The sequence below is a fragment of the Streptomyces sp. NPDC001536 genome, assembly GCF_042894505.1.
Lineage (GTDB): Bacteria > Actinomycetota > Actinomycetes > Streptomycetales > Streptomycetaceae > Streptomyces.
In genome coordinates, this window is the sequence record NZ_JBIAVQ010000008.1 from 314,132 (window position 1) to 428,302 (window position 114,171).

Sequence of the window (114,171 nt, forward strand, 5' to 3'; positions counted from 1 at the left end):
GGCCCGGCGTCTTGCGCAGGGCACCCGGCCTCGCCAGAGCTGCCGCCGCCGCTCGGCTTGCCTTGCGGCCCAGTGCTGCGCGTGACGTTTCGCGGAGCAGGACCGCTGCCCGGAAGGCTGCGGTGGCCAAGGCGCCGTGGCGCCGGCGGTACAAGCGGACCCGGTTGAGGGTGAGGAGGGTCCACAGGCGGGGGGACACCTGGGAGTCGCCTCCCAGGTGGACGGCCTCGGCCACCGGTTCCAGCTGGGTGGCGTAGCCCTTGTCCCGTGCCCGTAGGCAGTACTCCGTCTCCTCCGAGTAGAGGAAGAAGGACTCGTCCCACGGGCCGCACGCCGTCAGGCAGTCCGCCGATATCGCCATGAGCGCGCCGGTCGCCCAGTCCGCTCGGGTGGGGTGCCGGTAGGCGGCGGGGTCGGTGACGAGTTCGCTCAGGGCCGGGAAGCGGCCGGCCCGGGTGTTGCCGATCACGGCCTCGCCGAGGGCACGGAGCACGGTGGACTCGCGGCGCAGTGAGCGGTGGGGTGTGTCGCTGCCCTCTTCGTACAGAAGGGGTACGGCGATGCCGACGCCGTCGCCGAGGCTGTCGACGAGCAGCTTGGCGCAGCCCTGGCGCATCCGGATGTCGGGATTGCAGATCACGACGGCGCTGTACTCGCCGGCCGCGCCCAGCGCGGCGTTGATGCCGGCCGCGTACCCGGCGTTGCGGCCGGTCTGGACGATGGTGGTGTCCGGCGCCAGCTCCCGCAGCACGTCGACGGTGTCGTCGGCGGAGTCGTTGTCGGCGACGACCAGCCGCCAGTCGAGTCCTGCCATGCCCTCGGGAAGCGCGGCGAGGAACCCGGGGAGCACCGAGGCGCTGTTCCAGGTGACGGCGAGGACGGCGACGGGGCTCATCGGGACTCCACGAGTTCAGGGAGCTGGGCTTCGGACGGCTTACGGGAGACGGGGACCTCGGCCGCCGCCGCGGCAGCCGCGGCCTCACGGCGGACGAAGCCGAGGTAGCTGCCGCCGGCCCCCAGGGTTAGGAAGAACATCCCGGCGTACATGGGGAAGCTGAGCGCGTCGAAGGTGGCGCTGATGACCAGCGCGACCAGCGCCGAGGCGAGGAAGGCCTGCCCGAGTTCGCGGTCCGAGTCGGTGCGGGCGAGACGGCGGATGGTGCCGCCGGTGTGGATGCCGGTGACGAACAGGGCGAGCAGCGCGACCAGCCCCACGATGCCCATCTCGGCCAGGGTCAGCATGTACTGGTTGTCCGTGAAGAAGTACAGGTCGGGTGTGAAGGTGCCGAATCCCCTTCCGAACCAGGGGTGTTCGTCGAGGTAGGGGACGATCGCGCTGTACTTCACGGTGCGCGCCTGGGTGCTGCTGTCGGAGCCGGACAGGAAGCTCGCGAACAGGTTGGTGATGGTGCCGATCAGCCCGGGGATGATCACCTTGAAGCCGGCCACCGACCCCAGGATGATGCCGATCGCGGCCCAGCGCCGCTGCGGCTTCCAGCGGGGCACCATCACCAGGATCACGATGAGCGCGCCGATGATGGACGTCCGGGAGACCGTCAGCGGCAGCGCGCCCGCCATGATCGCCACCGGCGCCCAGCGGCGCAGCGCACCGGCGTGCCGGCGTACCGGATCGAAGGCCTGGTGGACGGCGAAGGGGACGAGGATGGCCAGCATGCCGCCGAACTCCAGCGGATGGGCCGTGGTGGAGCGCGGCCGGGTGAACGAACCGCGGTCCATGGCGCTGATCCCGGCGGTGCTGGACTGGAGGCCGGGGATGCGGATGGAGTCGGCGATGTTGGTCGCGGCGAAGAAGTCGTAGTAGCCGATGAGGGCGACCACCGTGCCCAGGACGACGAGCCGGCGCATCAGGGTCTCCAGCCGGTCGCGCTCCTGGATGCCGGCCGAGGCCAGCACCACCAGCGCCACCCAGACCCCGAGCCCGATGAGCCCGCGGTCGGCGCCGAGGACCTCCTCGTGCGTGCTGTCGCGGGTCGCATCGGCGACGTAGGACAGCAGCACCGCCACGGCGAGCAGGCACATCGCCACGCGCGGCAGCCTGGTGCCCTCGGCGGGGCGGATCCGGCCGCCGAGCCAGGTCGCGAGGTACCAGAGGAGTCCCAGCAGGGCGAAGACGTTGGCGGGGGTGCCGACGCCGCCCAGCGCGGGCAGGGTGAGGTTCGAGGGGACGAAGAAGGCCAGCGCGAGATAGCCGGTGAGGATCGTCGTGGCGTCCAGTCGCCGGGTCAGCAGGCCCCTGGGCGCCCGCTCGGGGGGCTTGGCGCGATGGCGGCGGGGGATGTATCCGTCCCGGGCGCGTCCGCGGCGGCGGACCACCGCGACGCCCTCGGCCAGGATGGACAGCAGGAACGCGCTGACGACGCCGACGATGACGACCGACGCGATGTTCTGGTACCGGGCCTTCGGCTGCGAGACCGGTGTCTGGGGCAGCACGACCGGCGCGGCCTGCACGAGGTACCCCCTGGGCACCTTGGACGCCGCTTGCAGGGCCTTCAGCTGCTCCCCGGTGAACTCGGTGAGGGTGGTGGTCTCCTCCAGCACCTTCTCCCGGTCGGTCCCGGTGACGCTCAGGGTGAGCAGCGGGCTGTCGGCGGCCGGCGCGAATCCGACCGTGTACCGGTCCGTGACGCCCCGGGAGTGCAGTTCCTTGGCCGACTCGCTCGACTGGAGCGTCCTGATCAGCACGTCGGCCGTGACGACGAGTGAACCGCCCGCGTTCGAGATGGGGTTGCCGAAGGTCGGCGCCAACTCGGCGACCGCCGTGGAGTCCAGGAGCGTGACGGAGCTCTGGGACTGGTAGGAGACCGGGACGGTCCGGTACAGATAGCCGCCCGCGAGAAGGCTGAGCAGGGTGAGGGGCACCATGAAGTACCAGCGCCTGCACATGATCGCCCAGATGTCGCCCAGGCTCATGAGAACTCTCCCCGGTGTGATTCGGTGGCGGCCCGCCCCGGCGCCTGCGAGGATCGAGGCCGACGGAAGGAATCCCTGTGTCGCCTCGTGACGTCGCCGAAGCGCTGCTCCGCCGCTGGTACGTACTGTTGCTCGCGCTCCTGCTGACGGCTGCCGGAGCCTATCCGGTGCTCCGGCCCACCCCGCAGTACCTGAGCTCGGCGGTGGTCGTCCTCAAGCCGCCGGCGACCGGCAACCAGCCCAACCAGCTGACCAATCTCCAGCCGCCGCTCGCCACGCTCTCGTACGGCGTCATCCAGCAGCTCGAATCGCCCGCCGGGCGCGCGGAGTTGGCTTCCGCCGGGGTCCATGGCAGGTACCAGCTGATCCCGCGCAACAGCGGCACCAGCGCGACACCCCGCTATCTGATCCCCTCGGTGCAGGTGCAGGCGCGCGGGGGCGATCCCGCCGCGGCCGACACCTCGGTCCGCCGGATCATCGACGTCTACGCCCGGCATGTGGCGGACGTCCAGGAGGCGCAGGGGATCGCGCCGGAGTCGCGGATCAACGCGTCCGTCCTGGTCACGCCGAGCGCCGCGCAGGTGCAGGGCACCAAGAGCCGCGCGCTGGCCGGTACGGCACTTCTGGGCGGGCTCGCGGGGATCGTCGGCGCGCTGTGGTGCGACCGGTACGCGCTGCGTCGCAGGTCCAGGAAGCAGTCCTCCCCGAACCCGGACCCGCTCCCCCAGGTCGGCGGGGTGCCGGTGGCGGGCTGAGCCACGGAGCTTCCCGCCCGGACGGCCCGTCACGGGCCTCGGGTCGAGCATGGGCGTCATCAGAGACCGCGGCGCTTCCACGACTCCCACCACAGCCACTCCCGCCCGCGCTCGGCCACGGCCGACCACACGAGCGGTTGCAGATACGGCATCGCCTTCGCTCCGATCCGCTGTCTGAGCCGTAGCGCGCGGTATTCGGGCAGCGCCGCGTACCCGGGCAGGCACTCCTCGGCGAACGCCACCAGGTCGTCGACCGGGACGACGTCGGTGCGCCCCCGGTCGTAGGCGCGGTAGGCGCGGCGCAGCGCGAAGCGGGCGAGGCGGGTGTGCACGGCGCCGGCGAGCCGGTCGGCCTGTGGCAGCAGGTCGGAGCACTTGTCGAGCACGGAGTCGTACGCCACCAGGCGCTGGCGGAGGTCGTCGAGCTGGCCGCCGAAGTCGGTGGTGGACATGTTGTTGCCGTGGACGCGGTAGAAGGCCTGGTCGGCGCCGCGTACATAGCCGACGTCGGCGCGGGCGGCGAGCCGCATCCACATCTCGATGTCACCGGCGTGCGGAAGCGCGGGGTCGTAGCCCCCCACCTCGCGCTGGAGGCTGGTGCGGACCACGACCTCGGGCGAGGTGATGCAGCCGGTGCCCTCGCGGAAGCGGCGCTCCAGCCACCAGTGCCCGGGGTAGACGACCGAACCGGTGCCGCCGGTACGGGCCTTGGGCAGCGGGCCGCCGTGCTGGAAGCGCAGGGGACGGCCGTAGGCGAACCCCGCCTCCGGATGGGCGTCCAGGAGCGCGGCGGCGCGTACCAGGGCGCCGGGGACCAGACGGTCGTCGGCGGAGAGCAGTGCCACGTAGTCACCGTCGGCCCATTCGAGGAGGCCCTCGTTGTAGGTGGCGATGTGGCCCTTGTTGGTCTCGTGGACGCGGACCTCGATGCGCGGGTCGGAGGCCGCCAGCTTGCGGGCGGTCTCCGCCGAGTCGTCGGGCGAGGCGTCGTCGATGATGAGGACCCGGACGTCGACGCCGTCCTGCTCGTCCAGGACGCTGCTGACGCAGTCGGCGAGGAAGTCGCCGTACTTGTAGCAGGGGATCACGACACTGACGGTGGACATCGGTGATGAGGCCAATCCCCGGTGCCGGCCTCCGTGGAGGCCGGCACCGGTGCGCTCTAGTGCTTCTTACGGACGGTCTTGCTGGTCAGGGTCCAGTCCCGGGACTTCACCGTGTGGTGCTTCTTGTCCCGGGCCGTGACCGTGATCGTGAACCGCGTGCCGTCCGGCAGCGGGGCGGACAGATGGACGGACACCTTGTGGGTGGCCCGGTCGTAGTCGAGGACGGCCTTGACGTGGAGCTTCCTGGCGACCGCGGCCTCGGCGCCCGGCAGGATGGTCAGCTTCGCCTTCACCGACCCCAGCTTCGTCGCGCTGGGCAGCGTGGTGACCAGCGGGTCGGAGGCGTCGGCGGTGTGCGCCAGCAAGGAGGAGGTCTCCTCCGACGTGGTGCCCGACGTGAGCGAGGCGGACGGGTTCTCGGCGGTGAAGATCGGCCCGACCCAGTAGTTCGCGGATCCGTAGGAACTGTTGGGGAAGGCCACGTCACTGCCGTATCGGTAGAGCCCGTTGCGGGCCGTGCTGATGTCGGCGGTGGCGGTCAGCGGATACGACTTGTGGGCCGACGCGAAGTAGCCGCCGTCCACCGCGTAGTTGCCGTTCGGTGCGTGGTAGGAGACGACGTACGCGGTGTCCGCGCTGATCGCCACCGGGGTGGCGAAGGTCATCGTCTGCCAGCCGGAGGCGGACTCGCTGGTGAAGGTGCCGGAGGCCAGGAGCGTGCCGCTGGTGGACCAGAGGCTGCCCGTGTGGGTGCCGGTGTTGGTCGCGCCCTTGTAGAAGGTGACGCCGGTGACCCAGCCGCTCGCCGAGGACTGGAACCGGGTGCCCAGTTCGAGGGAGTTGGGGTCGTCGGTGACGGCGGTTCTGGCCGGCACGGTGTTGGAGTTCCACAGCGTGCACGGGCAGGTGACCGCGGGCGGGGTGTTGCTGGTGGTGAACGTCCAGGTCACCGGCGCCGACATGGCGTTGCCCCACAGGTCCTCCGCCCGGACGGAGGCGGTGTACGTGGTGTGCAGCTCCAGCTCCGTGGACGGGGTGAAGGTCGCCTTGTTCGACGCGGGCAGCGTCTTGGCGCCCGGCACGGTGTTGCCGTTCGGGTCCTTCACGGTGAACGTCAGCGTGTCGCCGTCGATGGCGTGGTCGAAGACGGCCGACACCGGTGTCGTGATCGCCGCGCCGGTGGCCCCCGAGGTCGGGGACGTCGAGGTGACGACGGGCGGGGTGGTGCTGGCCGTCGCGGTGTCCAGCACCACGTCGACCCAGTAGTTGCTGCCCGAGGACTGCGAGGACGGGAAGGCGCTGGTGGAGCTGTAGCGGTAGACGCCGTTGCCGCCGTCGGTGCCGGACTTCAGGGCCGTGAGCGGGGCGAGGCCCGCGGAGTTGTCGGAGAAGTAGCCGGCGTCGTAGGAGTAGCCGCCGTTGGGGGCGAAGTACGAGGCGACGTAGGTGGTGTTGGCCTTGACGGTGACCGGGGTGGCGAAGTTCAGCTGCTGCCAGCCGGAGGCCGTCTCGTTGGTGAAGGTGCCGGTGGCCAGGCGGGTGCCGGAGGCGCTCCACAGGCTGCCGGTGTGGGTGCCGGTGTTGGCGGGTGACTTGTAGAAGCGGATGCCGGTGATCGAACCGGCCACCGTGGTACGGATCTTGACGCCGAGCTCCAGCGGTCCGGCGTCGCCCGCGTTGAGGGTGCCGGGGACGGCGGTGGCCGGCCAGATGGTGCAGGGGCAGGCCTGGGGGCCGACGGTCAGCGGGATGGTGGTGACGGCGCCGATGTTGACGCTGTCGTCGACCGCGCGGACCTTGATGGAGGCGCTGCCCGGGGTCGTCGGCGTCCAGCTGTAGGTCCAGGACGTCAGTCCGGTGGCGGCGTTCCAGGTGGTGCCGCCGTCGGTGGAGACCTCCGTGCGGGCGACGACTCCGCCGCCGGAGTCACTGGCGGTGCCGGAGATGGTGACCGGCTTGAGCGCCGGGACGGTGACCCCGGAGGCCGGGCTGGACACGGTGATGGTCGGGCCGGTGGTGTCGGTGGAGGCCGTGGCGCTGACGAGGTTGCTCTGCAGGTTCTTCGGCTGGACGCCCATGTCGGCCAGCACGTTCACGGTCGCCTGCTGCATGCGGACGTCCTCGGTGACCACCACGTCGTCGGGGTCGTAGGTCGGCAGGTTGGTCAGGCCCCACGACCACTGCACGGTGCCCGCACCGAACACGAGGGCTCCGGAGTCCTGGTCGCGGAACTCGACGAGGTTGTGCGTCGCCGTCCCGTTGCCGTACATGTTGCCCCAGTCCAGGCGGTACTTGCCGTCGTCGATGTCCACCGTCGTGGACGACAGATGGATCGCGCCGGCCGGCCTGGTGCTGTTGACGATGTCGCTGTCCCACTCGTAGCCGAGGGTGCCCGTCGGGAACGTGGCGGTCTGGCTCGACGTGAGGTTGGCGATCGAGGTGTTGCGCCACAGCCGGTTCTTGCCGTACGAGCCGGGGACCGTGATCGCGTCGGCGCGGTAGCCGTTCACCGTGAACATGGAGCCGGTGAGGATGTTCGGCGGCTGGTAGTCCATGCCGTACTGGGTGCTGGTCGGGTCCATCCAGGTGCCGGTCCACTCACCGCTGGGGTCGGCGATGCCGTTGCCCTGCACCATCTTGGTCATCTTGTAGCAGGTCAGGGTGCGGTTCGAGGTGCTGGTGCCGTCGATGCTCGGGGTGAGCCGCGTCTTCCAGAAGACCTCGTTGCCGCTGAAGTAGGCCTGCCGCACACCGGCCTTGCGGGCCGCCAGGACGTTGTCGTACTGGCTCTGCGTCCAGTATTCGTCGTGTCCCGAGGACAGGTACACGTCGTGGTTCTCCAGCAGGGTGTCACCACGGGTCGACACGTCCACGCCGGACAGATAGCTGACGTCGTAGCCGTTGCGCTCCAGCCAGGACAGCATCATGAACTCGGAGCCGTAGATGCCGTTGTCGCCGCCGATGTCCAGCGGCCGGTTGTAACTGACCTCGTAGGCACGGCCGTCCGGCGCGGGCCCGGTGCCGCCGTAGAGGTCCTGGCCGCCGTAGTCGTTGTAGGCCTGCCAGGTCTGGTCGCTGGTCTGTACGACGATGTCGGAGGTGCTGGAGTCCTTGCGGACGACGAACGGGTACGGCATCAGACCGTCGCCGTCCGTCTGCGTCAGGTTCGCGATGTAGAGGCCGGACACGGCGTCGCTGGGCACGGTCCAGTTCACTGTCACGGGCCAGTTGCCGCAGTCGACCAGGCCTGTGCCGGCCTTGGTGGTGCAACTGGCGGGGTTGTTCGTGTAGTTGGCCGGATAGGTCACGGCGGCCTGGGCCGCGGTGGAGATCAGGCGCGCTCCGTCGCCGCCGTACCAGCCGAGTCGGTAGATCTCCACGCGGTACGAGACCGGTGACTGGATCTTGAACTGGACGGTGTCACCGGCCTGGACGCTCTCCTTGGTGGTGAATCCCTTGATGTCGCCGTAGGAGTTGGGCGAGTACCAGTCGGACATCGGGCTGCCCGCCTTGGAGTTCTCGCAGACGATCGCGTTGGAGCCCGTTCCGCAGGGATCGGACGCCGCCTGCGCGGGTACGGCCTGCGGGAGCACCGCCCATATCAATGCTGCTGCGACGGCGAGGCGCCCGCCCCGGAGCCGTCTGCCCCATCTGTTCATGTGTACCTCTCAGCGGTGCTGTGCAGGAGCGCCCCGTGCCGTGGGGGTGGAGCGTGTTCGGGGGCCGGTCAGCCGCGGAGCGCGTGGGTGAGGGTGTCCACGACGCGTTGCTGCTGGTCGGCGGTGAGGTGCGGGTGGAGCGGAAGCGACAGGATCCGGTCCGCCGTGTGCTCGGCGTGCGGGAACTCGCCCCGGGCGTGGCCGAGATGGCGGTACGCCGGCGTGAGGTGGACCGGGGCGGGATAGTGCACTCCGGCACCGATGCCCTCGGCGTTGAGCTTGCCGACGATGGCGTCGCGGTCGGCGCCGGCGATCTGGACGACGTACAGGTGCCAGACGTGGACGTTGCCCGTGTCCGTCGTCGGGAGCACGACCCGGCCGGTGGCCGCGAGGTCGGCGAGGAGTGTGTCGTAGCGGGCCGCGGCCGCCCGTCGGGCGGCGTTGCCGTCCGCGAGGCGGGCGAGCTTCGCGCGCAGGACGACGGCCTGGAGCCCGTCCAGCCGGCTGTTGAACCCCGGTACGTCGTGGCGGTACTTGGCGACGCCGCCGTGGTTGGCGATCGCGCGCACCAGGTCGGTCCGTTCCTGGTCGTCGCTCAGCACCGCGCCCGCGTCGCCGTAGGCTCCCAGGTTCTTGCCCGGGTAGAAGCTGGTGGCCGCGATGGTGCCGCTGCCCGGTGACCGGCCGTCGCGGGTGGCGCCCTGGCACTGGGCGGCGTCCTCGACGATCCGTACGTGGTCGGGGAGTCGGCCGGCGAGTGCCGTCACATCGGCCATCTGCCCGTACAGGTGCACGGGCACCACCGCGCGGGTGGCCGGGCCGACGGCGTCCAACGCCGCCTGGGGATCGAGGAGATAGGTGTCGGGCAGGCAGTCCGCGAGGACCGGTGTCGCACCGGTCCTGGCCACCGCGCCGGCGGTGGCGATGAACGTGTTGGCGGGTACGACGACCTCGTCGCCGGGCCCCACCCCGCTTGCCCGCAGGGCGAGTTCGAGGGCGTCGGTGCCGTTGGCGACGCCCACGCAGTGCGCGACCGAGCCGAACTCGGCGTATTCGCGCTCGAAGTGGCGGACCTCGTCGCCGCCGACGAACGCCGTGTCGGCCAGGACCCGTTCGAATCCGGCCCGTACCTCGTCGGCGACCTCCTCGTGGGCCGCTTTGAGGTCCACCAGCGGGATCTGGTTCATGTCAGCGGTCCCCCCACTGTTCGTTCGCGAGTTCTGCCAGCGCGGGCGCGTCCGCCGCGCGCAGTGGTCGGGCCGGGCTCCCCACCCAGACCTCGCCCGGCGGTATGTCGCCGAGCACGTTGCTCCCCATGCCGATCTGCGACCAGGCGCCGACCGTCGTGCCTTCCCTGAGCAGCGCGCCGGAGCCCACATAAGCCCCGCGCTTCACCCGCACTCCCCCGCCCAGGCGGACGCCGGAGGTGAGGGTGGCGTAGTCCTCGACCACGTCGTCATGGGTGAGGACGACGTGCGGCATCACCGCGACATGGGCGCCCAGCCGCACGGCGGCGGTGAGGGCGCAGTGCGCGAGCAGGACCGAGCCGGGACCGATCCACGAGGTCGACGACACCACCGCCGTCGGGTGGACCACGGTGGCGTAGCGGTCCGTCGGCAGGCCGAGTCTGCGGACCAGCCGGACGCGGGCCGCGTAGTCCCTCGGGTTGCCCACGCAGATCACCACGCGGGCGTCGGGCAGGTGGTGGACCAGGTCGCAGCCCCCGAGGACGGGCACCCCGTCGACCTCGGTGCCGTGCAGAGCCGGGTTGTCGTCCAGGTGCCCGAGCAGCTTGGACTCGCCCGCGTCCAGTACGGCCTGTGCGGTCTCCCGGGCGAAGCCGCCCGCGCCGACGATGACAAGTCCGGTCATCTGTGCGCCTGTTCGCGCAGGGCCGCCACGACGCGGTCCTGCTGGGCCTCGGTCATGGTGTGGAACAGCGGCAGGATGAGCGAGTCCCGGGTGATGCGCTCGGTGACCGGCAGCGGTGCGCCGGGGTGGCCCGCGTAGGCGGGTTCGAGATGCGAGGCCATGATCCCGCGCCGGGCGGAGACACCGGTCTCGGCGAGTGCGGCGAGCAGGTCGTCCCGGCCGACGGGGAAGTCGCCGTCCAGCAGCACCCAGTAGGACTGGAAGTTGCTCTGCCCGTGCGCGGGGTCGCGTACGGGGGTGAGGCCGGGGACGTCCCGGAGCAACTCGTCGTAGCGGGCCGCCAGTTCGCGGCGGCGCGCGATCATCGCGTCGAGTTTGCCGAGCTGGACCAGGCCGATCGCGGCCTGGACGTCCGTCATCCGGTAGTTGTAGCCGACCTCCAAGTAGCTCTCCAGGACCGGCTTGTCGCTCGCATGGCGGTCCGCGGCGGAGGCGTTCATGCCGTGCTCGCGCAGCCGGCGCAGCCGGGCCGCCCACTCGGCGTCGTCGGTGGTGACCATGCCGCCCTCGCCGGTGGTGACGAGCTTGCGGGGGTGGAAGGACCACGCGGCGATCAGCGCGCCGTGGCCGACGGGCTTGCCGCCGACGGTGGAGCCGATGGCGCAGGCCGCGTCCTCGACGAGCGGCAGGTCCCAGTCGGCGCAGGCGGCGCGCAGCGCGTGCACATCGGCCGGTACGCCGCCCTGGTGGACGGCGAGGACGGCCTTCGTACGGGGGGTGCGGACCGCGTCGACGGTGGCCGGGGTGAGGTTGCCGGTAGCCAGGTCGACGTCCGCGAACACCGGCTCGGCGCCGACGTACCGTACGGCGTTGGCGGTGGCGATGAACGACAGCGAGGGCACCACGACCTCGTCGCCGGGGCCCAGTCCCAGGGCGACGAGCGACAGGTGCAGGGCGGTCGTACAGGAGCTGACCGCGACGGCGTGCTCGGCGCCCACCCGCTCCGCGAAGGCCCGCTCCAAGGCGGCGACCCGGGGTCCCTGGGCGACCCAGCCGGACAGCACCGCGTCGGAGGCGGCCTTGGCCTCCTCCTCGCCGAGCCAGGGGATCATCACCGGGATGCGGTCGGTGCTCACTTGGCGGCCTCCCGCTCCGAACGCCACCACTGCACCAGGTCCTTGAGCCCCGTGCGCAGATCGATCTGCGCCGTGAACCCGAGCCGCTCGGCGGCCCGCGAGGTGTCCGCGAGCCGCCGGCTCACCCCGTTCACCGCGCGGGCTGGTCCGTGCACCGGCTCCAGCCCGGACGCGCCCATCGCCTCGAGGAGGCCGTCGGCGAGTTCGCGCAGCGAGGTCTCCGTACCGGAGGCGACGTTGAACACCTCGTCGGTGAGATCCGACTCGGCGGCCAGCACATTGGCCCTGGCGATGTCGCGGACGTCGACGAAGTCCATGGTCTGCGTGCCGTCGCCGAGGATCAGCGGCGGCTCGCCCGCCTCGATGCGCTCCATCCAGCGGATGAGCACCTCGGTGTAGAGGCCGTGGATGTCCATCCGGGGGCCGTAGACGTTGAAGTAGCGCAGCGCCACGTAGTCCAGGCCGTACATGGCGTGGAAGCTGCGCAGCATGCCCTCGTTGAAGGCCTTGGCCGCGCCGTAGAAGGTGTCGTTGTTGTACGCGTGGTGGCGCTCGGTCGTCGGGAAGGCCTCGGCCATGCCGTAGACGGACGCCGACGACGAGGCGACGACCTTGGTGACGCCGGCCGCGGCCGCCGCCTCCAGGACGTTGAAGGTGCCGTCGACCAGCACCTCGTTGGCGAGCCGCGGCTCCTCCGCGCACTGGGTGATGCGGATCGCGGCGAGGTGGAACACCAGCTCCGCGCCCTCGGTGACCTTCTTCACGGTGTCGATGTCGCGGACGTCGCCCTCGACGACCTCCACGACACCGCTGGGCAGGGCCTGGGCGAGGTTGGCCCGCCGTCCGCGCACGAAGTTGTCCAGCACCACGATCTCGCGGGCGCCGCCTTCGGCCAGGAGGTCGACGAGGTTGGAGCCGATGGTGCCCGCTCCCCCGGTGACCAGGATCTTCTTGCCTCGTACGCTGCTCAACTGCACTTCCTTCTCAGCGGACTTCTCAGTGAACGTCTCGGTGAACGCGTCGGTGCGAACGGTCAGTGGCCGGTGCGCAGGCCGACGACCGCGCCCCTGAACTCCAGGCTGCGGGAGGCCGCTTCGAGGATGTCCAGCACCCTGAGACCGGCCCGGCCGTCGGTCAGCGGCGCCCGGCGCTGCCGGATCGCGTCGCCGAACTCGTCGACCATGCTGCGCAGCGCTTCCTTCTCGCCGATGGCGGGGGCGACCATGTCGCCGGAGCGGTAGGAGATGAGCATGTCCCGGCGTTCGTCCGCGCCGATCTCCTGGGGCGAGGCCAGGTCCACGCCCCGGTCGAAGATCGCCACGCGCTGGGCGGGGTTGAGGTCGTCCCAGACGAGGGTGCGCTTGGAGCCGCCCACCATGGTGGTCCGCACCTTGGTCGGCGAGAGCCAGTTGACGTGCACGTGGGCGATGGCACCGGTGTTGAGGGTGAGCGTCAGATAGGCCACGCAGGCCTGTCCGGCGCCGATCGGGTCGGCCCCGTGGGCGGCGACGGCGACCGGCTCGACGGTGTCGGGGAGGATGAAGTCCAGGATCGACAGGTCGTGCGGGGCCAGGTCCCACAGGACGTCGATGTCCTTCTGGACGAGCCCGAGGTTGATCCGGACGGAGTCGACGAAGTGGATCTCGCCGAGTTCGCCGGAGCGGACCAGTTCCCGGATACGGCCCACCGCGGGTGTGTAGCAGTAGGTGTGGTCGCACATCAGGGTCAGTCCGCGCTCCTCCGCCTCGGTCACCAGGCGCAGTCCGTCGGCGTAGGTCGCCGCGAGGGGCTTCTCCACCAGGACGTGCTTCCCGGCGCGCAGGGCGGCCAGGGCGATGTCGAGGTGGGTGCCGGCGGGCGTGGCCACCGCGACGGCGTCGACGGCGGGGTCCGCGAGGACGGCCGCGTAGTCCGCGGTGGGCCGGACGGTCGAGTAGCCGCCCAGGACCCGCTGGGCCCGCTCCACGTCGAGGTCGCACAGCCAGCGAAGCCGGAAGCGCTCGCTGGCCTGGAAGTTGCGGACGAGATTGGGGCCCCAGTAGCCGGCCCCGACGACGGCGACTCCCAACGGCTCCGCGGTCTCGGTCACTTGGTCCCCCTGCTTCCGGTCCATCAGTAGGCCCCCGTTCCGCGCACCACCGCGGATCCGGTGCGCGCCAGGATCGACAGGTCAAGCCCCATCGACCAGTTGTCCACGTATCCGAGATCGAGCCGGACCGCCTCGTCCCAGGGCAGGTCGGAGCGGCCGCTCACCTGCCACAGCCCGGTGAGGCCGGGTTTCACGAGCAGCCGCCGCTTGACCTCCGAGGGGTACTCCTCCACCTCCTCGGGCAGGGACGGGCGGGGACCGACGAGCGACATGTGGCCGCCGATCACATTGAGCAGCTGCGGCAGTTCATCCAGCGAGGTGCGGCGCAGGAAGGAACCGACCCGGGTGATCCTCGGGTCCTGCTTCACCTTGAACAGCAGTCCGTCGCTGTTCTCGTTGAGGTGCTCCAGCTCGGCGCGCAGCGCCTCCGAGTCGGGGCGCATCGTGCGGAACTTGAACATGGTGAAGTGATCGCCGAACCGGCCCACCCGCTGCTGTCTGAAGAGTGCGGGGCCGGAGCTGTCGAGGCGGACGACCAGGGCGATCGCCAGCATGGGCAGGGCGAGCAGGACCAGGAGCAGCGCCGCGAGGGAGCGGTCCAGGAGTTCCTTGGGCAGCCGGGAGGCGCGGGAGAGGTTCGGCGCCTGGATCCGCATCAGCGGCACACCGTTGGTGGGCCGCACGGTCAGCCGGGCGGTGGACACGTCGGCGAGCACGGGCGCCAGCAGGAAGTCGACGCCCTGCACGGCCGCCGTCCAGGAGATGCGGCGCAGTACGGAGGCGTCGTACTCGGGCGCGGGCAGCACCACGACGGTGCCGATGCCCAGGGCCCGGATGACGTCGTCCATGGTGTCGACACCGCCGAGGACGGGGAGCCCCAACCTGCGGATCTGCGCCGCGTTCTGAGGGTCGCTCAGACACACCCCTGCGGCCTGGAGTTCCTGGACTCCGCCGCGGCGCAGCACGGCGACCAGTTCCACGATGCCGTGCGAGGGACCGACCAGGAGCGTCGCGCTCCCGCCGCGCTCCCGCGCCCATCTCTTGTGCAGCCGGCGGCGCAGCGCGTACCGGACCAGCAGGGCGAGGGCGGCGGCCGGCACTGCGGCCATGGTCATGTCATGGAGAAGGTCCGGGTCGTGGGTGAAGGTCCAGTGCGCGAAGGCGGCCAGCGCGGGCAGTGCGACGGCGCCCCGGAGCACCCGCCGGTACTCCTCGGTCCCCAGCCCCAAGGCCCTGCGGTCGTAGGTCCGGTGGGCCGCCATGGCCGCGAGCCACACCGGGGGCAGCACCAGGGCCACCGCCCAGCGGCCGTACACCGCGTGGATCACCAGGGCCGCGACGACGGCCGCGAGGCCGTCCGCGACCAGCAGAACTATCCGGTACTTCTTTTCCCAAGGTCTTCGGCGACCTTGTGGAGTCCTGTGTTCCACATCCAGTTGCTCATGCGTGACCTCAATGGTCATGCGCCCCCCACCACGTGCGCGGTTACCCCTGACCGAACACCGATGCGTCCCCGACACAACGGCAGATGAAAGAAAGAAGCCTCAGCGGTTCCCCAACCGCCCCATGTCCCCTGCATGTTGGCTCGTGCCTCGCGGCCTCACGTTCCCCACCCAAACCAGCTCGGCGGCCCTCAATCTAGACCACCGAACACAGTCACGGGAACAGTTGGACGAAACACACATCGCATTAGTGACATCGACTGCATACTGCCCAGGTGACGAGCATCGTGATCCCGGCCCACAACGAAGCGCAAGTCATCGGCCGGCTACTCGATTCACTTCTGGCCGATTCCGAATCCCGCGAGGATGTAAACGACATCGTGGTCGTATGCAATGGCTGCACGGACGACACCGCGCGGATCGCGGCCGCCCGCGGCCCGCGCGTGCGGGTGGTGGAGATCCCCACCCCGTCCAAACACGCCGCCCTGCGGGCCGGTGACGATCACGCGCGCGGCTTCCCCCGCGTCTACGTGGACGCCGACGTCGTGATCACGGGAGCCGACGTACGAGCACTGACCGAGCCCCTGGACGACGGCGTCTCCGGCATCCTCGCCACCGCGCCGGAGCGGCGGATTCCGTTGGACGGCTGCGCCTGGCGGGTGCGCGCCTACTACCGGGTGTGGCAGCAACTGCCGGTCGTGCGCGAGGGGTTGTTCGGCCGTGGCGTCATCGCGGTCTCCAAGGCCGGACACGCCCGGATCGCCGCGCTGCCGCCGCTGATGGCGGACGACCTGGCGGCGTCCCTGGCGTTCGCCCCCGCGGAGCGGCTCGTGGTCGGTGCGGCCGGTGTCGTGGTCCATCCGCCGCGCACGTGGCCGGATCTGATCAATCGGCGGATCCGGGCCGCGGTCTCCACCACCCAGGTCGAGCAGCACCGGGGACCGGGGGAGGCCACGGCCCGCACGAGCAAGGCGGATCTCACCGCCCTGCTCCGCAGGGAGCCGAAGCTCCTCCCGGCGGTCCTGGTCTTCGTCGCCGCGGCGGTCGTCGCCCGGCGCAAGGCGCAAAAGGCCATCAAGGAACGGGACTTCGGCACCTGGCTGCGGGACGAGAGCAGCCGGCAGAACTGAACGCAGCGCGACTGGAGTCCTGGACATGTACCTCACCGACCGCTCCGCACCCGCCGGGGCGGACACCGAGCGGGGCCGAAGACGCGGCCCGCGGCCCAAGGTCGCCCCGGTCGTCCTCGTGCTGGGCACGGTCAGCCTGATCACCGACATCTCCTCGGAGATGGTCACCGCCGTCCTGCCGCTCTACCTCGTCACCACGCTCGGCTTCAGCCCCCTGGGGTTCGGCGCCCTCGACGGCGTCTACAACGGGGTCAGCGCGCTGGTCCAGCTCACCGGCGGCCATCTCGCCGACCGCGTGCGCAACCACAAACTGATCGCCGGGCTCGGATACGGACTGTCCGCGCTGTGCAAACCGCTGCTCCTGCTCGCGAGCAGCGTCGGCGCCCTCGGCACGGTCCTCGCCCTGGACCGCACCGGCAAGGGCCTGCGCACCGCCCCGCGCGACGCGATGATCTCCCTGTCCACCCCGCCCGACCGCCAGGGCCGCGCCTTCGGCATCCACCGCGCCATGGACACCACCGGCGCGATGCTCGGCCCCCTTGCCGCGTTCCTCATCCTGAACGCGGCGACCGACGGCTACGACGCCGTGTTCGGCGTGAGCGCGTGCGTGGCCGTGCTCGGCGTGGTCGTACTCGTGCTGTTCGTACCGGGCAGACGCCAGGACGCTCGGCCCGATGGCGCCGGCGTGCCGCGAGACGCGGCACCCGATGCCGCGAAGCCGCCCGTCCGCGTCCGCGAAGCGCTCGCCCTGCTCCGCCTCCCCCGGCTCCGGGCCCTCGCCGGCTGTGCCGCGCTGCTCGGTCTGACCACCGTCAGCGACGCGTTCGTCTACCTCTTGCTGCAACGGCGCGCGGGCCTCGCCGAGGAGTGGTTCCCGCTGCTGCCGCTCGGCACCGCCGTGGTCTTCCTGCTGCTGGCCGTGCCGCTGGGCGCGCTGGCCGACCGGGTGGGACGGCACACCGTCTTCCTCGCCGGGCACCTGGCCCTGCTCACCGCCTACGCGCTGCTGCTGTGGGCCCCGGCCACCCCGGCCCTGCCCTTCCTCGTCCTCGCCCTGCACGGTGTGTTCTACGCCGCCACCGACGGGGTGCTTCCCGCCGCCCTGGCCGCCACGGTGCCCGAGCATCTGCGCGCCAGCGGCCTCGCCATCGTCGGCACCAGCCAGGCGCTGGCCCGGTTCTGCTGCTCGCTGGGGTTCGGCGCCGCCTGGACGATGTGGGGCTACGGCCCGGCGCTGGCCGGCTCCGCGGTCGGGCTGCTGTGCGGCGCGGCCGTCGCGGGCCTGGTGCTGAGGCCGACGGGAGGCACCCGGTGACGACCACGGCGAAGCGGGACCCGATGACGACTCCACCGAACAGGAACCAGATGACACCACTCCGCCGCCGCCTGATCGTCCTCGTCACGGCCGTACTGCTGCTCGCGGGGCTGGGCACCGGCATGGTCCTGCGCGCCGCCGACCGCGCGGACCGGGCGAACCAGCCGCAGGCGGGCGGCCCCGCCGTCAGCGGGGGCAAGGTGACGCTCGGCCAGAAGGACCGGCTGATGTTCGTCAACGCGGCCGCCGGCCCGCACCGCACCGCGGTCGCCTCGGTCCCGTCCACCGAGCCCAAGAGCGGGCGCACCGCCTCGGACCTGAAGTGCGCGCGCTTCTACGCGGCCGCCGGCACCGGCGTCTGCCTCCAGTCCGACACCGGCGTCCTCAAGCAGAACAACCGGGCCCTGCTCCTGGACGCCGACCTGCGCACCCGGCACACCTACTCGCTCGCGGGCACCCCCAGCCGGGCCCGGGTCTCCCCCAGCGGCCGCTTCGTCGCCTGGACCGTCTTCGTCTCGGGCGAGTCCTACGCGTCCGCGTTCTTCTCCACCAGGACCTCGATCCTGGACACCCGCACCATGAAGCTGATCCCCAGCCTGGAGACGTTCGCCATCGATCTGGAGGGCAAGTCCTACAAGGCGGCGGACGTCAACTTCTGGGGTGTCACCTTCGCCGCCGACGACGACACCTTCTACGCGACCCTGAACACCGACAACAAGACCTATCTGGTGCGGGGTTCGGTCTCCCGGCAGTCGGTGACCACGCTCGTCGAGAACGTGGAGTGCCCGTCCCTCTCCCCGGACGGGACCCGCGTCGCCTTCAAGAAGCGGGTGCTGTCCCGCACCGACCTGTGGCGCGAGTACGTCCTGGACCTGCGGACCCTGAAGGAGACGGCGCTGGCCGAACGCCACAGCGTCGACGACCAGGCCACCTGGCTGGACGACGAGACCGTCGCCTACGCCCTCCCCGCCGAAGGCAAGGTCGGCACCAGCGACCTGTGGAGCGTGCCCGCGAACGGCACGGGCACGCCCCGACTGCTGCTCGCCGGGGCTTCCTCCCCGGCGCCGCTCTAGGCCCAGGCGGTCACCGGGGTGAAGGAGCTGTCCGACCGGAAGAGATCCGTACCGTTCGAACGCTCCACCCGCAGCTGGTAGTTGTAGTGGCGCAGGTAGTACCCGGGGTAGTTGTACGACTCGAAGCGGATCGAGCCGCTCGTGCTCCCCGTGCGCGCGATGAACGTAGCGTCCCTGGCGAACGTCGACGTGCCGTCGTTCGCGTCGAAGCGGGCCCGGAAGTCCCAGTGGCGCAGGTAGTTGCCGGAGGAGTCGCGGAAGGAGTAGCCGTTGGAGTCGGCGAGGCCCGCGACGACGGTGAAGGTCGACGCCGTCTTCTCGGCGGAGGTGCTGGAGCCGGTCACCACCGGGAGGTTGAGCAGGGAGGACTGCGTCTGCCAGTAGCGGGTGGAGTAGTTGGCCGACTGGAAGGACCGCGTGACGTTCCTCGCCAGGGTCGGGCCGCCCGAGACGGTCTCCTTGATGACGGTGAAGTGCCGGGCCGTACCGGACACGACAGGGAGTGCGACCGGCGCCGACCAGGTGGCGAACGTGTTGTAGCTGTCGCTGTAGTAGTAGTTGCCGTCGCCGTAGCCGTCGAAGAACAGCCGCCAGCCGCCGTTGTCGAGCTGGACGAGCGCCGGGCCCTCGCGGTAGCTGCCCCAGCCGGCCCAGTCGCCGGTCCTGGAGATCGTGTAGGGGCCGGTCAGCGAGGAGGCGGTCGCGTACTCGATGTACTTGGTCGTCTCGTTCTTGGTGAACGCGTGGTACGTCGAGCCGATCTTCACGATGAACGTGTCGATGTGGTTCGCGCCGATGCCCGACAGGGCCACCGGTGAACTCCACGCGGTGAGCGCGGAGTTCGTCGCCCTCAGCCGATACGGGGTGAAGATCCACTCGTCGCTGGTGACCGAGCAGGACACGATGACGTTCACACTGCCGTCGCTGTCGACGAACCACTCGGGCGCCCAGGCCCGCGACAGGTTGGCGATCGGGACCGTGTAGTCGTACAGGAACGTCCAGTTGAGCCGGTCGGAGCTGCGGGCGAAGCCGATGGTGGTGCTGACGTCCTGCCAGGTGTGCGTGGTGTAGGTGATGTAGTAGTAGCCATCGGTGTGCCTGAAGACGCTGGCGTCGCGGATCCTGTTGCTCGGCGGGGTGTAGGCCGAGGACTTGGCGAGGCGGAAGTCGAGGGCGTCGTCCGACTGGTAGACGTTCACCGTGCCGTCGTTGCTGTTGAGGAACGGCACGATCGTGTAGCGGGTCGCGGAGCCGCTCGGCGGGGCGGCGGCGTGGGCGGCACCGGGGAGTTCGCCCAGCAGCACGGCCGAGGCGGGCAGGGCGGCCATCGCGCGCAGCAGGGTACGGCGGGACATGGGGGGTCGTGTGGTCACGGGCGGCTCTCCTCGGACGAACAAACAACGCGGCTCTGATGTCCGACATGCCGAACGAGGTTCGGAAAGTCGATCAGAAGGTAGGGGCGAGGCTGAATCGCGTCAATGGTTTGCGCACGACCTGACGAGCCCTGTGGGACACCTGTGCCGCGCACCGAACGTCCGCGCCCACCAGAGGCGTTCCGGGACAGCGCTTCCACAGGTTACCGTTCGGTAGACCACGCGCTCCCGGAGGTGGAGGGATTCACATGCCGCTCGACCGCGCCGCAGGTCTGGTGGAGTCCGCCCGTGCACTGGCCGACGGGGAGGTGACGTCGAGGGCCCTGGTCGAGCGGGCCCTGGCGCGCATCGACGCGACGCAGCCCACCCTCAACGCCTTCCGGGTCCTACGGGCCGAAGCGGCCCTCGCCGAGGCGGACGCGGCGGACAAGGAGCTGGCCGCCGGAGTGCGCAGGCCGCTGCTCGGCGTACCCGTCGCCGTCAAGGACGACATGGACGTGGCGGGCGAGCCGACCGCGTTCGGCTGCCAGGGCGAGTTCCCCGCGGTGACTCAGGACGGGGAAGCCGTACGGCGGTTGCGGGCGGCCGGAGCCGTCGTCATCGGCAAGACCAACACCTGCGAGTTCGGGCAGTGGCCCTTCACCGAGGGCCCCGCCTTCGGCGCGACCCGCAATCCATGGAGCGCGGAGCACACCCCGGGCGGCTCCTCGGGCGGTTCCGCCGCCGCCGTCGCAGCCGGCCTGGTACCGGCCGCGCTCGGTTCGGACGGCGCCGGATCGGTGCGCATCCCGGCGTCCTGGACCCATCTCATCGGCATCAAGCCGCAGCGCGGCCGTATCTCCACCTGGCCGCGCGGCGAGTCCTTCCAGGGCATCACCGTCAACGGCACCCTGGCCCGCACGGTCGCCGACGCCGCGCTCCTGCTGGACGCGGCGAGCGGCAACCACGACCTGGACCCGCACCGGCCGCCCGCCGTCGACGCCTCCGGCGCCGTCGGACGCGACCCCGGCAGGCTGCGCATCGCCCTCGCCCTCAAGCCCCCGTTCACCGCGCTGCCCGCCCGGCTCCAGCCCGAGGTGCGGGCGAAGGTCGTCGAACTCGCCGAGAAACTGGCCGCGTTGGGGCACCACGTCGAGGAAGCCGACCCCCCGTACGGGCAGATCGGGCTCACCTTCATCCCGCGCGCCACGGCCGGTCTCGCCGAGCGGGTCGGCGAGGCGCCCTTCCCCGCGCTCCTCGACCGGCGCACCCGGGACGCCGCCCGCCTGGGCCGGCTGCTCGGCGGGGCACCGCTGCGGGCGGCACGGCGGGCCGAGGCGGTCCTGCACCGCCGTATCGGCGGGTTCTTCACGTCGTACGACGTGGTCCTCGCGCCGACCACGGCCGCTCCCCCGCCGCGCATCGGCTCGATGCTGAAGCTGGGCGGGCTGGCCACCGATCGCGCCATGATCGCCGCCTGTCCCTTCGCCTGGCCGTGGAACGTGCTGGGCTGGCCCGGCGTCAACGTCCCCGCCGGGTTCGTCGGTGAAGGCCTCCCCGTCGGGGCGCAGTTGCTCGGACCGGCGAACAGCGAGCCGCTGCTGATCTCGCTGGCCGCGCAGGTGGAGGCGGAGCTGCGCTGGCACGAGGTGTGGCCGCCGGTGCGGGAGATCGCGACGGATTCCCCGGCCGCGTGACGGCGTTCGGCCCTTACCCTGTGACCATGGACGATGCGTCGATGGTCGGGCTCATGGGTCGGGTCACCGGAACGGTGGGGCCCGGGCTCGTCGGTGAGGTGATCGTCCGGGTGCGGGGCGGCGCCGAGCACTTCCTGGCCTACGCGGCCACCGGTACGGACCGTATCGAGCGCGGCACCGTGGTGATGGTGGTGGAGTACCAGGCGCCCAGGACCGTCTACGTCCAGGCGGCGTACGACAGTTGAGCATGCTCCACCGCAGGTGAGAGCGGTATTCGTCAAGGTTGTGACAAGGATCCGCAAGGGTCTGTACCCCGGCCTCGGCGAGGCGCACACTCCCTTCGTTCGGTGCCGAAAGGGCACCATGCAAAGGGGGCGAATGCCGATGGTCATCGGCGTCGTTGCGGGGATCGCGGTAGGCGCGGTCCTCGTGTTGATCGGTGTGTTCAAGATGATGTGGCGCGTGGCCGAGCCCAACGAGGCGCTCATCATCTCCGGTTCCAAGCACAGGACCGAGGGCCTTGAGGAAGGCATGGGATTCCGCATCGTCACGGGGCGCGGCACGCTGGTGCTGCCCGGCGTGCAGGCGGTGCGCAAGCTCTCGCTGGACCTCAACGAGACCGAGCTGCACGTGGATTGCGTGACCCACCAGGGCATTCCGCTCAAGGTGCGGGGCGTGGTCATCTTCAAGGTGGGCGACGACTTCGTGTCGATCGCCAACGCTGGGCGCCGTTTCCTGGACCAGCAGAAGCTGATGTCCGAGCGGGTGCACAACGTGTTCGCCGGTCATCTGCGGTCCATCGTGGGCGGGTTGACGGTCGAGGACATGATCCGTGACCGGGAGAAGCTCACCGGGCAGACCCGGGCCGCCTGCGGCACGGAGATGGAGAAGCTGGGGCTCATCGTCGACTCCCTCCAGATCCACGAGATCGAGGACCCCACCGGATACATCCAGAACCTGGCGATGCCGCACGCGGCGGCCGTCCAGCGGGACGCGCGGATCGCGCAGGCGGAGGCCAACCGGCTGGCCACGGAGGCCGAGCAGAAGTCGTTCGCACGGATGGCGGAGGCCACCCGGGACAGTGAGATCCTCCAGGCCGGCTACCAGGCCGAGCGGGACAAGGCGGGCGCGAAGGCACGCCAGGCCGGTCCGCTCGCGGACGCCGCGGCCCGGCAGGAGGTCGTCGTCCAGGAGACCCGGATCGCCGAACTCGAGGCGCAGCGGCGGGAACAGCAGCTCCAGGCGGACGTCCGCAAGCCGGCGGACGCCCAGGCCTACGAGAAGCGCACGCTCGCCGAGGCCGAGCGCGACGCGCGGATCTCCGCGGCCGAGGCCAAGGCGAAGGAGACGGAGCTCGCCGCGGCGGCCGAGGCGACCCGGGTCAAGACGGCCGCGAGCGCCGAGGCCGAGGCGACCAAGGCCCGGGGTACGGCCATGGCGGCGTCGACCCGGGCCACCGGCGAGGCGGAGGCCGCGGCGGCTCAGGCCAAGGGACTCGCGGAGGCGGAGGCGTCCAGGGCGAAGGGGCTCGCGGAGGCGGAGGCCATCAAGGCCCGGGCCGCGGCCCTCGCCGAGAACCAGGAGGCTGTCGTCGCCCAGCAACTGGCCGAGAACTGGCCGGAGATCGTCAAGGCGGGCGCGTCCGCGTTCGGCAACGTCGACAACATGGTGGTGCTCAACGGCGCCGACGGCATGGCGGACATGTTCGCCAAGGCGCTCACCATGGGCGGCACCGGGCTGGGCCTGGCGCGGCAGCTGCTCGCGAACATGAACCAGAACGGGCAGGCCCCGGCGGGGACTTCGTCCCTGAACGGGCTCGCGTCGCCGCCTCCGTCGCAGAAGGTGCCCGTGGAGGAGAAGTAGCCGTCGGCGCACACGGGGGCACCCCGTAAGGTGCCCCCGTGACTGCGTTTACCGATGAGAACGTCCCCGGCCGCTTCGGCCCCACCGCGACCACCGAGGCCGACGTCCGCAAGGTGGGCCGGGTGCGCACCGAGTACTCACCCGCGCACGACGGGGACCCCGACCCCGGCGAGATCGTCTGGACCTGGGTGCCCTTCGAGGAGAACGACGGACGCGGCAAGGACCGGCCGGTGCTGGTGGTCGCCCGGGAGGCGGCCGGGACCTTCCTCGCCGTGCAGCTGTCCAGCAAGCGGCACGACGGCGACCGCGAGTGGGTCGCGATCGGCAGCGGGCCCTGGGACCGCACGGGCCGGGACTCCTGGGTGGATGTGGACCGCGTGCTGCGCCTCCACGAGGACGGCATGCGCCGCGAGGCCTGCGCCCTGGACCGGGGACGGTTCAACCTGGTCAGGAACCGGCTCCACGAGCGCTACGGCTGGACCTGAATCACCTTCTCGAAGGCCCCCCGCACGACCTGACCCTGCGTGCGGTCCAGCACCCCGAACACCACGTGCTCGAAGGCCGCCGCGAACCGCCCGCCCGGCCCCAGCAGCGCCTGGAACGCCCCCGCCACCTGCACGGGATCGTTCTGGAACACCCCGCAGCCCCACGCCCCCAGCACCAGCCGCCGGTACCCCTCGGCCGCCGCCACCTCCAGCACCCGCTCGGCGCGCACCGCGAGGGCCCGCGGCAGCTCGGCCGTGCGCTGCGGCACCGTACGCCGTACGACGCCCGCGTTCGGCGCGGCCGCGGTCAGGAAGCCGGCGACGTAGGGCTCGTCCAGCAGCCGGCCGCGGTCGTCCCGGAACACGGGCACGGCCGGTGAGTGGATGACACGGTCCGTGTAGAACGCGTCGCGGTGGGCGCGGTGGTGGTCGTAGAAGTCCTTGGCCTCCCGTACGCACGCGTACAGCGCGGAGGCCCGGCACAGGGCCTCTTCCTGGGCCTGGGCGCCGTTGAGATAGCCGCCGCCCGGATTGCGGGCCGAGGCGAAGTTCAGGACGGCCGGCACACCGCCGAGCCGCCGGGCGGCCTCCAGGCTGCTCTCGCCCGTGACCTCGACGAACGTGTCGGCGGGCGGGATCTCCGGTACCGGCACGGGCTCCGGCCCGTACATCCGCGTACCGCTCCGTGCGGCCTCGACCTGCGCCGCGATGGACACCTCGCGTCCGTCGGAGGCGCGATAGAAGCCCTCCTCGACGATCTGCTCCGTCTGCTGTGCGATGCCCCGCAGGCGCGCGCTCATGGCGCCACCCCCGTGGGCGCCGCGAACGCGCGCCGTGCGCGCTCCCCCGTCGTGCTCATGCAGGCATCGTGGGCGATGCTGGTCATACGGTGCAACAGAGTTTCCCGGCCTCGAAACACCCAGCAAACACCCAGAAAACGGAGATCGTCAGCCCCGATTACGACGATATGCACTCTTGTGCGAAACGCCGCGAGGGTTTTGGGTGGGACGAGTTATGCCGGTCCGGCCAACATCATCCGGGCCGGTGGCATGGTGGAATCTCAGGAGGATCCCGACATGTCCGATTCAGTAACCGACTGTAGCGACTGTACGGAGCCCCGCACCGCTCTGTCCGCCGCCGAGGTGGAGGCCCTGGTCCGGGGCATCTGCTTCAAGACCGGACCGCCCCGCACCGTCGGGGTCGAGGTGGAATGGCTCGTCCACGAGCTGCGCACACCGCAGCTCCCCGTCACACCCGAACGGCTCGAAGCGGCCTACGCCGCCCTGCGGACCGTGCCCCTCAGCTCGGCGCTCACCGTCGAGCCAGGCGGCCAGCTGGAGCTGAGCTCGCCGCCCGCCGCCTCCCTCATGGAGTGCGTGGACACCGTCTCCGCCGACCTCGCCGCCGTCCGCGCGGCGCTCGCCGGGCACGATCTCGGCCTCGTCGGCGTCGGCCACGATCCCTGGCACTCACCCCGCCGGTATCTGCACGAACCCCGCTACGACGCGATGGAAGCCTGTCTGGACCGTACGGGCCCGGCCGGCCGCGCCATGATGTGCACCTCCGCCTCCGTTCAGGTGTGCCTGGACGCCGGCTACGAGGAGCCGGGGCCGCTCGGGCACGGGCGGCGCTGGTGGCTGGCCCACCAGCTGGGCGCGGTCCTGGTCGCCGCGTTCGCCAACTCCCCGCTGGCCGGCCGCGAGCCCACCGGCTGGGTCTCCACCCGCCAGCTGCTGTGGATGGAGATCGGCGCGGGCCGCGCGGGCGCTCCCCCGCTGGACGGGGACCCGCGCGAGACGTGGGCGCGTCATGTGCTGGACGCCCCGGTGATGTGCATCCGCCAGGACGGCCGCGCCTGGGACGTCCCGGACGGCATGACCTTCCGCGACTGGACCCGCTCCGCGACCCCGAGGCCGCCGACCCGCGAGGACCTCGACTACCACCTCACCACGCTGTTCCCGCCGATCAGACCGCGCGGCCACATCGAGCTGCGCATGATCGACGCCCAGCCCGGCGACGACGGCTGGATCGTGCCGCTCGCCGTGACGACGGCGCTCTTCGACGACCCCGAGGCCGCCGAGACCGCCTACCGCGCGGTGAAGCCGCTGGCCGAGCGGGCACTGGGGCTGCCCGCCCCGCACAATCCGCTGTGGCTCGACGCCGCCCGCACCGGCCTCGCCGACCCGGAACTGCACGACGTGGCCGTCCAGTGCTTCACGGCCGCCCTCGACGCGCTGCCCCGGCTCGGCGCCACCGCCGAGGTGACGGGCGCCGTCACGGCGTACCTGGAGCGGTACGTCCTCCAGGGCCGCTGCCCCGCCGACGATCTGCTGGACCGGTTGCACGGGAAGGACCTCCGCTCATGACCGACGACGCCGAGACGCTCCGCGTCCGGGCGCTGCACACCCTCACCACGGCGCGCGACCGCACGACGCTGCTGACCAGCTGTGTCGAGGATCCCGATCTGACCGCCCAGCACTCGCCGCTGATGTCCCCGCTGGTGTGGGACCTCGCGCACATCGGCAACCAGGAGGAGCTCTGGCTGCTGCGGAACGTCGCCGGGCGGGAGGCGATGCGCCCCGAGATCGACGGCCTCTACGACGCCTTCGAGCACCCGCGCGCGGAGCGGCCCAAGCTGCCGCTGCTGCCGCCCGACGAAGCCCGGCGGTACGCGGCGGAGGTGCGCGGCCGGGTCCTGGACCTGCTGGAGGGGGCCGCCTTCCACGGGACGCGGCTCACGGAGGCGGGCTTCGCCTTCGGGATGATCGCGCAGCACGAACAGCAGCACGACGAGACGATGCTGATCACCCATCAGCTCCGCACCGGCCCGCAGGCCCTGACGGCCCCCGACCCGGACCCCGCGCCCCTCTACACGGGCCCGGCCGAAGTCCTGGTGCCCGGCGGCCCGTTCATGATGGGCACCTCCGACGAGCCGTGGGCGCTGGACAACGAACGCCCGGCCCACCGGCGGGAGGTGGCGCCGTTCTACATCGACACGGCTCCGGTCACCAACGGGGCGTACCAGGAGTTCATCGAGGACGGCGGCTACCGGCTGGACCAGTGGTGGACCCCGGCGGGCTGGGACCACATCCGGCAGCACGGCATCGACGCCCCGCTGTTCTGGCGCCGGGACGGCGACCAGTGGCTGCGCCGCCGCTTCGGCGTCACCGAACTCGTGCCGCCCGACGAGCCCGTGGTGCACGTGAGCTGGTACGAGGCCGACGCGTACGCCCGCTGGGCCAGGCGGCGGCTGCCCACGGAGGCCGAGTGGGAGAAGGCCGCCCGCCACGACCCCACCACCGACCGCTCGATGCGCTATCCGTGGGGTGACGCCGACCCGGCGCCCGAGCACGCCAACCTCGGCCAGCGGCATCTGCGCCCGGCCCCGGCGGGCAGCTACCCGGAGGGCGAATCACCCCTCGGTGTACGCCAGTTGATCGGCGACGTGTGGGAGTGGACGGCGAGCGACTTCCAGCCGTACCCGGGCTTCGAGGCGTTCCCGTACAAGGAGTACTCGGAGGTGTTCTTCGGCCCCGAGTACAAGGTGCTGCGCGGCGGTTCGTTCGCCGTGGACGCGGTGGCCTGCCGGGGCACGTTCCGCAACTGGGACTACCCGATCCGGCGGCAGATCTTCTCCGGCTTCCGCACCGCCCGTTCCGCGGAGGGCGTCTGATGTGCCGTCACCTGGCCTATCTGGGCCCCGAGGAGCCGCTCGGGCGGCTCCTCACGCAGCCCCCGCACAGCCTGTACCGGCAGTCCTGGGCTCCCCGGCACCAGCGCTACGGCACCGTCAACGCCGATGGTTTCGGGGTGGGTTGGTACGCCGAGGGCGACCCGGCGCCGGCCCGCTACCGCCGGGCCGGGCCCATCTGGGCGGACCAGTCCTTCGCGGACCTGGCCCGGGTCGTCCGCACCTCGGCACTCCTCGGCGCGGTCCGGGACGCCACCCTGGCGGGCGCGGACGCCGAGGCCGCGGCGGCACCGTACGCGAGCGGGCCGTGGCTGTTCAGCCACAACGGCGCCGTCAAGGGCTGGCCCCGCTCCCTGGCGCCGTTGACGCAGACCCTGCCCGCCGCGGATCTGCTGGACATGGAGGCCCGTAACGACTCGGCGTTCGTCTGGGCCCTCGTCCTGGCCCGGCTCCGCGCCGGTGACGACGAGAGCCAGGCGCTGGCCGACACGGTCCTGGAGGTCGCCGAGGCGGCCCCCGGCTCCCGCCTCAACCTCCTTCTCACCAACGGCGAGACGATCACCGCGACCACCTGGGGCGACACCCTGTGGTACCTCACCTGCCCGCGCGGCACGGTCGTCGCCTCCGAGCCCTACGACGACGATCCGCACTGGCAGGAGGTCCCCGACCGCACACTGCTCGCGGCCAGCCGCACGGACGTGCTGCTGACGCCCCTCAAGGAACCGTCCGTGGAAGCACTGAAGGAGCCCCGTACGTGAGCCCGTTCCTTCTCACCCGCACCCTGCCCGAGGACGCCACCGAGGCCGCCCTGCGCGCCGACGTCCTGCACGGTCTGACCCGCACCCCCAAGACCCTGCCGCCGAAGTGGTTCTACGACGCCCATGGCAGCGAACTCTTCGATCAGATCACGGAGTTGCCCGAGTACTACCCGACCCGCGCGGAGCGGGAGATCCTCGTCGCGCGCGCCACCGAGATCGCGGCGGCCTCCGGCGCCCGCACCCTCGTCGAGCTGGGCTCGGGCTCCTCGGAGAAGACGCGGTACGTCATCGACGCGCTGACCGACCTGGACACCTACGTGCCCGTCGACGTCAGCGAGAGCGCCCTCACCCAGGCCGGACACGCGCTGATCGCGGAGCGGCCGGGGCTGGACGTGCACGCCCTGATCGCCGACTTCACGGCCGAGCTCACCCTGCCCGGGACTCCGGGCCCCCGGCTGCTGGCGTTCCTCGGCGGCACGATCGGCAATCTGCTGCCGGCCGAGCGAGCGGAGTTCTTCTCCTCGGTGCGCGCCCTGCTCTCCCCCGGCGACGCCCTGCTGCTCGGCACGGACCTCGTCAAGGACGAGAAGGTGCTGGTCAGGGCGTATGACGACGCGGCCGGGGTGACGGCCGCCTTCAACAAGAACGTCCTGACGGTCGTCGACCGGGAACTGGGTGCCGACTTCGATCCCGGCGCCTTCGACCATGTGGCGCTCTGGGACGCTGAGAACGAGTGGATCGAGATGCGGCTGCGTTCGCGCGTCGCGCAGACCGTGAAGATCCCCGCGCTGGACCTCGCCATCGACTTCGCGGCGGGCGAGGAGCTGCACACCGAGATCTCGGCGAAGTTCCGCAAGGAGGGTGTGCGTGCCGAACTGTCCGCCGCGGGGCTGGAGCTGGCGCACTGGTGGACGGACAGCGAAGGCCGGTTCGCGCTGTCGCTCAGCACGGCGCGGTGACGGACGGCTCGCGCTCCGCCGTCACCTGGGGCACGGTGGAGCCATGACGAATCACACCTACCGGGTGACCGAGATCGTCGGCACCTCGCCCGACGGCGTAGACCAGGCCATCCGCAACGGCATCGGCCGTGCCTCGCAGACCCTCCGCAACCTCGACTGGTTCGAGGTGACCCAGGTGCGGGGCCAGATCGAGGACGGACAGGTCGCGCACTGGCAGGTGGGCCTGAAGGTGGGCTTCCGCCTGGACGAGTCGGACTAGCGGTACCGGCTCAGGTCCGCCCCTCCCGCTCCTGCGCGGTCTCCAGCGCGGCGGAGGGGGCGGTCCAGCGCGCCCGTACGACCCTGAACCCGGCCCGTTCGGCGTCCTCGCAGACCAGCTCGTCGTCGTCGACCAGCACCCGGATCTCACGGGTGCGGGCGAGCCGGCGGAGGATCTCCAGCTTGGTGCGCCGGGCGGGCCTGCGGTCGTTGTCGCGCCGCATGTGGATCCGCCCCTCGGGCAGTCCCTGCGCGGCGAGCCAGTCGAGCGTGTCCTGGCGGCAGCGCTCGGGCCGGCCGGTGAGATAGACGACCTCGCACTCCTCGGCGCTCTCCAGGACCAGGGCGATGCCCTGCGGGATCGGCGGGTCCTGGGGCGCGGCGGCGAAGAAGCCGTCCCAGTCGCGGGGCTTGCGCTCCAGGAAGCGCTGGCGGTGGGCCGTGTCGGCGAGGGTGTTGTCCAGGTCGAACACGGCGAGGGGCGGTCTGCTGCTGTCGGTCACACGCTCCACCCTAGAACCCGGCAACCTTCTCGCGCCGTGCACCGACTCCTCTGCGACATGGCACGCAGGCGGAGGCGGGAGGCCCCATGAGGAACACGGCGATCTGGTCGGCGGTGGTCGCGGGCGCGGCGACGGCATCGGTACTCATTCTGGCGGGTGAGGCGTCCGGCGCGCCGCGCACGCTGGTGGTGGCCACGAACGGGAGCGACTCGGCCGCCGGCACGCTCGCGCAGCCGCTGCGAACCCTCCAGAAGGCGGTGGACCTGGCGCTGCCCGGCGACACCATCGCCGTACGCGGCGGCACGTACGCCCTCACCGACAACGTCACGATCACCACCTCGGGCACGGCGTCCCAGCCCATCTCCCTCGGCGCCTACCAGGGCGAGCGGGTCGTCGTCGACGGCGAGCAGCTGCCCGCGAGCCACACCCCGGTCGGCGGCAGCATTCCCCGGGCCGAGCGCGGGGCGATCCACCAGGAGGCGTCGTACTGGCGGATCTCGGATCTGGAGATCGTCAACGGCCCCTACGGGATCTACTGCGACGGCTGCAACGGCAACGTCTTCGCCCGCCTGAGGACCCACGACAACTACGAGTCGGGCTTCCAGCTCCAGGGCGCGTCCAGCAACAACCAGATCCTGAACCTGGACAGCTACGCCAACCGCGACCCCCGCAAGAACGGCGAGAGCGCCGACGGGCTGGCCATCAAGGAGGGCGGCGGCGCGGGCAACGTGGTGCGCGGGGCGCGGTTGTGGAACAACGTCGACGACGGCTTCGACGCCTGGAAGTTCACCTCGCCGATCACGATCGAGAACACGGTCGCGTACGGCAACGGCGTCAACCGCTGGAACTTCCCCGACTTCGCGGGCGACGGCAACGGCTTCAAGCTCGGCGGCGGCAGCCCGGCCCCGGCGGTCGGCCACACCGTGCGGAACAGCGCCGCCTTCAAGAACGCGGCGCACGGCTTCACGGACAACGGCAACCCGGGCGCCCTCGCCCTGACCCGCAACTCGACATGGGCCAACGCCGGCACCGGCTTCGACGCGGACGGCCCGGGCGGGACGGCCACGCTCACCGCGAACCTCGCGGTCGCCGACGCCCGCGCGGCGGCTGTCGGTTCGGGGACGGCGGTCAGCGGCAACTCCTGGAATCTTGGCGGTACTTGGAACGCGTCGTCGGTCCTGAGCACGGACCCGGCACCGCTCACGGGGACGCGTGCCGCGGACGGCTCACTGCCCTCGGCGCCGTCGTTCCTGGTGCCGCGCAACGGGGCGGGCGTGGGGGCCAGGTTCTGAAGGGCTCCGGCAGCCGGGCGCGGCGACGACCACAATTGTTAATGGGATCCATTTTCATGTAGCGTCCTCGGTGCCCGTCGTCCCACCGAGGAGGTCCCTGTCATGGCTGTCCCCAAGCGGAAGATGTCCCGCAGCAACACCCGCCACCGCCGCGCGCAGTGGAAGGCGACCACGCCGTCCCTGGTGCCCGTCACCATCGACGGCGTCCGTCACCTCGTACCGCAGAACCTCGTGAAGGCCTACGAACGCGGCCTGCTGCGCCCCGAGGGCTGAGCCCCGATGCCGCACGACCGACTGCCGGTCACCGTCCTGTCCGGATTCCTCGGGGCGGGCAAGACCACGCTGCTCAACCATGTCCTCGCCAACCGCGAGGGCCTGCGCGTCGCCGTGATCGTCAACGACATGAGCGAGGTCAACATCGACGCCGCGCTGGTGCGGGGCGGCGAGGCCGCGCTGTCGCGGACCGAGGAACGCCTGGTCGAGATGACCAACGGCTGCATCTGCTGCACCCTGCGCGACGACCTGCTGGAGGAGGTGGACCGGCTGGCCCGGGAGGGCCGCTTCGACCACCTGCTCATCGAGTCGTCGGGCATCTCCGAACCGATGCCCGTCGCGGCCACCTTCGCGTTCGCCCGCGACGACGGGGCCACCCTCGGGGACGTCGCCCGCCTGGACACCATGGTCACGGTCGTGGACGCGGCCAACTTCCTGCCCGAGCTGGACAGCGGCGACGAACTGGCCGAGCGCGGACTGGCCCCCTTCGAGGACGACGAACGCACGGTCAGCGATCTGCTGGTCGACCAGGTCGAGTTCGCGGACGTCATCGTCCTCAACAAGCTCGACCTCGTGGACGTGGACGCCGCGGCCCGGCTGCGGGCGGCACTGCGCCGACTCAACCCCGTCGCCCGGATCGTCGACGCGCACCACGCCCGCGTGGACCTCCGACAGGTCCTGGGCACCGGCCTGTTCGACCTGGACCGCGCGCAGCAGGCGCCGGGCTGGGTCCAGGAACTCAACGGCGAGCATGTCCCCGAGACCGAGGAGTACGGCGTCTCCTCCACGGTCTTCCGCTCCGAACGCCCCTTCCACCCGGCCCGGTTGTGGACGTTCGTGACGGAGCATCTGGACGGCGGCGCGTACGGCCGGATCCTCCGCTCCAAGGGCTTCTTCACCCTGGCCAGCCGCCCCCACGTCACAGGTCTGTGGTCCCAGGCCGGCTCGGTGGCCCGCTTCGAACCGTCGGCGGCGCGCGACGAGGAGGCGCCGTACGCACAGGAACTGGTCTTCATCGGTACGCGGTTGGAGGCCGCACGGCTCCACAGCGCCCTCGCGGCCTGTCTCATGGCCCCGGAGGAGAGCGTCCCGGCCGCCGACCCCTTCCCCGCCTGGGACACGTACGGCATCGACGACACCTGCGAGCACGAGCACGCCGTAGCCGCGCCCTGACACCGGGTGACGCCGGGAATGTCACGGCGTCCGCGGCGTTGAACCCCCTGTGAGCCACCTGACCGCCGCCACCCGCTTCTCCGTCCTCGACCGGTCCCGCACCCGCGAGGGCCACTCGAACGCCGAGGCGCTGCGCGACACCGTGCGGTTCGCTCAGGAGCTGGAGGGGCTCGGATATCACCGCTTCTGGGTCTCGGAGCACCACGGGGTGCCCGGCGTCGCCGGTTCCGCGCCGACCGTGCTCGCCGCCGCCGTGGCCGGGGCGACGCGGACGATCCGGGTCGGGACGGGCGGCGTGATGCTGCCCAACCACCGGCCGCTGGTCGTGGCCGAGCAGTTCGGCGTCCTGGAGTCCCTCTTCCCGGGCCGCATCGACATGGGGCTGGGCCGCTCGGTCGGCTTCACCGACGGTGTGCGCAAGGCGCTGGGCCGCGGCAAGGACGACGCCGACGACTTCGAGGGCCAGCTCGACGAACTGCTCGGCTGGTTCCGCGGCACCTCCCCGACCGGTGTGCACGCGCGCCCCGCGGAGGGGCTGACCGTGCCGCCGTTCGTCCTGGCGATGGGCGAGGGCGCTTCGATCGCGGCCCGCGCGGGCCTGCCCATGGTCATCGGCGACCTCCGCGACCGCGAGAGGATGCGGCGCGGCATCGACCGCTACCGCACCCACTTCCGCCCCTCCCCCTGGGCGCCGGAGCCGTACGTCGTGATCTCCGGCTCGATCGCGGTCTCCGCCACCCCCGAAGGCGCCCGCCGCCTCCTGGTCCCGGAGGCCTGGTCCATGGCCCACTCCCGCACCCGCGGCACCTTCCCGCCCCTGCCGCCCGCCGAGCGCGTCGAGTCCCTGGCCATGACCGCGAAGGAGCGGGGCTTCTACGAATCCGGCCTCACCGGCCACATCGCCGGCACCGAGGAGCAGGTGGCGCACGAGCTGGAGACGGTGCTGAAGGAGACGGGCGCCCAGGAGGTCCTCGTCACCACCAGCGGCTACGACCGTGACGCGCTGCTGGACTCCTACCGACGGCTCGCCTCGATCGTCTCCGACTAGAGTTCCCCCTCATGCACCACCCACATGACCTGTATGTCCGAGTCCGCGGCGCCCGAGAGCACAACCTCAAGGGTGTGGACGTCGACATCCCGCGGGACGTACTGGCCGTGTTCACCGGGGTCTCCGGGTCCGGGAAGTCCTCGCTGGCGTTCGGGACGATCTACGCCGAGGCGCAGCGGCGGTACTTCGAGTCCGTCGCACCGTACGCCCGCCGGCTGATCCATCAGGTGGGGGCACCGAAGGTCGGGGAGATCACCGGGCTGCCGCCCGCGGTGTCGTTGCAGCAGCGTCGTGCGGCGCCGACGTCCCGTTCGTCCGTGGGGACGGTCACCAACCTGTCGAACTCCTTGCGGATGCTGTTCTCCCGGGCCGGTGACCACCCGCCGGGGGCCGAGCGGCTCGACTCGGACGCCTTCTCGCCCAATACGGCGGCGGGAGCGTGCCCGGAGTGCCATGGACTGGGTCAAGTGCACGGTACGACCGAGGAGTTGCTGGTCCCCGACCCGTCGCTGTCGATCCGGGAGGGCGCGATCGCGGCGTGGCCCGGTGCCTGGCAGGGGAAGAACCTGCGGGACATCCTGGACGCGCTCGGGTACGACGTGGACCGGGCGTGGCGCGAGCTGCCCGCCGAGGAGCGGGAGTGGATCCTGTTCACCGACGAGCAGCCGGTCGTCACGGTGCATCCGGTACGGGACGCGGACCGCATCCAACGCCCGTACCAGGGCACGTACATGAGCGCCCGGCGCTATGTGATGAAGACCTTCTCGGACTCCAAGAGCCCGACGCTGCGCACGAAGGCGGAGCGGTTCCTCAGCAGCGCGCCCTGCCCCGCGTGCGGCGGCAGCCGGCTGCGGCCGGAGGCGCTCGCGGTGACCTTCGCGGGGCGGACGATCGCCGAGCTCGCGGCGCTGCCGCTGACGGAGCTCATGGGCCATCTGCTCGCCGTCGACGAGACCACACGCGTCCTCACCGACGACCTCGCGTCCCGTATCGCCCCCGTCCTCGAACTCGGCCTCGGCTACCTCAGCCTGGACCGCTCCACCCCCACCCTGTCCGCCGGTGAGCTGCAACGGCTGCGGCTGGCCACCCAGTTGCGCTCCGGACTGTTCGGGGTGGTGTACGTCCTCGACGAGCCCTCCGCCGGGCTGCACCCGGCGGACACCGAGGCGCTGCTGACGGTGCTGGAGCGGCTGAAGGCGGCCGGCAACTCGGTGTTCGTGGTGGAGCACCACCTCGACGTGGTGCGCGGCGCGGACTGGCTGGTGGACGTGGGTCCACGGGCCGGTGAGCACGGCGGCGAGGTGCTGCACAGCGGTCCCGTGGCGGACCTGGCCGCGGTCGAGGAATCGGAGACGGCACGGTTCCTCTTCGGCCGCTCCCCCGCGCCCGTACGGGAGGTGCGCTCCCCGAAAGGCCAGTTGAAGGTCGGTCCCGTCACCCGGCACAACCTGCGCGGGGTGACGGCGGAGTTCCCGCTCGGCGCCTTCACGGCGGTGACGGGCGTCTCCGGGTCGGGGAAGTCGACGCTCATCGGGGAGATCACCGAGGAGTCGGCGGGCGTGGGACGGCTCGTCTCGGTCGACCAGCGGCCGATCGGACGCACGCCGCGCTCCAACCTGGCCACCTACACCGGCCTCTTCGACGTCGTCCGCAAGGAGTTCGCGGCCACGGACCAGGCACGGGCACGCGGCTTCGGGGTCGGCCGGTTCTCCTTCAACGTGGCCGGCGGCCGCTGCGAGACCTGTCAGGGCGAGGGGTTCGTCAGCGTCGAGCTGCTGTTCCTGCCGAGCACGTACGCACCGTGCCCGGACTGCGGCGGGGCCCGCTACAACCCCGAGACGCTCGACGTGACGTACCGGGGGCGGAACATCGCCCAGGTGCTGGACCTGACGGTGGAGTCCGCGGCGGAGTTCTTCGCCGACACCCCGGCCGTCGCCCGCAGCCTCGCCACCCTGCTCGACGTGGGTCTCGGCTATCTGCGGCTGGGCCAGCCCGCCACCGAGCTCTCCGGTGGCGAGGCCCAACGCATCAAGCTGGCCAGTGAGTTGCAGCGCGGGCGCCGCGGCCACACCCTCTACCTCCTCGACGAACCGACCACCGGCCTCCACCCGGCCGACGTCGAGGTCCTGATGCGCCAGCTCCACGGACTCGTCGACGCCGGACACACCGTCATCGTCGTCGAGCACGACATGTCCGTCGTCGCGGGCGCGGACTGGGTCATCGACCTGGGACCGGGCGGCGGCGACGCGGGCGGCCGGATCGTGGCGGCGGGGCCGCCGGCGGAGGTGGCCCGGGCGAAGGGCAGCGCCACGGCGGCGTATCTGGCCGCGGCGCTCCGTTCGCCGGCCGGCGTGACTAGTCGTTCGGCTGGGTGAAGCGGATGCTGTTGCCGAAGGGGTCGCGTACGCCGCAGTCGATGCCGTAGGGGCGCTCGGTGGGTTCGTCGGTGATCTCGACGCCGCGGCCGCGCAGGGTCTCGCACGTCTTGCGGCAGTCGTCGGTGCTGAAGATGAGGTGGCCGCCCATGGCGCCCTTGGTCAGCAGATCGCGGACCTGCGCCGCCGTCTCCTCGGACAGCGCCGGCTGCCCCGGCCGCTCCAGCAGGATCTGCCGGTCCGGATGGCCGGGGACGTTGACGGTGAGCCAGCGCATGAAGCCGAGGTCGGCGTCGGTGTGGACCTCCAGGCCGAGCTTGCCGACGTAGAAGTCGAGGGCCTCGTCCTGGTCGAGGACGTAGATCTGTGAGTGTGTGATGGCGGTGAACATGCGCCTCACGCTACCGAGCGGGCGCGGCGAAAACTTATCCAAAACTGCTCAGTCGGCCGCGTCCCTGGGCCGGGTCCACGCCTTGGTGAAGCACGTCGGCACGGCGATCGCCGAGGCCTGTCTGCGGTACGTCCTCGGTGACCGGCCGACGATGTCGCGGAAGGTGCGGCTGAAGGTCCCCGGGCTGCCGAAGCCGACCGCGAAGCAGATGTCGGTCACGCTGCGGTCGGTCTCCCGCAGCAGGAACATCGCCCGCTCGACACGACGCCGCTGGAGATAGCGGTGCGGTGTCTCGCCGAACGTGGCACGGAAGGTGCGGGTGAAGTGCGCCGGGGACACATGGGCGATCCGGGCCAGGGCCGGGACGTCCAGCGGCTGCGCGTAGGCGCGGTCCATGGCGTCCCGGGCCCGCAGCATACGGCGGTTGGTCTCTTCGGCGGCGCGGCTCACCCCGCCATCACATCACCTAGGCGACCAGCGCCGAGTGGATCCAGCCGGGTTGGGGCGAGGCCGTGGGCTGCGCGGCCAGCGCGAGCGAGCGGCGGTCGGCGTGGCTGCCGGGCGGGATGACGTCCCGGACCTCCACCTCGGCCACCAGCCCCCGCGCCGACACCACCCGCCACACCGAGGCGAGCAGGGTGTCCTCGCCGACGAAGGCGGGCGCGGTGCTGGCCGTGCCGCCGTCGAACCGGTACCGCAGACGCACCGGCTGGACGGGGACCCCGGCGTCCAGCGCGGCCTGGAAGACGGCCCGGCGGAAGGTGCCCTGGGCGCGGCCGCACCAGGTGCTGCCCTCGGGGAAGACCGCGACCGCCTGGCCCTCGCGCAGGGCCTGCGCGATGCGGGCGACCGTGTCCGGGAGGGCGCGCAGCCGGTCCCGGTCGATGAACACGGCCGCCTGTCCGACCAGGGGACCCGCCACCGGCCACTGCCGGATCTCGTTCTTGGCGACCATCCGGGCCGGGCGCACGGCGGCGAGCAGCGGGATGTCCAGCCAGGAGATGTGGTTGGCGACCAGGAGCAGTCCGCCGGTGGGCGCGGCGGCGCCGGTGACACGGACCCGGACGCCCGCGGCCCGTACGATCCACCGGCACCACCGCCTCACCGGCCCGGCGGGGATCAGCCCGCCGAGCGGCGACAGCACGACCCCGGCGAGCACCAGGACCATGACCGCCGCCAGCCGCAGCACGGCGCGCGGTAGCGCCGTGCCGGACCCCGCCGGCTCCACACACGCCCCGGGGGTGCAGGGCGCGCTGGGCAGCCAGACGCTCATCAGGCCGGTACGAGGGAGAGGAAGTGCCGCAGATAGCGCGGGTTGACCCGGCGCATCGACAGCAGCACATACAGGTCGGCGACCCCGAAGTCCGGGTCGTGGGCGGGCTCCCCGCACACCCAGGCGCCGAGGCGGAGGTAGCCGCGCAGCAGGGCGGGGAGTTCGGTGCGGGCACCTCCTGCCTCCCCCGGCACCCAGGGCAGCAGCGGTCGTACGCGGAACTCCTCCGGCGCGAGGTGCTTGTCGCGCACCCGCTCCCAGGTCGCCGACGCGAGCGCGCCGCCGTCCGCGAGCGGGATCGAGCAGCAGCCGGCCAGCCACTCGTGGCCGCGGTCGACCATGTAGCGGGCGATGCCGGCCCAGATGAGCCCGATGACGGCGCCGTCGCGGTGGTCGGGGTGCACACAGGAGCGGCCGACCTCGACGAGGCCGGGGCGCAGGGCGTCGATGCGGGTGAGGTCGAACTCGCTCTCCGAGTACAGCCGTCCGGCCACCGCGGCCCGCTCCGGCGGCAGCAGCCGGTAGGTGCCGACGACCTGGCCGGTGCGGGTGTCGGTGACGAGCAGGTGGTCGCAGTAGGCGTCGAAGGGGTCGATGTCGTGGCCCGGCTGCGGGGAGGAGAGCAGGGCGCCCATCTCCCCGGCGAACACGTCGTGGCGCAGCCGCTGGGCGGCGCGTACGTCGGACTCGTCGCGGGCGAGGGTGACGGTGTAGCGGGTGGGAGCGGCGGAGAGGGGCGGGGAGTCCAGAGCGGATACGGCGGTCATGGCTCACTCCAGGTCACGGGCCGGTTCGGGGACGGCACCCGGTGGGCCGGTGGATCCGGCCCGCACCCTCTGTTCTTCCTACGCCGATTGGCGTGTACGTGACCGGTTCCGGGAGCTCTGATGTGGGGAGGTTGAACGGCTCGGGCCGGGTGTCGGGGGTGCCGGACTCCGTCGACGGGCCGGTGTCGGACAGATGGCCGACGGGGGCAACCTCCGGACCCGGAGGGCCGTCTCCCTTTCGGAGCTGATCACGAGGGACGGAGGCACACGCGTGGGGGACGTGTCGGTACAGGCCCTGGACGCGTTGCCGTGGGAGCGGCTGGTGGCGGTGTACCCGACCGCGTCGGCCAAGGAGGTGCACCGGGTACTGCGCCATCTCCTCAGCAGCGGTCCGGCCTCGACCGAGGACGACTGCGCGCCGCTGTTCTCCGGCCTCTCGCTGGAGGGGAGCGGTGTCAGCTCGGCGGCCACGGCCACGTTGCCGTTCGTCGTGGCGCTCGCCGCCGACCCCCGCACGGGCGCACGGGCGACACTCGTGGAGCTGCTGGGCAGCCTGGCCCGGAACGCCGAACACTGCGCGCCGCACCTGGTGGACCCGGGCTGGCCGGACGCCTGGGAACAGCAGCGCCCGGCGATCCAAGCCCTGCTCACGGACCCTGATCCGGTGGTACGACGACATGCCGTGCCCCTCGCGGAGGGTTCCGCCCGGTTGCTGGAGCGGTGGCGGGCCGAGCCGGACCTGTCGGTACGGCTGCCCGTGCTGTTCACGTTGGCCCGGTTCCCCGAGGACACCGAGGCCCGCGCGGTCCTGGCCGAGGCACTCCGCGACGACGACCCCGTCGTACGGGTCGCGGCCGTGCACGCCGTCTCGGAGACGGACCCGGGGATCGCGCTGCGGGAGCGGGAGCAGTTGCTGGCGGACCTCGTCGATCCCGCCATACGGGCACGCCGGGAGGCCGTCTGGTACCGGCCGGACGTGGAGCACCCGTACACCCGCGAGGCGGTCGCCTTCTGGACAGCCGTCCTGTTCGAGGACACGCCCGCCGAGGCGACCGCGTTCCTGACCCGGCTGGCCGCGGCGGCGGACCCGGCCGAGGACACCGACCTGCTGCTGGCCGTGCTGGATCACTCCTGGCGGCTGCTGACCCGTCGGCGGTCCGTCGAAGCCGCGCTGCTCCCGCTCGCGGGCGGTCTCCTGGACCACCCCGACCCCGCCGTGCGCTACCGGGCCGTGCACCTCCTCGCCGCCCTCGGCCCCTGTGCCGCGGCCCACGCCGACGCGCTCGCGGCGCTGCTCGACGACCCCGGGGAGGACGAGTTCCTGGAAGGCACCGTCGGCGAGCTCGCCCGCTGGGCGCTGGCCCGGATGAACGACGCGCGGGCGCTGCCGGGCCTGGTCGAGGGACTGTGCGCGACATGGCGCGGGCGCCAGGACCGGGGTTACGTCCTCAGCGACGCGCGCAGCCCCGACCTCGCGGACCTCCTGGGCCCGCTCCGGGCTCACGCGGACACGCTCCTGCCGGCGGTACGGGAGGAGTTGCGGCGGGAACTGGCCGACCCCGACCTGCCCGGCTGGGTGCCGGCCGACCTCCTGGCGACGCTCAAGGCCTGGGGCACGGTCGCGCTGCCCGCGCTGCCGGAGGTCACGGCCTACCTGGCGGACGACTTCCGCCGGCACGACGCCGCCGAGGCTCTGGCGGCGATGGGCCCCGCGGCCGTTGCCGCCGCGCCCGCCGTACGCGAGCGGATGGCCCTCGAACCACCGGGGAACCACCGGTGGTTGCAGTGGATCCTGTGGCGCATCGGCGGCGCGGACCCGGCCGAGACGCTCCGGACGCTCGCGGAGACCCTGCCGAAGCCGGGCGAGCCGCCGTACTTCCCGTACGCCTGGCTCGCCGGCTTCGGCCGCCGGGCCGAGCCGTACGCCGACGAGCTGCGGCGCCTTCTCGCGGAGGCCGAGGACCGGACCCGGGTGGAGGTGGCGGCCGCCCTCTGGACGGTGACGGGCGAACCCGAGCCCGCCCGGCCGATCCTGGAGCAGCAGGTTCTCTCGTTCGTCGCGGGGGACGAGTACTACGGGCTGTTCCATACGGCGTTGCGGACGCTGATCCGCTTCCGTGCGATCGGCCCGACGGTACGGGACGCCCTGCGGGGCCTGCGCGACGAGGACCGCCGTCTGTCCGCGTACGGCGACTACCGCGCGATCCTCCAGGACGAGGAGTTCCGCGAGCTGATCGACGAGGCGCTGGCCGGGTGAACTTGGCGGGACCGGGTCGAGCACCACGCCCGGTCCCGCCCGTCCGCGCTGGACGGCGAACGGTCGGTGAGGGGCGCTACCGCTTCGCCACCTTGCGCGTGGCCCGCAGCCACTCCTTGTTCATGCCGGTGATGGACACCAGCGGGATGCCCTTGGGGCAGGCGGTCGCGCACTCGCCGGTCAGCGTGCAGCCGCCGAAGCCCTCCTCGTCCATCTGCGCCACCATGTCCAGCACCCGCGTCTCCCGCTCGGGCGCGCCCTGCGGCAGCACGTTCAGATGGTTGACCTTGGCCGAGGTGAAGAGCATCGCGGCTCCGTTGGGGCACGCGGCGACACAGGCCCCGCAGCCGATGCACTCCGCGTGCTCGAACGCGAAGTCGGCGTCCGGCTTGGGGACCGGCGTGGCATGGGCCTCCGGCGCGGCACCGGTCGGCGCGGTGACGTAGCCGCCGGCCTGGATGATCCGGTCGAAGGCGGTCCGGTCGACGACCAGGTCCTTGATGACCGGGAACGCCGACGCCCGCCACGGCTCGATGTCGATCGTGTCGCCGTCCTGGAAGGACCGCATGTGCAGCTGGCAGGTCGTGGTGCGTTCGGGGCCGTGCGCGTCCCCGTTGATGACCAGCGAGCACGCGCCGCAGATGCCCTCGCGGCAGTCGTGGTCGAACGCGACCGGGTCCTCGCCCTTGAGGATCAGCTCCTCGTTGAGGGTGTCGAGCATCTCCAGGAACGACATGTCCGAGGAGATGCCGTCCACCTCGTACGTGGACATGGCGCCTTCGGCGTCGGCGTTCTTCTGCCGCCAGACGCGCAGGGTGAGCTTCATGCGTAGCTCCGCTGAGTGGGATGGACGTACTCGAAGACCAGGTCTTCCTTGTGCAGAACGGGGGCGGCACCGGTCTCGGTGAACTCCCAGGCGGTCGCGTAGGCGAACTCCTCGTCCCTGCGGGCCGCTTCGCCGTCCGGGGTCTGGGACTCCTCGCGGAAGTGACCGCCGCAGGACTCGGCGCGGTGCAGTGCGTCGAGGCACATCAGCTCGGCGAGCTCCAGGTAGTCGACGACGCGATTGGCCTTCTCCAGCGACTGGTTGAACTCCTCGCCGGTGCCGGGGACCTTGATGCGCCGCCAGAACTCCTCGCGGATCTGCGGGATGCGCTCCAGGGCCTTGCGCAGACCGGCGTCGGTGCGGGCCATGCCGCAGAACTCCCACATCAGTTCGCCGACCTCGCGGTGGAAGGAGTCCGGCGTGCGGTCGCCGTCCACGGACAGGAGCAGATGGAGCCGGTCCTCGGTCTCCGCCAACACCTCCTGGACGACGGGGTGTTCGGTGGTGACCGTGTCCTGGTGGGGGTTGCGGGCGAGGTAGTCGTTGATGGTGGCCGGCAGGACGAAGTAGCCGTCCGCCAGGCCCTGCATCAGCGCGGAGGCGCCGAGCCGGTTCGCGCCGTGGTCGGAGAAGTTGGCCTCGCCGATCGCGAACAGGCCCGGGACGGTGGTCTGGAGGTCGTAGTCGACCCACAGCCCGCCCATCGTGTAGTGCACGGCGGGGTAGATCCGCATCGGCACCGTGTACGGATCCTCGTCGGTGATCCGCTGGTACATGTCGAAGAGGTTGCCGTACTTGGCCTCGACGGCCTTGCGCCCCATCCGCTCGATGGCGTCCGCGAAGTCGAGATAGACGCCCTGCCCGCCGGGCCCGACGCCCCGTCCCTCGTCGCAGACGTTCTTGGCGGCGCGGGAGGCGATGTCCCGCGGGACGAGGTTGCCGAAGGACGGGTAGATGCGCTCCAGGTAGTAGTCGCGCTCGTCCTCGGGGATCTGGTTCGCGGGACGGGTGTCGCCCTTGGCCTTGGGCACCCAGATCCGGCCGTCGTTGCGCAGCGACTCGCTCATCAGCGTGAGCTTGGACTGGTGGTCGCCGGTGCGCGGGATGCAGGTGGGGTGGATCTGGGTGAAGCAGGGGTTGGCGAAGTAGGCGCCGCGCCGGTGGGCCCGCCAGACGGCGGTGGCGTTGGAGTTCATGGCGTTGGTCGACAGGTAGAAGACGTTGCCGTAGCCACCGCTCGCCAGGACGACGGCGTCCGCGAAGTAGGTGGAGATCTTCCCCGTGACGAGGTCCCTGGCGACGATCCCGCGCGCCTTCCCGTCGACGACGATCAGGTCCAGCATCTCCGTACGCGGGTGCATCTCGATGTTGCCCGCGGCGATCTGCCGGCTCAGCGCCTGATACGCGCCCAGCAGCAACTGCTGCCCCGTCTGACCGCGGGCGTAGAAGGTCCGCGACACCTGTACGCCGCCGAAGGAGCGGGTGTCGAGCAGACCGCCGTACTCCCGGGCGAACGGCACGCCCTGGGCGACGCACTGGTCGATGATCTCGACCGAGATCTGCGCCAGCCGGTGCACATTCGACTCCCGCGCCCGGAAGTCGCCGCCCTTGACGGTGTCGTAGAAGAGCCGGTGGACGGAGTCGCCGTCGTTGCGGTAGTTCTTCGCCGCGTTGATGCCGCCCTGCGCGGCGATCGAGTGGGCGCGGCGCGGGGAGTCCTGATAGCAGAACTGGACGACGTGGTAGCCCTGTTCGGCGAGCGTGGCACCCGCGGAGCCGCCCGCGAGGCCGGTGCCGACGACGATGACGGTGTGCTTGCGCCGGTTGGCGGGGTTGACCAGCTTGGCCTCGAAACGGCGCTTGTCCCAGCGCTCGTTGACGGGGCCGGAGGGGGCCTTGGCGTCGACGACCGGCTCGCCGGTCCCGTAGTCCGTGAAGGAAGTCATGTTCAGCTCACCACTCCGGTCATGACGCCCACCGGTACGGCGATGAAGCCGACCGTGAGCAGCAGCGCGAGGATGTCGGCCGTGGCCTTGAGGGCGCGGTCGCGGGTGCGATTGCCGGCGCCGAGGGTCTGGGCGGCACTCCAGAAGCCGTGCCGGATGTGCAGGCCCAGGGCGAGCATCCCCACGATGTAGATGACGTTGCCGTACCAGGTGGAGAAGGTGTCCACGACGTTCTGGTACGGCCGCCCCTCCTGGAAGCCGCCCGGGTGCACGGTGCCGGTCGTCAGGTCCAGCAGGTGCCAGATGATGAACAGGCCGAGGATGATCCCGCCCCACCGCATGGTCCGCGTCGCGTAACTGGCCCGCGCCTTCTTGTGCACGTACTTCGTGGGGCGCGCCCTGATGTCGCGGCGGCTGAGCTGGTACGCCGAGGTCGCGTGGGCGACCACCGCGACGACCAGCACCACCCGGATCAGCCACAGCGTCCACTCGTAGTGCATGAAGGGCTCGCCGAGCGTGCGCAGCCAGTGCGCGTAGTGGTTGAACTCGCCCGGCCCGAAGAAGATCTTCAGGTTGCCGATCATGTGGACGACCAGGTACATCAGCATGATCAGCCCGCTGACCGCCATCACGGTCTTCTTGCCGAGGGAGCTGTCCCACATGGTGCGTGCCATGGACGGTCGTCGGTCCGTCCGCGTTGCCAGAGCCATGACCCAAGACGCTAGGGCCCAAGGGCCCGATCGGTCCAAGACATGGTCCGGCTTGATTCGATAGGCAGGGGCTATCGTACGAGGATGCAGTTCCAGCAGCTCCAGTACTTCGTGGCGGTCGCCGAGACCCGGCACTTCACCCGGGCCGCCGACCTCGTCCATGTCGCGCAGCCGTCCCTGTCCCAGCAGATCAAGGCGCTGGAGCGGGAGCTCGGGGCGGACCTGTTCCTGCGGGCCCGGGGCAACATCACGCTCACCGACGCGGGCGAGGCCCTGCTCCCGCTGGCCCGGCGGATCCTCGCCGACGCGGACACGGCCCGGCACGAGGTGCAGGAGCTGGTGCAGCTGCGCAGCGGCCGGGTGCGCCTGGGTGCGACACCGAGCCTGTGCACGGGTCTGCTCCCCGATGTGCTGCGCGCCTTCCACGACCGCTATCCCGGTATCCGGCTGATGATCGAGGAGGGCGGCTCGCACGACCTCGTACGGGAACTGGCCCGCGGCGCCCTCGACCTCGCCCTGGTCGTCCTCCCGCTGCCGACCCCCTCACCGGCCCTGACGACGGTGGAGCTGCTGCGGGAGGACCTGGTCGTGGTGTCGTCCCCGGAGGCGCCCAAGCCGGGCGACGGCCGGCGCACGGTACGCATCGCCGACCTGGAGGGCGAGCGTCTGGTGATGTTCCGGCACGGCTACGACCTGCGCGAACTCACGGTCGCCGCATGCCGCGCCGAGGGCTTCGAGCCGGACTTCGCGGTGGAGGGCGGCGAGATGGACGCGGTCCTGGGCTTCGTCAGGGCGGGGCTGGGCGTGGCCGTCGTACCGCGCATGGTGGCGGCCCGGTCGGGGCGGGGGCTGCGGGTCACCCCGTTGGCCCGGCCGGGACTGCACCGGACCATCGCGCTGGCCCACCGCAGCGATGTGGCCCCGCCGCGGGCGGCGCGGGAGTTGCAGCGTATGTTGCTGGAACGCTGAGACGGAGGGGCCGTTGGATCCGATGTACCGGCCGGGCGACGTACTGCGCGTGAGCTGCCCGGACACCCCGGCCACGGTGACGTGCGTCTCCCGGGACCACATCGGCCTGGACTGGCCCTGGTGGCGGCGCGACCCCGACTGCGACTGGATCCACTGGAACGGGCAGGTGGCCCTGCCGCTCGCCACCACTCCCGGCGACCGCTCCCTCTTCCGCACCGATCCGCCGCCGGACCGGCTCACCACGGGCGACACCTGCGTGGTCGGGATCCCCCCGACCGTCGTGCACGTCATCCGCGTCGACCGCTTCGACCCGCCGCTGGAGACCGGACGGTTGCCCCGCCCCACGGTGTGCGTGACGGTGCTGGAGGCCGGTGTGGCCCGCGACCCGGAGCCCGGGGAGTTCGACGAGCAGGGCGAGGAGTTCTACCCCGAGGACGACATCCCCCTCGTCTGCGAACTCCTGCTGCGTCCCTACGCGTTCCTCGAACCCGGCGACGAGATCGCGGACGCCGCGGGGCGGGCCTGGCGGTTCGACGGGCCGTGGGAGTGGTGGCCCTTCGACGGGGGCGAACCGGGCACCCCCGTGTGGCCGTTGACCCTGCTCGCCCGGAAGGGCGGCCCGCTCGTGCCGGGTCCGGTCGCGCGGGCCACCGCGACCGGCTCGCATACGGCGGAGGCCGCGCGATGGCGGGCGCTGACGCGGGTGCGGCCGCCCGGCGGCGCGGGGTCGTGACGGCTCGCCCCGTCCCGCGCCGCCGTACGGCCGTGGCGGCTCAGCCCGTCGCGTCCACCAGCGCCAGCTCGTGCAGCCGCTCCGGCGGGCCCGGGCGGGCGTAGTACCAGCCCTGGGCCGTGTCGCAGCCCAGTATCCGCAGCTGTTCGGCCTGGGCCCCGGTCTCCACGCCCTCGACCGTGACCGCGAGGTCCAGGCTGTGGGCCAGGGAGACGATCCCCTCGACGATCTTGAGGTCGACGGGGTCCGCCGGGAACTGCTGCATGCTCTGGGTGAAGGAGCGGTCCAGTTTGAGGATGCTCACCGGGAGGCGGCGCAGGTTGGCGAGGTTGGAGTAGCCGGTGCCGAAGTCGTCCAGGGCGATGTCGACGCCCATCTCGGCCAGCCGGCGCAACGGCTTCAGCAGGTCGTCGTCCGCGCCGATCAGCGCCGACTCGGTGACCTCCAGGCACAGCGCGTCCGGCTCCACGCCCGCGCGCTCCAGGATGTCCACCGTGTCCTGCACCAGTCCTGGGTGGGTGAGCTGGCACGGCGAGAGATTGACGTTGATGCGGAGCGGACCCGCTTCCTCGTGCCGTTCTCTCCACGCGCGGGCCTGGCGGACCGACTGCTCAAGGACCCAGCGGCCCAACGGGACGATCAGGCCCGTGTGTTCGGCGAGCGGGATGAAGCGGTCGGGGCCGAGGACGCCGTGCTGCGGGTGCAGCCAGCGCACCAACGCCTCCGCGCCGCGCACGCTGCCGTCGCCGAGGTGCACCAGCGGCTGGTACTCGATGAAGAACTCACCGCGCTCCAAAGCCGTCGGCAGCGCCGTGGTGAGCCCGTGGCGGGTGATCGCGCGGGCGTCCGCCTCCTCGTCGGCGAGCTCGAAGCGGTTGCCGCCCGAGGCCTTGGCCCGGTACATCGTGATGTCCGCGCTGCGCAGCACCTCCGCCGCGCTGCGCTCCCCCGCCGGGCCCTCGACGATGCCGATGCTGCCGCGCACGGTCAGCTCCCGGCCGTCGACGCTGACCGGGGCGAGCAGCGCGTGCATGATCCGCGAGGCGAGCTCGTCGACCTCGCGCTCGGTGTCGGTCCCCGTCGTCAGCGCGACGAACTCGTCACCGCCCAGACGGGCGACCATCTCACCGGGCGCGGTCGCGCAGGACTGCAGCCGGTCGGCGACCTCGACGAGCAGCCGGTCGCCGGCCGCGTGGCCGAGGCTGTCGTTGATGGTCTTGAAGCCGTCCAGGTCGAGGTAGCACAGGCCGAAGCGCTGGCCCTCGCCGGCGCCCAGCGCCTTCTCCAGCCGCTCGAAGAAGAACGTGCGGTTCGGCAGGCCGGTGAGCGCGTCGTGCGTGGCCTCGTAGCGCAGCCGCAGGTTGAGCAGCCGGCGCTCGGTGGTGTCCTCCATCAGCGCGAGCTGGTACTGCGGGTTGCCGTCCGCGTCCCGGAGCAGGGAGACCGTCAGATTGGTCCACAGGACCGTTCCGTCAGGGCGGGAGAACGCCTTCTCCAGGTGGTAGTGCTCGCGCTCGCCGCGGACCAGTTCGTCGTAGAGGGTCCACGTCTGCGGCGCGTCCTCGGGGTGGGTCCACTCCATGACGTTGCGGCCGCGCATCATCTGCTCGGAGATGCCGAACATCCGCAGCAGCGCCTCGTTGACCTGGAGGATGTTGCCGTCGAGGTCGGCCATGCCGATCCCTATGGCGGCGCCCTCGAAGACCGCGCGGAAGCGGGCCTCGCTCGCGTGCAGCGCCTGCGCCACCACGCCCTGGGCCTTCAACGCGGCCGCCGAGATGGCCTCCTGCTCGGCCAGGGTCCGCTCGCGCAGCGCCGCGGCGAACCCGGCGGCCATGGCGTGCTGGAGCCGCGAGGCGCGCACCCGCAGGTCCTCCTGGGCGCCGTCGCCGCCGCAGTACAGCACGAGGTAGGCGTCGACGCAGTCCAGGGTCCGGCTGAGCGCCTCCGGGTCGGTGCAGTGCACCGTGACGAGCGCGGCGCCGAGCGCGCGGCCCTCGTCCGCGTCGAAGGTCCTCGCCCGCAGCGCCTCGCTCAACCGGCGGGCCAGCGGCAGCAGTTGTTCCTCGAACTCGGGCCGGGTCGAGGACGTCGTGGTCACCGGGAAGACGGCCCGGCTCCAGATCGTCGCGAACCGGCGCAGTCTTCCCTCCGGCCCGTCCGGCTCGGCGATCACGCGGTACGCCCCACGCCGGCGAACCCGGAGAAGGCCCAGGGATCCTCGTCGTCGGGGTCCCAGGTCTCCGACTCCGGCCGCCAGCGCGGCATCGGCACCAGTCCCGGTTCCACCATGTCGTACCCCTCGAAGAACCGCGCGATGTTCTCGCGCGAGCGCATGATCAGCGGGTTGCGGATGTCCTTGTACACGTCGACCGTGCCGGCGGCCCGCTCGGGTGGCAGCGGGATTCCCTCGTAGGAGGCATGCGTGAGCACCAGCAGACTGCCGGGCGCGAGCGCGTCACGCAGCTCGGCCACCGCACCGTACGGGTCGTCCTCGTCTTCCACGAAGTGCAGTATGGCAACGAGAAGCAGCGCCACCGGCCGGTTCAGGTCGATCAGTTGCTGTACTTCGGCGCTCGCGAGGATCTCCTGGGGCTTGCGGAGGTCCGCGGCGACGACGCCCGCGTCCGGGTTGCCGCGCAGGACGGCCTCGCTGTGGGCGACCGCCACCGGGTCGTGGTCGACGTAGACGACCCGCGCCCCGGGGCTGGCGGACTGGGCCACCTCGTGGACGTTGCCGAAGGTCGGGATGCCCGAACCGATGTCCAGGAACTGGGTGATGCCCTGGTCCGCGGCGAAGCGCACCGCGCGGCGCATGAACGCCCGGTTCGCCTGCATGATCTTGGGGAGTCCCGGCATGAACTCCATCGCCTTGCGGGCCGCCTCGCGGTCGACCTCGAAGTTGTGCGAACCGCCCAGGTAGAAGTCATAGATCCGCGAGACGCTAGGCACCGAGATGTCGATGCTCCGTGGGGCCCAGGCGGGACGCTCCATCTATCTCTCCAAGGCGTAGGCGATCCGGTGTTCGAGCTGAGGCTACTGATCGCCTGCCAAAGGAGCGAGCGGAACCGGAAATTGACCGTCCGTTCCCGGTCACTGCCTGCGGCACGTGCCGGGTTGACCATGCCCAACTCCCGCTGAAACAAGGCAAAACGGCCCGCCCCCCGCGTGCGGTGCGCAGGGGGCGGGCCGGTGGACCGCGCGCGGTGCGTGCGGTCCGGGACTCCGCTGTCGCCTCGGACCTCCCTTCCGCGGTTCGGTACTTACGGGTGGGGCTGTTCGGCCCAGGGGAGACGGCCTACTTCTTGATCGGCTTGCCGTCAGGCGTTATGGCGTACCAAGTGCCGCCGACGCCCTGGCCGTTGGTGTCCCCGGGCTTCTTGTCACCGGCGAAGGTGTAGATCGGCACACAGTCGATGGTCTGCTGCTTCAGTCCGTCGGGCCGGTCGAAGACCACGTAGCCCTGCCCGGTGGGACCGGACCCCTTCAGATTGATGCCCTTGGTGTCATCGGCGTCGACCGGTGCGATGACCGGCCACTTCTCCAGGCACTCGCCGGTGCACGCCGTCTTCATCGGCCAGGGCGAGTCCTTCATGAAGCGGTAGACCGTGTGGCCGTTCTTGTCGACGACGATCTCGCCCAGGTTGGGGTCCTGACGGGTGGACAGCCCGGGCAGGTCGGCCGCCTCGGCGCCGCCCCCGCCCCCGCCGCCGCCGGCCTTCTTGCCGTCGGCGGCCAGCGCGTACCACTTGCCGCCCACACCCTGGCCGTTGACGTCCCCGGCGTTGACGTCCTTGACATAGCGGTACGCCGGCCAGCCGCCGATCGTCAGCTGCTTGCTGCCGTCGGAGCGGGTGACCTCGCCGAGCAGCGACTTGTCGATGCCGTCGCCGGCCGTGGCGTCGTCCGCGGGCACGGGCGGCCAGGTCGTCGCGCAGTCGCCGTCGCAGCTGGACTTCGGCGGTTCGGCGGTGTCCGTGTCGAAGCGGTAGAGCGTCAGCCCGCCGCTGTCCGTCAGCACCTTGCCGAGCTCGGGGTTGGTGACGACGGCCAGCTTGCCCGCGGAGGCGGCCGGGGCCGCAGCGGAAGCCGAGGGGCTCGCGCCCCCGTTGCCCAGGCCGGATCCGATGCCGGTGCCCGCGCTGCCGTAGCCACCGGCCGCGGCCGTCGCGCCGACGTTCTGGCTGCTCGCGGACGGGGCTGCTTCCTGGCCGCACGCCGTCGTCAGCGCCAGCACCGCCGCAGCGCTCGCCACGAGCGATGCACTCCGCCAGGAGGTCTTCATCGTCAACTCCCCAAAGTTGTACGGGTGTTGCGACGCGCCTTCTGCGCCGCCGCACGGCCATGAGTACGGACGGAAGTGGCTGTTGTGTTCAGCGGAGGCACATTTTTCTTTTGGGAGCCTGTGACACGGGCCGCTCACTCGTTCGGGGCAATCCATCGGTACCCGGGAGCGGGACAGCGCGTTCTGGGTTCATGATCTCCGTCGTGCAGCGACCCGAACCGACCCAATACGCCCCGACCATACGGGTGTTGTTGTTCTTGGCACTGACATGGCTGGCCGTCGGCGTACCGGCGAACACGGCGGCCGCCGACGCCTGCGCGTCCGCCTCGACCGGGCCGGACGGCATCCAGGCGGTGGCGGTGGCCGGAAGCCTCACCTGGCCGACTCCCCCGTCCTGCCCGACGCCTTCGCCGCCCCCCACGCCCACGCCGACCCCCACACCGAGCCCGACATGTCCACCCGAACCGTCACCGACGCCGCCCCCGAAGCCGAAGCCCACCCCGACACCCACGCCCACACCGACCCCGCCGCCACCGGCGCCGGCTCCCCCCGCCCCGCAGCCGGCGGCACCCCCGCCCCAGCCGGCTCCCACCCCGACCCCGACCCCCACGCCTCCACCCCCGCCGACCCCGACCCCGACTCCCGCCCCTCCGGCCGAGCCGGCCCCGGCCCCCGCCGCGGCCCCGGTGCACTATCCGGCGTACAAGGCCCCGGCGCCCCCGCGTGCCGCCCGCGGCGGCACGTCGCCGCTCACCTTCGTCCTGCTCATCACGGTGCCCGCGCTGGTCGCCGTCGCCGCGCTGCGTCCGCGCTGATCCCTGGAGGCATCCCTTGCCGGAATGGCTTGTTCTCACCCTCGCGATGCTGGCCGCCTGTGGCGTGGTGGTCGTCATCTCCGTCATCCGCCACAAGGCGGCGGCCCAGGACGAGGACCCCAGCGAGACCCCGGACGTCATCGAGTACATGACGATGTGGATCGGCGTGGTGTACGCCATCGTCCTGGGCCTGGCCATCGCGGGCGTCTGGGAGGGCCGCAGCGCCGCCCAGGACCACGTCCAGGCGGAGGCCGTGGCCCTGCACGAGATCTCGGAGCGCGTACGGGTGTACCCGGCCGACGCCCGCGACCGTATTCGGGACGATGTCAACGCCTATGTCGGACACGTGGTGAACACCGAGTGGAAGGCGATGGCCGACCACGGAGAGGCCACGCAGCGGGGCGCCGACCTCCTGGAGCGGATCCGCCACGACGTCACCGACTACGAGCCGAGGACGGACTTCCAGGCCCAGGCCTACCAGCCGCTCGTCGACCAGGTGGCCGCGGCCGACCAGGCGCGCACCGCCCGTATCAACTCGATGGGGGCGACGATGCCGGGCGTGGTGTGGTTCGGGCTGATCGGCGGGGCCGTCGTCACCATCGGCATGGTCCTGGCCCTGCAGATCCGGCGTACGGCGCGCGAGCTGATCCTCGCCGGCATCTTCTCCGCGCTGATCGCCTTCCTGCTCTTCCTGATCTGGGACTTCGACGCGCCCTACAGTCGGGGCATCACGGCGTCGGCGGAGCCGTTCCTGAACCTCTTCCCGGACGCCAAGGCCTGACGCGCCCTCACCTGACGGTCCGGCCCAGGGACGGTCGCCACGCCGCCGCCGTCCCCCGGCCGGCCCACATCTGTGACCCATTCGCCCGACAGCGTTCGCGCACATGTGCGCACCTTCCTAGCGTTCCGATCATCGAGGTGCATTTCTGGCGCAAGCGGAAAAGGTCCGCTGCTGCTCCTCGGGGACCCGGAGGATTCACCATGCGCGCGATACGCGTAGCCTCGGCCGCTCTGCTGGGCGTCAGTGCCCTCGCCCTCGCCGCACCGGCCGCCGTCGCCAAGGGCGACAACATCACGCCGTTCGGCTTCAGCGTCCTGCCGTCGACCGTCGCGGCGGGCGGTCAGGTCACTCTGCAACTGGAGCGGGACAAGGGCGGCTGTGTCGGGTCCGCGACGGTCAGCTCGGGGGTGTTCGACACGATCTCCATCCCGGGCAACCGGTCGTCGGCGACGGCGGTCGTCGACTGGGACGCCAAACCGGGCGCCACGTACAAGGTGACGTTCTCCTGTGACGGGGTCAGCGGTTCGACGCAGCTGACCATCGCCACCGGCCGCACGAACCCCACGCCCTATCCGTACCCCAACCAGGGTGTGCACGCCGGTGAGGGCGGCACGATCGCCGGGTTCGACCTCAAGGAGATCGGGCTGGGCGCCGCGCTCATCGCCGGCTCGGTCGGGGCGGCGTACCACTTCTCGCGCCGCCGCACCGGCGAGGACGGCACCTGACCGCTCCCCCGCGCAGGCCTTCGCCCCGGAACCCTTCCCAGGGTCCGGGGCGAAGGCCTGCGCACGTGCGCGCGGCTGTCTCCGAAGGGGGTGATCAGATGCGCTTCTCCGAGCGGCGGCGCATCCAGAACACCCCACCGCCGACGGCGGCCGCGGCCACGAGCCCGCCGCCGATGGCCATGTCGGTCGGGGTCGCCCCGGTCGAGCTGCCGCCGCCGAGGCCGCCGCGGACACCGCCGATGACCGTGAAGGCGTCGCTCCTGGTGAGCGGGTTGCGGCCGCCGGTGCAGTTGACCGTGATGGAGTACATGCCCGGGCTCGCGGTCGAGCTGACGGTGGCCGTCCCCCTGGACTGGCTGCTGGAGAACGGTGTCAGGGTCACCGAACCGGTGAACGCGGGCGAGGTGGCGGTGCCGCCTTGGGGGCAGTTGTCGACGGTGATGGTCAGCTGACCACCGCGGGCGATGACGCTGGGCAGGGCGACGATGTTGCTCGGGCTGACGGCGCTGCCCGGACCGCCCGGCATCCCGTCGCGCGCTGCGGCGGCGGGGGCGGCAAGTCCGAGGGCGGCGACCGCGGCGACGGTGGCCGCCAGGGCACGGGTGGTACGCATGTGATCCTCCGCGGAAGACGCCCCGGGAACGGTCCCCGGTGGATCGGCGAGAAAGCGCCTCCCAGAAAGACCCTCAGATGCCGTGCACGCGGGCGCATTTCGGCGATGGTCCGTCCTGGTGAGAGGACACGCCGAACGAAAAGCGCACAATCGGATATTGCCGCAGGTCACGGACCGTCAGAAAATTCCTGCCGTCGGCAACTCGGATGGCGCACCCACGGCGATGGGGGCCACCCGTTCGCTTCTGTCACGTCGCCGGTTCCGTCCGCGGTACTTAGCGTTCTCGTATGCGCGAATGACGGGGCGACGGCCGCGTCGAGAGGGGAAGTCGAATGTCTGCGTCCGAGCTGGCCGATCTGGCCGAAGAGGAGGAGCGGCGGAAGAAGCGCGCTCCTTGGGGCGTGATAGCGCTTGTTCTGCTGACCGGCCTCGCTCTCATTCGGAACGGTTCGGGAGAGTTCGATGTGGGTCCGCCGCAGCCGGCGACCGCCGCTGCGGCGGACAGCCGCGTTCCCGGCACCTTCGCCGGATCGGCGGCGGCACAGCCGTTCTCCGAGCCCGACCGCATCAGGATCCCGGCGATCCAGGTCGACGCGCCGGTCATGCCCGTCGGCCTGGACGCCGACGGCTGGGTGGGCGCGCCGCCACCGGAGGACCCGAACCTGGCCGGCTGGTTCACCGGCGCCGTCTCTCCCGGTGAGAAGGGCACCGCCATCCTCGTGGGCCATGTCGACAACAAACTGGGCCCCGCCGTGTTCTACGGACTCGGGGCCCTGAAAAAGGGAAATCGCGTCGAGGTGCAGCGCAAGGACGGCAAGACGGCCGTGTTCGAGATCTACGGCATCGAGGTCTTCGAGAAGAACAACTTCCCGGGCGACCGCGTCTACGGCTCCAAGGGCACACCGGAATTGCGTGTCATCACCTGCGGCGGAGGTTTCTCCGAGCAGAACGGTTACGCGGGGAACGTCGTCACCTTCGCCCGCCTGGTCGAGGTCCGCTGAGCGGCCCCGACCGGGCGGGCCGATCCGGCGTTATGCGTAGTGCCGTCTGGGGACGGTGATGTGATACCCGGAGTCCAGGAGCTGCGGCAGATAGTCGCGCAGCGCCCGGACACTCTGGGAGCGGTCGCCCCCGGCGTCGTGGGAGAGCACCACGACGCCGGGGGCGGCGCCGTTCTCGACCCGGCCGACGATGGTGCGGGCCGCGGGGGCGGTCCAGTCGAGGGTGTCCACGGTCCAGGCGAGGGGTTCCATGCCGAGTTCGGCGCCGAGCTGGAAGGCGGCGCGGTTCCAGGCGCCGTAGGGCGCGCGGAACCACTCGGGGCGTTCGCCGTAGGCCTCCTCGATGACGTCGCAGGTGCGTTCCATCTCGGAGCGGATACGGCCCCGGCTCAGCCGGGTGAGCAGCGGGTGGGACCAGGTGTGGTTGCCGACGGCATGGCCCTCCTCGGACATCCGGGCCAGCAGGTCCTTGTTGTCGACCGCCATCTCGCCGCACACGAAGAACATCGCGCGGACGTCGTACTCCGCCAGGGTGTCCAGGATGTCGGGGGTGTAGCGGGGGTCGGGCCCGTCGTCGAAGGTCAGCACCATGGTGCGGCCGCGCCCGGACACCCGTAGCAGCGGTTCGTGGCGCACCAGGGTGCGGCGGGGGGCGGTGCGCGGTGGGCCGTAGCCGGTCAGGGGCTGGAGGCGGTAGGCGGACGGCTTGAGCGGGCGGCGCGCCTGGGGGCCCGCGGCGGGGAGCACGGGCCGCTTGGGGGTGTCGCCGGCGCTCGCCGCGAACAGTCCGGCCGTGCCGGCCGCACCGACAGCGGCGGCCCCGGCGAGCAGGGCCCGGCGGCGCGAGAGCAGCCGTGTGAGGAACTGATCCTTCGTCATGACTCATCAGTCGCCCGAACCATGACCGACGCACCAGGACTACACCGGTGCGGCGGCAGGAAAGCACCCGCCCGGCCTATGACGGATCGTCAGCGGCGGCGTACCAGCGGGAAGGGCAGCGTCTCCCGGATCGTCAGGCCGGTGAGGAACATGACGAGCCGGTCGACGCCGATGCCGAGGCCTCCGGTGGGCGGCATCGCGTACTCGAGGGCGTCGAGGAAGTCCTCGTCGAGTTCCATCGCCTCGGGGTCTCCCCCGGCGGCGAGCAGCGACTGGGCGGTGAGGCGGCGGCGCTGCTCGACGGGGTCGGTGAGCTCGGAGTAGGCGGTGCCCAGTTCGGTGCCGAAGGCGACGAGGTCCCAGCGCTCGGCGAGCCGCGGGTCCTTGCGATGCTGCCGGGTGAGCGGGGAGACGTCGGTCGGGAAGTCCTTGTAGAAGGTGGGCAGCTGGGTCTTCTCCTCGACGAGCCGCTCGTACATTTCGAGTACGACGTCCCCGCGGCCGTCGTCGCCGGTGTACGGCACGCCCGCGCGGTCGCAGAGCCGGTGCAGCCGCAGCAGTTCGGTGTCGGCGTCGATCTCCTCCCCCAGCGCCTCGGAGATGGCGCCATAGACGGTCTTGACCGGCCAGTCACCGGAGATGTCGTACTCGGTGCCGTCCTTGCGGGCGATCGGCGAGCCGAAGGCGGCGGTGGCGGCGCCCTGGACGAGTTCGCGGGTGAGGTCGAGCATGACGTCGTAGTCGGCGAAGGCCTGGTAGGCCTCCAGCATCGTGAACTCGGGGTTGTGCTTGTAGGAGACGCCCTCGTTGCGGAAGGTGCGGCCCATCTCGAAGACCTTCTCCAGGCCGCCGACGCACAGCCGTTTCAGGTACAGCTCGGGGGCGATGCGCAGATACAGGTCGAGGTCGTAGGCGTTGATGTGGGTGGTGAAGGGGCGGGCGTTGGCGCCGCCGTGGATCTGCTGGAGCATCGGCGTCTCGACCTCGAGATACCCGCGGTCCAGGAGGCCCTGGCGCAGGGCCTGTACGGCGGTGGAGCGGGCGCGGACGACGTCGCGGGCGGCGGGGCTGGAGACGAGGTCGAGATAGCGCATGCGGACCTTGGCCTCGGGGTCGGTCAGGCCGCGGCGTTTGTCGGGGAGCGGGCGCAGGCACTTGCCGGTGAGCTGCCAGGAGGTGACGAAGACGGTGGGTTCGCCCTTGTCGCTGAGGCCGGCCGGGCCGGTGGCGGTGATGTGGTCGCCGATGTCGGTGCCGGTGCGGAAGTCGTCGAGGCCGCCGCGGTCCCGGGTGAGGGCGAGTTGGTGGTCGCCGGACCAGTCCCGCAGGGTGACGAAGACGATGCCGCCGAGATCGCGGACCCGCATGACCCGGCCGGCGACGGTGACCTGTTCGCCCGCGCGGACCTCGGCGAGGGTGTGGGTGCGCGGCGGGATGCCGACGGGGTAGGGGTCGATGCCCTCGGCGCGCAGCCGGTCCAGCTTCCGGTGCCGGATGCGGGCCTGTTCGGGCAGGCCCGCATCCGGGCCGGCGGCCCCGGCCTCGTCCCCTCCGTCGAGGCCGAGCGCCGACAGCGGCGGCAGACCCTCGGTGGTGGCCGGCCGCGGCCCGGCCTTCGGGTGCCCCTTTCCCCAGAGTTTGCGCAGCGACGGTACGGAGACGAAGCCCTCGGCGATGCCGGAGGCGAGGCCGATGCGGGCGAGGGCGCCGGTGTCGCCGTAGCAGATGAAGCGCGGGTACCACTCGGGGCGGTACTTGGCGTTGGAGCGGTAGAGGGCTTCCAGTTGCCACCACTTGGAGAAGAACAGCAGGAGTCGGCGCCAGAGGCGGAGCACCGGTCCGGCGCCGATGCGGGCGCCCTCCTCGAAGACCGAGCGGAAGACGGCGAAGTTGAGGGAGATCCGGCGGACGCCCGACTTGGGTGCCACGGCGCACAGTTCGGCGACCATGAACTCCATGACGCCGTTGGGTGCGCTGCGGTCACGGCGCATCAGGTCGAGGGAGACGCCGTCGGTGCCCCAGGGCACGAAGGACAGCAGGGCGAGGAGCTTGCCGTCCTCGCCGAGGGCCTCCACGAGGAGGCAGTCGCCGTCGGCGGGGTCGCCGAGGCGGTCCAGGGCCATGGAGAAGCCGCGTTCGGTCTCGGTGTCGCGCCAGGCGTCGGCCCTGTCGACGATCTCCTCCATCTCCGCGTCGGTCAGGGCGGAGTGGCGGCGGATGCGGCAGTGGGCGCCGGTGCGGCGGACCCGGTTGACGGCCTGCCGGGTGACCCGCATGTCCCGGCCGCCCAGGTCGAAGTCGGCCACGTTCAGGATCGCCTCGTCGCCGAGCTGGAGGGCGCCGAGTCCGGCGCGGGCGTAGGCCCTGGCGCCGTCCTCGGAGGCGCCCATCGCGGCGGGCGCCCAGGCGTGCCGGCGGGCCGCGTCGAGCCAGGCGGCGATGGCGTGCGGCCAGGCCTCGCGGTCGCCCACGGGGTCGCCGCTGGCGAGGCAGACGCCGGCCTCGACGCGGTAGGTGACGGCGGCCTTGCCGCTGGGCGAGAAGACGACGGCCTTGTCGCGGCGGGTGGCGAAGTAGCCGAGGGAGTCCTTCTCGCCGTAGGCCTTCAGCAGCGCCCTGATGCGGGCCTCCTCGTCGCCGTGCAGGGCCGCTTCCAGGCGCTGGGAGCGGAAGAGGGTGGCGGCGGCGTTGAGGAGGGCGAGGGCGCCGAAGAGACCGAGGAGGAAGAACAGGGCGCGGGGCGGTGCGCCGTCGAAGGAGCGGCTGGAGACCAGGCCGCCGCAGACCCGGTTGGCGGCCCACAGCAGGCGCTGGCCGCGGGGCAGCGTGCCGGGGAAGAGCTCGACCAGGCCCCAGCCGGCCAGGATGCCCAGGACGAGACCGGCGAGCAGGACCAGGACGGCCCGTCGCACGGCGGCGCGGCGGGAGGCGCCGTAGAACTCCTGGCGGGCGACGACGAGCAGGGCCAGCGCGAGCGCGCACACGACGAGGGAGGGGATGGAGTCGGCGTAGAGGCCGACGGCCACGCCCAGGGCGTCGACGAGGACGAGCAGGCCCAGGTAGACGACGACCAGCCACCAGGCGACCTTCTTGCGGGCGGCGGTGGCGCCGGCGAGCAGGAAGAGGAAGGCGGCGTAGGCGAGGTTGGCGCTGACCGGGACGATCAGCAGGTCGAGCAGGCGGACGACGGGGCGCAGGAGTCTGCGCAGCGGCGGGATGAGGGCGAGCAGCAGGCACAGCAGTCCGAGGGCGCCGAAGAAGGCCGCGAAGCCTTCCGGCACCCTGCTGAGGAGGCCGCTGCCGGGCCGTCGTACCCGGCCCGTGGTGTCCTTCGCCGGTACGGCCTCGACGGTGGCACTCATGTTCCGACTGTAGGAACAGCCGGGCCGTGTCGCTCGTCGGGAGGCCCCGCTCGGCGGCGGGATCCGGGGATTCCGATAGCCTCCAGCCGTGACGGAACAGCACTCGCACCGGTTCGAGCGGGGCACGGACGGGCCGAAGGTCATCGTGGTCGGGGTGGACGGCTCCGACTCCTCCCTGCGGGCGGCGGCGTACGCCGGCGGTCTGGCCCGCCGCCAGCACGCTCTGCTGGCGCTCGTGTACGTGCAGCCGGTGATGGCGGCGGGCGCGGCGCTCGGGGCGCCGGTCTCGGAGACGACCGACGAGATCGCCGAGGATCTGGTCGCGCAGATCCGGCAGGCGACCGAGCAGAACAAGGGCATATTCGACGTGCACTGGGAGTTCCACACCTTCCGCGGCGACCCCTACGGCGGCCTGGTGAAGGCCGCGGACGAACTCAAGGCGGACGCCGTGGTGGTGGGCGCCTCCGAGCAGGCCGGCCACCGGATCGTCGGCTCGGTCGCGGTGCGTCTGGTGAAGGCGGGGCGGTGGCCGGTGACGGTCGTCCCGTAGCGGGTCACCCCGTCGCCCGCAGTGCCTCCTCGCGCAGTCTGTCGAGGACCTTCAGGCCGCCTTCCGCGTCCATGCGCCGCGTGGTGACCCGATCGGGGTAGCACCTCCTGAACATCGAGGTGAAGTGGGTGCCGTAGTGGATGTACTCGTCGCCGTCCGGTCGGGACAGGGGGCGCGCCACGGCGTTGAAGGCCGGTTCGTGGAAATAGGCGAGGGTGTAGCGCTCGCGGTCGGCCAGCCGGACCTTGTGCGGGGTCGACAGCAGGGTGCCGTCGGTCATGAACTGCATGATGTCGCCGGGGAACACGGTGAGGACGCCGGGAACCGGGGTGACGTAGGTCCACGGCTCGTCGTGTTCGTAGCGGCCGGCCATGGACTCGTCGGGGAGCCAGTTGCGGCCCCGTCGCTCGCCGGGCACGGGCGGGCGGATGTGGAGGCCGCCGACCTCGTCCTGGGCGGCGATGACGAGCAGCCCGTAGTCGGTGTGGGAGCCGATGCCGCGTGCGGAGCCGGCGTCGGCGGGCGGGAAACGCAGGACCCGCATGTGGTGCCAGCCGTCGGCGGTGAGGCGGGTGAAGCGGTCGGGGTCGTCCAGACCGAGCCCCAGCGCGACCAGTCGCAGCAGCCGGTGGCCGATGCCGCCGACGGCGGCCATGTAGTCCTTCATGGCACGGGCGTAGGAGGCCGACGGCCAGGGCGCAGGGCCGTGGCACGGCCAGTGCTCGATGACGCGGCGGTCGTCGGCGGGGATGTCGGGGCACACGGTGAAGATCTCCGAACCGTCCTTCTCCCCCGCCGTCTCCTCCTCACCGGAGGCGACGTAACCGCTGTAGGTGAGGTCGGAGACATGAGCGGCCTTCTCCTCGAAAGGTCTGCCGCAGAAGGCCCGGGAGGCGGCCAACGCCGTTTCCATGGCGGCCTGTTGGGCGGGGGTGGCCCGGATCTGGAAGATGCCGTCCGACTGCCAGGCCGCGATGAGGTCCTGTCCCAGGGGCCGATGGGCACGGGTGACGGCGGACGGTAAGCGGAAGGTCTGAAGGGGCGTCAAGGTTCGTTTGTCGCTGCTCATTCGAGATACTCCGAGAGCGATACGAGTGGTTGCGCGACAAACTACTGCCGCCTCCTTCCTCCTGAACAGTCATTCAGTTCACGTGGTCCCGCCATGTATCCGCGGGGCGTCTGGCGCCCCGGGCGCGGGTGGACGGACGCCGGGCGTTTGCCGGGCGGGAAGCGACGTCTCCCACCGCCGGACTCCGGGCGGGTGAGGGCGGCTCCGGGGCGTTCTCCGCCGCAAACCCGCCCGGCGCGTCCACGAGACGGACATGGGCCGGGGGCACCGGCCGGACCGGTCGCCCGGGCCGCGCCGGCCGACCGCCATCGACGTAGGCGGCATCAGCCCCCGTGCGTCACAGGGTGTGCAGGAAGTCGAGCACGATCTCGTTGAACCGCTCCGGCGTCTCCATGTTCGGGTAGTGCGAGGTGCCCTCGATCAGCACCGAGCGCCCGTTCGGGACCGTGCGGGCGAACCTCTCCGCGTCGGCCAGCAGGTCGGGGGAGTCGAGGGCGCCGTTGACCATGAGCACCGGGACGTCGATCTTCGGCACCCGGGACCAGGTGTCGGTCATGGGGACGTGCCAGTTGCGCTCGCCCGGGGTGTGCTTGGCGATGGTGTGCAGGGCCATCTCCTGGACCCGTTCCAGGATGGCGGGGTCGACGTCGTCGACGGTGCGGTTCACTCCGGCCACCGCGCTCAGGAACACCTTCAGCCAGCCCTCGATGTCACCGGCGTTCAGGGTGCGGGCGGACTCGGCCACGAACTGGAGGGTCCGCGGATCCGAGTACTGGAACTCGCTGACCGTGGCGCCGCCGAGGACGACCCCCCTGACCAGCTCCGGGTACTCGATCACGGTGTCGCTCGCGGCGGCCGCGCCCATCGACACACCGACCAGCACCGCGGGACCGGCGTCGAGGTGTCGCAGCAGGCCGGCGAGGTCGTCGGCCCAGCGGAAGGGCTCGCTCGCGTTGGCGGACCAGCCGTGGCCGCGGATGTCCGCCGCGACCACCCGGTACCCGGCCGCGGTGAGGGCCGGTATCTGCGCCTCGAAGACGCGGTGGTCGGTGTAGCCGGAGTGGAGCAGGACCACGAGGTCGCCGGTGCCGGTGTCGCGGTAGGCGATGTCGCCGTCGGCGGACGGGAAGTAGCTCAGTTCCGAAGCAACTGTCATGACAACCAAGGTGTCATCTTCGGGCGGCTTTGACAACCCGGTTGTCATGATGGTCCGGTGCATGATGACCTGGTGAACGACGACATCGAGGAACCACTGCCGCCCGACGAACTCGGCCACCGGGTCAGCGAGGTGTTCGACCTGATCGGCGCGCTCTACCGGCGCGGTCTGCGCAAGCTGGAGCAGAGCGAGGAGGTCGAGGGGGTGTCCGTCGGGGTGCGTTCCGTGCTCGTCCTGCTGCACCGGTACGGGCCCATGACGGTGCCGCAGATGGGCCGGATCATGGCGCTGACCCGGCAGTTCGTGCAGCGGATGGCCAACGAGGCGATGGAGCGCGGCTGGGCTGAGGCCACACCCAACCCGGCGCACCAGCGGTCCTCGCTCATCCGCATCACGGGCGACGGCGAGGCCGTCATCACCGCGATCCTCGCGCGCGAGCACGCCCTGAACCGGCAGGTCGGCGGCGGGCTGACCGAGGCCGAGCTCACGGCGTGCACGCGCGTGCTGAAGGAGATGCTGAGGACGTTCGACCACGTGGACGTGGACTGACCTCCCGCTCCTCCTCCGTCGCTACCTCCCCATCGTCAGACCGTCCTTCGCCGCGCCCCGGCTCAGCACCACGTCCCGGATGCGGTCGCGCACACCGGTCAGCTCGGCGCCCCGCGCGATCACCTCGTTGAGGTTCAGCACCCGGCCGGCGTCGATGTCGAACAGCTGGGGGATGAACTCGGCCTTCCGCACCTCCCAGCGGCCACCAGGCTTCGCCGGCGGGACGAAGGAGAAGCGGGCGATGGTGGACTGGTTGCCGCGCGGGTCCTGTGCGCCCAGGTGGTTGAACATCTCGCCGGCGACCTGGTCGCCCATGCCGTAGACCACCCAGGTGCCGTTGACCTTCTCGTAGGCCTGCGGGACATGGGCGTGGGTGCCGAGGATCAGGTCGATGTCGGGGCGGCCGTCCGTGCGGGCCGCGGTGAGGGAGCGGGCCAGCGTGAGCTGCCGGTCGTCGGGGGCGTCCTGCCATTCGGTGCCCCAGTGCACGGAGACGACGACCACGTCGGCGCCGGCCTGCCGGGCGGCGCGGGCGTCGGCGAGGATCCTGCCCTCGTCGATGAGATTGACGGCCCAGGGCTGCCCCGGCGGCAGGGGGTAGCCGTTGGTGTCGTAGGTGTACGCGAGGTGGGCGACCTTCGCCGGGCCCGCGCTCAGCACCGTGACGGTCCGCGCCTCGGCCTCGGTGCGGGCACTGCCGGCGTGCCGTACGCCCTGGCGGTCGAGGGCGTCGAGGGTGCGGCCGATGCCCTGGGCGCCGTCGTCGAGGCTGTGGTTGGAGGCGGTGGAGCAGCCGTCGTAGCCGGTGGCGGCGAGGCCCTGGGCGACTTCGGGCGGGGACTTGAAGGCGGGGTATCCGGTGTAGTCGCCGTCGGCGCCGTAGACGGTCTCCATGTGACACAGCGCCAGATCGGCGCGGGAGACCAGCGGCTCGACGCCGGAGAGCATCGGGCGGAAGTCGTAACCGGTGCCGCCCGCGTCGAAGCGGGCGCGGTCGATGATGGAGCTGTGCGGGAGGACGTCGCCGGAGGCGACGAGTGTGAAGCCGCGGGACCCGTCGGCGGACGGGGCCGGACGGCCGGGGCGTTCGGGAGATTCGTGGTCCTGGGCCTGGCAGGCGGCGCCCGCGGCCAGGAGGGCCGTGAGGGCCAGGGCCACCTGTCGTCTGCGTGCAATCATCAGCTCACCCCACTGTGATCATATTTACGCACAAATACGTACGAAGATGAGCACAGCCGCAAACTGCCCGGGCATGTTCCTTCGCCCTATGGGCGATGTGGAGGGAACCGTTCGTCGTACCGTTCGTCGACGCGATCGACCGTCCGCCGCAGATCCGGGTGCGCGCCCTGTCCCTCGCGGTCACGCTGCGATGCCATACGGCCATGACGGCCGGAACCACGCTCACGAACGGGACGACCGCCGAGCACGAGCTCGCCGCACTGCAGCGGGAGCACGGCCGGCCGCTCTTCGCATTGCTGCTGCGGCTGTGCGACGGAGACCGGCAGCGCGCCGAGGACCTCGTCCAGGAGACCCTCGTACGGGCCTGGCAGCATCCCGAGGCGCTGCGCGCGGACGACTTCGACTCCGTACGCCCCTGGCTGCTGACCGTGGGACGGCGGCTGGCGATCGACGCACGGCGGGCCCGGCAGGCGCGGCCGCCCGAGGTCGGGGACGCGATCCTGGAGAACGCGCGGGTCTGCGCCGATCACGCCGAACGGGCGGCGGCGGCCCTCGATGTGCGCGAGGCTGTGAAGACACTCACTCCGGAGCACCGTGAAGTCCTGGTGCTGGTGTATTTCCAGGGTGCGAGTGTGGCGGAGGCCGCGGCAGCCCTCGGGATTCCGCCCGGTACCGTGAAGTCCCGCGCGTACTACGCGCTGCGTGCCCTGCGCCGGGTCCTGCCCGGATATGCGGCCGACCTGCGCTGAAACCCATGTTGCGGCAAAGCCTTCGTAAAGCGCCTTGCTGAGGACCATGGTTGAGTAATCGGCTGTCTTCATCCGTGTTCCGCACTGGGGCCCGGCAACGGGCGACGCGCACGCACCGGAGGAAGGCAGGAAGGGATGCTGCACAGAGGTCAAGAGAGCACGGACGGCGCCGGCGGCGGTGAACTCACCGTCCCCATGGCCTGGTTGTACGCCGAGTACATCGCCGACGAGCTGCTGCGGACCGGCGATCTGATGCCGCCGACGTCCTTCGAGTTCCGCGCCGGGCGCGACGCCCTGGCGCTGACCATCTTCCTGTCCGACACCGACGGCGAGCTGTCCGGCATCCGGGTCGTCTCCCAGCTGGAGACCTGGCTGTCCCTGACCGCGTACGACCAGCCGTGGCAGGACTGGGTGCGCGAGCGCATGGCGGGGCTCGCGGCCGAGGCGATCGAATCCGGGGCGCCCTCGCCCGATCTGGACCTGGCCGAGGTGGCCTGGCAATGGTTGGAGGAGACCGAGCTCCTCGCCCCGGACCTCAACGCGGTGCCGGGCGGCGGCTCGGGCATCGGGGAGGACGAGGGTCCGCAGGTGTGGACGAAGGCCTGGCAGCTCGGGCTGCCGCTCGGGCATCTCGCCATCCATCTGTTCTGAGCCGTGCCCGGCCTCGGGTTCCGGCCGCGCACGGCCGTGCAGGGAGCGGTCCCGGACTTTTTTCGAACGGGACCAATCCTCGCGCCGGGCGGCTCCGAATCCAAAGGTTGCGATTCTGCGCGGGGCTTGAGTGATTCGACGGTCCGCTGCGTACGGGTGGGAGCAAGGAGTAACCCCACCCCCACCCAACGGCACGAGGATTCCGCATGAGGTCCCAGGAGAGGCATCGCGACGTCGCCGCGTACGCGCTCGGCGTGCTGGAAGAGGCGGACGCCTTCCGCTTCGAGGATCACCTCATGGAGTGCCCTCGGTGCGCGGCGCACGTCACCGAATTCGGCCCCATAACCCGTCAGTTGATGCTGTACCGGCGCTCCACCCCGCAGTTCGTGAGTCCGCTGGCCAAGCCCGGCCCCCGGATGCTGGACCGGCTGCTCTCCGAGGTCGGGGCGCGCCATCGGTCCGGACGCAGGCGGTTCCTGTGCGCCGTGGCGGCGACCGTCGCGTTCGCGGTGGCCGGACCCGGGATCGTCGTCGCCGCCGGAGGCGGCGGGGGCAAGGCCCAGCAGATCGAGGCGACCGACGCGCGGTCCGGGGTATGGGCCCAGGTCACGGCCGCGGACGAGACCGCGGGCACCCAGGTGGAGCTCAAGGTGAAGGACGGGGCGGGCCCCCGCACCTGTCTCCTGGTGATCGTCGGCCACGACGGCACCGAGGAGACGGTCACCACCTGGAGCGTCCCGCGCCACGACGCCCGTGAGCTCGTCATGAACGGCGCCTCGTCCTACCACCCCGACCAGATCGCCCGCTACGAGGTCCGCACCACCGACGGCGAGCACCTGGTGACACTCGCATCCGGCTGAGGGCGAACGCGCGGCACGGTTCCGGCGTCTCAGGAGCGACAACCGTTCGGTCCTGGGGGAACACATGCGTACACGCGTCGCACAAGCTGTCGGTCTATTGGTTCCGTTCGCACTGCTCCTCGCCGGCTGCGGCAGCGAACACGGCTCCTCACGGTCCCAGACCCGTGATACCGACTCCCGGGCCCAGAAGGTCGCCGACGCCTGGGACGGCTCGCGGGCCGCCGAGGTGTGGCGCAAGGGCTACTACCCGATGGCGGACGTGGTCCAGCTGCCCGACAACGCCTTCCGTAACACGGCCGACAAGACGGCCTACGGCAACCAGAACTTCGTCCTCGACGGTGAACTGCCCACCACCTCACCCGAGAAGGGCAAGGTCGAGTGGCGCGGCGGCGGTTCGCTCACCCTGCCCCTCATGGACGCGCGGCAGGCCTACGACAGCGTGGCCCGCGGCGGCGGCGAGGGACCGCATCTGACCGTGACCAAGGCGAAGTTGGGCGAGACGACCCTGGTCACCAGCCGGGGCCCGGCCACCGTCCCGGCCTGGCTGTTCACGCTGAAGGGGTACGACACCCCGCTCAAGCGCGTCGCCATCGAGCCCTCGGAACTTCCCAAGTCGCCGATCGGGCCCGCCCGGGAGACCCCCATGGACTCGCTGATGCCGCTCGAACAGTTCATCAGGACCAGTGCGGACGGCCGGTCCGTCACCGTCCTCGCGGGCCACGGCGCCTGCGACGACGGGCCCTCCGTGCGCGCCCTGGAGACCGACGGCAGCGTGGTCCTGACCGCGGCGATCGTCGGAGCGAACGACGGTTCGTGCACCGCCAACCTGCTCATGGAGAACGTGACCGTGAAGCTGGAGCGGGAGCTCGGCGAACGGGTCCTCCTCGACGCGTTCACGGGCGCGCCGGTGGCCTACGGACACGACACCCGGCACGGCTGACGCGCTACTTGAGCAGCCGCGACATCCTGCGGTCCGCCAGTGGCCTGCCGCCCGTCTGGCAGGTCGGGCAGTACTGGAGGGAGGAGTCGCTGAAGGAGACCTCGCGGACGGTGTCGCCGCACACGGGGCAGGGTTCGCCGGTACGGCCGTGGACCCGCAGACCGCTCTTCTTCTCGGCCTTCAGCCGGCCGGCCGCCACCCCGCGGGAGCGTTCGACCGCCTCTGTCAGGGTGCTTCTCAAGGCCTCGTACAGACGTCCCGTCTCCGCCGGGGTGAGGGAGGAGGCCAGCTTGAAGGGGGACATCCTCGCCGCGTGGAGGATCTCGTCGCTGTAGGCGTTGCCGACTCCGGCGATCAGGCTCTGGTCGCGCAGGGCGCCCTTGAGCCGGCGGCGTTCGTCCTTCAGCAGGTCCGCGAACCGCTGCTCGTCGAAACCGTCCGCGAGCGGGTCGGGGCCGAGCCGGGCCACGCCCGGGACGTCCTGCGGGTCCTGGACGACGTACACCGCGAGGCGCTTCTGGGTGCCCGCCTCGGTCAGGTCGAAGCCGGCGCCCGTCTCCAGGGCCACCCGCAGCGCGAGGGGGCCCTTGCCGGGGCGGGGCGGGCCGTCGGGGAGGCGGTCCTTCCAATGCAGCCAGCCGGCGCGGGCCAGGTGGGTCACGAGGTGCGGGCCGCCGTCGGTGACGAGGTCAAGGAACTTGCCGTGCCGGTGCACCGCGGTGACCTCGTGGCCCTCCACGGCGGTCAGCGGAGGGTCGTACGTCTTCAGGACGCTGATCGCCACGGGCAGCACCCGCACGATCTCGTGGCCGACCAGGTTCTCGGTCAGGAAGTCCTTGAGCGCTTCGACCTCGGGGAGTTCCGGCATACGTCCAGAGTGCCACCGGGGGCCGGAGTGCTCAGCTCCGCTCCCGCACCACGAACTCGCACCACACGCACTTGCCGCCGCCCCGCGCCTCCACGCCCCACACGTCGGTGAGCAGGTCGACCAGGAGCAGGCCCCGTCCCGAGACCCCCGACTCCCCCGCCTCGCGGCGGCGCGGCAGCGCGCTGGAGGAGTCCTCGACCTCGACGCGCAGGCGGCGGTCGGAGCCGGCCAGGACCCGCAGGGTGACGATGGCGGAGCCCTCGGTGTGCATGAGGGCGTTGGTGACCAGTTCGTCGGCGACCAGCTCGATCTCGTCGGCCCGGTCCCGGGCGCCCCAGGCCCGCACCGCCGCGCGGATCATGTGCCGGGCCTCGGCCAGCGCCTCCGGATCGCCCGAGGCGACGTGCTGCTGGAGGCGGCCGCCGGACTGCGGGGCGTCCAGGCCCCGGCGGCGCAGCAGGAGCAGGGCCACGTCGTCGTCTCCGCCGCGTTCCTCGGCCACGTCGATGAGCAGGTCGGCGAGGTCGCGGACGTCCGCGGGGCCGGCGGCGATGAGCGCGGTGAGGGTCTGCATGCCGTCGTCGAGGTCGGCGCCGGGCGTCTCGACCAGGCCGTCGGTGCACAGCATCAGCGTGTTGCCGGGATCCAGCTCGACCGTGCCGACGGGGTACTCCAGGCGCCCGAACTCGGCGGACAGCCCGAGCGGCAGCCCGCCCTCGACGGGGACGCGGCGGCAGCTGCCGTCGGCCTGCCGTACGAGGGGGTCGATATGGCCTGCCCTCACGACCTGGACGACTCCGGTGGCGAGGTCGGCCTCGGCGTACAGGCAGGTCGCGAAGCGGTCGGTGTCCAGTTCGTGCAGGAAGACGGAGGCGCGGGCCATCACGGTGGCGGGGGTGTGCCCCTCGGCGGCGTACGCGCGCAGGACGATCCGCAGCTGGCCCATGACGGCGGCGGCGTGGGTGTCATGGCCCTGGACGTCGCCGATGACGGCGCCGACCCGGCCGCCGGGCAGCGGGATGAGGTCGTACCAGTCGCCGCCGATGTCCCGGCCGAAGGCGGCCGAGCGGTAGCGGACGGCGACGTCGGCGCCGCGCACGCTGGGGATGGTGCGCGGCAGCATGGCCTGCTGGAGCCCGCTGGCGAGGTCCTTCTCCTGCTCGTAGAACATGGCCCGCTGAAGGCTCTGCGCGATGCTGGAGCCCAGCGCGACGAGGACGTTGCGGTCCTCGGGCGAGAAGCCGCTCCGGTCGCTGTAGAGCAGGCCCATGGCGCCGATGGGCCGGGCCTGGGCGATCAGCGGCAGATAGGCGGCCGCGGTGATGTTGAGGTCGGTGATGTGCGGCCACAGCAGCGGATAGCGCTCGGCGAACTCCTGCGGCGACTCGATGAAGCGCGGGGTCAGGGTGCGCACGACCTCGCTCATCGGGTACGGCTCGTCGATGCGGGTGACGTCGGTCCCGGGGACGAAGCTGCCCGCGGGGCCCTCCGCGACCAGTCTGATCCGGCCGGCCTCGACCAGTCCCATCACCAGGCTGGTGGCGCCGAGATGGGTGAGGCCGTGGGTGTCCTTGAGGACGTCGATGACGTCGTCGACGGTGCGGGCGTAGGCGAGGGCGGCCGTGGTGAGCTGGACGACGTTGGTCTGCTCCTGCCGGGCCTCGTCGCGGCTGGCCCGTCTGCGGCGGTCCTCCAGGTCCTGGACCTCCTGGGTGGCGTCGCGCACGATGCCGACGATGCGGCGCGGGCGGCCCGTCTCGTCGCGCCGGATGTAGCCCTGGGTGTGGGTCCAGCGCAGCGAGCCGTTGCGGCAGCGGATGCGGAAGTAGGTGCCGTAGTTCTCGCTGCCGTCCTTCATGGCCTGGGAGACCAGGGCGTCGAGCCGGTAGCCCTCCGGGGACGGAACCCGGATCGCGAGGGTCTCGGGGTGGCCGTCGTATTCGTCGGGGCGCAGGTCGAAGACCTCGTGGGCCTGGGCGTCCATGTGGAACAGACCGGTGTCCAGGTCCCAGTCGAAGCTGCCCATGCGGTTGAGCGCCAGGATCGGGTCCGGGTGGGCGGGCCAGTCGTCCGGGAGTGACAGGGCGCTCGCTCCCCGATCAACCATGGGGCCACCTTGCCAGGGTTTGTGTGATTCTTCGACTGGTGGGCGTCAGCTTTCCAGCACGGCGGTGGGGCTGTCGAAGATGCTGTCGGTGGTCGTCGGCTCGTCTGGGCTGTCGGGGATCAGACCGCCGCCGTCGGGTACGTCGGGGGTGTCCGGGACGGTCTCGGGGCCGGTCTCAGCGCCGGTCTCCTCCTCGGTGACCGACGGGTCCTCGATCGTGGGTCCGTCGGGCACCGTCGCGGTCGGCGGTGTCGCCGTGGCCGTGGCGGCGGGGCAGGCGGGGTCCTCGGTGACGGGGACGCCGGGGGTGGTGGGGACGCCCGGGGTGACGGTGACGGTCGGGGTCACGCAGTCGGTCGTCGGCCTTTCAGGCAACTCCGGCACTTCCGGCACGGAGTTCCCGGTGCTCGGGCTCGCGCTCAGGCCCGCACTCGGACTCACGCCGGACTCGCTCCGGGACGGGCTCGGCGGGTGCGTCGATGCCGGCGCCAGCGGCTCCGGGCGCGGTACGACGTGGTCGTACCGGGTGTCGTGCCCGCAGCGCCGTTCGATCCAGGTGTTGTCGACGATGTTGATGATCGTGATGTGGGTGACCGCCCGGGGCGCCGGGGCCACCACGACCACCTGGGCGTGCCGGTAGCCGGGCCACGCGCGCCCGCTGGTGGTCGTGGCGCCGCTGCTCTCCCGCGCGGGCGTGAGCGGGTTGCCGCAGGCGCAGCGGACGCGCGGCACACCCCGGGCGTCGACGAGGACGGCCGTGCCGCTCTGGAGGACGGACTGGTAGGTGGTGGTGCGCCCGTCCCGGTAACCGTGGTTGGTGACACGGGTGTCGGCGCGCAGCACGACCGAGGTCAGGGAGCGCAGATACGACGGGATCGAGCCCTGGGAGATGCCCTCGACCCGCGCGAAGGCCCGCCCCTTGGCCGGGTCCGCCGTGAGGTGGCCGATCTGCCGGTTCACATCGCAGCTGCCGGACCCGACGGTGCCGCCGTACAGGCCGGGTGTGCCGCCGGAGATCGACCGCACGCCCGGCTGGGCCGGTTGCTGCGTTCGGGTGACGGGCGACGGTGTGGCCGTCGGGGTCGCCGTCGAGTCCGTGAAGGGGTCGGGGCCCTGGGCCGCGACCGGCTGGAGAAAGAGTTCTCCGCTGGAATTCGTGTTCTCGTCGCCGGAGCCGACGCAGCCGACGACGATCAGCGCCGTCGCGAGCGCGCAGGCCGTGACGAAGGTTCCGGTGGATGGACGCACCGTGCTCTCCCGCCTCATGCCGGGCAGTTCGTCACCATTGTCTGCTTCACTCACTTGGGTTACGCAAGCGGAGGCACGGTACACGGAGCGTGACATAGGGTTCCGGCGCGACAATGAAGGCAGGAGCACGGTCGTGGACTGGTTCACCGCACCCGACTACTGGCTGAGCCGGCTGGTCTTCCAGCGGGCCCTGGCCGGCGTGTACCTCGTCGCGTTCCTGACGGCGGCCCTGCAGTTCCGGGCCCTGCTCGGCGCGCGCGGCATGCTGCCCATCCCGCGTTACGTCCGGCGGATCCCTTTCAAGGCGGCACCGAGCCTGTTCCAACTCCACTACTCGGACCGCTTCTTCGCGGCCTGCGCATGGTCGGGTTGCGCGGTCTCGGCGGCGCTGCTGGCGGGCCTGGACTCCCGGCTCCCGCTGTGGGGCGCCATGGTGCTGTGGCTGCTGCCCTGGGCGCTGTACCTGTCGATCGTCAACGTCGGCCAGACCTGGTACGGCTTCGGCTGGGAGTCCCTGCTCCTGGAGGTCGGCTTCCTCGCCGTGTTCCTCGGCAACGACGAGGTGGCCCCGCCGATCCTGGTGCTGTTCCTGCTGCGCTGGATCCTGTTCCGGGTGGAGTTCGGCGCGGGGCTGATCAAGATGCGGGGCGACGCCTGCTGGCGGAAGCTGACCTGCCTCGACTACCACCACGAGACCCAGCCGATGCCGGGCCCGCTGAGCTGGTTCTTCCACCATCTCCCGCGTCCGCTGCACCGGGCGGAGGTGGCGGCGAACCACGTGACCCAACTCGTCGTCCCCGTCCTGCTGTTCACCCCGCAGCCGATCGCCACGGCGGCCGCGTCCCTGATGATCGCCACCCAGCTGTGGCTGGTCCTGTCGGGCAACTTCTCCTGGCTGAACTGGATCACGATCGTGCTCGCGGTCTCGGCGCTGGAGCTCCCGGGCGATCCGCCCTCGCTGCCCGCCGCCCCGCTCTGGTACGAGATCGTGGTCCTGGCCGTCGCCGCGCTGATCGCGTACCTCAGCTACCACCCGGTGACGAACATGATCTCCCGCCGCCAGATCATGAACCGCTCCTTCGACCCGCTCCATCTGGTCAACACCTACGGGGCGTTCGGCAGCGTCAGCCGGTTCCGGTACGAGGTGGTGGTCGAGGGCACGGCCGACGAGGTGGCGCGCGAGGACTCGGACTGGCGGGAGTACGAGTTCAAGGGCAAGCCCGGCGACCCCCGGCGCTGGCCGCGTCAGTTCGCGCCGTACCACCTGCGTCTGGACTGGCTGATGTGGTTCGCCGCGCTGTCCCCGTCCTACGCCGGTCCGTGGTTCGGCACCTTCGTGGAACGGCTCCTGGAGAACGACCGCGACACCCTCAAGCTGCTGCGCCGCTCGCCCTTCCCGCCCGACGCCCCGCCCCGCTACATCCGCGCCCGCCTCTTCCGCTACCGGTACACGAGCTGGCGCGAGCTGCGGGAGACGGGGGCGTGCTGGGAGCGGACGTATGTGCGGGAGTATCTGCCGCCGACCAGGCTGGCGGGGGTGTCTCAGAGGTCGTAGACGCGGGTGGCGGTCGTCTCGAGGATCCGGGTGTCCGGGCCCGTCAACTCACGTGCGGCGTCCAGCACTTCGCCGTACGGCGCCGCCAGGCGGCACACCGGCCAGTCCGAGCCGAACATCAGGCGGTCCGGGCCGAAGGCGTCCAGGGCGACGTCGGTGTAGGGGCGCAGGTCGTCGACGGTCCAGGTGGTGGGGTCGGCCTCGGTGACCAGGCCGGAGAGCTTGGCGACCGTGTTGGGGTGTGCGGCGAGGGCGCGGAGGTCGGTGGCCCAGGGTTCGAGGGTGCCGGAGGCGATGGGGGGCTTGCCCAAGTGGTCCAGGACGAGGGTGAGTTGGGGAAGGGACGCGGCCGCCTCGACGCAGGCGGGCAGTTGGTGGGGCAGGACGAGAAGGTCGTAGACCAGACCCGCCCCGGCCACGGCGGCGAGGCCCCGCCGTACGTCAGGTCTGAGCAGCCACCGCGGGTCCGGTTCGCCCTGGACCTGGTGGCGGATGCCCTTGAGGTAGCGGCCGCCGGGGAGTTCCCTGAGGCGGGCCAGTTCGTCGGCGATGTCGGGGCGGGTGAGGTCGGTCCAGCCGACGACGCCCGCGATGAGGTCATGGGTGTCCGCGAGTTCCAGGAACTCCGGGGTCTCCTCGGCGACGGTGATCGTCTGGACGAGTACGGTCCGGTCGACCCCCGCGGCGGCCGCCTCGGGCGCGAGGTCCGCCATGGTGAAGTCCCGCCGGATCGGGCTGTCCCCGGCGATCCAGTCCTGGTCGCGCACCGCCAGGTCCCAGAGGTGGTGGTGCGCGTCGACGGTCACGGCAGCTCCCATACGACGGGCAGGCCGGCGGCCGCGCCCTCCTCGGAGTAGTCGTGCACGACGTCGAGGAGCTCGGCCATGCGGGCCTGCCAGGCGACGTTGACGGGGAGTTTCTCCAGCTCGGCGAGGAGCCGGCCGTAGTCCTCGCACTCCAGGACGTGGAAGAGGTCGGTGCCGCTGCGCCAGATGGTCCAGGAGGTGGCGCCGGCGGCGCGGATCGCGTCGGTGAGCTCCTTCGGGACCTCGCGGTGGGCCGCCTCGTACTCGGCGACGCGGTCGGCGCGGACCTTGGTGTGCAGGGCGACTCTCATGACCTCTCCTCCGCCGGCAGGAATCCGGTGTCCCTCAGCTCCTGCCAGAACTCCGGTGGCACCGCGGTCTCGAACTGGTCGGCGCAGTCGTGGACTTCGGCGGCCGACCGGGCGCCCACGAGGACGCTGGTCACCGCCGGATGGGCCGCGCAGAAGGCCAGGGCGGCGGCCCGCAGGGTGGTGCCGTGGCGGTCGGCTACGGACTTCAGGTGCAGGGCCCGGTCCAGCAACTCGGGCGGAGCGCTGGTGTAGTCGTACGTCGCGCCGGGGCGCGGGTCGGCCAGCAGGCCGGAGTTGAAGGCGCCGCCGACGACGACGGAGGTGCCGTGTGCCAGGGCCGCGGGCAGCAGGTCGGTCAGCGCGCTCTGGTCCAGCAGGGTGTAGCGGCCCGCGCAGAGCACCACGTCCACGTCGGTGTCGCGCACGAACCGGGTGAGCATCTCCGTCTGGTTCATGCCGGCGCCGATCGCCCCGACCACGCCCTCCGAGCGGAGCTTCTCCAGGGCCGGGTAGCCCTCCCGGAAGGCCGCTTCGGCGAAGTCGTCGGGGTCGTGGAGGTAGACGACGTCGACGCGGTCGACACCGAGCCGTTCCAGACTGGCGTCCAGGGTGCGCCGGATGCCGTCCTCGGTGAAGTCCCAGACACGGCGGTGGGTGGCGGGGACTGCGAAGCCGTTCACGAGGTCGTCACCGCCGCCGCTCCACGGTTCCAGGCGGCGGCCGACCTTCGTCGAGAGCGTGTACTCCTCGCGCGGGTGCTCGCGCAGGGCCGCGCCGAGGCGGCGTTCGGAGAGGCCGATGCCGTAGTGGGGCGCGGTGTCGTAGTAGCGGATGCCGCGCTGCCAGGCGGCGGACACGGCCGCGTACGCCTGCTCGTCGGTGACCTCGGTGAAGAGGTTGCCGATGCCGGCGGCCCCGAAGCCCAGTCCGCGCGGGGTGCTCACTGGCCCGCCGGGCGCAGTCGCAGGCCCTGCATGCCGCCGTCGACCGCGAGGGAGGTGCCGGTGGTGGCGCCGGACAGCGGGCTCGCCAAGTAGGCGATGGCGCCCGCCACCTCGTCCGCCGAAACCAGCCGGCCGGTGGGCTGGCGGGCCTCCAGGGCGGCGCGTTCGGCGGCGGGGTCGGGGGCCTTGCCGAGGAGGCGGCCGATCCAGGGGGTGTCGGCGGTGCCGGGGGTGACGCAGTTGACGCGGATGCCCTCGCGGACGTGGTCGGCGGCCATCGCGAGGGTGAGGGAGTACACGGCGCCCTTGGTCGCGCTGTAGAGGGCGCGTTGCGGGAGGCCCGCGGTGGCGGCGATGGAGCAGGTGTTGACGATGGCCGCATGCCGGGATCCGCGCAGGTGCGGAAGTGCGGCACGGGCGGCGCGGACCATGCCGACGACGTTGACGTCCAGGACGCGGTGCCACTCGGTGTCGTCGTTGTCCTCGACGGTGCCCTGGGCGCCGATGCCCGCGTTGTTGACCAGTATGTCGAGGCCGTCGAGCTCCGCGACGGCGGCGGCGACCGCCTCGCGCACCGAGGTGTCGTCGGTGACGTCCGCCTTGAAGCCGAGCAGCGGCTCCGCCACCGACGAGGGGTCCAGGTCGAGGACGGCGACCCGGGCGCCGCGTGCGGCCAGGAGTTCGGCCGTGGACCGGCCGATGCCGGAGGCGCCCCCCGTCACCAGCGCCTTGAGACCCTCGAAGTCGTTCATGCAGCCCGTCCCTTCTTCCGCTCGGAGAGGTCCGCCGCCCAGAAGGCACCGTCCGGGAATGTGTACCGCGCGATCGACTCGGTCTTCATGGCGGCCGAGAAGCCCGGCGCGGTGGGTGTCGTGTAGTGACCTTCCCTGATCACCACCGGGTCGAGGAAGTGGTCGTGCAGATGATCGACGTACTCGATGACCCGGTCCTCGGTGGTACCGGTGACCGCCACGAAGTCGAACATCGACAGGTGTTGGACAAGTTCGCACAGACCGACGCCGCCGGCGTGCGGGCACACCGGTACGCCGAACTTCGCGGCGAGGAGGAGGATCGCGAGGTTCTCGTGGACGCCGCCGACGCGGGCCGCGTCGATCTGGACGACGTCGAGGGCGCCGGCCTGGAGGAGCTGCTTGAAGACGACCCGGTTCTGGACGTGCTCGCCGGTGGCCACCTTCACCGGGGCGACGGCCCGGCGGATCGCCGCGTGGCCGAGGATGTCGTCGGGGCTGGTGGGCTCCTCGATCCAGTAGGGGTCGAACTCGGCGAGGGCCTCGGTCCAGCGGATCGCGTCGTCGACGTCCCAGCGCTGGTTGGCGTCGATGGCGACGCGGATGCCGGGGCCGACGACCCTGCGGGCGACGCGGCAGCGCCGGATGTCGTCGTCGAGGTCCGCGCCGACCTTCAGCTTGATCTGCCGGAAGCCGTCGGCGACGGCCTGGTTGGCGAGCCGGGTGAGCTTCTCGTCGCTGTAGCCGAGCCAGCCCGGGGAGGTGGTGTAGGCGGGGTAGCCGCGCTCCAGCAGCGCGGCCGTGCGTTCCGCGGCGCCCTCCCGGCCCTTGCGGAGGATGTCCAGCGCCTCTTCGGGGGTGAGGGCGTCCGTGAGATAGCGGAAGTCGATCTGGGCGACCAGCCACTCGGGGTCGGCGTCGGCGAGCAGCCGCCACAACGGTTTGTCGGCGCGTTTGGCGGCCAGGTCCCATACGGCGTTCATGACGGCGCCGATCGCCATGTGCATCACGCCCTTCTCGGGGCCGAGCCAGCGCAGCTGGCTGTCGCCGATCAGGTCGCGGTTGAGGGTCCCCGGGTCCGCGCAGAGTTCGCCGACGTCCCGGCCGACCACGTGGTGCCTGAGCGCGTGGATGGCGGCCACCTGGACCTCGTTGCCCCGCCCGATGGTGAAGCTGAAGCCGTGCCCCTCGTGTCCGTCGGTCCCGTCGGTGCGCAGGACGACGTACGCGGCCGAGTAGTCGGGGTCCGGGTTCATCGCGTCGGAGCCGTCGAGCTCGCGCGAGGTCGGGAAACGGATGTCGTAGGTGTCGACCGCTGTGATGCGGACGGGGGTCGGTGACACTGAGGGCCTCTCGGTCGGGGTCGTGGGAGCGGGCGGGTCAGTCCTGGGCCCGGCCGGTCGTCACACGGGCGATGATCAGGGCGAGCAGGATGATTCCGCCGTAGATGGCCTGGATCCAGAAGGACGGGACCTGGGCGAGGGTGAGCAGGTTCTGGACGACGCCGAGCAGGAGGACGCCGGTCAGGGCGCCGAACATGGTGCCCTTGCCGCCGTCGAGGCTGATGCCGCCGATCACCGCGGCCGCGAACACGGTGAAGATCATGTTGTTGCCCTGGTTGGCGCTGATCGCGCCCACGTACCCGGTCTGCATGATCCCGCCGACCGCGGCCAGGGTGCCCGCGACCACGAACACGCCGAGCATGACGCGTTCGACGCGGATACCGGCGGCGCGGGCCGCGTCGGCGTTGCCGCCGATGGCGTACAGGGCACGGCCGACGCGGTGGTACTTCAGGACGAGTCCGGCGACCGCGAAGGCGATCGCCGCGACCCACACGGACATCGGGACGGTCAGGAAGGTGGTGGTCGCCAGGGAGTAGAAGCTGTCGGGCATCCCGAACAGCGTCTTGCCCTTGGTCGCGCCGACCAGCAGTCCGCGCAGCACGATCAGCATCGCGAGCGTCACGATGAACGCGTTGAGCTTGAACTTGACGACGAGGACGCCGTTGAACGCGCCGACGGCCGCGCCCACCAGCAGAACCGCGAACAGGGCCAGTGCGGCCGGGAGTTCGGTGCCCCAGCCGGACTGTGCGGCCGGCAGCACGAGCAGCGCGCCCACGGCGGGCGCGATACCGACGACGGACTCCAGGGACAGGTCGAACTTGCCGGTGATCAGCACCAGCGACTCGGCGAGCACGACCATCGCGAGCGCGGCGGAGGCGCCGAGGATCGAGATCAGGTTGCGTTCGGTGAGGAACGAGTCGTTGACGATCGTGCCCAGCACCACGAGTACCAACAGGGCGGGGACGAGGGCGAGTTCGCGGGCGCGGCGGAGCAGGACCGTACGGGCCGAGCGGGGGGCCAGGGCTTGTACGGGCGTGAGCGGTCGGGCCGCCTTGGTGTCAGCCATGGTCCACTCCTTCGATGGAGGCGATCAGCTCGTGGTCGTGCCAGCCCGCCGGGTGTTCGGCGACCACGCGGCCGTGGAAGAGGACGAGGACGCGGTCGCAGCGCCGGAGGTCGTCGAGTTCGTCGGAGACGACGAGTACGGCTGTCCCGTCCTGCCTCGCGGTGTCCACACGGGACAGCAGGGATTCCTTGGACTTCACGTCGACGCCCGCGGTGGGGTTGATGAGCACCAGCAGGCGGGGGTCGGAGGCGAGGGCGCGGGCCATGACGACCTTCTGCGCGTTGCCGCCGGAGAGGTCGGAGACGGGCTGGTCGGGGCCCTCGGTGTGGATGTCGAGCCGTTCGATCAGCTCGGTGGCGAAGCCGCGCTTGCGGTCGCTGCCGACGAAGCCGAAGCGGCCGAGCCGGTCCAGGACGGTCATGGTGGCGTTGTCGCCGATGGTCATGCCGAACACCAGGCCCTGGCCGTGCCGGTCGCGCGGGACGCAGCCGACACCGGCCTCCAGGGACTTGCGCACGTCCCCGAACGGCAGCTGCTCGCCTTCGAGTCGTGCCGTGCCGCTGGTGGGTGTGTGCAGTCCCGTGAACGATTCGGCGAGCTCGGTCTTGCCGCTGCCGCTGATGCCGGCGAGCCCGACGACCTCGCCTCGGCGCACGGTCAGGTCGACGTCCTGGTAGGCGTCCGAGGTGAGGCCACGCGCCTCCAGGACGACGGGTGCGGTGCTGTCCACGTCCCTCGCCGCCACCGTCTGCTCGGCCACGGTCTCCCCGGCCATGGCCTCGACGAGGGCCGCGCGGGGCATGTCGGCCACGGGGGCCGTGGTGATCCAGCGGGCGTCCCGCAGGACGGTGACCGTCTGGCAGACCTCGTAGACCTCCTGGAGATGGTGGGAGATGAACAGGAAGGTGACGCCGTTCTCCTGGAGGGCCCGCATCCGGGCGAAGAGCCGCTCGATCTCCCGGTTGTCGAGCTGGGCGGTCGGTTCGTCGAGGACGATGAAGCGGGCGCCGAAGCTCAACGCCCGGGCTATCTCCACCATTTGGCGGTCCTCGACCTTGAGGTCGGCGGTGCGGGCCTCCGGGTCGACGCGCACGTCCCAGGTGTCGAGGAGTGCGGCGGCCTCTTCTCTGAGGCGGCGCCAGCTGATGAAACGGCCCTTGAGGGGCTGCCGGTTGATGAACAGGTTCTCGGCGACGGTGAGTTCGGGGACGACGGTCGGCTTCTGGTAGACGCAGGCGACCTTGCGGCGCCACGCGTCCCGGTCGGCGAGCGCGGGTGCGGGCTCGCCGTCGAAGCGGACCTCGCCCTCGTCGGGCGCCTGGAGGCCGGTGAGGACGGTGACCAGGGTCGACTTGCCGGCGCCGTTGCGGCCGACGAGGGCGTGGGACTCGCCGGGCAGGACGGTGAGCCTGCCGTCGGCGAGGGCGGTGGTGGGGCCGTAGCGCTTGACGATGCCGTGCGCTTCAACGAGTGCCGTCGTCACTGGACCGTGTTGCCCCACAGCTCGGGGTCGTCGACGTTCTCCTTGGTGACCAGGGGCGCGGGCAGCTGGTCCTCCAGGATGCCGCTGGGCAGCTTGACGATCGTGGAGTCGTGGTCGGTGGGGCCGGGCTGGAACGTCTTCCCCTGCATCGCCGCCTTGATGTAGTACATGCCGTACTTGGCGTACAGGTCGGCGGGCTGGGAGACGGTGGCGTCGATCTCGCCCTTGCGGATGGCGTCGTACTCCTGCGGGATGCCGTCGTTGGAGACGATCGTGATGTGGCCCGACTGGCCCGCCTTCTTCAGCATCCCCTTCGACTTCAGGGTCTGGAGCGTCGGCGCGAGGTAGACGCCGCCGGCCTGCATGTAGATGCCCTTGATGTCGGGGTTGGCGTTCAGGAGGGTGTCCAGCTTGGAGGCCGCGGTGTCGGACTCCCACTTGGCGGGGATCTCCAGCACCTTCAGCTTGGGGAAGTTCTTCTTCAGACAGGCGCGGAACGCCTCCGAGCGGTCCCGGCCGTTGACCGAGGCGAGGTCGCCCATGATCTGCACGACCTTGCCGGAGGGGATCTGCTTGCCGAGGTAGTCGCAGGCCTTCTCGCCGTAGGCGACGTTGTTGGCGCGGACGACCATGGCGACCTTGCCCTTGTCGGGCGCGACGTCGACGGCGACCACGGGGACGCCCTTGCGCTCGGCCTGGTCGAGGCCGGCCTCGATGGCGGCGCTGTCCAGCGGGGCGACGACCAGGCCCTCGACGCCCTGGTTGAGCTGGTTGTTGATGTCGGTGATCTGCTGCGAGGGGTCGCTGTTGGAGTTGACGGTCTTCAGCGCGTCCACGTCCTCGGACTTCGCCATCTTCGGGACGTAGTCGTTGTACGACTGCCAGAACGGCGAGGTGAGCAGGGGCAGGATCACCCCGACCTTGCCGGTGCCGTCCCCTCCTCCCCCACCGCCGGCCGAGTCGGCGCTGTCCTTGGTGCTCCCGCACGCGCCGAGCACGAGCGAGGCGACCGCGGCCGCTGCCACCGCGCCGACCATCCGAGACCTGTTCCGCTTTCGCACTGTCCTGCCGGGCATCTGACGGCTCCTCGTTGAGCGGGTTCGAGCAGATGACCGCATACTTATCAGACCACTCTGTCGAAAGAACACCCTCAGGTGGCGAATTTCCCGGAGTTTGGGTCGTAGTGGTCGGACCACATCCGTGGCTAGACTTCCGCCACCCGGTGAGTGGAGGAATGGCGTGGACGACGAGACGGCCCCGCAGAAGGGCACCGTGACCCAGCGCGCCATCGACCGGATCAAGGCGATGATCGGCGAGGGCCGGCTGGAACCGGGACAGCGGCTGCCCACCGAGCGGGATCTCGCCGTCCAGCTCGGCATCTCCCGCAGCTCCATGCGCGAGGCGATCCGCGCGCTCACGGTCCTGGGGGTCCTGGAGGCGCGGCACGGATCGGGCATCTACGTCACCCAGCTGGAGGCCGGCGATCTGCTGGAGACCTTCGGCGTGGTCGCCGACCTCTCACGGGGACCGCAGCTCGTCGAGCTGCTGGAGGTGCGGCGCGTCCTGGAGTCCACGGCCACGGCGATGGCAGCGGCCCGCATCACGCCGGACCAGCTGGCCGAGGTGGAGAAGCACCTCACCGCGATGAACCTCACCGACGACCCCGAGGAGATCCTCGCCCACGACCTCGCCTTCCACCGCGAGATCGTGGCGTCCGCCGGCAACGACACCATGGCCGCCATCCTCGACGGCCTCTCCTCCCGCACCTTCCGCGCCCGCGTCTGGCGCGGCTACCAGGAGGAGGGCGCGTTCACCCGGACCCGGCGGGAGCATGCCGCGATCCATCGCGCGCTGGTGGCGCGTGACCCGGAGGCGGCCCGGGCCGCGGCGGCGGCGCATGTGGGGGAGGTGGAGCAGTGGCTGCGGAGCCAGTTGGGTCCCTGACGCCGGCCTTCTCGCCGAGGACCGCTTCCGCCCCACCTCGCCCCGTCAGGCGCGCCGCATCCGCAGCGTCACCAGCTCGAACGGCCGCAGCCGCAACGACACCCGACCTCCCTCGCGCTGCACGGCTTCCTCCAGCGGCCGCTCCAGCAGATCCGTGGCCGCGACCTCCGCGACCTCGAAGTCCGCGGTGAGCGTCGCCCTGCCCCGGCCCCCGTGCGCCTCGTGCAGCCGCACGACGACGTCGCCGCTGCCGTCGTCGGCCAGCTTGACCGCCGTGACGACGACCGCGTCGTGATCGACGCTCACCAGGGGAGCGACGTCCCGAGCACCCGTGAGGCGCCGTTCCGGCAGATTGATCCGCCACCCCTCCCGCACCGCGTCCCCGATGGACGCCCCGGGGATCAGTGCGTGCCGGAAGCGGTGGACGCCCTGGTCGGTCTCGGGGTCGGGGAAGCGGGGGGCGCGCAGCAGGGAGGCGCGGACTGTGGTCGTCGTGCCGCGGTCGCCGTCGGTGCGGACCGTGCGGGTCACGTCGTGGCCGTAGGTCGAGTCGTTGGTGACGGCGACCCCCCAGCCCGGTTCCTCCAGGTGGAGGAAGCGGTGGTTGCAGGCCTCGAACTTGGCCGCCTCCCAGCTGGTGTTGGTGTGGGTGGGGCGGTGGAAGTGTCCGAACTGGGTCTCGGAGGCATAGCGTTCGGCGTGTACGTCCAGGGGGAAGGCCAGCTTGAGGAACTTCTCCGTCTCGTGCCAGTCGACCTCCGTGTCCAGCAGCAGCCGCCGCTCCCCGGCCGCGAGTGACAGCACCTGGGTGACGCGGGACGAGCCGAAGGACCGTACGATCCGGACGTTCTCTCCCTCGGGCGCGACCTCCTCTGCCGCCGTCAGGTCCGTCACCGTGTTGCGGTAGAACTCGTCGACGTCCCACGCGTCCCACATGTTCGGGAAGTCCGGGTGGAGCTGGAGGAGGTTGGCCGCGGCGCCCGGGGCGATCGTCTCGCGGTCCGCCTCGATGTCGTACGCGGAGACGACGAGTCCCTGGGCGTCGATCTCGACCCTCAGCAGGCCGTTGTCCAGGACGAAGCCGCCCGCGAGGCGCGGGGTGAGATGGGTGCGGCCCTCGGCGGTGGGTGCGCTCGCGCCGCCCGCGAGGACACCGTCGCGGGCATGGGGCGCCGAGTTGAACAGCAGCTCCCGTACGCCCTCTCCGGCCAGGGCGCGTTGGGCCGCCTCGATGATCGCGGTCAGCTCCTCGGCGATGCGCTTGTAGGTCCGCCGTGCCTCGCGGTGCACCCAGGCGATCGACGATCCCGGCAGGATGTCGTGGAACTGGTGGAGCAGCACCGTCTTCCAGATGCGGTCCAACTCCTCGTACGGGTAAGGGAATCCGGCCCGCACGGCCGCCGTCGCCGCCCACAGCTCCGCCTCGCGCAGGAGGTGTTCGCTGCGCCGGTTGCCCTGCTTGGTCTTGGCCTGGCTGGTGAGGGTGGCGCGGTGGAGTTCGAGGTAGAGCTCGCCGACCCAGACGGGCGCGTCGGGGTACTCGGCCTCGGCTTTCTCGAAGAACTCCGCGGGGGTCTCCCAGACCACGGTCGCCGAGCCTTCGAGGTCGCGCAGTCGGGCCGCCTTGGCGACCATCTCGCGGGTCGTGCCGCCGCCTCCGTCACCCCAGCCGGTCGGGGCGAGGGAGTGCCGGGCGACCCCCTTGTCCTTGAAGTTGCGGGCCGCGTGGGCGATCTCGCTGCCCTTCATGGAGCAGTTGTAGGTGTCGACGGGCGGGAAGTGGGTGAAGATCCGGGTGCCGTCGATGCCCTCCCAACGGAAGGTGTGGTGGGGGAACTTGTTGGTCTGGGACCAGGAGATCTTCTGCGTCAGCAACCACTTGGAGCCCGCCGCCCGGATGATCTGCGGGAGTCCGGCGGCGAAGCCGAAGGTGTCCGGCAGCCACGCCTCGTCGTTCTCGATGCCGAACTCGTCGAGGAAGAACCGCTTGCCGTGCACGAACTGACGGGCCATCGCCTCCGAGCCCGGCATGTTGGTGTCCGACTCCACCCACATGCCGCCGGCCGGCACGAACCGCCCGTCCGCCACCGCCTTCTTCACCCGCGCCCACACCTCGGGGCGGTGGTCGCGAACCCAAGCCCACTGCTGGGCCTGCGACATGGCGAAGACGAACTCCGGCTCGTCCTCCAGCAGAGCGGTCATGTTGGACGTCGTACGGGCCACCTTGCGTACCGTCTCCCGCAGCGGCCACAGCCACGCCGAGTCGATGTGGGCATGGCCGATCGCGCTGACGCGGTGCGCGGAGGGCACGGCGGGCTCGGACAGGACCGTTTCAAGGCGTACCCGTGCCTGCGCCGCGGTGCCGTTCACGTCCTGGAGGTCCACGGCGTCCAGGGCCCGGTCCAGCGCCCGCACGATCTCCGAGCGGCGCCCCGAGTCCATCGGCAGCTCGTGCATCAGCTCCCCGAGCACCTCCAGGTCGAGGACGAGCTGCCACACCGTCTCGTCGAAGACGGCGAGGTCCATGCGGGTGAGCTTGTACTGGGGTTCGCTGCCCGCCGTCTCCTTGTCGCCCAACTGCGTGGGCAGGAAGGGGTGGTAGTCGAGGATGACGGGATTGGAGGCGGCCTCGATGTGCAGCCGCACCTCCTCGCCGCCCTCGACGGGCGCGCCGATCCTGACCCACTGGTTGCGCGGGTTGAGGCCCTTCACCGGGGTGCCGTCGGGCCGGTACACCAGGCCCTCGCACTGGAAGCCGGGCATGTTCTCGTCGAAGCCGAGGTCCAGCAGGGCCTCGACGGTCCGGCCGGCCCATGCCTCGGGGACGGTCCCGGTGACCCGGAACCAGCTGGTCCCCCAGGGAGCACCCCAGCGGGCGCCGACCTCGATCGGCTCGGGCTCGGCCGCCAGCCCCTCGGCGACCGGCACCGGCTCATCGGGGGCGTGCCACACCGCCACTTCCAGCGGCACGGACTCGGGGTACACGGCGGGGCGGATGCGCTCGTCGAGGACGCGCTGGAGACGGGCCTCGACCAGACGGCGGTCGTCATGCATGCGGGGTGCTCCCAGGCTGAGGGGGATGGTTACCAGGTGTGGGTGACGGTGGCCGGAGCCGACGACGTGTACAGCTCCCCCACGGCGCGCAGTTCGAACCGCGACGCCCGCTCGCCCTGTTCGGGCTGGAGGCCGCCGAGGAAGTACGCCTTCTGGCAGGTGCCGCCGAGGAAGCACCGGGTGCCGTCGGAGAGGAGGCGGTGCAGGGTGTAGTGGCGTACGTCGCCGGGGGCGGGGTTCCAGGCCACGCGCAGGTCGCCGCCGGACGCGGCGGTCACACGGAAGCCGGTCGGTGCCGGGGGTGTACTGAGGGCGTCCCGGACCGCGAGACCGCCCAGCCGCCACTTCACGGGCCCGGTGGTCGCGGTGAGCCGCACGCCGAGCGCGTGGACGGTCCCGGTCAGACCTGTGAGCCGTACGGTCGCCGTCTGCCAGGTAGTGCCCGAGTTCACCGGCAGGACAGGCAGATAGGTGTACGACGGTGGGGACCCCGGCGTGCCCGGTTCACCCGTCGCCACCGCCAACTCGACCTGCACGGCGCCCGCGTCGGTCCGGTGCGTCAGCTCGACCACCGTGTCGGCACCGATCGGCAGCCGTGTCGCATACACGTCCAGCACGGTCGGCGCGTCCAGTTCGCCGTCCACCAGCACGCTGCTCCCTCCGCGCCAGGCGTCCGCGAAGTCGAAGCCGACAGCCGGCCGCCGCCCCTCGGTCCGCACCACCCACCGCCGTGACGGCAGCCGGTCCTGGAGGCCGAGGTGGTTCCAGGGCACGTCGGACGTGACCGCGCCCTCCTCGTACCATCGCAGCCCGTGCCCGGTGTTGAACACGCTCGCGAACGGAACCGACGTCACCGTCGACCGGTCGGCGACGGACACGGCGGGCGCCCGCCAGGTGTCCGTGCCGTCGGGCCGGGACGGGTCGAGCGAACGGCCGGTCCAGAACCGGTCGTCGGCCGCGTGGAAGTCTGCCGGTGTGCGGGGCGCGGGCAGGTGGTTGCGGGTCCACTCGGGCCGGTACAGGCCGATCGAGGTCACGTGCGCCCGGCCGGCGGGCACGATGGCGTCCCAGTTCTCGGACGTGTTCCAGCCGTTGGCCTCCACGTCGACGCCCGCCCACAACTCGTAGCGGCTGCGGCCGAGTTGCTGGGCCAGCTGACCCGACGACGCCAGACCGGCCGACGTCCAGCGGAAGTCCACGAACATGTCGTCGGCGGTCTCGAAGAAGGCCTGGTTGCGGCTGTTCAGCGCGCCCTGCCAGCTCACCGCCCCGTTCACGGTCATCGAGTCGTACCAGGTCACCCGCTGCCCCCGGGCCGCCGCGAGGGACTTCAACTCCCGCAGGAAGCCCAGCATGGCCGCACCGAGCGCGCTGTCCCCTCCCCCGGTCTCCGCGTTGACGAACCACCCGTCGAAGCCGTACGCCTCGGCCACCGCGACGAGTTGGGCGGCGAGCGGGTAGCGGCCGGCCGCGTCCTTCTGGACCAGGTCGCGGGTCCACTGAAGCTGACCGCCGTAGGCGACCGGGGGCAGGAAGATGTTGCCGAGGACGGGCACGCCGTGCCGGTGGGCGGCGTCCACGATGGGGGCGTTGGGCGCGAGGATCAGTCCCTCGCCCGAGGAGCCGCCCCAGAAGACGAGTTCGTCGACGTAGGCCCAGTGTCCGAAGGCGTAGTAGTCCGCGGTCGCCGCGCCTTGTGAGGGGTTGCCCGCCGTCGGTCCGAAGGAGACGAGGGACTGGACGCGGGCCTGTCCGGAACGGGCGGTCGCGTTCACCGGGGCCGGGGTGAAGCGGGCGGCGAGGGGGACGGACGCCGCGTTGAAGGCGAGGTCGGGGTCGTCGGCGGCGCGCCAGGTCTTGAGGCCGCGCCAGGTGATGCCGGTGCCGGGAGTGCCGGAGGGCAGGGAGTCCGGATACCAGTAGGAGGCGTACGGCTGGAGGGCGGCCGCCGCCTTCGGGGCCGCGGTGGCGGACGACGTGGGCAGCAGCGCGGCCGCCGCTCCGGCGAGCAGGACGGTGCGTCTGGTGGGGTTCACGAGCGGGTGCCTCCTTGTGGGGTGGGGAGTACCTGGTCGGACGTGACGACTTCGGTGATGCCGCGCGCGGTGAGGTGGTCGGCGTCAGCGGCGTGGGTGTCGAGGACGGTGGTGGGCCGGGCGCCGTCGGCGACGAGCCGGAAGAAGGCGTCGTAGACGGGCCCGCCCGGTGCGCACAGGGAGCGCCTGGACGGGTGGGCGGGGACGACGAGTGCCGTGGTGCGGATTGCCGGGATGTGCGTGGGCCCGTCCGCCGCCTTCGCGAGCACCTTCGCGAGGTCCTTGGGCCGGCGGTCGTTGGTCAGCAGGCCTAGCCCGTATTCGAGCGCGGGGAAGTCGGCGAGGTCCCGCGACACGTCGTGCGAGCACCACCAGGTGATGCCCCACAGGTCGGGGCAGTCCAGGGCGTTCGCGACGGTCGCCTCGGTGAAGGCGGCGGCGTGCTCGGGCGGGACGAGGGGCGCGGGGGCGCCGACCTCCTGGAGCCAGACGGGACGGTGCGGGTCGTCGGCCCAGGCCTTGCTCAGCTCGACGAGGTACGCGGCGTGGTGCTCGGTCGGCACAGAGGTGCGGCCGTGCCGCTGGGCGGTGCCGTTGAAGACCCAGGAGTGCACGGCCGTGACGGCACCCAGCCGGGCGGCCTGCGCCGGGGTGAACGGCTGGTCGTCCTGGTACCAGGTCGCGTCGTACTCGGCGTGCAGGTGCAGCCTGCCCGGCGCCCCCTCCTCGCAGGCGGCGAGCAGTCTCGTGAGCCAGGCGTCGATCTGCTCGGAGGTGGCCCGGTCGGGGTCCGGGTGGGGGCCCGCCGAGAACTGGTTGACCTCGTTGCCCAGGGTCATGCCGATGAAGTTGGGCCGGTCGGCCAGGGCAGCGGCGAGCGTGCGCAGGTAGGCCGCCTGGCCCTCGACGACGTCCGGGTCGGTGAAGAGGTTGCGCCGGTGCCAGGTCCGGGTCCAGGCCGGCACGAAGTCGAAGCTGCTCAAGTGCCCTTGCAGTCCGTCCACGTTGACGTCGAGACCGCGTTCGGCGGCGGCGTCGGCCAGCCGCACGAGGTCCGCGACGGCCCGCTCCCGGATCAGGGTGCGGTTGGGCTGGAAGTACGGCCACAGCGGGAAGACCCGGATGTGGTCCAGGCCCAGCGCGGCGATCGAGTCGAGGTCGGCGCGGACGGAGTCGAGGTCGAAGTCGAGCCAGTGGTGGAACCATCCTTGGCTGGGGGTGTAGTTGACGCCGAAGCGCACGGCAGCAGGCATGTGGTGGTCCTTGAACTCGGGGGCGCGGACAGCCCTGTTCAGCCCTTGACCGCGCCCTCGCCGACCCCGCGGAAGAAGTACCGCTGGAGACAGGCGAAGAGGGCGATCAGCGGCGCCACGGCGATGACGGTGCCCGCGGCGACGAGGCGTTCGTCGTTGGCGAAGGTGCCGTGCAGATAGTTGAGGCCGATGGTGAGCGTGAACTTGGACGGGTCGCTCAGCACGATGAGCGGCCACAGGAAGTCGTCCCAGGCGCCCATGAAGGCGAAGATCGCGACGACCGCGAGGGTGCCCTTGACCGACGGCACGGCGATGCGCAGGAAGCGCTGCCAGACGTTGGCGCCGTCGACGTAGGCCGCCTCCTCGATCTCGTACGGCAGGTTGAGGAAGGCGTTGCGCATCAGCAGGACGTTCATGGCGCCGATGCAGCCCGGCAGGACCACGCCGATCAGGGTGTTGTTGAGGCCGAGCTCCCGCATGGTGGTGAACTGGGCGATGATGATGCCCTCCACGGGCACGAGCATCGCCAGGATGAAGGCCAGGGTGGCGGCGCGGCGGCCGCGGTAGCGCAGCCGGGCCAGCGCGTAGCCGGCGAGAGCCGAACCGACGCAGTTGGTGACGACGTTGGCGGTGGCGACCTTCAGCGAATTCCACGCGTAGTCCCACACGGGAATGGTGTCGGCGACCCGTTCGTAGTTGTGCAGGGTCGCGTGTTCCGGGAGGAACGTCGGCGGGGAGCTGTAGATGTCCTCGGTGGGGCCCTTCAGCGAGGTCGACAGCTGCCAGAGGAACGGGCCGACGGTCAGGGCGAGTACGGCCAGCAACAGTACGTACCGCACGGTGAGTTCCCACACCCGTACGCGGCGGCCGTGCTCGTCGGTGACGCGGGGTTCGCTCGCCACGGGAGCGGGACGGACCTTCTCGATGACGCTCACGACTCGTCCCTCCGGTCGGCGCGCAGCACGAGCAGCATCAGCGCGACGGTGACGACGAAGACGACGACCGAGATGGCGGAGGCGTAGCCGACCCGGCCGGTCAGACCCGTGCCGGTGCGCTGGACGAGCATCACGAGCGTGGTGTCCTCGCCGGCGGGACCACCGCTCGGCCCCGCCATCAGATAGACCTCGGAGAACACCTTGAAGGCGGCCACCGACGACAGCGCCCCGACCAGCACCATGGTCGACCGGACGGCGGGCACCGTGACCGACAGGAAGCGCCGCACGGGCCCCGCGCCGTCCACGGAGGCGGCCTCGTGGAGTTCGCGCGGCACGTTCGCCAGCGCCGCCAGGTAAATGATCATGTAGTAGCCGAGGCCCTTCCAGACCGTGACGGCCATGGCGCTCAGCAGGAGCAGCCACTGGTCGCTGAGGAAGCCGACCCGCCCGATGCCGACGGTCTCCAACAGGGAGTTCACCAGGCCGCGTTCGTCGAGCAGCCACACCCAGATCAGTCCGACGACGACGATGGACGCGACGACCGGGGTGTAGAAGGCGGACCGGAAGAAGGTGATGCCCGGGATGTTCTTCTGGACGAGCAGCGCGAGCAGCAGGGGCAGGATCACGAGCGCGGGGACGACCCCGAGGACGTAGAGCGTGCTGTTGCGCAGTCCGATCCAGAACATGTCGTCGTGGAGCAGTTCGCGGAAGTTGGCGAGCCCGACGAACTCGCCCGGGATGAGGGTGCGGCGGTCGGTGAAGGCGTTGACCAGCGTCGAGAAGAACGGGTACAGGATGAACCCGCCGATGATCAGCAGGCCGGGTGCGGCGAACAGCCAGGGGCTGGTCGGCAGTTGGCGCCGCACCCGGGACACGGTGGACGACGACATGGTCAGCCCTGCTGCTGGAGCAGTGTGTCGCAGGCCTTGACAGCGTTGTCGAGGGCTTCCTTCGGGCTCTCCTTGCCCTGCAACGCCTTGGCGACCTCGTTGCGCAGCGCCGTCTTCATCTGCTCGCTGAACAGCACGGGCGTGTAATTGACGGCGTTCTTCAGCGACTTGGCGGCGGCGACCCGCACCCGGGTCTCGTCCGTCCCGTCCTCCTTGGTGAAGTACGGGTCGTCGAGCGATCCTGCGGTGCTCGGGAAGATGGCGACCTGCTTGGCGAAGGACATCTGGTGCACGGCGTCGGTGACATAGTGCGCGAACGCGACCGCGGCGGGCTTCTTCTTGGTCTGCGCGTTGACCATCACGCCCATCACGTACATGTTGACGTGGCCGGTGCTGGTGATCTGGTCGGTGATGCCGATGTTCTTGTACAGGTTCGGCGCCTGCTTCTTGAAGTTGCCGAGGTCCAGGGCGCTGCCGGGGTTCATGGCGACGGCTCCGGTGAGGAACTTCTTGCCGGAGGACTCGGGGGTCGCGGTCAGCGCCTGCGGGTCGAGGGCCTTCGCGTCGTACAGCTCCTTGTACTTGGTGAGGAGTTCGACGCCCTTCGCGTCGTTGAAGGCGAAGGCGGTGCCCTCCTTGTTCATGAGCTCGACGCCGTAGCGGCCGAAGTCCTCGATGGTGGGCACGTTGGCGAGGGTGGCGACCTTGCCGTCGGTCTTGTCGGCCAGCTCCAGGGCGTCGGTGAAGAGTTCGTCGTACGTCTTCGGCGGCTGGTCGGGGTCGAGGCCGGCGTCCTCGAACAGTGACTTGTTGTAGAACAGCGGCCCGGTGTTGAGGTACCAGGGGAAGGCGTAGGTGCCGGTCATGCCGGGTATCTGGTGGCTGGCCCAGGCCCCCTCCAGATACTCCTTCTTGTACTTCGCGGCGGCCTTGTCCAGGTCGAGGGCGAGTCCGGCCTTGGCGAGCGGGGCGACCAGGTCCGGGGAGACGTTGACGACGTCGGGCAGGGTGCCGCCGGCGGCGTCGGCGCTGATCTTGTCGGCGTAGCCCTCGGCGGGCTGGTCGATCCACTTCACCTCGGTGCCGGGGTACTCCTTCTCGAAGTCGGCGATCACTCCCTCGAAGTAGTCCTTGAAATTGGCCCTGAGGTTCCAGGTCTGGAAGGTGATGTCGCCCTCGACCTTGCCGGAGGCGTCGGTCGAGGATCCGTCGTCGCTCCCCGAGCCGCAGGCGCTCAGCGGCAGGACGAGGCAGACGGCGGCGGCGACGAGGGCTCTGCGGGATACGGGCACGGCGGAACGGCCTCCTTGTGCAGCGGGGGTGGTGCAGCGGAGTTGGCCAACGACGGAGACCTTGCACGCCGGTTCCCGGGCCCGTCAATGGAGCCGGGCGAGCTAATTTCTTTAGTTACTAATACGCATTAGAACCTTCCAGCTGAACCGCATTAGCTTGCCGTCACTGAACCGCATTAGTGCATACTGGCCGGAAATCCACCGCAGGAATGGGGGAACACCGTGCCAGGCAAGCGCTTGCCCGCGCGGCGGCCGACGATGAAGGACATCGCGCGGCACGCCGGGGTCTCCCAGAGCGCCGTCTCCTTCGCGCTGAACGGCCGGCCCGGTGTCTCGGACGACACCCGCGAACGGGTGCGCCAGGTCGCCGAGGAGCTCGGCTGGCGGCCCAGCACCGCCGCCCGGGCGCTCTCCGGCGAGGGCGCGGCCACGGTCGGCTTCGTGCTCGCCCGCCCCGCGGACACCCTCGGTGTGGACTCCTTCTTCCTCCAGCTCGTCTCCGGCATCCAGGAGGTGCTGGCGGAACGCCATCTCGGGCTGCTGTTCCAGGTGGTGGAGGACGTCGACGACGAGTGCGCGGTGTACCGGCGCTGGTGGGCCGAGCACCGGGTGGACGGGGTGCTGGTCGTCGACCCCCGCACCGCCGACCCGCGCCCTGACCTCCTCGACGAACTCGGTCTGCCCGCCGTGGTGATCGGCGGCGCGCCGGACGAGCGGCACCCGGGGCTGTCGACGGTGTGGGCCGACGACGCGGGTGCGATGGCCTCGGTGGTGGACGGACTGTACGCCCTCGGCCACCGCCGGATCGTGCACATCGCGGGGCTGCCGGGGCTCGCCCACACCGAACGCCGGATGCGCACCCTGCGCGCCGAGGCCGAGCGGCGTGGGCTGGCCGGGGTCGAGTCGGTGACCACCGACTACTCGGACGCGGAGGGCGCCGCCGTCACCCGCCGGGTCCTGGAGGCCGCCGATCCGCCGACCGCGCTGATCTACGACAACGACGTGATGGCCGTCGCCGGCGCCGCCGCCGCGACCGGGCTCGGCCGTTCCGTGCCGGCGGACGTCTCGGTGGTCTCCTGGGAGGACTCGGCGCTGTGCCGCATGGTCAAGCCGTGGCTGTCCGCGCTGTCCCGCGACAGTGTGGAGTTCGGCCGCACGGCGGCCCGGGAGCTGACCGCACTGCTGGACGGGGGGCCCGCGCGGACCGTACGGGTGCCGGTGCCGCGGTTGATCGAACGGGACAGTACCGGGCCGGTGCGCGGGGCCTGAGAAGTGCGGTCGTGGGCGTGCGTGACGACCCCGCCCCTTCCCGCGCCCCCCGGGAGATAATGGGCCGCATGCGGGTACGGGGAACGGCCTGTGTCGTCGCCGGGCTGACGCTGGTCGTCGCGATCGGCTGCACCGGGGGCGACGACGAGGCTGCGCCGGCGCCGAAGACGACCTCCACGTCGGCCCAGCCCTCCACTGCCACGCCCTCCCCCAGCAAGAAGCCCGTCAACCCCGTCTCCCTGCCCGCCCTCATGGAGAAGAAGTACCAGGGCTCCGACCTCCGCCTCGGCACCGTCCTGGCCCGCACCGGCTCCTACACCAGCTACCGGGTGACGTACGAGTCGAACGGGCTGACGATCTCCGGGCTCATGAACATCCCCCGCGGCAAGGGCCCGTTCCCGGCGCTGGTGCTGGCGCACGGCTATATCGACCCCGCCGTGTACACGACCGGCCGGGGGCTCGCCCGGGAGCAGGACCTCCTGGCCCGCAACGGCTACGTCGTCCTGCACACCGACTACCGCAACCACGCGGCCTCGGACGACGACCCGAAGAACGACATCAACCTGCGCCTCGGCTACACCGAGGACGTCATCGGCGCCGCGCTGGCGCTGCGCGACTCCGGACGCCCGGAGATCGACGGCGACCGGCTCGGGCTGCTCGGCCGCTCGATGGGCGGCGGCGTCGTCTACAACACCCTGGTCGTGGCGCCGGGCCTGTTCGACGCCGCGGTCGCCTTCGCGCCGGTCAGCTCACGCCCCGACGAGAACATCGACCACTTCCAGCGCTCGGACAACGACCCGCTCGTCGCCGAGATCGACGCCAAGTACGGCACTCCCGAGGAGAACCCGGCGTTCTGGCGCGAGGTCTCGCCCCGCACCTATGTGGACCGGGTGACCGAGCCGCTGCTGATCCACCACGGCACCGCGGACGACACCTGCCCGATCAAGTGGTCGGAGCAGATGGCCGCCGCGCTGAGCGGAGCGGGCAAGCGCGTCGAGCTCCGCAAGTACCAGGGCGAGGGCCACACCTTCTACCCGCGGTGGCCGGCCTCCATGGACACCACGATGGACTTCTTCGCCCGGCATCTGCGGTGACCGAACGGGCGATCACCAGGTCGCCGACGCCCTGGTGACCGCCCTGCCCGAGTACCCTCAGAGCCGCGACCTGTACATGCCGAACTCAGCTATCCGTACGGCACTCCGGGACCCGGTGACCCGCACCCGCCACCGCCGTGCCCGCACCGGAGCCGGCAGCAGCAGGATCCGGCTCGCCCCGACCGTCCCGGCCCGGGCCACCTCCGTCCAGGCTCCGTCGCGCAGCGCCTCCACCACGAAGCTCTCGACCTGCTGACCGTGCGCGATGTCCTCGGCGAGCCGGAACCGGTCCACCTCGCGCTCCCGGCCGAGATCGACGGTGACCCGGCCGGGCGTGACAGTGGTCCGGGCTCCCGCCGCGAGATCTTCGGGCAGCTCCCTGTCGATGCGTTCCCGGAACTCACGCAGCCGGGTCACGTCCGCGGCGGGCAGCAATCCATCCGTGTCCGGCGGGATGTTGAGCAGGAGCACCGAGTTGCGCCCGACGGACCCGAAGTAGATCTCCGTCAACTGGTCCACACTCTTGGGTTGTTGGTCGGCATGGTAGAACCAGCCGTCCCGGATGGACACATCGCACTCCGCCGGCCACCACTGGAGGTAGTCGGTGCCTGCCTGCGCCCGCACCAGCGCGGCACGGCTGCCCTGGTCAGGGGTGTCGTAGGACAACGCCCAGTCGGTGCGCCCGTACTGGTTCTCCTTGACGGGGACGACACTCCACTCGTCCTCGCGCGCCAGCCCGCTCTCGTTGCCGACCCAGCGCAGGTCGGGGCCGGTGACGGCGATGGCCGCGTCCGGCGCGAGCGCCCGCACCAACGTGTACCAGCTGTCCCAGTCGTAGCTCTCCACCTTGTCCGGCGGGATGCGGCCCTGGGCACCGTCGAACCACACCTCGTCGACCGGGCCGTACTCGGTGAGGACCTCGTAGAGCTGGTTGAGCATGTGGGCGCCGTAGTCGGTGGCGTCCAGCGTGTAGGTCCGCGCGGGGGTGCGGTCGTCGCCCTCGACGAGGGTGGGGATGGTGCGGGTGGTACGGGCGCTGCCGTTGGCGTAGACGCCGTCGAGGTACTGGTTCTCGTCGGCGGGCGAGATGTAGACGCCGACCTTGATGCCGTGCCGTCTCATGGAGTCGGCGAAGGAGCGCAGTACGTCGCCCTGTCCGTCGCGCCAGCTGCTGGAGGCGACGGTGTGGTCGGAGTAGCGGGAGGGGTAGAGGACGAAGCCGTCGTGGTGCTTGACGGTGAGGATGGCCAGCTTGAAACCGCCGTCGCGCAGGGCCCTTGCCCACTGGTCGGTGTCCAGGCCTGCGGGCTGGAAGACGTCGGGGTCCTCGTCCCCGGTCCCCCACTCCAGGCCGGTGAAGGTGTTGACGCCGAAGTGCAGGAACGCGGTGCGCTCCAGGGCCTGCCAGGCGATCTGCCGTGCGGTGGGCCGGACTTGGGAGGCCTTGCGCACCAGGTCCTCGGCCGTGTCGTCGGGGCCGACGGGGATGCGGTACGCGGGTTCGGCCGGAAGGGGGGCTCCGGCGGCGGAGGCCGGGGTGAGGCCGGTCGCGAGGAACGCGGAGACCGAGCCGGTGACGAAGGTACGTCTGGAGACGGTCATGGAGGTGGGGCTCCTCAGGTCAATCGCCATACGGCGGGCGGGTGCTGGTCGGGCGGGTACTGCGTGATCCGGCCGTTCGTCACGGTCATGGCCATCTGTGTGATGACGTTGACGAGGCGGTATCCGTCCCCGGCGCGCCGCAACTCCCAGCGTTGCAGCGTGCTCGCGGCGGCGCAGGTGTCCCAGGTGGCCTCGACGCCCGGCTGGAGCGGCACGTTGAGCGTGAGCTTGCCGCCGCTCACGGCGAGGCAGCCGGCCGGGCCGCGCAGGGTCACATAGCCGTCCGGCGTGCGTGTCACGTCGGCGTCGAAGGACACGCCGTCCGCCTGGAAGGTGTACGCCCCGTCCGCGACCGGCGGCTTCGTCAGGTCCCGCCATCCCGGGGCGTGTCCGACGGCCGTACCGCGCGCGGTGAATCCGGCGTACGTGGCGTCCGGATGGGGGTCGCCCCAGGTCGCCTGGGCGATGTGGCGCAGGGCGGGCCAGAGCCGTACCGCGACCTCGTTCTCGGTCTCCCCGCGCCCGTTGTCCGGCCAGAGGCTGATCTTGGCGCCGGTGATGCCCTCGGCGGAGGTGAGCTTCTCGCCCTCGAAGCTGCGCGGGTCCCAACTCTGTTCGTACAGGCCCTCGGTGTCGCTGTGGAAGCCGCCGCGGACGAGGTAGAGGGCGTAGGCGGCGTTCATCAACGGATAGCCCTGGGCGAGGATCCGACTGGGCTTCACCGACACGTTCAGCCAGTGCTCGACGGTCGTTCCGGCCGTCACCGGGACGGTGTTGGCGCCGGTGAGCCCGTCGTTCCAGATGCGCAGGCTCTTGCCCTTGCTCGCCGCGTAGGTGTGGACGCGGTTGACGAAGTCGATGAAGGCGTCCTGCGGGGTGGCGCCGGAACCGTACCTGTCCTGCGCGTACTTGAGGATCTGGGGGTACTTGGCGAAGTCGGAGCCGAGCATGTACTCGTCGGCGCCCATGTGCCAGGCCGGGGCCTTGAAGACCTGGGCGTACTCGTCGATCAGGCCGGTGTAGTAGTCGAAGGCGGCGGGCTGGGTGATGTCGAGCCGTGAGGGCTGCTTGTTTCCGTCGGAGTCGGTGAGCTGGAGGTCGGGGCGGTTCTCGATCCACGGGTCCATGTGCCCGGGGGAGTTGATCTCCGGGATGATCTCGACGTGGTACCTCTCGCCGAGGGCGACGAGCCGGCGGATCTCGTCCTTGGTGTAGTAGCCCCAGGTGTTGGCCTCGGGATGGGTGTCGCTCTTCACCTTCAGTTCGAGGAGCAGCTGGTTGAGCTTGTTGTACGCCATCTCCCGGACGAGGTTCTCCAGCCAGGGCAGGGAGATGTGGATGTAGCAGGCGCAGACACCGACGCCGCGTTCCTTGAAGCGCGGCACGTCGACCGTGCGTCCGGCGGGGATCCTGTCGCCTTGGGCGAGGAGCTGGAGCAGGGTGCGGGTGCCGTAGAAGGCACCGGTCTCGGTGGCGCCGGTCACCGACAGCCGCTTTCCGGACCGGAGTTCATAGCCCTCGGCGCCGAGGGACTTCCGGGACGGCTGGATGTCGACAACGATGTCTCCTCCGCGCGCGGCGCCACCGACGACCGGCACGGTGCCGTGTCCGGCCTCCCGCAGATCGTCGGCGAGGGTGTCGGCGACCTTGCGCTCGGCCGGAGTGTCCGCCACGAGGCGGGTGCCGGGCCCGAAGTCGTAACGGCCGGATTCCGGCGTCCAGTTGCTCAGCGCGGGCACCGTGACCGGCGGTCGGGTCCCCTCCTGGGCGACCGCCGGGGCCGGGGCCAGGAGCAGGGCCAGTGCGGCGGCGACGCCCAGGATCTGACGTCTCGGAAACGTTCTCACGAGCGACTCCCATTCATCGGATGACTGATGATTGGGCGGCCCTCAGGGACTGTCAATGGGACGAGAAGTAGGCCAAGTTGAGCCATTGATCGGATGACCTGGGCTTCTTCTGATGCCCGGTCGCGAAAAGTCCAAGAACACCGGCGCGAATGTCCAAGGCGGCCCCCGCCCCCTCGAAGGCCCGTCCCCCTCTCGACGCGAGGCCCGAGCGGAGGCACAGTTCTCCCTACGTACTCGCCAGTACCCCCCGAGGAGCACCCGTGACCAGCTGGATCGGCCGGACCGCCGCCGAGATCGCCGCCGCCGTGCAGGAGAAGCGGACCACGCCCCGTGAGGTGGTGGCCGAGCACCTCGCCCGGATCGAGCGGCTCGACGGCCGTGTCGGGGCCTTCCGGACGGTACGGGCCGAGGCGGCGCTCGCCGAGGCCGACGAGGTGGGTGCCCGCGCCGACCTGGCCGACCTGCCCCTCGCGGGCGTGCCGATCGCCGTCAAGGACAACCTCGCCGTACGCGGCGAGTCCAAGCGCATCGGCTCCGCGGCCACACCGGACACCCCCGCCACCGAGGACCATGTCACGGTGGCCCGGCTGCGGGCGGCGGGTGCGGTGGTCGTGGGTCTGACGAACGTGCCGGAGCTGTGTGTCTTCGGTACGACGGAGGGCGTGCACGGCACCGCCCGCAACCCGTGGGACCTCACCCGCACCGCGGGCGGCTCCTCCGGCGGCAGCGCGGCCGCGGTCGCCGCGGGCCTGGTCCCCATCGCCCTCGGCAACGACGGCATGGGCTCCTTGCGCATCCCGGCGGCCAACTGCGGCCTCGTCACCATCAAGCCCGGCCACGGCGTGGTCCCGGCGGGTGTCAGCGACGGCGACTGGTTCGGCATGTCCGAGAACGGGCCCCTGGCCACCACGGTCGAGGACGCCCGTCTGATGCTCGACATCCTGGCGGACACGGAACTCGAACGACCGGCCACCGCCGCGATGCGCACGATCGCGCTCTCCCTGCGCAGCCCGCTCGCCGGCATCGCCATCACCAAGCCGTACACGGCCGCCGCCCGGGAGGCCGCCGGAGTCCTGATGAAGTCGGGCCACCAGGTCCGCCGCGCCGACCCGTCCTACCCGGTGTCGCTGAGCGTCACCTCGCTCGCCCACTGGACGGCGGGTACCTCGGAGGACGCCCAAGGCCTGGACCCGCGACAGCTGACGCGCCGCACCCGGGTCCACGCGGCGGTGGGCCGCCGCTTCGTGAAGGGCGTGCGCACCGGCACGAGCCGCGAGGCGCTGCGCCGCCGTCTGGAGCCGTTCTTCGAGGAGTACGACGTCCTGCTCACCCCGGCCCTGGCCCGCCGCTCCCCCAAGTCGGTGCCCTGGCACGAGCGGGGCTGGCTGCGCAACGTCCTCGCCAACACCAACTACTCCCCCCTCACCCCGCCCTGGAACCTCACCGGCTGGCCCGCGATGTCCGTCCCCTTCGGCAAGCTCCCGTCCGGCGCCCCCACCGCCGTACAACTCGTGGGGCGGCCGGGCTCGGAGGCGGTACTTCTGGAGGTCGCGGAGCAACTGGAGAAGCTGCACCCGTGGGAGCGCACGGCACCGCTGGACTGATCCGGCTCAGCTCCAGCAGGGCGGCAGAACGTCCCAGGACGGCGACCGGCTCGCGCCCTAGAGCGCCTTGTACATGACGTGCAGCCCCACCAGTCCGTGCCGCGGATGCTCGTACGCGTCCGGGACCGTGCCCAGGACGGTGAAGCCGAGGGACGTCCACAGGGCGACGGCCGGGTTCGTCTCGACGACGGCGTTGAAGACCATGCCGCGGTAGCCGTCGGACTTGGCGGCGGTCAGGACGTGTTCGGCGAGGGCGCGGCCGATGCCGCGGCCCGTGTGGTCGGGGTCGACCATGAAGCCCGCGTTGGCGATGCGGGCGGCGGGGCCGCCGTAGTTGGGGGTGGTGTAGGCGGAGGCGACGACGGCGCCGGTCTCGTCCTCGACGACGTGGACCCGCTTGGCCGGGCTCATCCACAGCTCCCGTGCCGCCTCCTCGGAGGTGTCCGGATCCCAGGCGTAGGTCTCCCCCGCGGCGACGATCCGGTGCCAGAAAGGCCAGATCCGCGGCCAGTCGTCGGCCGCGGCTTCTCTGATCAGCATGGGCGTGAGTCTGGCACGCCCATGCCGACGGCGATCGCGACGGGGCTCAGTCCACGCTGGGCAGGATGTGGGGCTCGGCCAGGTCGTCCTCGTAACCCGCGAGACGGATGGGGGCGGAGCGCGCCCACACGTCGAGGCTGCCGAGCTGTCCGGGCCGTCGGCCCGCGCGCTCGGGGCGTTCCTTGGGCCGTTGATCGCGATTCGTCTTCTCCGGTGTCACCGCGCACTCCTTATGTGTCGGGTCACCCTCGGGGCATACCGGTCAGTGTGCGATCTGTCGCCGGACGCCCGCTCGGGTCTGAGTCGAGAACAGCTCGGACGCGGTGGCGCCGGTCACTCATGTCAGAACAGGCCGTGGTGATCGGCTTGCCCCAGGACGGACCGTGGGTGTGGGTGGGACCCCGTACTGCTGTCCGTCCGCTACAGACTAACCAAATGAGCGGAGGGCCGCTCGATGGGGCTGAAAACAAGGGGTAACTTTCCCAAGTCGCCTGCGTGCACTCGGTCCTACTATGTGCGGGTTTGCCATCTGATGCCCCATCGAGACTTCACCCGATCGGCCTACATCGACGATCGCGCCTTCGAGGACCCCGGCAGCGCGGGTTCAAGTCCCGTTGGCCGAATCGCAAGGCGGCCATGATCTGCTGACGGACGGCAACGGCTTGTCCGGCGGGAGGACTGACGCATGGAGCTGCGCAGTGTCGAAGAGCTGATGGATCTGCTGTACGCCTGCCGGCATCAGCACGCGCTGCGGACCGCCGCGCTGCTGCGCCGCGGCCGCCCCGCCGACAAGGAGCTCCAGGTGGCGGGGCTGGTGCACGACATCGGGCAGTTGCTGTGCCCGGGCGACGAGACCCTGCGGGCCCAGCGCGCCGCCGAGGCCGTACGGCCCCTGCTGGGCGAGCGGGTCTATCACCTCGTACGCCGCCGCGGCCCGGCCGGCGACGACGACCTGCTGCGCCTGCGGATGGCGGACGAGGAGAGCCTGACCGCGGGCTTCGACGCCGGGGTCCTGGAGGACTGGCGCACCGTCCTGGAGATGGTGGCCGCGCGTAACTCCCGTCTCGGGGCTGTCGACTGACGGTCCGTCATGAGACGGTACGCCGATGACACCGCCGTACGGACTTCAGGGCAGGGCCGCGATCGTCACCGGCGGCACGCGCGGCATCGGGCGGGCGGTCGCCGGGCAACTGGCGGCGGCGGGCGCGCTGGTGTGCGTGACCGCGCGGGACGCGGCTCAGGTGCGGCGGGTCGCCGCCGAGCTGGGCGGCATCGGCGTGGCGGGGAGCGTGGCGGATCCGGCGCATCTGGACGAGGTCGTCCGCCTCGCCCTGGGCGCGTTCGGGCGGATCGACGTCGTCGTCAACAATGCGGCGACGAACCAGCCGTACGGCCCGCTCATGGACGCCGACCCGGAGGCGTGGCGCGAGGCGTTCCTGGTCAACGTGGAGGCGCCGCTGCGGCTGACGCAGGGCGTGTGGCGGGCGTGGATGCGGGAGCACGGGGGTGCGGTCGTCAACGTCTGCACGGAGGGCGCGGGGCACGTGGGCCCTCAGGTCGGCGCCTACGGAACCAGCAAGGCGGCCCTGCTCCATCTCACCCGACAGCTCGCGGGCGAGCTGGCCCCGCGGGTCCGGGTCAACTCCGTCTCCCCCGGCCTCGTCCGCTCGGAAATGGCCCGTTTCGTGTGGGAGCCGGGCGAGGAGGAGCTCGCGGCGGGGCTGCCGCTCGGACGGATCGGGGAGCCGGAGGACGTGGCGCGGGCCGTCGTGTGGCTGGCGTCGGACGCGGCGGAGTGGGTGACCGGGGCCGACCTTTTGGTGGACGGGGGGACGCGGGTGCGGGCCGCGTACTCCTCCGGGACATACGCGGTGCACGAGCGGCTGCGGTCACGGGCGCCGGGAGCAGGCTGAGCACGCGTGCCCGAGATCAAGGCGGTCGCGCGGTGCCCTCCGACAGGGCGGCAGGCCCGTGGGTGGGCCTGTCTGGGATCGAACCTGAAGAACGCGTGACCATCGCACCGGGCACACCGGCGCTCCACCGTCACGGTAGAACGCCGGCACCCGGGCCCGCGAGCGAATAAGGGCCTACCACTTGCCGGGCGCGTAGTCCTTCATGAAGACGCCGTACAGGTCCTCGCCCGCCTCGCCGCGCACGACCGGGTCGTAGACGCGGGCCGCGCCGTCGACCAGGTCGAGGGGGGCGTGGAAGCCCTCCTCGGCGAGGCGCAGCTTGTCGTAGTGGGGGCGTTCGTCGGTGATCCAGCCGGTGTCGACGGAGGTCATGAGGATGCCGTCGGTCTGGAACATCTCCTGGGCGCTGGTGCGCGTCACCATGTTCATCGCGGCCTTGGCGGCGTTGGTGTTCGGGTGGCCCGCGCCCTTGTAGCCGCGGCCGAAGACGCCCTCCATCGCGGAGACATTGACGACGTACGCGCGGCCGCTCGCCGCCTTCTTCGCCGCTTCGGCCATCGCCGGGCGGAGCTTGCTGATGAGGATGAACGGCGCCGTGTAGTTGCACAGCTGGGTCTCGAGGAGCTCCACCGGGGAGATCTGCTCGATGGTCTGCACCCAGGTGTTGGTGTCGACGACGTCCGGGACGAGACCGCCCGCGTCGATGGCGGTGCCGTCCAGGTGGCGGGCGACGCTGGCGTTGCCGGCGACCAGGGCGAGGTCGGCGACCTGCTGGGCGTCGAGGCCGCTGATGCCGACGGGCAGGGCGGCGAGGCCGTCCACGGCGCCGGAGCCGAAGGCGCCGATGACGTGGTGGGCGGGGAGTTCACCGGCGGGCAGCGGGGCGCTCTCGCCGTCGACCAGGGCGGCGTAGGCCGAGGGCAGGCGGCGTACGGTCTGGGTCGCGTTGTTGATCAGGATGTCGAGCGGGCCGGCCTCGGCGACCTGGTCGGCGAGGGCCACGGCCTGGGCCGGGTCGCGCAGATCGATGCCGACGACCTCCAGGCGGTGCAGCCAGTCGCCGGAGTCGTCCATGGCCTTGAAGCGGCGGATGGCGTCCTTGGGGAAGCGCGTGGTGATCGTGGTGTGGGCGCCGTCGCGCAGCAGCCTGAGCGCGATGTACATGCCGATCTTGGCACGGCCGCCGGTGAGCAGGGCGCGCTTGCCGCTGAGGTCGGCGCGGATCTCGCGCTTGTCCCGGTTCAGGGTGGCGCAGTCCGGACAGAGCTGGTGGTAGAAGTAGTCGACTTCCACGTACCGGGTCTTGCAGGTGTAGCAGGAGCGCGGGCGCTGGAGTATCCCGGCGATCTTCCCGGCCTCGGTGACCGAGGACGGCAGGATGCCCTCGGTCTCGTCGTCGATGCGCTGGGCGGAGCCGGTCGCCGTGGCCTCCGTGACCTGCTTGTCGTGGGCGGTCTTGGCGGCCCGGCGCTCCTGGCGGCGACGCTGCTTGACGGTGCGGTAGACGCCCGCGGTGGCCCGGCGCACGGCGATCGCGTCCGGGTGGTCCACCTCCAGCTTGTCGAGCTCGTCGAGCACGCTGAGGCAGACGGCCAGCCGCTCCGGGTCGATACCGGGGCCGTAGACGATGTCGTCACCGGACTCGTTCACGACCTCGTCCGTGGTCGCCGAGCCTTCCTCTGTCACCGTCATCGCGCTGCCGTTTCCCTGCTCACCGTGCGGCGCTCCGACCGCGTCCGCTTTCGAACGGGGAATTCTACGGAGCGCCGGGCCGGTCCTCCAAAAACGCGGTCGGTCAAGCCTCGCAGGCGGTGATGAGCGTCTCGACCTCCTCGGTGAGCGCCTTGGCCAGGACGTCGAGGTCCGGGACGGCCTCGGCGTCGGCGACGAGGCCGTAGTGGACCTGTCCGCGGTACGTCGAGACCGCTACCGCGAGGGACTGGCCGCGGGCCAGCGGCGCGAAGGGGAAGACCTCGGTGACCGGGTTGCCGCCGAGCTTCAGGCCGATGCTGGGCAGGGGGACGCTGGTGACGAGGATGTCGAACCAGAGCCGGGCGGCCTGGCTCACCAGCGGTCCGCCCAGGCGGTGTCCGAGCGCGGGGACGTGGTCCGCGAGCAGGGCGACCGCGCCCGCGCCCCGGTTGGGCCCCGCGTCCTTGTTGCGGTCCATCGCGGTGCGGACCGTGGCGAGGCGGGCGAGCGGGTCGGGGTCGTCGACCGGGAGTCTCATCAGGTAGCCGGAGAGCCGGTTGCCCTGGGGGTGCGCGGTGCGCGGGCGGCGCTTGGAGACCGGGATGAGGGCGCGGGGCGCGACGCCCTCGCTGCCGTCGCCGCGCTCGTCGAGCCAGCGGCGCAGGGCGCCGGCGACGACGGCGATCAGGACGTCGTTGACGGTGCCGCCCTGGGCCTTGCGCACCCGGTGCACGTCGTCGAGGTCGACGACGACTCCCGCGGTACGGCGGGTTCCGCTCGGCTCGGCGGTCAGCGCGGAGGACGAGCGCACGCCGACGGTGGACAGGGCGACGGACGCGCCGATGTCGAGGGCGCGGCCCACGTCGGAGACGGTGCCCCTGATGAACCCCGGCAGCTTGCGCACGTCCGGGAAGAAGCCCTTCGCGGGCTCCTCCGGGCGCGGCTTGCGGGCCGGCAGGTCCATCGGGTCGAGGATGGCTGCCGCGAGGGTCAGCGCGCGCAGTCCGTCGGCCAGGGCGTGGTGGAACTTGAAGAGCACGGCGAAGGAGAAGCCGTCCTCCCCGGGGAGGACATGGGCCTCCCACGGCGGCCGGCCGCGCTCCAGCGGGCGCTCCATCAGCCGCCCGGCCACGGCGTGGAAGTCGGCGGTGGGCGCGTGCAGCCGGACGTGGTCCAGCGGGTCGAAGTCGGGGGCGGGCTCGCGTGTGGCGCCCCCGAAGGCCAGTGGCTGCCAGACGTCCCGGATCCGCATCCGCAGCCCCGGCACCGCCGCCGCCCGCGCGGCGAGCAGATCGGCCGCGTGCGCGCCCGCGGCGGGCGAGTGGGCCGAGAAGACGCCGAGGGCGCCCAGGTGCATCGGGTGTTCCGGGGACTCGATGTTCCAGAAGGCCAGGTCGAGGGGGGCGAGCAGGTCAGAAGTCAATGGCTTGCCTCGCGTCGACGACGGGTGAAGCAAGCAGTCAATCGCCCGCACGTGATTACGGTCAAGTACGATCAAGCTACGCACAGTTAACAGCAGATTAAGTCCAGCCATGGGCACCCCAGGAGTCACAGGGGTGCCCGTCGGTGTGTCTCAGGACACCTGCTGGCCCTTGCCGAGCGCGATCACCCCGCCCTTGGAGACGGTGTAGAGCTCCGCGTCCCGGTCCGGGTTCACCCCGATCGTCGCACCCGGTGGTACCTCGACGTTCTTGTCCAGCACCGCCCCGCGCACCACCGCACCCCGCCCGATCTTGACGTTGTCGTGCAGGATCGAGCCCTGGACCACCGCCCCCGGGTCGACCCTCACACCCGGCGACAGGACCGAGCGGGTGACCTGGCCGCGGATCAGACAGCCGGCGCTGATGATCGACTCGCTCGCCATCCCGCCCGCGTTGAAGCGGGCCGGGGAGAGCTGGCCGGAGTGGGTGTAGATGGGCCACTGCCGGTTGTAGAGGTTGAACGCGGGGCGCTCGGCGATGAGGTCCATGTGGGCGTCGTAGTAGGCGTCCAGGGTGCCGACGTCACGCCAGTAGCCCTGGTCGCGGGTCGTCTCACCGGGCACGTGGTTGAGGCTGAAGTCGTACAGCTGTGCTTCACCCCGGTCGGTGAGCTGGGGCAGGATCGAGCCGCCCATGTCGTGCACGGAGTTCTCGTCCTCGGCGTCCCGCTGAAGGGCCTCCACGAGGGCCTTGGTGGTGAAGATGTAGTTGCCCATCGAGGCGAAGACGCACTCCGGGTCGTCCGCGAGACCGGGCGGGTCGGCGGGCTTCTCCAGGAACCGCTCCACGGTCAGCCCGTCCGACCCCGGCGTGATCACACCGAACTGCGAGGACTCCGAGCGCGGCACCCGGATGCCGGCCACCGTCACCCCCGCCCCGCTCTCGATGTGCTGGGTGAGCATCTGCCGCGGGTCCATCCGGTACACATGGTCGGCGCCGAACACCACGACGTACTCGGGCTCCTCGTCGTGCACGAGGTTCAGCGACTGCAGGATGGCGTCGGCGCTGCCCAGGTACCAGCGCGGGCCGAGCCGCTGCTGGGCCGGGACCGGGGTGACGTAGTTGCCGAGCAGGCTCGACATCCGCCAGGTCGTGGTGATGTGCCGGTCCAGCGAGTGCGACTTGTACTGCGTCAGGACACAGATGCGCAGGATGTCGCCGTTCACGAGGTTGGAGAGGACGAAATCGACGAGGCGATACGTTCCTCCGAAGGTGACCGCTGGTTTCGCGCGGTCCGCGGTCAGGGGCATCAGGCGTTTGCCCTCTCCGCCCGCCAGCACGATTCCGAGCACCGAAGGTCCGCCACGCCGCATGGCCGCTCCCCTCACCCTGGTTGATCCATGCCTGCCCTGGACCGGCCCCTAGTACGCCTGTTTGAGGATCTCCTCGTAGAGACGTACCGTCCGCCGCGCCACCGCGTCCCAGCCGAACTCGCCCACGGCGCGCTCCCGTCCGGCCTCGCCCATCCGCCGGGCGCCCTCCGGATCACCGAGGACCGAGTCCAGCGCGCGTGCCAGCGCGGGCTCGAAGTCGTCGTCCAGCGGGACGAGCAGGCCGGTCTTGCCGTCGTCGACGACCTCCGGGATGCCACCGACCTGCGAGGCCACGACGGGGGTTCCGCACGCCATGGCCTCCAGGTTGACGATGCCGAGCGGTTCGTACACCGAAGGGCAGACGAACACGGCGGCGTGCGTGAGGAGTTGGATCACGTCCGGGCGCGGCAGCATCTGCGGGATCCAGTGGACGCCCTCGCGGACACTGCTCAACTCCTGGAACAGCTCACGGAACTCGCGGTCGATCTCCGGGGTGTCGGGCGCCCCGGCGCACAGCACGACCTGGGCGGACGGATCGATGTCCCGTACCGCGCGCAGCAGATGGGGCACGCCCTTCTGCCGGGTGATGCGGCCGACGAAGAGCACGAAGGGGCGGTCCGGGTCGAGGCCGATGCGGGTGAGGGCCTCGGTGCCGTGGTCGGGCCGGTAGAGGGCGGTGTCGATGCCGTTGTGCACGACGTGCACCCGGGCCGGGTCCAGGACCGGGTAGCAGGAGAGGATGTCCTCGCGCATGGCGCCGGAGACCGCGATCACCGCGTCGGCGGCCTCGATGGCGGTGCGCTCGGCCCAGCTCGACAGGGCGTATCCGCCGCCGAGTTGCTCGGCCTTCCAGGGGCGCAGCGGCTCCAGCGAGTGCGCGGTCATCACATGCGGGATGCCGTACAGCAGCTTGCCGAGGTGGCCGGCGAGATTGGCGTACCAGGTGTGCGAGTGCACGAGTTCGCGGCCTTCGAGGCCCGCGGTCATCGCGAGGTCCACGGAGAAGGTGCGCAGCGCGTCGTTGGCGGTGTCCAGCACGGGCCAGGGGCGGTGGCGTACGACGCCCTCCGCGCGGCCCTCGCCCCAGCAGTGCACGTCGAGGTCGATCAGGGAGCTCAACTCCCGGGCGAGGAACTCGACATGGACGCCCGCGCCGCCGTACACGTCCGGCGGGTACTCCCGGGTCAGCAGTCCCACTCGCACCCGGAACCCCCTGTTCTCGACGGCTGGTTGCCCCTCATGGTCACCCAGATGCGGCGCCCGGGGAAGACCGCGGGGGCCGTGTGAAGCAACAGTCGCCGCAGACACCGCCGCCGGGCACGCGGTAGTAGAGGCAGCAGCTGCGGCGCCGGAGGGTGCCCGGGTCGAGCGCGCCGGCGAGGCCGGGGTGGGCGAGGAGCTCCGTGGCCAGGGTGCGGGTGCGGGCGACGGCGTCGGGACGGCCGTTCGCCCGCGCCCATCCCGCCAGCTGCCGGGCGGCGCCGGCCAGCGCGGAGGCCGCGTTGCCGCGCAGCAGGCCGGACGCTACCCGGTACCGGGTGTGCAGCGCCTGGGCCAGCGGTTCGAGGTGGCCGTCCAGGACGGCGCCCGCGAGGCTCGTGGCGTTCCCGGGCAGGGGGCGGACCTCGGTGAGCCACAGGTCGTCGGGGGCGCTGCCGTCGGCGTCCCAGCGCACGAGCCGGGCGTCCAGGTCGGGGACGCCGCCGTAGAGGACCGCACAGCCGAGCGCCGCCGACCACAGCCGGGACGCGAGTCCCTGGTGGGCGATCGAGGCGGCGATGCGCGGTTCGGGGGCGTCCAGCAGGGCGGCGACCTTGTGGACACGGAAAGTCAGGGAATTTCCATAAACATCACACTTTTCACTTTCGTACGCCTGAGCTAGCGTGGGCAGTGTTGAACGCGGTGCTGCTCCCGTGCGTAGGAGAAAGAAGCCGCCGAGCGGGCGGAGCGCGGCGAGATCGGCGTCGAGGTCCACGAGGAGCAGTAGTACCAAGGCCCCTAGGGGGTTCCCTCAGGAGGGCCCTGCGTGGTGTCACCCACCTTGGGGAGGACCCACCCTCCGTAGTACTCCATCGGCAGTAGGACCCATTGCCTGCTCAGGTACGACGACGGGAACAGCTTTTCGCGGCATCGTGTTGCACATGGAAGCCGACCGTTCGCCGCGCCGGGGCCATCGCCCCTGCCTTTCGCAGAGGAGCAGCTCATGAGCGCCCTCGCGTTGTCCGTGGTGCTGTCGCTCGTTTCCGCCGTCGCGTACGCCGGTGGGGCGATCGTCCAGGAGCAGGTCGCAGTGTCCTCCCCCGAGCAGCAGTTCGCTCCCCTGCGGCGGGCGAGCTGGTGGGCGGCGGTCGCGCTGAACGGCCTCGGCGGTCTGCTGCACGTGGTGGCGCTGGCGTACGGCCCGCTCAGCCTGGTGCAGCCGCTGGGCGCCCTGACCATCGTGTTCGCGCTGCCCATGGCGGCGCTGTTCGTGCGCCGCAAGGCCGGGGCGACGGCCTGGCGCGGCGCGATCATGTCGACCGTGGGTCTGGCCGGTCTGCTCTCCCTGGTCGGCGCGTCCGACGCCCAGTCGCTGGACACGACGCAGCGGGTGGCGGTCGCCACGGCCACCGGCGTCGCCGTCGTCGCGCTGATGATCGCGGGCCGGGCGGCCCACCGGCACCCGGCGGTGCGCAGCATCCTGCTCGCCACCGCGTCCGGTATCGCGTTCGGTATGTCCTCGGTGTTCACCAAGACCGTCGCGGTCGACTGGACCGGCGGGGTGTCGACGGCGGACGTGCCCTCCCTGGCCGTGATCGGCGTCCTGGCCACGGCCGGTGTGCTGCTCTCCCAGGCCTCCTACCGCGGCGCCGGTCTCGCGGCCCCGCTGGCCACCCTCACGGTCGTGAACCCGGTGGCCGCGGCCGCGGTCGGCATCACGATGTTCGGTGAGACCTTCCGCTACGGCATCACGGGCACCGTGCTCGCCCTGGGCTGCGGTGTGGTGGCCGCGGGCGGTCTGATCCTGCTGACGACCGAGCGGCTCGCCCGCACCGAGTCGCAGCCGCTGCCCGAGCCGGTCCCGGCGCTGCCCGAGCCTGCCGCGAAGGTGAGCGTGCCGAGCGCCAGGGCGGCCGTGCCGCAGGAGCCCGCCACCGCCGAGAAGCTGCTGGCCGAGCTGACCGAGCCCGCCGCCGAGGACCTGCTCGTCGGCCTCCCCGAGCAGTCGGCGGTCCGGGAGGAGGTCCTGGTCCCGGCGCCTGACTCGGTCCAGGACATCGCGCCGCAGGACCCCGAAGACTCACCGGTCTTTCTCTACGGCCCGCTCTACGGCGCGTCGTACGTCCCGGTGCCAGTCCTCGACCGCCATCGCATGCGTGTCAAATCCTGACCGCACGCGATCCGCACCCGACCACGCCCCCCGAGAGAGACCTCAGAGCCTGACACCGCCCGTCCGCAGATACGCGACCGGATCGATGTCGGTGCCGAAGCCGGGCCCCGTCCGCACCTCGAAGTGCAGATGCGGGCCCGTGCTGTTGCCCGTGGACCCGGACCGGCCGATCCGCTGTCCGGCGCCGACGCCCTGTCCGCTCTTCACGGAGATCGCCGACAGGTGCGCGTACTGGGTGTACCGGCCGTCCGCGTGCCGGATCACCACCTGGTAGCCGAACGAACCGGCCCACCCGGAACTGACCACCCGCCCCTCCGCGACCGCCTTCACGGAGGTGCCGGTGGGCACGGCGAAGTCGACTCCGGTGTGATAGCCCTTCGACCAGGACGAACCCGCCTTGTGGTAAGGCGTTCCGGTGGGGGCGTCGACCGGGGCGACCCGGGAGTGGCCGGTCTCCTTCGTCTCCTCGGTGTCCGCATCGGACTTCTCCGACGTCGACCGGGAGGAGGTCTGGGTGGTCGTCGTGACCGCCTTGCCGCGCAGACTGAGCCGCTGCCCGGGCAGGATGAGGTCGGGATCGGCCCCGATGGTCTTCCGGTTCGCGGCGTAGAGCCGCTGCCAGCCGCCCTTGACGTCCTCCCGGTCGGCGATGCCGGAGAGGCTGTCGCCGTGGACCACGGTGTACATCTGGGCCGTCCCGGCCCGGGACTGGGGCGTGGTCTGCGGCTGTACGTCCTGCACGGAGCTCTTGGCGGACCCGGTGGGGTGGATGTCCGGGGTGTCGCCTCCGCGGGTCAGCCCCGCCTTGACCGAGCACACCGGCCAGGCGCCCGGCCCCTGTCCGTCCAGCACCTTCTCCGCCACGGCGATCTGCTCGTCCTTGGTGGCGAGATCGGCCCGCGGCGCGTACCGCGTGCCACCGAACGCCTCCCAGGTGGACTGGGCGAACTGAAGCCCGCCGTAGTACCCGTTGCCGGTGTTGATGCTCCAGTTGTTGGTCGACTCGCACGCGGCGGCCTTGTTCCAGGTGTCCACGTCGGCCGCCTGGGCCGTGCCGGCGCCGACGAGCGGCATCGCCATTCCGGCACCGCCCGCCGTGACGCTGAGCGAGGCGCGGTTGATCCTGTTCGGCTGATACCGGCGGTGCCGGCCGCGTACGGCCATGGAGCTCCCCCTCGACATTCGTCAGGAGGGCCAAAAGTAAGCGCCCCGAACAGGCCATGACAAGACGGCAATCGGCCGCCCTGCACCGCGAACGACCAGGAATGCGCCGCACTTTGAGAACGGCTGAGGCGGGTGGGGCCCGTCGTCCGTATCTGCGTACGTCGCACCGGGCACCCCGGACATGCGCTCGGCGTAGCGGCACGTCAGGATGGTCGGTGGGGCGATACTGACGTGCACGACCGGCACCACCGATACCGGATCCTTGAGGAGCCAACCGAATGAGCAACACAGCCCAGATCGGCGTCACGGGACTCGCGGTCATGGGCCGCAATCTCGCCCGGAACTTCGCACGCAACGGCTACACGGTCGCGCTGCACAACCGGACGGCGGCGCGTACGCACGCCCTGGTCGAGGAGTTCGGGAACGAGGGCGACTTCATCGCGGCGGAGACCGCCAAGGAGTTCGTGGCGGCGCTGGAGCGGCCGCGGCGGCTGGTCATCATGGTCAAGGCGGGCGATCCCACGGACGCGGTGATCGACGAGTTCGCGCCGCTCCTGGAGCCCGGCGACATGATCATCGACGGTGGCAACGCCCACTTCGCGGACACCCGGCGCCGTGAGAAGGCACTGCGCGAGCAGGGCATCCACTTCGTCGGCATGGGCGTCTCCGGCGGCGAGGAAGGCGCGCTCAACGGACCGAGCATCATGCCGGGCGGCCCGAAGGAGTCCTACGACTCGCTCGGACCCATGCTGGAGAAGATCTCCGCGAAGGCGGCCGACGGCGCGCCCTGTGTGACGCACGTCGGTCCGGACGGCGCCGGGCACTTCGTGAAGATGGTGCACAACGGCATCGAGTACGCCGACATGCAGCTGATCGGCGAGGCGTACCAGCTGCTCCGCGATGTCGCCGGGTACTCACCCGCGCAGATCGCGGACATCTTCCGGACCTGGAACACGGGCCGCCTCGACTCCTATCTGATCGAGATCACCGCCGAGGTGCTGTCCCACGTGGACGCGGCGACCGGCAAGCCCTTCGTGGACGTGGTCGTGGACCAGGCGGAGCAGAAGGGCACCGGGCGGTGGACGGTCCAGATCGCCCTCGACCTCGGTGTCCCGGTCTCGGGCATCGCCGAGGCGGTCTTCGCGCGGTCGCTGTCCGGGCACGCGGAGCTGCGGGAGGCCTCGCGGGGGCTGGCGGGTCCGAAGGCGACCGCGCTGAGCGAGGCGGAGGCCGGTGCGTTCGCCGACCGGGTCGAGCAGGCGCTGTACGCCTCGAAGATCGTGTCGTACACGCAGGGGTTCCACGAGATCGCGGCCGCTCGTGAGGAGTACGAGTGGGACATCGACCTCGGTGCGGTGTCGGCGATCTGGCGCGGCGGATGCATCATCCGGGCCGCGTTCCTGGACCGGATCCGGTCCGCGTACGACACGCGGGCCGATCTGCCGAGCCTGCTGTCCGACGAGACGTTCGCCCGGGAGATCGCCGACGCGCAGGACGACTGGCGTGAGGTGATCGTCGCGGCGACCCGGCAGGGGGTGCCGACGCCGGGCTTCTCGGCGGCGCTGGCGTACTACGACGGGCTGCGGTCCGAGCGGTTGCCTGCGGCGCTTACGCAGGGGCAGCGGGACTTCTTCGGGGCGCACACGTATCGGCGGGTGGACCAGGAGGGGTCGTTCCACACGTTGTGGGGTGGGGACCGGTCCGAGGTGTCCGCGTAGCGCCTACCGGGCGGGGTGCTTCGGTACGAGGGCGGGTGCGGGGAACCGGTGGTTGATCGCGTAGTTCCCCGCGCCCCTCAGCCTCGTTCCACTCAGCTGAGCGGCGGTCCCGGCTCCGGGTTCGGTACCGGCTCCGGGCCCGGGGGGACCGGGGACGGAGCGGGGTCCGGGGGCGGAGTCGGGGTCGGGCCCGGTGACGGAGGGGTCGGTTGCGGTGGGGGGTCCGGGTAGGGGCCCGGGGTCGGGCCCGGGTGGACGGGGTCGGGGAACGGGTTGGTCATCGTGTCCTCCAGCCAGTGGTGACGTCGGCTCTGGACTAATCCCCCGCGTACCCGGCGTCCGGTGCCCCAGTCACCCGGATGGACCGCGTCAGAAGCGCTCGGGGTGGGCCGCCAGCCAGACCTTCGCCGCGCGGAGCAGCTCCGGGTCGGCGGGCGGGGCCTCCTCGGGGTGGCGTTCGGCCCACTTGACGACGTAGGGGCAGAGCGGGGCCACCACGATGCCCTCGCGCTCGGCCGTGGCGTAGAGCTCGCGGGCCAGGGAGCCCGCGATGCCCTTTCCCTCGTGCGCCGGTTCCACGATCGTGTGGACGGGGACCAGGGCGCGCCCGGGCGATTCGAGGACGAAGTACTCGATACGGCCCACGACTTCGCCGTCGCCGACGGCCTCCAGGCGGCCGGCCGGCCGGTCGTCGCGGATCTGGATGTCGCTCATGGGCACGCTCCTGGTCGAAAGCCGTACAGGGTCAGGCCGGTACCGACTGCGGGCTGCGCTCCTGGTCCGAGCCCGGCACCGGCTCCGACGGGTCGGCGCCCAGGGCCACGATCCGGTTGCCGCGGTCCACGTGCACGACCCTCGGCTCCAGCGCCCGCGCCTCGGCATCGGTCACTTGAGCGTAACTGATGATGATCACCAGATCGCCGGGGTGGACGAGATGCGCGGCGGCCCCGTTGATACCGATCACGCCGGAGCCGCGCTCGCCCTCGATGACGTACGTCTCCAGGCGGGCGCCGTTGGTGATGTCGACGATGTGGACGAGCTCGCCGGGCAGCAGGTCGGCGGCGTCGAGAAGGTCCGCGTCGATGGTCACCGATCCCACGTAGTGCAGGTCGGCCTGGGTGACGGTGGCGCGGTGGATCTTGGACTTGAACATGGTACGAAACACGGACAGACTCCCGGTTCAGCTGCTCCCTGCCCGCTTTTTGCAGGTCAAGGGCGGTCTTCGGAGCGTACAACGATTCGCATGACCGGTCAGCTGTCCGCGGGTGTTCCAGCGCTCACACCGGCGACCGCCTGGCCCATCCCGCTCGATGCTCCGGTGATCACGGCGTTGACGTCGTGCAGTCTCCTACGCGTTCCTCGTCAGTCGGTGACCCTCAGGCCGGTACCCGCCCCGCTGCCGGCCACGAGCTCGGGCCGCAGCAGGTCGGCGAGGGTCTCGGCGGGCAACAGGCCCTTCTCCAGGACGAGTTCGGCCACCCCGCGGCCGGTGACGAGGGCCTCCTTGGCGATGTCGGTGGCGGCCGTGTACCCGATGTACGGGTTGAGGGCGGTCACCAGGCCGATGGAGTTCTCCACCGTCGCGCGGAGTGTTTCGGTGTTGGCGGTGATGCCGTTCACGCAGCGCTCGGCGAGGGTCAGGCACGCCGCCCGAAGATGCGTGATGCTCTCCGACAGGGAGTGCAGGATGATCGGCTCGAAGGCGTTGAGCTGGAGCTGTCCGGCCTCCGCGGCCATCGTGATCGTCACGTCGTTGCCGATCACCTCGAAAGCGACCTGGTTGACGACCTCGGGGATCACCGGGTTGACCTTGCCCGGCATGATCGACGAACCCGCCTGCACCGGCGGCAGGTTGATCTCGCCCAGGCCCGCACGCGGCCCCGACGACAGCAGACGCAGATCGTTGCAGCTCTTGGACAGCTTCACGGCGATCCGCTTGAGCACCCCGGACACGTGCACGAACGCCCCGCAGTCCTGGGTCGCCTCGACCAGGTTGGCGGCCGTGACCAGCGGCAGCCCGGTGATCTCGGCCAGGTGGCGGCGGGCCGACTCGGCGTATCCGGCGGGAGCGTTGAGGCCGGTGCCGATGGCCGTGGCACCCAGGTTGATCTCATGGATCAACTCCACCGCTTCGGCGAGCCTGCTGCGGTCCTCCTCGATCATCACGGCGTAGGCGGAGAACTCCTGCCCGAGCGTCATCGGCACCGCGTCCTGCAACTGCGTGCGGCCCATCTTGAGCACGTCACGGAACTCGACGGCCTTGCGGGCGAACGCGTCCTGGAGAACGGCCATCGCCTTGAGCAGGCCGCGCACGGCGAAGACGGTCGCGACCTTCACGGCGGTCGGATAGACGTCGTTCGTCGACTGCCCGAGGTTCACGTCCTCGTTGGGGTGCAGGTACGCGTACTGGCCCTTCTCGAACCCCAGCAGCTCCAACGCCCGGTTGGCGACGACCTCGTTGGCGTTCATGTTGGTCGACGTGCCGGCACCGCCCTGGATGACGTCGACGACGAACTGGTCGTGCAGCTTGCCGGACCGGATCTCACGGCACGCGGCGACGATCACGGCGGCCTTCCTCGGGTCGAGCAGCCCGAGCTCCTCGTTGGCGAGGGCGGCGGCCTCCTTGACTGCGGCAAGGGCGTCGATCAGGTGGGGACAGGCGGCGAGGGAAGTGCCGGTGATCGGGAAGTTCTCCGTGGCACGCAAGGTGTGGACACCCCAGTAGGCGTCGAGGGGAACGTCCCGGTCGCCGAGCAGATCGTGCTCGATGCGGGTGACGGCGGTCATGGGGCTGGGGCCCTCTCTCGGGAGGCATGGATGGGGGGCCTTCCCCGCCGGTGCGCGGAAGGCCCCCGTGGTGTCACCGGTGTCGTACCTGCTCAGAGCAGGCGGTCCTTCGCCTTGTAGTAGGCGCCGCCGAACGGCAGGAACCAGGGCGTGCCGTTGTAGAAGGGGACGGGGACCTTCGGGAAACCGAAGCCGCGCAGCGGGTTGGCCTCCGGCCTGCCGTCCATCATCTCGGCGACCGCTCGGCCCATGTAGGTGGCCATCTGGACGCCGTGACCGCAGTAACCCATGGAGTAGTACAGGCCGTTGACCTCGCCCGCGTGCGGAATGCGGTCCCAGGAGAAGCCGACCATGCCGCCCCACACGTAGTCGATGCGCACCCCCGCCAGCTGCGGGAAGATCTCGGTCATCTCCCGCTTGAGGATGTCACCGCTCTTGATGTCGGAGGCCGGGTTGGAGGGGGCGAAGCGGGCCCGGCCGCCGAAGGCGAGGCGGTTGTCCGGGGTGAGGCGGACGTAGTGGCCGACGTTCTTGTGGGCGACCAGCAGACGGCCGTTGGGGATGAGCTCCTTGGCGCGCTCCTCCCCCAGCGGCTCGGTGACGATGATGAAGCTGCCGACGT

The 114,171-nt window shown here is 71.3% G+C and carries 100 protein-coding genes (2 of these 100 only partly in view); 40 read left to right on the plus strand and 60 right to left on the minus strand.

The genetic code is table 11. The features are described 5' to 3' along the window. Together ACFY0U_RS23475 and ACFY0U_RS23480 are read right to left on the minus strand one after the other, a co-directional pair. A protein-coding gene (locus tag ACFY0U_RS23475; RefSeq protein WP_388638792.1) for a glycosyltransferase family 2 protein crosses the window boundary here: on the minus strand, positions 1-895 show its 5' portion. 5 nt of this gene lie to the left of the window's left edge; the window shows 895 of its 900 coding nt (coding positions 1-895); it begins with the start codon at positions 893-895; the stop codon falls past the left edge of the window. After that, positions 892-2,931 carry an O-antigen ligase family protein gene (locus ACFY0U_RS23480; protein ID WP_388638794.1) on the minus strand — a complete coding sequence of 680 codons (2,040 nt, stop codon included), beginning with the start codon at positions 2,929-2,931 and terminating at the stop codon, positions 892-894. Before ACFY0U_RS23480 ends, ACFY0U_RS23475 begins: the two co-directional genes overlap by 4 nt. Positions 2,932-3,008: 77 nt before the next feature. Between ACFY0U_RS23480 and ACFY0U_RS23485 the strand changes: the two genes are divergently transcribed. Beyond that, positions 3,009-3,686 carry a hypothetical protein gene (locus ACFY0U_RS23485; RefSeq protein WP_388638795.1) on the plus strand — a complete coding sequence of 226 codons (678 nt, stop codon included), beginning with the start codon at positions 3,009-3,011 and terminating at the stop codon, positions 3,684-3,686. 59 nt (positions 3,687-3,745) lie between these two features. On the opposite strand, the gene ACFY0U_RS23490 is transcribed toward ACFY0U_RS23485, so the two are convergent. From ACFY0U_RS23490 to ACFY0U_RS23525, 8 genes are all read right to left on the minus strand, one after another. Then, the gene (locus ACFY0U_RS23490; protein ID WP_388638797.1) at positions 3,746-4,792 is read right to left on the minus strand and encodes a glycosyltransferase family 2 protein; all 1,047 of its coding nucleotides are present in this window, start codon (positions 4,790-4,792) and stop codon (positions 3,746-3,748) included. 56 nt (positions 4,793-4,848) lie between these two features. Beyond that, a complete protein-coding gene (locus tag ACFY0U_RS23495; RefSeq protein ID WP_388638799.1) occupies positions 4,849-8,451 on the minus strand; it encodes a DUF4082 domain-containing protein in 3,603 nt (1,200 codons plus the stop codon). Between the two features lie 68 nt (positions 8,452-8,519). Then, complete coding sequence (locus tag ACFY0U_RS23500) at positions 8,520-9,638, minus strand: DegT/DnrJ/EryC1/StrS family aminotransferase (RefSeq protein ID WP_388638801.1); 1,119 nt, start codon at positions 9,636-9,638, stop codon at positions 8,520-8,522. 1 nt (position 9,639) lies between these two features. After that, entirely contained in the window at positions 9,640-10,323 is a 684-nt protein-coding gene (locus ACFY0U_RS23505) for an acetyltransferase (RefSeq protein WP_388638803.1), read from the minus strand. Next, on the minus strand, positions 10,320-11,459 hold the full coding sequence (locus ACFY0U_RS23510) for a DegT/DnrJ/EryC1/StrS family aminotransferase (protein WP_388638805.1): 1,140 nt from the start codon (positions 11,457-11,459) through the stop codon (positions 10,320-10,322). The genes ACFY0U_RS23505 and ACFY0U_RS23510 overlap by 4 nt, the downstream gene beginning before the upstream one ends. Further along, entirely contained in the window at positions 11,456-12,436 is a 981-nt protein-coding gene (locus tag ACFY0U_RS23515; RefSeq protein ID WP_388638807.1) for an NAD-dependent epimerase/dehydratase family protein, read from the minus strand. The genes ACFY0U_RS23510 and ACFY0U_RS23515 overlap by 4 nt, the downstream gene beginning before the upstream one ends. Positions 12,437-12,492: 56 nt before the next feature. Further along, positions 12,493-13,548, minus strand: coding sequence for a Gfo/Idh/MocA family protein (locus tag ACFY0U_RS23520; RefSeq protein ID WP_388638809.1), 1,056 nt, complete (start codon positions 13,546-13,548; stop codon positions 12,493-12,495). A gap of 23 nt (positions 13,549-13,571) precedes the next feature. Beyond that, positions 13,572-15,011 carry a sugar transferase gene (locus ACFY0U_RS23525; RefSeq protein ID WP_388638811.1) on the minus strand — a complete coding sequence of 480 codons (1,440 nt, stop codon included), beginning with the start codon at positions 15,009-15,011 and terminating at the stop codon, positions 13,572-13,574. A gap of 266 nt (positions 15,012-15,277) precedes the next feature. Here ACFY0U_RS23525 and ACFY0U_RS23530 point away from each other — a divergent pair, with 266 nt between their 5' ends. Genes ACFY0U_RS23530 through ACFY0U_RS23540 form a run of 3 tightly spaced genes read left to right on the plus strand, consistent with a single transcriptional unit; the run spans position 15,278 to position 18,508 of the window. After that, a complete protein-coding gene (locus tag ACFY0U_RS23530; protein WP_388638987.1) occupies positions 15,278-16,120 on the plus strand; it encodes a glycosyltransferase in 843 nt (280 codons plus the stop codon). Between the two features lie 25 nt (positions 16,121-16,145). Beyond that, positions 16,146-17,435 (plus strand): MFS transporter, encoded by a 1,290-nt coding sequence (locus ACFY0U_RS23535; protein WP_388638813.1) that lies wholly within the window; start codon positions 16,146-16,148, stop codon positions 17,433-17,435. Positions 17,436-17,485: 50 nt separating this feature from the next. After that, positions 17,486-18,508 (plus strand): TolB-like translocation protein, encoded by a 1,023-nt coding sequence (locus ACFY0U_RS23540; RefSeq protein WP_388638815.1) that lies wholly within the window; start codon positions 17,486-17,488, stop codon positions 18,506-18,508. On the opposite strand, the gene ACFY0U_RS23545 is transcribed toward ACFY0U_RS23540, so the two are convergent. Beyond that, positions 18,505-19,881, minus strand: coding sequence for a glycoside hydrolase family 43 protein (locus tag ACFY0U_RS23545; protein ID WP_388638816.1), 1,377 nt, complete (start codon positions 19,879-19,881; stop codon positions 18,505-18,507). The two genes, ACFY0U_RS23540 and ACFY0U_RS23545, sit on opposite strands and share 4 nt — an antisense overlap. 248 nt (positions 19,882-20,129) lie before the next feature. Here ACFY0U_RS23545 and ACFY0U_RS23550 point away from each other — a divergent pair, with 248 nt between their 5' ends. The 4 genes from ACFY0U_RS23550 to ACFY0U_RS23565 all read left to right on the plus strand — a co-directional run bounded on the left by ACFY0U_RS23550 (position 20,130) and on the right by ACFY0U_RS23565 (position 23,905). Continuing rightward, a complete protein-coding gene (locus tag ACFY0U_RS23550; RefSeq protein WP_388638818.1) occupies positions 20,130-21,557 on the plus strand; it encodes an amidase in 1,428 nt (475 codons plus the stop codon). Positions 21,558-21,583: 26 nt separating this feature from the next. After that, complete coding sequence (locus tag ACFY0U_RS23555) at positions 21,584-21,802, plus strand: hypothetical protein (RefSeq protein WP_171139045.1); 219 nt, start codon at positions 21,584-21,586, stop codon at positions 21,800-21,802. 133 nt (positions 21,803-21,935) lie between these two features. Next, complete coding sequence (locus ACFY0U_RS23560; protein WP_388638820.1) at positions 21,936-23,420, plus strand: flotillin family protein; 1,485 nt, start codon at positions 21,936-21,938, stop codon at positions 23,418-23,420. A gap of 38 nt (positions 23,421-23,458) precedes the next feature. Then, positions 23,459-23,905, plus strand: coding sequence for a type II toxin-antitoxin system PemK/MazF family toxin (locus ACFY0U_RS23565; RefSeq protein ID WP_388638822.1), 447 nt, complete (start codon positions 23,459-23,461; stop codon positions 23,903-23,905). On the opposite strand, the gene ACFY0U_RS23570 is transcribed toward ACFY0U_RS23565, so the two are convergent. Then, positions 23,890-24,705: a TIGR02452 family protein gene (locus ACFY0U_RS23570; RefSeq protein ID WP_388638823.1), complete on the minus strand. Its 816-nt coding sequence runs from the start codon at positions 24,703-24,705 to the stop codon at positions 23,890-23,892. The two genes, ACFY0U_RS23565 and ACFY0U_RS23570, sit on opposite strands and share 16 nt — an antisense overlap. A gap of 276 nt (positions 24,706-24,981) precedes the next feature. On the opposite strand from ACFY0U_RS23570, the gene egtA reads away from it, so the two are divergent. Genes egtA through ACFY0U_RS23595 form a run of 5 tightly spaced genes read left to right on the plus strand, consistent with a single transcriptional unit; the run spans position 24,982 to position 29,572 of the window. Next, complete coding sequence (gene egtA / locus ACFY0U_RS23575) at positions 24,982-26,271, plus strand: ergothioneine biosynthesis glutamate--cysteine ligase EgtA (protein WP_388638825.1); 1,290 nt, start codon at positions 24,982-24,984, stop codon at positions 26,269-26,271. Continuing rightward, a complete protein-coding gene (egtB, locus tag ACFY0U_RS23580; RefSeq protein ID WP_388638827.1) occupies positions 26,268-27,578 on the plus strand; it encodes an ergothioneine biosynthesis protein EgtB in 1,311 nt (436 codons plus the stop codon). Before egtA ends, egtB begins: the two co-directional genes overlap by 4 nt. Then, positions 27,578-28,354, plus strand: coding sequence for an ergothioneine biosynthesis protein EgtC (gene egtC, locus ACFY0U_RS23585; RefSeq protein WP_388638829.1), 777 nt, complete (start codon positions 27,578-27,580; stop codon positions 28,352-28,354). The genes egtB and egtC overlap by 1 nt, the downstream gene beginning before the upstream one ends. After that, a complete protein-coding gene (gene egtD, locus ACFY0U_RS23590; RefSeq protein WP_388638831.1) occupies positions 28,351-29,313 on the plus strand; it encodes an L-histidine N(alpha)-methyltransferase in 963 nt (320 codons plus the stop codon). The genes egtC and egtD overlap by 4 nt, the downstream gene beginning before the upstream one ends. A gap of 43 nt (positions 29,314-29,356) precedes the next feature. Then, on the plus strand, positions 29,357-29,572 hold the full coding sequence (locus tag ACFY0U_RS23595) for a dodecin (RefSeq protein ID WP_046258351.1): 216 nt from the start codon (positions 29,357-29,359) through the stop codon (positions 29,570-29,572). A 10-nt stretch (positions 29,573-29,582) separates the two neighbouring features. On the opposite strand, the gene ACFY0U_RS23600 is transcribed toward ACFY0U_RS23595, so the two are convergent. Next, positions 29,583-30,074 carry a hypothetical protein gene (locus ACFY0U_RS23600; protein WP_388638832.1) on the minus strand — a complete coding sequence of 164 codons (492 nt, stop codon included), beginning with the start codon at positions 30,072-30,074 and terminating at the stop codon, positions 29,583-29,585. Positions 30,075-30,160: 86 nt separating this feature from the next. Here ACFY0U_RS23600 and ACFY0U_RS23605 point away from each other — a divergent pair, with 86 nt between their 5' ends. From ACFY0U_RS23605 to ACFY0U_RS23625, 5 genes are all read left to right on the plus strand, one after another. Continuing rightward, positions 30,161-31,366 (plus strand): right-handed parallel beta-helix repeat-containing protein, encoded by a 1,206-nt coding sequence (locus ACFY0U_RS23605; protein ID WP_388638834.1) that lies wholly within the window; start codon positions 30,161-30,163, stop codon positions 31,364-31,366. 102 nt (positions 31,367-31,468) lie between these two features. Further along, positions 31,469-31,639 carry a 50S ribosomal protein L32 gene (gene rpmF, locus ACFY0U_RS23610; RefSeq protein ID WP_353691126.1) on the plus strand — a complete coding sequence of 57 codons (171 nt, stop codon included), beginning with the start codon at positions 31,469-31,471 and terminating at the stop codon, positions 31,637-31,639. A gap of 6 nt (positions 31,640-31,645) precedes the next feature. After that, positions 31,646-32,812: a GTP-binding protein gene (locus ACFY0U_RS23615; RefSeq protein ID WP_388638836.1), complete on the plus strand. Its 1,167-nt coding sequence runs from the start codon at positions 31,646-31,648 to the stop codon at positions 32,810-32,812. 49 nt (positions 32,813-32,861) lie between these two features. Further along, positions 32,862-33,860 carry an LLM class flavin-dependent oxidoreductase gene (locus ACFY0U_RS23620; protein ID WP_388638838.1) on the plus strand — a complete coding sequence of 333 codons (999 nt, stop codon included), beginning with the start codon at positions 32,862-32,864 and terminating at the stop codon, positions 33,858-33,860. 11 nt (positions 33,861-33,871) lie between these two features. Beyond that, positions 33,872-36,235 (plus strand): ATP-binding cassette domain-containing protein, encoded by a 2,364-nt coding sequence (locus ACFY0U_RS23625; protein ID WP_388638840.1) that lies wholly within the window; start codon positions 33,872-33,874, stop codon positions 36,233-36,235. Here ACFY0U_RS23625 and ACFY0U_RS23630 read toward each other — a convergent pair. The 4 genes from ACFY0U_RS23630 to ACFY0U_RS23645 are packed head-to-tail and all read right to left on the minus strand — an operon-like array spanning position 36,216 to position 38,666. After that, positions 36,216-36,626 (minus strand): VOC family protein, encoded by a 411-nt coding sequence (locus ACFY0U_RS23630; protein WP_351676509.1) that lies wholly within the window; start codon positions 36,624-36,626, stop codon positions 36,216-36,218. The genes ACFY0U_RS23625 and ACFY0U_RS23630 overlap by 20 nt on opposite strands. A gap of 48 nt (positions 36,627-36,674) precedes the next feature. Next, positions 36,675-37,076, minus strand: coding sequence for a helix-turn-helix domain-containing protein (locus tag ACFY0U_RS23635; protein ID WP_388638842.1), 402 nt, complete (start codon positions 37,074-37,076; stop codon positions 36,675-36,677). 16 nt (positions 37,077-37,092) lie between these two features. Beyond that, positions 37,093-37,899 (minus strand): lysophospholipid acyltransferase family protein, encoded by an 807-nt coding sequence (locus tag ACFY0U_RS23640; RefSeq protein ID WP_388638844.1) that lies wholly within the window; start codon positions 37,897-37,899, stop codon positions 37,093-37,095. After that, the gene (locus tag ACFY0U_RS23645) at positions 37,899-38,666 is read right to left on the minus strand and encodes a GNAT family N-acetyltransferase (RefSeq protein ID WP_388638846.1); all 768 of its coding nucleotides are present in this window, start codon (positions 38,664-38,666) and stop codon (positions 37,899-37,901) included. The genes ACFY0U_RS23640 and ACFY0U_RS23645 overlap by 1 nt, the downstream gene beginning before the upstream one ends. Positions 38,667-38,937: 271 nt before the next feature. Here ACFY0U_RS23645 and ACFY0U_RS23650 point away from each other — a divergent pair, with 271 nt between their 5' ends. After that, positions 38,938-40,923: a hypothetical protein gene (locus tag ACFY0U_RS23650; protein WP_388638848.1), complete on the plus strand. Its 1,986-nt coding sequence runs from the start codon at positions 38,938-38,940 to the stop codon at positions 40,921-40,923. 76 nt (positions 40,924-40,999) lie between these two features. Here ACFY0U_RS23650 and ACFY0U_RS23655 read toward each other — a convergent pair whose 3' ends face one another. Genes ACFY0U_RS23655 through ACFY0U_RS23665 form a run of 3 tightly spaced genes read right to left on the minus strand, consistent with a single transcriptional unit; the run spans position 41,000 to position 44,369 of the window. Then, the gene (locus tag ACFY0U_RS23655; protein ID WP_388638850.1) at positions 41,000-41,749 is read right to left on the minus strand and encodes a succinate dehydrogenase/fumarate reductase iron-sulfur subunit; all 750 of its coding nucleotides are present in this window, start codon (positions 41,747-41,749) and stop codon (positions 41,000-41,002) included. After that, positions 41,746-43,695: a fumarate reductase/succinate dehydrogenase flavoprotein subunit gene (locus ACFY0U_RS23660; protein ID WP_388638852.1), complete on the minus strand. Its 1,950-nt coding sequence runs from the start codon at positions 43,693-43,695 to the stop codon at positions 41,746-41,748. The genes ACFY0U_RS23655 and ACFY0U_RS23660 overlap by 4 nt, the downstream gene beginning before the upstream one ends. Before the next feature lie 2 nt (positions 43,696-43,697). After that, the gene (locus tag ACFY0U_RS23665) at positions 43,698-44,369 is read right to left on the minus strand and encodes a succinate dehydrogenase (protein ID WP_388638854.1); all 672 of its coding nucleotides are present in this window, start codon (positions 44,367-44,369) and stop codon (positions 43,698-43,700) included. A gap of 120 nt (positions 44,370-44,489) precedes the next feature. Here ACFY0U_RS23665 and ACFY0U_RS23670 point away from each other — a divergent pair, with 120 nt between their 5' ends. After that, a complete protein-coding gene (locus tag ACFY0U_RS23670) occupies positions 44,490-45,374 on the plus strand; it encodes a LysR family transcriptional regulator (RefSeq protein ID WP_046258338.1) in 885 nt (294 codons plus the stop codon). Between the two features lie 22 nt (positions 45,375-45,396). Then, the gene (locus ACFY0U_RS23675; RefSeq protein WP_388638988.1) at positions 45,397-46,107 is read left to right on the plus strand and encodes a hypothetical protein; all 711 of its coding nucleotides are present in this window, start codon (positions 45,397-45,399) and stop codon (positions 46,105-46,107) included. Positions 46,108-46,147: 40 nt separating this feature from the next. Here the strand turns inward: ACFY0U_RS23675 and ACFY0U_RS23680 are convergent, their stop codons facing one another. From ACFY0U_RS23680 to ACFY0U_RS23690, 3 genes are all read right to left on the minus strand, one after another. After that, complete coding sequence (locus ACFY0U_RS23680) at positions 46,148-48,283, minus strand: putative bifunctional diguanylate cyclase/phosphodiesterase (RefSeq protein ID WP_388638856.1); 2,136 nt, start codon at positions 48,281-48,283, stop codon at positions 46,148-46,150. Further along, complete coding sequence (locus ACFY0U_RS23685; RefSeq protein ID WP_388638858.1) at positions 48,280-49,101, minus strand: SAM-dependent methyltransferase; 822 nt, start codon at positions 49,099-49,101, stop codon at positions 48,280-48,282. The genes ACFY0U_RS23680 and ACFY0U_RS23685 overlap by 4 nt, the downstream gene beginning before the upstream one ends. A gap of 304 nt (positions 49,102-49,405) precedes the next feature. After that, positions 49,406-50,392 (minus strand): SCO0930 family lipoprotein, encoded by a 987-nt coding sequence (locus ACFY0U_RS23690; protein WP_388638860.1) that lies wholly within the window; start codon positions 50,390-50,392, stop codon positions 49,406-49,408. A gap of 257 nt (positions 50,393-50,649) precedes the next feature. On the opposite strand from ACFY0U_RS23690, the gene ACFY0U_RS23695 reads away from it, so the two are divergent. From ACFY0U_RS23695 to ACFY0U_RS23705, 3 genes are all read left to right on the plus strand, one after another. Next, entirely contained in the window at positions 50,650-51,207 is a 558-nt protein-coding gene (locus ACFY0U_RS23695) for a hypothetical protein (protein ID WP_388638862.1), read from the plus strand. 16 nt (positions 51,208-51,223) lie between these two features. After that, a complete protein-coding gene (locus tag ACFY0U_RS23700; RefSeq protein WP_388638864.1) occupies positions 51,224-51,988 on the plus strand; it encodes a DUF4239 domain-containing protein in 765 nt (254 codons plus the stop codon). A 200-nt stretch (positions 51,989-52,188) separates the two neighbouring features. Beyond that, complete coding sequence (locus tag ACFY0U_RS23705; RefSeq protein WP_388638866.1) at positions 52,189-52,713, plus strand: hypothetical protein; 525 nt, start codon at positions 52,189-52,191, stop codon at positions 52,711-52,713. 94 nt (positions 52,714-52,807) lie between these two features. Here the strand turns inward: ACFY0U_RS23705 and ACFY0U_RS23710 are convergent, their stop codons facing one another. Next, a complete protein-coding gene (locus tag ACFY0U_RS23710; RefSeq protein ID WP_388638868.1) occupies positions 52,808-53,326 on the minus strand; it encodes a hypothetical protein in 519 nt (172 codons plus the stop codon). Positions 53,327-53,658: 332 nt separating this feature from the next. Between ACFY0U_RS23710 and ACFY0U_RS23715 the strand changes: the two genes are divergently transcribed. Further along, the gene (locus ACFY0U_RS23715) at positions 53,659-54,327 is read left to right on the plus strand and encodes a class F sortase (protein WP_388638870.1); all 669 of its coding nucleotides are present in this window, start codon (positions 53,659-53,661) and stop codon (positions 54,325-54,327) included. Positions 54,328-54,357: 30 nt separating this feature from the next. Here ACFY0U_RS23715 and ACFY0U_RS23720 read toward each other — a convergent pair whose 3' ends face one another. Together ACFY0U_RS23720 and lysX are read right to left on the minus strand one after the other, a co-directional pair. After that, positions 54,358-55,206 (minus strand): polysaccharide deacetylase family protein, encoded by an 849-nt coding sequence (locus ACFY0U_RS23720; protein WP_388638872.1) that lies wholly within the window; start codon positions 55,204-55,206, stop codon positions 54,358-54,360. Between the two features lie 89 nt (positions 55,207-55,295). After that, positions 55,296-58,568: a bifunctional lysylphosphatidylglycerol synthetase/lysine--tRNA ligase LysX gene (gene lysX, locus ACFY0U_RS23725; RefSeq protein WP_388638874.1), complete on the minus strand. Its 3,273-nt coding sequence runs from the start codon at positions 58,566-58,568 to the stop codon at positions 55,296-55,298. 88 nt (positions 58,569-58,656) lie between these two features. On the opposite strand from lysX, the gene ACFY0U_RS23730 reads away from it, so the two are divergent. Continuing rightward, the gene (locus tag ACFY0U_RS23730) at positions 58,657-59,118 is read left to right on the plus strand and encodes a universal stress protein (RefSeq protein WP_388638876.1); all 462 of its coding nucleotides are present in this window, start codon (positions 58,657-58,659) and stop codon (positions 59,116-59,118) included. 4 nt (positions 59,119-59,122) lie between these two features. Here ACFY0U_RS23730 and ACFY0U_RS23735 read toward each other — a convergent pair whose 3' ends face one another. Then, positions 59,123-60,166, minus strand: coding sequence for a 2OG-Fe(II) oxygenase family protein (locus tag ACFY0U_RS23735; protein ID WP_388638878.1), 1,044 nt, complete (start codon positions 60,164-60,166; stop codon positions 59,123-59,125). A gap of 358 nt (positions 60,167-60,524) precedes the next feature. Beyond that, the gene (locus ACFY0U_RS23740; RefSeq protein ID WP_388638880.1) at positions 60,525-61,343 is read right to left on the minus strand and encodes an alpha/beta fold hydrolase; all 819 of its coding nucleotides are present in this window, start codon (positions 61,341-61,343) and stop codon (positions 60,525-60,527) included. Between the two features lie 57 nt (positions 61,344-61,400). On the opposite strand from ACFY0U_RS23740, the gene ACFY0U_RS23745 reads away from it, so the two are divergent. Then, positions 61,401-61,892: a MarR family winged helix-turn-helix transcriptional regulator gene (locus ACFY0U_RS23745; RefSeq protein ID WP_388638882.1), complete on the plus strand. Its 492-nt coding sequence runs from the start codon at positions 61,401-61,403 to the stop codon at positions 61,890-61,892. A 21-nt stretch (positions 61,893-61,913) separates the two neighbouring features. Here the strand turns inward: ACFY0U_RS23745 and ACFY0U_RS23750 are convergent, their stop codons facing one another. Continuing rightward, positions 61,914-63,071 (minus strand): CapA family protein, encoded by a 1,158-nt coding sequence (locus ACFY0U_RS23750; protein WP_388638883.1) that lies wholly within the window; start codon positions 63,069-63,071, stop codon positions 61,914-61,916. Between the two features lie 203 nt (positions 63,072-63,274). On the opposite strand from ACFY0U_RS23750, the gene ACFY0U_RS23755 reads away from it, so the two are divergent. From ACFY0U_RS23755 to ACFY0U_RS23770, 4 genes are all read left to right on the plus strand, one after another. Continuing rightward, positions 63,275-63,820 (plus strand): sigma-70 family RNA polymerase sigma factor, encoded by a 546-nt coding sequence (locus ACFY0U_RS23755; protein WP_388638990.1) that lies wholly within the window; start codon positions 63,275-63,277, stop codon positions 63,818-63,820. Between the two features lie 135 nt (positions 63,821-63,955). After that, positions 63,956-64,471 carry a hypothetical protein gene (locus ACFY0U_RS23760; RefSeq protein ID WP_388638885.1) on the plus strand — a complete coding sequence of 172 codons (516 nt, stop codon included), beginning with the start codon at positions 63,956-63,958 and terminating at the stop codon, positions 64,469-64,471. Between the two features lie 206 nt (positions 64,472-64,677). Next, a complete protein-coding gene (locus tag ACFY0U_RS23765; protein WP_388638887.1) occupies positions 64,678-65,331 on the plus strand; it encodes an anti-sigma factor family protein in 654 nt (217 codons plus the stop codon). 64 nt (positions 65,332-65,395) lie between these two features. Further along, positions 65,396-66,271, plus strand: a complete 876-nt coding sequence (locus ACFY0U_RS23770; RefSeq protein WP_388638889.1) for a hypothetical protein — start codon at positions 65,396-65,398, stop codon at positions 66,269-66,271. A 4-nt stretch (positions 66,272-66,275) separates the two neighbouring features. Here ACFY0U_RS23770 and ACFY0U_RS23775 read toward each other — a convergent pair whose 3' ends face one another. Genes ACFY0U_RS23775 through ACFY0U_RS23785 form a run of 3 tightly spaced genes read right to left on the minus strand, consistent with a single transcriptional unit; the run spans position 66,276 to position 70,494 of the window. Further along, positions 66,276-67,139, minus strand: coding sequence for an Fpg/Nei family DNA glycosylase (locus ACFY0U_RS23775; protein WP_388638890.1), 864 nt, complete (start codon positions 67,137-67,139; stop codon positions 66,276-66,278). Between the two features lie 31 nt (positions 67,140-67,170). After that, a complete protein-coding gene (locus ACFY0U_RS23780; protein WP_388638892.1) occupies positions 67,171-69,246 on the minus strand; it encodes a SpoIIE family protein phosphatase in 2,076 nt (691 codons plus the stop codon). Between the two features lie 45 nt (positions 69,247-69,291). Next, positions 69,292-70,494 (minus strand): DUF6777 domain-containing protein, encoded by a 1,203-nt coding sequence (locus tag ACFY0U_RS23785; protein ID WP_388638893.1) that lies wholly within the window; start codon positions 70,492-70,494, stop codon positions 69,292-69,294. A gap of 133 nt (positions 70,495-70,627) precedes the next feature. Here ACFY0U_RS23785 and ACFY0U_RS23790 point away from each other — a divergent pair, with 133 nt between their 5' ends. Next, positions 70,628-72,049 carry a lipase maturation factor family protein gene (locus ACFY0U_RS23790; RefSeq protein ID WP_388638895.1) on the plus strand — a complete coding sequence of 474 codons (1,422 nt, stop codon included), beginning with the start codon at positions 70,628-70,630 and terminating at the stop codon, positions 72,047-72,049. Here the strand turns inward: ACFY0U_RS23790 and ACFY0U_RS23795 are convergent. The 8 genes from ACFY0U_RS23795 to ACFY0U_RS23830 are packed head-to-tail and all read right to left on the minus strand — an operon-like array spanning position 72,037 to position 79,827. Further along, entirely contained in the window at positions 72,037-72,855 is an 819-nt protein-coding gene (locus ACFY0U_RS23795) for an amidohydrolase family protein (protein ID WP_388638897.1), read from the minus strand. The genes ACFY0U_RS23790 and ACFY0U_RS23795 overlap by 13 nt on opposite strands. Then, positions 72,852-73,166: an L-rhamnose mutarotase gene (locus tag ACFY0U_RS23800; RefSeq protein WP_388638899.1), complete on the minus strand. Its 315-nt coding sequence runs from the start codon at positions 73,164-73,166 to the stop codon at positions 72,852-72,854. The genes ACFY0U_RS23795 and ACFY0U_RS23800 overlap by 4 nt, the downstream gene beginning before the upstream one ends. Next, positions 73,163-74,110 carry an aldo/keto reductase gene (locus ACFY0U_RS23805; protein WP_388638901.1) on the minus strand — a complete coding sequence of 316 codons (948 nt, stop codon included), beginning with the start codon at positions 74,108-74,110 and terminating at the stop codon, positions 73,163-73,165. Before ACFY0U_RS23805 ends, ACFY0U_RS23800 begins: the two co-directional genes overlap by 4 nt. After that, positions 74,107-74,862, minus strand: coding sequence for an SDR family NAD(P)-dependent oxidoreductase (locus tag ACFY0U_RS23810; RefSeq protein ID WP_388638903.1), 756 nt, complete (start codon positions 74,860-74,862; stop codon positions 74,107-74,109). Before ACFY0U_RS23810 ends, ACFY0U_RS23805 begins: the two co-directional genes overlap by 4 nt. Next, complete coding sequence (locus ACFY0U_RS23815) at positions 74,859-76,202, minus strand: L-fuconate dehydratase (RefSeq protein ID WP_388638905.1); 1,344 nt, start codon at positions 76,200-76,202, stop codon at positions 74,859-74,861. The genes ACFY0U_RS23810 and ACFY0U_RS23815 overlap by 4 nt, the downstream gene beginning before the upstream one ends. Before the next feature lie 37 nt (positions 76,203-76,239). Then, complete coding sequence (locus ACFY0U_RS23820; protein WP_388638906.1) at positions 76,240-77,268, minus strand: ABC transporter permease; 1,029 nt, start codon at positions 77,266-77,268, stop codon at positions 76,240-76,242. Then, the gene (locus tag ACFY0U_RS23825; protein WP_388638908.1) at positions 77,261-78,751 is read right to left on the minus strand and encodes a sugar ABC transporter ATP-binding protein; all 1,491 of its coding nucleotides are present in this window, start codon (positions 78,749-78,751) and stop codon (positions 77,261-77,263) included. Before ACFY0U_RS23825 ends, ACFY0U_RS23820 begins: the two co-directional genes overlap by 8 nt. After that, positions 78,748-79,827, minus strand: a complete 1,080-nt coding sequence (locus tag ACFY0U_RS23830) for a sugar ABC transporter substrate-binding protein (protein ID WP_388638910.1) — start codon at positions 79,825-79,827, stop codon at positions 78,748-78,750. The genes ACFY0U_RS23825 and ACFY0U_RS23830 overlap by 4 nt, the downstream gene beginning before the upstream one ends. 163 nt (positions 79,828-79,990) lie before the next feature. Here ACFY0U_RS23830 and ACFY0U_RS23835 point away from each other — a divergent pair, with 163 nt between their 5' ends. Then, positions 79,991-80,695, plus strand: a complete 705-nt coding sequence (locus tag ACFY0U_RS23835; RefSeq protein WP_388638911.1) for a FadR/GntR family transcriptional regulator — start codon at positions 79,991-79,993, stop codon at positions 80,693-80,695. 45 nt (positions 80,696-80,740) lie between these two features. On the opposite strand, the gene ACFY0U_RS23840 is transcribed toward ACFY0U_RS23835, so the two are convergent. Genes ACFY0U_RS23840 through ACFY0U_RS23865 form a run of 6 tightly spaced genes read right to left on the minus strand, consistent with a single transcriptional unit; the run spans position 80,741 to position 90,155 of the window. Next, positions 80,741-83,749 carry an alpha-mannosidase gene (locus ACFY0U_RS23840; RefSeq protein WP_388638913.1) on the minus strand — a complete coding sequence of 1,003 codons (3,009 nt, stop codon included), beginning with the start codon at positions 83,747-83,749 and terminating at the stop codon, positions 80,741-80,743. A 29-nt stretch (positions 83,750-83,778) separates the two neighbouring features. Continuing rightward, positions 83,779-85,785: an endo-beta-N-acetylglucosaminidase gene (locus ACFY0U_RS23845; protein WP_388638915.1), complete on the minus strand. Its 2,007-nt coding sequence runs from the start codon at positions 85,783-85,785 to the stop codon at positions 83,779-83,781. Beyond that, positions 85,782-87,038, minus strand: coding sequence for a glycosyl hydrolase (locus ACFY0U_RS23850; RefSeq protein ID WP_388638916.1), 1,257 nt, complete (start codon positions 87,036-87,038; stop codon positions 85,782-85,784). The genes ACFY0U_RS23845 and ACFY0U_RS23850 overlap by 4 nt, the downstream gene beginning before the upstream one ends. A 38-nt stretch (positions 87,039-87,076) precedes the next feature. Then, the gene (locus ACFY0U_RS23855) at positions 87,077-87,973 is read right to left on the minus strand and encodes a carbohydrate ABC transporter permease (protein WP_388638918.1); all 897 of its coding nucleotides are present in this window, start codon (positions 87,971-87,973) and stop codon (positions 87,077-87,079) included. Then, complete coding sequence (locus ACFY0U_RS23860) at positions 87,970-88,863, minus strand: carbohydrate ABC transporter permease (RefSeq protein ID WP_388638920.1); 894 nt, start codon at positions 88,861-88,863, stop codon at positions 87,970-87,972. Before ACFY0U_RS23860 ends, ACFY0U_RS23855 begins: the two co-directional genes overlap by 4 nt. Before the next feature lie 2 nt (positions 88,864-88,865). After that, positions 88,866-90,155 carry an ABC transporter substrate-binding protein gene (locus tag ACFY0U_RS23865; RefSeq protein WP_388638922.1) on the minus strand — a complete coding sequence of 430 codons (1,290 nt, stop codon included), beginning with the start codon at positions 90,153-90,155 and terminating at the stop codon, positions 88,866-88,868. 222 nt (positions 90,156-90,377) lie between these two features. On the opposite strand from ACFY0U_RS23865, the gene ACFY0U_RS23870 reads away from it, so the two are divergent. Both ACFY0U_RS23870 and ACFY0U_RS23875 read left to right on the plus strand, forming a co-directional pair. After that, positions 90,378-91,424: a LacI family DNA-binding transcriptional regulator gene (locus tag ACFY0U_RS23870; protein WP_388638923.1), complete on the plus strand. Its 1,047-nt coding sequence runs from the start codon at positions 90,378-90,380 to the stop codon at positions 91,422-91,424. A gap of 68 nt (positions 91,425-91,492) precedes the next feature. Next, positions 91,493-92,518, plus strand: coding sequence for an alpha/beta hydrolase family protein (locus tag ACFY0U_RS23875; protein WP_388638924.1), 1,026 nt, complete (start codon positions 91,493-91,495; stop codon positions 92,516-92,518). A gap of 57 nt (positions 92,519-92,575) precedes the next feature. Here ACFY0U_RS23875 and ACFY0U_RS23880 read toward each other — a convergent pair whose 3' ends face one another. Beyond that, a complete protein-coding gene (locus ACFY0U_RS23880; RefSeq protein ID WP_388638925.1) occupies positions 92,576-94,120 on the minus strand; it encodes an alpha-L-fucosidase in 1,545 nt (514 codons plus the stop codon). Between the two features lie 14 nt (positions 94,121-94,134). Beyond that, on the minus strand, positions 94,135-95,967 hold the full coding sequence (locus ACFY0U_RS23885) for a family 20 glycosylhydrolase (RefSeq protein WP_388638926.1): 1,833 nt from the start codon (positions 95,965-95,967) through the stop codon (positions 94,135-94,137). Positions 95,968-96,227: 260 nt separating this feature from the next. Between ACFY0U_RS23885 and ACFY0U_RS23890 the strand changes: the two genes are divergently transcribed. Then, positions 96,228-97,571, plus strand: a complete 1,344-nt coding sequence (locus ACFY0U_RS23890; protein ID WP_388638927.1) for an amidase — start codon at positions 96,228-96,230, stop codon at positions 97,569-97,571. Between the two features lie 57 nt (positions 97,572-97,628). On the opposite strand, the gene ACFY0U_RS23895 is transcribed toward ACFY0U_RS23890, so the two are convergent. Both ACFY0U_RS23895 and ACFY0U_RS23900 read right to left on the minus strand, forming a co-directional pair. Continuing rightward, complete coding sequence (locus tag ACFY0U_RS23895; RefSeq protein WP_388638929.1) at positions 97,629-98,111, minus strand: GNAT family N-acetyltransferase; 483 nt, start codon at positions 98,109-98,111, stop codon at positions 97,629-97,631. A gap of 46 nt (positions 98,112-98,157) precedes the next feature. Further along, entirely contained in the window at positions 98,158-98,331 is a 174-nt protein-coding gene (locus ACFY0U_RS23900) for a hypothetical protein (RefSeq protein ID WP_107080540.1), read from the minus strand. Positions 98,332-98,796: 465 nt separating this feature from the next. Between ACFY0U_RS23900 and ACFY0U_RS23905 the strand changes: the two genes are divergently transcribed. Then, positions 98,797-99,192: a hypothetical protein gene (locus tag ACFY0U_RS23905; RefSeq protein WP_388638931.1), complete on the plus strand. Its 396-nt coding sequence runs from the start codon at positions 98,797-98,799 to the stop codon at positions 99,190-99,192. A 25-nt stretch (positions 99,193-99,217) separates the two neighbouring features. After that, positions 99,218-100,024 carry an SDR family oxidoreductase gene (locus ACFY0U_RS23910; RefSeq protein WP_388638933.1) on the plus strand — a complete coding sequence of 269 codons (807 nt, stop codon included), beginning with the start codon at positions 99,218-99,220 and terminating at the stop codon, positions 100,022-100,024. Positions 100,025-100,198: 174 nt separating this feature from the next. Here ACFY0U_RS23910 and ACFY0U_RS23915 read toward each other — a convergent pair whose 3' ends face one another. From ACFY0U_RS23915 to ACFY0U_RS23935, 5 genes are all read right to left on the minus strand, one after another. Beyond that, a complete protein-coding gene (locus ACFY0U_RS23915) occupies positions 100,199-101,716 on the minus strand; it encodes an SDR family NAD(P)-dependent oxidoreductase (protein ID WP_388638935.1) in 1,518 nt (505 codons plus the stop codon). A gap of 103 nt (positions 101,717-101,819) precedes the next feature. After that, positions 101,820-103,139: a wax ester/triacylglycerol synthase family O-acyltransferase gene (locus ACFY0U_RS23920; RefSeq protein ID WP_388638937.1), complete on the minus strand. Its 1,320-nt coding sequence runs from the start codon at positions 103,137-103,139 to the stop codon at positions 101,820-101,822. 150 nt (positions 103,140-103,289) lie between these two features. Next, a complete protein-coding gene (gene glgC / locus ACFY0U_RS23925) occupies positions 103,290-104,510 on the minus strand; it encodes a glucose-1-phosphate adenylyltransferase (protein WP_388638938.1) in 1,221 nt (406 codons plus the stop codon). A 48-nt stretch (positions 104,511-104,558) separates the two neighbouring features. Further along, positions 104,559-105,713: a glycogen synthase gene (glgA, locus tag ACFY0U_RS23930; RefSeq protein ID WP_388638940.1), complete on the minus strand. Its 1,155-nt coding sequence runs from the start codon at positions 105,711-105,713 to the stop codon at positions 104,559-104,561. Between the two features lie 40 nt (positions 105,714-105,753). Beyond that, positions 105,754-106,503: a (2Fe-2S)-binding protein gene (locus ACFY0U_RS23935; protein WP_388638941.1), complete on the minus strand. Its 750-nt coding sequence runs from the start codon at positions 106,501-106,503 to the stop codon at positions 105,754-105,756. A gap of 210 nt (positions 106,504-106,713) precedes the next feature. Between ACFY0U_RS23935 and ACFY0U_RS23940 the strand changes: the two genes are divergently transcribed. Continuing rightward, positions 106,714-107,880: a DMT family transporter gene (locus ACFY0U_RS23940; protein WP_388638943.1), complete on the plus strand. Its 1,167-nt coding sequence runs from the start codon at positions 106,714-106,716 to the stop codon at positions 107,878-107,880. Between the two features lie 42 nt (positions 107,881-107,922). On the opposite strand, the gene ACFY0U_RS23945 is transcribed toward ACFY0U_RS23940, so the two are convergent. Next, the gene (locus ACFY0U_RS23945; RefSeq protein WP_388638944.1) at positions 107,923-109,044 is read right to left on the minus strand and encodes a transglycosylase family protein; all 1,122 of its coding nucleotides are present in this window, start codon (positions 109,042-109,044) and stop codon (positions 107,923-107,925) included. Between the two features lie 278 nt (positions 109,045-109,322). Here ACFY0U_RS23945 and gndA point away from each other — a divergent pair, with 278 nt between their 5' ends. Beyond that, positions 109,323-110,762, plus strand: a complete 1,440-nt coding sequence (gene gndA / locus ACFY0U_RS23950; protein WP_388638946.1) for an NADP-dependent phosphogluconate dehydrogenase — start codon at positions 109,323-109,325, stop codon at positions 110,760-110,762. Positions 110,763-111,131: 369 nt separating this feature from the next. Here gndA and ACFY0U_RS23955 read toward each other — a convergent pair whose 3' ends face one another. The 4 genes from ACFY0U_RS23955 to ACFY0U_RS23970 form a co-directional block, all read right to left on the minus strand. Beyond that, entirely contained in the window at positions 111,132-111,476 is a 345-nt protein-coding gene (locus ACFY0U_RS23955; RefSeq protein ID WP_388638948.1) for a GNAT family N-acetyltransferase, read from the minus strand. A 31-nt stretch (positions 111,477-111,507) separates the two neighbouring features. Next, positions 111,508-111,927, minus strand: coding sequence for an aspartate 1-decarboxylase (panD, locus tag ACFY0U_RS23960; RefSeq protein WP_388638950.1), 420 nt, complete (start codon positions 111,925-111,927; stop codon positions 111,508-111,510). A 197-nt stretch (positions 111,928-112,124) separates the two neighbouring features. Further along, positions 112,125-113,549 carry an aspartate ammonia-lyase gene (aspA, locus tag ACFY0U_RS23965; protein WP_388638951.1) on the minus strand — a complete coding sequence of 475 codons (1,425 nt, stop codon included), beginning with the start codon at positions 113,547-113,549 and terminating at the stop codon, positions 112,125-112,127. Positions 113,550-113,641: 92 nt separating this feature from the next. Further along, positions 113,642-114,171, minus strand: partial view of an NAD(P)/FAD-dependent oxidoreductase gene (locus ACFY0U_RS23970; protein WP_388638953.1) — the final stretch only. Its footprint extends 754 nt past the window's final position; only the last 530 of its 1,284 coding nucleotides appear in the window; the start codon falls outside the window, past its right edge; the stop codon is at positions 113,642-113,644.

Excerpts from the sequence above, each read along its gene's own strand:
- ACFY0U_RS23480 (WP_388638794.1), bottom strand. The coding sequence starts at position 2,931 with ATGAGCCTGGGCGACATCTGGGCGATCATGTGCAGGCGCTGGTACTTC.
- ACFY0U_RS23490 (WP_388638797.1), bottom strand. The coding sequence starts at position 4,792 with ATGTCCACCGTCAGTGTCGTGATCCCCTGCTACAAGTACGGCGACTTC.
- ACFY0U_RS23495 (WP_388638799.1), bottom strand. The coding sequence starts at position 8,451 with ATGAACAGATGGGGCAGACGGCTCCGGGGCGGGCGCCTCGCCGTCGCA.
- ACFY0U_RS23500 (WP_388638801.1), bottom strand. The coding sequence starts at position 9,638 with ATGAACCAGATCCCGCTGGTGGACCTCAAAGCGGCCCACGAGGAGGTC.
- ACFY0U_RS23505 (WP_388638803.1), bottom strand. The coding sequence starts at position 10,323 with ATGACCGGACTTGTCATCGTCGGCGCGGGCGGCTTCGCCCGGGAGACC.
- ACFY0U_RS23525 (WP_388638811.1), bottom strand. The coding sequence starts at position 15,011 with ATGACCATTGAGGTCACGCATGAGCAACTGGATGTGGAACACAGGACT.
- ACFY0U_RS23535 (WP_388638813.1), top strand. The coding sequence starts at position 16,146 with ATGTACCTCACCGACCGCTCCGCACCCGCCGGGGCGGACACCGAGCGG.
- ACFY0U_RS23540 (WP_388638815.1), top strand. The coding sequence starts at position 17,486 with ATGACACCACTCCGCCGCCGCCTGATCGTCCTCGTCACGGCCGTACTG.
- ACFY0U_RS23550 (WP_388638818.1), top strand. The coding sequence starts at position 20,130 with ATGCCGCTCGACCGCGCCGCAGGTCTGGTGGAGTCCGCCCGTGCACTG.
- ACFY0U_RS23555 (WP_171139045.1), top strand. The coding sequence starts at position 21,584 with ATGGACGATGCGTCGATGGTCGGGCTCATGGGTCGGGTCACCGGAACG.
- ACFY0U_RS23560 (WP_388638820.1), top strand. The coding sequence starts at position 21,936 with ATGCCGATGGTCATCGGCGTCGTTGCGGGGATCGCGGTAGGCGCGGTC.
- ACFY0U_RS23570 (WP_388638823.1), bottom strand. The coding sequence starts at position 24,705 with ATGAGCGCGCGCCTGCGGGGCATCGCACAGCAGACGGAGCAGATCGTC.
- egtA (WP_388638825.1), top strand. The coding sequence starts at position 24,982 with ATGTCCGATTCAGTAACCGACTGTAGCGACTGTACGGAGCCCCGCACC.
- egtB (WP_388638827.1), top strand. The coding sequence starts at position 26,268 with ATGACCGACGACGCCGAGACGCTCCGCGTCCGGGCGCTGCACACCCTC.
- egtC (WP_388638829.1), top strand. The coding sequence starts at position 27,578 with ATGTGCCGTCACCTGGCCTATCTGGGCCCCGAGGAGCCGCTCGGGCGG.
- ACFY0U_RS23595 (WP_046258351.1), top strand. The coding sequence starts at position 29,357 with ATGACGAATCACACCTACCGGGTGACCGAGATCGTCGGCACCTCGCCC.
- ACFY0U_RS23605 (WP_388638834.1), top strand. The coding sequence starts at position 30,161 with ATGAGGAACACGGCGATCTGGTCGGCGGTGGTCGCGGGCGCGGCGACG.
- rpmF (WP_353691126.1), top strand. The coding sequence starts at position 31,469 with ATGGCTGTCCCCAAGCGGAAGATGTCCCGCAGCAACACCCGCCACCGC.
- ACFY0U_RS23615 (WP_388638836.1), top strand. The coding sequence starts at position 31,646 with ATGCCGCACGACCGACTGCCGGTCACCGTCCTGTCCGGATTCCTCGGG.
- ACFY0U_RS23625 (WP_388638840.1), top strand. The coding sequence starts at position 33,872 with ATGCACCACCCACATGACCTGTATGTCCGAGTCCGCGGCGCCCGAGAG.
- ACFY0U_RS23630 (WP_351676509.1), bottom strand. The coding sequence starts at position 36,626 with ATGTTCACCGCCATCACACACTCACAGATCTACGTCCTCGACCAGGAC.
- ACFY0U_RS23640 (WP_388638844.1), bottom strand. The coding sequence starts at position 37,899 with ATGAGCGTCTGGCTGCCCAGCGCGCCCTGCACCCCCGGGGCGTGTGTG.
- ACFY0U_RS23645 (WP_388638846.1), bottom strand. The coding sequence starts at position 38,666 with ATGACCGCCGTATCCGCTCTGGACTCCCCGCCCCTCTCCGCCGCTCCC.
- ACFY0U_RS23655 (WP_388638850.1), bottom strand. The coding sequence starts at position 41,749 with ATGAAGCTCACCCTGCGCGTCTGGCGGCAGAAGAACGCCGACGCCGAA.
- ACFY0U_RS23660 (WP_388638852.1), bottom strand. The coding sequence starts at position 43,695 with ATGACTTCCTTCACGGACTACGGGACCGGCGAGCCGGTCGTCGACGCC.
- ACFY0U_RS23665 (WP_388638854.1), bottom strand. The coding sequence starts at position 44,369 with ATGGCACGCACCATGTGGGACAGCTCCCTCGGCAAGAAGACCGTGATG.
- ACFY0U_RS23670 (WP_046258338.1), top strand. The coding sequence starts at position 44,490 with ATGCAGTTCCAGCAGCTCCAGTACTTCGTGGCGGTCGCCGAGACCCGG.
- ACFY0U_RS23675 (WP_388638988.1), top strand. The coding sequence starts at position 45,397 with ATGTACCGGCCGGGCGACGTACTGCGCGTGAGCTGCCCGGACACCCCG.
- ACFY0U_RS23685 (WP_388638858.1), bottom strand. The coding sequence starts at position 49,101 with ATGGAGCGTCCCGCCTGGGCCCCACGGAGCATCGACATCTCGGTGCCT.
- ACFY0U_RS23690 (WP_388638860.1), bottom strand. The coding sequence starts at position 50,392 with ATGAAGACCTCCTGGCGGAGTGCATCGCTCGTGGCGAGCGCTGCGGCG.
- ACFY0U_RS23705 (WP_388638866.1), top strand. The coding sequence starts at position 52,189 with ATGCGCGCGATACGCGTAGCCTCGGCCGCTCTGCTGGGCGTCAGTGCC.
- ACFY0U_RS23710 (WP_388638868.1), bottom strand. The coding sequence starts at position 53,326 with ATGCGTACCACCCGTGCCCTGGCGGCCACCGTCGCCGCGGTCGCCGCC.
- ACFY0U_RS23715 (WP_388638870.1), top strand. The coding sequence starts at position 53,659 with ATGTCTGCGTCCGAGCTGGCCGATCTGGCCGAAGAGGAGGAGCGGCGG.
- ACFY0U_RS23720 (WP_388638872.1), bottom strand. The coding sequence starts at position 55,206 with ATGACGAAGGATCAGTTCCTCACACGGCTGCTCTCGCGCCGCCGGGCC.
- lysX (WP_388638874.1), bottom strand. The coding sequence starts at position 58,568 with ATGAGTGCCACCGTCGAGGCCGTACCGGCGAAGGACACCACGGGCCGG.
- ACFY0U_RS23740 (WP_388638880.1), bottom strand. The coding sequence starts at position 61,343 with ATGACAGTTGCTTCGGAACTGAGCTACTTCCCGTCCGCCGACGGCGAC.
- ACFY0U_RS23750 (WP_388638883.1), bottom strand. The coding sequence starts at position 63,071 with ATGATTGCACGCAGACGACAGGTGGCCCTGGCCCTCACGGCCCTCCTG.
- ACFY0U_RS23755 (WP_388638990.1), top strand. The coding sequence starts at position 63,275 with ATGACGGCCGGAACCACGCTCACGAACGGGACGACCGCCGAGCACGAG.
- ACFY0U_RS23760 (WP_388638885.1), top strand. The coding sequence starts at position 63,956 with ATGCTGCACAGAGGTCAAGAGAGCACGGACGGCGCCGGCGGCGGTGAA.
- ACFY0U_RS23765 (WP_388638887.1), top strand. The coding sequence starts at position 64,678 with ATGAGGTCCCAGGAGAGGCATCGCGACGTCGCCGCGTACGCGCTCGGC.
- ACFY0U_RS23770 (WP_388638889.1), top strand. The coding sequence starts at position 65,396 with ATGCGTACACGCGTCGCACAAGCTGTCGGTCTATTGGTTCCGTTCGCA.
- ACFY0U_RS23775 (WP_388638890.1), bottom strand. The coding sequence starts at position 67,139 with ATGCCGGAACTCCCCGAGGTCGAAGCGCTCAAGGACTTCCTGACCGAG.
- ACFY0U_RS23780 (WP_388638892.1), bottom strand. The coding sequence starts at position 69,246 with ATGGTTGATCGGGGAGCGAGCGCCCTGTCACTCCCGGACGACTGGCCC.
- ACFY0U_RS23800 (WP_388638899.1), bottom strand. The coding sequence starts at position 73,166 with ATGAGAGTCGCCCTGCACACCAAGGTCCGCGCCGACCGCGTCGCCGAG.
- ACFY0U_RS23810 (WP_388638903.1), bottom strand. The coding sequence starts at position 74,862 with ATGAACGACTTCGAGGGTCTCAAGGCGCTGGTGACGGGGGGCGCCTCC.
- ACFY0U_RS23820 (WP_388638906.1), bottom strand. The coding sequence starts at position 77,268 with ATGGCTGACACCAAGGCGGCCCGACCGCTCACGCCCGTACAAGCCCTG.
- ACFY0U_RS23830 (WP_388638910.1), bottom strand. The coding sequence starts at position 79,827 with ATGCCCGGCAGGACAGTGCGAAAGCGGAACAGGTCTCGGATGGTCGGC.
- ACFY0U_RS23840 (WP_388638913.1), bottom strand. The coding sequence starts at position 83,749 with ATGCATGACGACCGCCGTCTGGTCGAGGCCCGTCTCCAGCGCGTCCTC.
- ACFY0U_RS23850 (WP_388638916.1), bottom strand. The coding sequence starts at position 87,038 with ATGCCTGCTGCCGTGCGCTTCGGCGTCAACTACACCCCCAGCCAAGGA.
- ACFY0U_RS23860 (WP_388638920.1), bottom strand. The coding sequence starts at position 88,863 with ATGTCGTCGTCCACCGTGTCCCGGGTGCGGCGCCAACTGCCGACCAGC.
- ACFY0U_RS23875 (WP_388638924.1), top strand. The coding sequence starts at position 91,493 with ATGCGGGTACGGGGAACGGCCTGTGTCGTCGCCGGGCTGACGCTGGTC.
- ACFY0U_RS23880 (WP_388638925.1), bottom strand. The coding sequence starts at position 94,120 with ATGACCGTCTCCAGACGTACCTTCGTCACCGGCTCGGTCTCCGCGTTC.
- ACFY0U_RS23895 (WP_388638929.1), bottom strand. The coding sequence starts at position 98,111 with ATGCTGATCAGAGAAGCCGCGGCCGACGACTGGCCGCGGATCTGGCCT.
- ACFY0U_RS23905 (WP_388638931.1), top strand. The coding sequence starts at position 98,797 with ATGGAGCTGCGCAGTGTCGAAGAGCTGATGGATCTGCTGTACGCCTGC.
- ACFY0U_RS23910 (WP_388638933.1), top strand. The coding sequence starts at position 99,218 with ATGACACCGCCGTACGGACTTCAGGGCAGGGCCGCGATCGTCACCGGC.
- ACFY0U_RS23915 (WP_388638935.1), bottom strand. The coding sequence starts at position 101,716 with ATGACGGTGACAGAGGAAGGCTCGGCGACCACGGACGAGGTCGTGAAC.
- glgC (WP_388638938.1), bottom strand. The coding sequence starts at position 104,510 with ATGCGGCGTGGCGGACCTTCGGTGCTCGGAATCGTGCTGGCGGGCGGA.
- ACFY0U_RS23940 (WP_388638943.1), top strand. The coding sequence starts at position 106,714 with ATGAGCGCCCTCGCGTTGTCCGTGGTGCTGTCGCTCGTTTCCGCCGTC.
- ACFY0U_RS23945 (WP_388638944.1), bottom strand. The coding sequence starts at position 109,044 with ATGGCCGTACGCGGCCGGCACCGCCGGTATCAGCCGAACAGGATCAAC.
- gndA (WP_388638946.1), top strand. The coding sequence starts at position 109,323 with ATGAGCAACACAGCCCAGATCGGCGTCACGGGACTCGCGGTCATGGGC.
- ACFY0U_RS23955 (WP_388638948.1), bottom strand. The coding sequence starts at position 111,476 with ATGAGCGACATCCAGATCCGCGACGACCGGCCGGCCGGCCGCCTGGAG.
- aspA (WP_388638951.1), bottom strand. The coding sequence starts at position 113,549 with ATGACCGCCGTCACCCGCATCGAGCACGATCTGCTCGGCGACCGGGAC.